Genomic DNA, 115,343 nt, shown 5'->3' on the forward strand with positions numbered 1-115,343 from the left:
TGCACGACAGCGCTGTCCCCAGCCGTCGCAAGAAACGGCCATTGGGGAAAATCGTTCTGAAGTGACCGGGCAGTTTTTGGTATGGTGCAGCTCGTTTTTTTAACGGACTGATGTCATGCCCAAGGATCGGCACTCATTTATGTCAAAGAGTCGCTGTAGAAATGCCTGAACCAATCCCGATCAAGGATCACGAGAAAGAGACGCGCCTGGTCAACAAACGGTTGATCGCCTGCGCGTTGTTCGTCTTCGCCGTCAGCTGCGCGCTGGTCGTACGTCTTTACATCCTGCAGGTGGTGGAATTCGACTACCACTCGACAATCTCTGAAAACAACCGCGTCCACGTCCTGCCGATTCCGCCGACACGCGGATTGATCTACGACCGCAACGGGGTGCTGCTCGCCGATAACCGTCCCAGCTACAACTTGACGATCACCCGCGAACGCGCCAGTGACGTCAATCAGGAGTTGGATGAGGTCGTCAATCTGCTGCACTTGCCCGCCGAAGATCGAACCGTGTTCGACAAGGCGATGAAGCAGTCCCGTCATCCCTTCACGCCAGTGACGTTGTTCTACGAGCTGACTGAAGAGCAGATTGCCGTTTTAGCGGTTAATGAGTTTCGCTTGCCTGGCCTGGATGTCGAACCGCAGTTCGTGCGGCACTATCCGCTCGGCGAGCATTTCGCCCATTCAATCGGTTACGTCGGCCGGATCAACGAAAAAGAATCCAAAACGCTCGACTCTGTGGAATACCGCGGCACTCAATCCACCGGTAAAACCGGCGTCGAGCGTTTCTATGAAGCCCAGCTGCATGGCCACGTCGGTTACGAAGAAGTGGAAACCAACGCCCAGGGTCGTGTCTTGCGAGTGTTGAAGCACACTGACCCGGAGCCGGGCAAAAACATCGTTCTGAGCCTCGATATCAAGTTGCAGGAAGCTGCCGAAGCCGCACTGGGTGATCGCCGAGGTTCAGTGGTTGCACTCGACCCGTCCACCGGCGAAGTGCTGGCCATGGTCAGCAATCCAAGTTTTGACCCGAACCTGTTCGTCACAGGCATCAGCTCCAAGGAATATTCAGCGCTGCGTGACTCCATCGACCGGCCGCTGTTCAACCGTGTGCTGCGCGGGCTCTACGCACCGGGCTCGACGATTAAACCAGAAGTCGCGATTGCCGGCCTCGATGCCGGCGTTGTGACTCCACAGACCCGCGTCTTCGATCCTGGTTACTATCAGCTCCCGGATTTCGATCATAAATACCGCAACTGGAACCACAGCGGCGACGGCTGGGTGGACATGGACGCAGCGATCATGCGTTCCAACGACACCTACTTCTATGATCTGGCGCACAAGCTCGGCATCGATCGCCTGCACGATTACATGGCCATGTTCGGCCTCGGCGAAAAAGTCTCGCTGGACATGTTTGAAGAGTCGCCCGGCCTGATGCCTTCCCAAGCCTGGAAACGCGCCACGCGCCGGCAGGCGTGGTTCCCGGGGGAAACGGTGATCCTCGGCATTGGCCAAGGCTATATGCAGGTCACGCCGCTGCAATTGGCCCAGGCCACCGCACTGATTGCCAACAAAGGCGTGTGGAACCGTCCGCACCTGGCCAAAACCGTTGATGGCATCGCACCTGTCGACGAGCATCCGATGCCGAACATTCTGCTCAAGGATCCACGCGACTGGGAGCAGGTCAACCATGGCATGCAAATGGTGATGCACGATGCGCGAGGCATTGCTCGGGCGGCAGCGGCGGGCGCGCAATATCGGATTGCCGGCAAGAGTGGTACGGCGCAGGTCGTGGCTATCAAGCAGGGCGAACGCTACAACCGCGAGAAAACCCTCGAGCGTCACCGCGACAACGCCTTGTTCGTCGGTTTCGCTCCGGCGGAACATCCGAAGATCGCGATTTCGGTAATGATCGAAAACGGCGAGGCGGGCGGCCGGGTTGCCGGCCCGGTGGTGCGGCAGATCATGGACGCCTGGCTGCTCGATCAAGACGGCCATCTCAAGCCGCAATACGCGGCGCCGACCAAAGCGCCGGGTGATCCGCACGTTTAACCGTCAACGGCTTCCCAGCACAGACTCACGCAAGCTGAGCCTGTGCTGGAATTACCCTGTCTGATTGTTCAGGAGGGCCGGTATCACCTGAAAAGGCTCGAGGACAGGCCGTCTTTTGTGAATGGAGAGGTTGGCAGCGCTGAAGTCACGGTCGCTTGGCAGGTGGCATTCGCGAGCAGCCCCGTTAAAACCGCTGCAAAAAAATCAGGCCCCCGGCACTGGGCAACTCATATCACCTTCCTCACATTTCAAATACTCCTTCAGCGCCTCGACTCGCACCTTGGTCACGCTGGTCATGCAGTTGCTGTAAATCAGCGGATAAACGCTTCCGCCCGCCACCCCGGACGCGGAGAACTTGCACTCGGTATCCCGAAAGCCGACCCACGCACGCTGCGCGCTGACCAACAGCTTCTTGCCGTCAGGGTTGTCCTTCAAACGCTTGGTGATCTGCTGATACACCGTATTCAACTCCTTGTCCGCCGCTTTGAAGTCTTGCCCGGCGCACTGGTTCATCGTCGCCTGATCGCTGGCGTTCGCGCAGTCGACCGCAGCATGGGCGAAGGGGATGAACAGAAAGGGTGTCAGGGCCAGAAGCAGACGTGGGGACATGGGCAAATCTCGCTTAGTGAAGGTAAGTGCCGAGCAGTGTAGCGACTGCGTCGCGCTTATTCAGGTTGGCGCAGTCGAGAGGCGTCGAGCAAGCGGTCGGCGGTCGCAGCAATCTCTTCACTGTCGTGCAGCCTTTCCAGCCAGTGCTCAGGAATACCTCGGACGCCGTAGTAGGCCCCGGCCAATTGGCCCGTGATGGCGGCGGTAGTGTCAGCGTCATCGCCGAGATTGGCGGCCAAGAGGATGGCGGCGGCGAAACTGTCGGTCTGCTGAAAGCACCACAGCGCCGCTTCCAGCGACTGCACGCTGTAACCACTGCCTTTGATGTCCGCCTCGGTCTTGCCGAGGTAATCACCGCGAGCGATGGCTGTAACCTTGGGTTGCGAGAACTTCGCAGAGGACGATTGGCGCAAATCTGCCTTGGTCGCGCCCTCAAGCGCTCTGGCGATCAGCCCGGCGAACAATTGGCAGCACTCGATGGCTTCAGGGGCGGCGTGGGTGGTTCGCGAACTGTCGGCAGCAAAGCTTTGGATCTGCCGAGCGTCTGGAAAATAAAACAGCACGACCGGTGCCAGGCGCATCAGCGATCCATTGCCAGCACTGTACGGATCGGTAGAGCCAGCGAAAGGCTCAGCGGTTTGCTGATACTGCGCCAGCGCCTGACTGACGGTCGTGCCGATATCGAAACACTCACCGGTCGAGCTGAGATAACCCCATTGCCACCAGTTGAGGTAGCGGCCCATCTGATCGGCCGCATTGAAGCCGTTCTTGGTCAGCAGGCTTTCCGCCAGGCACAGTGCCATTGAAGTGTCATCGGTCCATTGCCCGGGCTTGAGGTGGAACGGGCCACCACCGACCATATCGGTCAACGGTTGGAATGATCCACGCGGTTTGAACTCAACCGTAGTGCCGACGGCGTCACCGCACGCCAGACCGAGCAGGGCACCGCGATAACGTTCGGCTAAGGATGGCTGCATGATTCGTCCTTGTTCATTCACATTCGCTGGGAAAGGTAACAGTTTCGCAGTGTGGATCCATCACGGCATCGGCCAGAAAAATGCAGCTTGATGTTTCCTCGCTGATGAATGACTGCACCGCTTTGATACAACTTCACAGTGGACATGTGGTCATACAGGCCTAGTGTTCAGAACAGGAGGTGACGTATGAAACCAGTACCCAATAGTTTCGAACGCAAGATCACGCTCAAGGCGCCGCGTTCTCATGTCTGGCGCGCATTGGTCGATGCCGAGGCGTTTGGCCAGTGGTTTGGTGTGGCGCTGGAAGGCCGGCGTTTTATTGCTGGTGAATGGACGCAGGGGCAGGTCACGTATCCGGGTTTTGAACAGGTTTTGTGGAATGTGTTGGTCGAGCGGGTCGAGCCGCAGCAACTCTTTTCGTTTCGCTGGCATCCGTATGCGGTGAATCCTCAGATCGACTACTCCCAAGAGCCAACCACGCTGGTTAGGTTCGAGTTGCAGGATTATGAAGACGGCACGCTGCTCAAGGTCACCGAATCGGGATTCGCGCACATTCCGGATGTGCGGCAAAAGGAGGCTTACCACATGGACAGCCGTGGCTGGGAAGAGCAGTTGAGTCGCCTGGAACAATTTCTGACCGACAGCGCCAAGGCGCGCGAGGGCGAAGGTGGCTGACACCGTCAAAACCCGGCAAACGCGGGTTTCGCCGCTGAAAGTCGCTTAGATCGCGGCATCCATGCTTGATGCCTGACACGTCTAAGGGTTTTCGGAAGGGTCGCTATGGCGAATGTCTTACACGCATTGGTAGCTTTTACGACTATTGCTGATTGGATCCACTGCGTAATCTACACACATCAACTGAGACACAGGGAGTGTTTCAGGATCATGGATGATCGACCATTTGCAAGGATCGCTGCCGACAGGGAGTCGATAATGGTCTTGGGAAAAACCCGCTTCGGCGGGTTTTTTTTCGCCTGCAGAAAAGCACCGCATTCAAACAAAAACACCGCCGAATGGCGGTGTTTTTGCGTCTGCAGGTTTAGGAGGCAATCAGCTGGCGCAGGACGTAATGCAAAATCCCGCCAGATTTGAAGTACTCCACCTCATTCAAGGTATCAATGCGGCACAACACTTCGATTTTCTCCTGCGTGCCATCCTCACGGGTAATTACCAGCGGCAGGTTCATGCGTGGTTTTAGTTCGACGCCGGTCAGGCCGAGGATCTCGAAGGTTTCCTTGCCGGTCAGGTTGAGGCTCTTGCGATTCTGATCCAGCTTGAACTGCAGCGGCAACACGCCCATGCCGACCAGATTGGAGCGGTGAATGCGCTCGAAGCTTTCCGCGATCACCGCTTTCACGCCGAGTAGATTGGTGCCCTTGGCGGCCCAGTCACGGCTCGAGCCGGTGCCGTATTCCTGCCCTGCAACCACCACCAGCGGAGTGCCCGAGGCCTGATACTTCATGGCCGCATCATAGATCGCCAGTTTCTCGCCGGTCGGAATATAGATCGTGTTGCCACCTTCTTCACCGCCGAGCATTTCGTTGCGGATACGAATGTTGGCGAACGTGCCGCGCATCATCACTTCGTGGTTGCCGCGACGTGAGCCGTAGGAATTGAAGTCCCGCGCCTCGACGCCTTTTTCGCGCAGATAACGGCCAGCCGGACTGTCAGCCTTGATATTGCCGGCGGGGGAGATGTGGTCGGTGGTCACCGAATCGCCGAGCAGGGCCAGCACGCGTGCGCCTTTGACATCTTTGACTTCCGGTAACGGGCCGGAGATATCGTCGAAGAATGGCGGGTGTTGAATGTAGGTCGAATCGTCCTGCCACACATACGTCGCCGCTTGCGGCACTTCGATGGCCTGCCACTGTTCATCACCGGCAAACACTTCGGCGTATTCCTTGTGGAACATGGCCGTGTTGACCTGACTGACCGCGTCAGCGATTTCTTTGCTCGAAGGCCAGATATCGCGCAGATACACCGGATTGCCTTGCTGATCCTCACCCAGCGGTTCGCTGCTGATATCGCAGCGCACGCTGCCGGCCAAGGCATAGGCGACCACCAGTGGTGGCGAGCCCAGCCAGTTGGTTTTTACCAGCGGATGCACGCGACCTTCAAAATTGCGGTTGCCGGACAGCACCGAAGCCACGGTCAGGTCGGCTTTCTGAATGGCTTTCTCGATCGGCTCAGGCAACGGCCCGGAGTTGCCGATGCAGGTGGTGCAGCCATAACCGACCAGGGAAAAACCGAGCTGGTCGAGGTACTGCGTCAGCCCCGCAGCCTTGTAGTAATCGGTGACGACTTTCGAGCCCGGTGCCAGTGAGCTCTTCACCCACGGTTTGCGGGTCAGGCCTTTCTCCACGGCTTTTTTCGCCAGCAGCCCGGCAGCCATCATCACGCTCGGGTTGGAAGTGTTGGTGCAAGAGGTGATCGCGGCGATCACCACCGCACCGTTTTTCAGGCGATAGGTATGTCCTTCGTACTCGTACTCGGTTTCCCCGACCAGATCGGCATTGCCCACCGCCACGCCACCGCCGCCCTCGCTTTCCAGGCGTCCTTCTTCTTTGCTGGTGGGTTTGAATTGCAGGTCGATGAAGTCGCTGAAAGCTTGCGGCACGTTCGGCAGCGAGACGCGATCCTGCGGACGTTTCGGGCCGGCCAGACTCGCTTCGACGCTGCCCATGTCCAGCGCCAGGCTGTCGGTGAACACCGGCTCCTGACCGGGCAGGCGCCACAGGCCCTGAGCCTTGGTGTACGCCTCGACCAGTTTCACCACTTCCGGTGGGCGCCCCGAGAGGCGCAGATAGTCCAGCGTCACGTCGTCAACCGGGAAGAACCCGCATGTCGCGCCATATTCCGGGGCCATGTTGGCGATGGTCGCGCGGTCGGCCAGGGGCAAGTCGGCGAGACCGTCACCGTAGAACTCGACGAATTTGCCGACAACGCCTTTCTTGCGCAGCATCTGCGTGACTGTCAGCACCAGGTCGGTGGCGGTGATGCCTTCCTTGAGTTTGCCGGTCAGTTTGAAGCCGATCACTTCCGGAATCAGCATCGACACCGGTTGCCCGAGCATCGCCGCTTCCGCCTCGATCCCGCCGACGCCCCAGCCGAGCACGCCGAGGCCGTTGATCATGGTGGTGTGGGAGTCGGTGCCGACGAGGGTGTCGGGGAAAGCATAGGTGCGGCCGTCTTCATCTTTGGTCCACACCGTGCGACCGAGGTATTCGAGGTTGACCTGGTGGCAGATCCCGGTGCCGGGCGGCACGACGCTGAAGTTGTCGAAGGCACTTTGGCCCCAGCGCAGGAACGCGTAACGCTCGCCGTTGCGCTGCATTTCGATGTCAACGTTCTGCTCGAACGCGCTGGGCGTGGCGAACTTGTCGACCATCACCGAGTGGTCGATCACCAGATCCACCGGCGACAATGGATTGATTCGTTGCGGGTCGCCGCCGGCCTTGGCCATCGCCGCACGCATGGCAGCGAGGTCGACCACGGCGGGGACGCCGGTAAAGTCCTGCATCAGCACGCGGGCCGGGCGGTATTGGATTTCGCGGTCGGAGCGACGCTCCTTGAGCCACGCGGCAATGGCCTTGAGGTCGGCGCCGGTGACAGTTTTTTCATCTTCCCAGCGCAGCAGGTTTTCCAGCAGGACTTTCAGCGACATTGGCAGCTTGTCGAGATCGCCCAGGCTTTTGGCGGCATGCGGCAAACTGAAATAGTGGTAGGTCTTGTCGTCGATTTGCAGTGTTTTAAGGGTCTTCAGACTATCGAGGGACGGCATTACGATCACTCCTTTGAATCCGCACGGCTACGGATTGAGGGGACGAATAGAGCTTTAAACCTAGCCCTGTTTTAGGTAGCTGGCTAATAACTGGACTCTATGAGCGGAACCAAGGTTCCGACATCGGCTATCATGCGCCGGTTTTCGTGACAGGCTTTGCTGCAACGCAAGGCTTGAGCATCGCGCAGGGGCCGAATCACCGCCCTCTGCCCAGGAGTAAAAATGAACACCCTATTCATGCATTGCCGGCCCGGCTTCGAAGGCGAAGTCTGTTCGGAGATCTCCGACCTCGCTGCCCAGCTCAACGTGGCCGGCTACGCCAAGGCCAAAGCGGCCACCGCGTGCGCCGAGTTTGTCTGCACCGAAGAAGACGGCGCCGAGCGTCTGATGCGCGGCCAGCGGTTTGCCGAATTGATCTTCCCGCGCCAGTGGGCGCGTGGCGTCTTCATCGATCTGCCGGAAAACGATCGCATCAGCGTGATCCTCGCGCACATGGCCGATTTCCCGGTGTGCGGCAGTCTCTGGCTGGAAGTCGTCGATACCAATGACGGCAAAGAACTGTCGAACTTCTGCAAAAAATTCGAAGGCCCGCTGCGCAAGGCCCTGACCGCTGCCGGCAAACTGGTGGAGGACGCCAGCAAGCCGCGCCTGTTACTGACCTTCAAAAGTGGTCGCGAAGTGTTTCTGGGTATGGCCGATGCCGGCAACTCGGCGATGTGGCCGATGGGCATTCCGCGCCTGAAGTTCCCGCGTGAGGCGCCCAGCCGTTCGACGCTGAAGCTGGAAGAGGCGTGGCACCATTTCATCCCGCGTGATCAATGGGAAGATCGCCTGCACAGCGACATGACCGGCGTGGATCTCGGCGCCGCGCCGGGCGGCTGGACCTGGCAACTGGTCAATCGCGGCATGCTGGTGACTGCCATCGACAACGGCCCGATGGCCGAAAGTCTGATGGACACCGGTCTGGTTCAGCATTTGATGGCCGACGGTTTCACCTTCAAGCCCAAGCAACCGGTGGACTGGATGGTCTGCGACATCGTCGAGAAACCGGCGCGCAACGCCGCGATGCTCGAAGAGTGGATCGGCGAGGGTCACTGCCGCGAGGCGGTGGTCAACCTGAAGTTGCCGATGAAACAGCGCTATGCCGAAGTGAAGCGTTTGCTTGAACGCATTGCCGATGGTTTCAAGGCACGCGGGATCAAAGTCGATATCGGCTGCAAGCAGCTGTATCACGACCGCGAGGAAGTGACTTGCCACTTGCGCCGCCACGATACCAAGAAAGCAAAATCCCGCTGACACAACACGTAACCTGTGGGAGCGAGCTTGCTCGCGAAGGCGCCGTATCAGTCACCTCCATGCTGAATGACACACCGCTTTCGCGAGCAAGCTCGCTCCCACAGGGGTTAGACGATTCCCCCGGCAATGCGCGACAATGCCGGCCAGTTTCAGGAGTGAATCATGAGTGAAATGATCGATACCCCGGTCGACGGCACCCTTGACGCCACCGGTCTCAATTGCCCGGAACCCGTGATGATGCTGCATCAGCACATCCGTGACCTGGTGCCCGGCGGCCTGCTCAAGGTGATCGCCACCGATCCGTCGACCAAACGCGACATCCCCAAGTTCTGCGGGTTTCTCGACCACGAACTGGTGGGCCAGCACGAAGAAGCAGGGACTTACCTGTACTGGATACGCAAGAAACACGCCTGATTCCAGTTCAACGCAAAAGGAACTGTGGGAGCGAGCCTGCTCGCGAAAGCGGTGAATCAGTTACAAGAATGTTGACTGACACACCGCATTCGCCAGCAGGCTGGCTCCCACATTTTTTTTGTCCTGTGTAAAACCCTTAACCCGGTGAGCGACTGATCCGAATGCGCTTGCGCGCACTGCGCGTCAAACGAATCGACAGCATCAGCGCCGCACAGCTCAGACCGACGATCAAGCCCTGCCACAAACCGCTCGGGCCGCGCGGCTCGCCGAGCCAATCGGTCAGGCCGAGGGCATAACCCACCGGCAAACCAATGCCCCAATAGGCGAACAGCGTCAGGATCATCGTCACGCGCGTGTCCTGATAACCACGCAACGCGCCGGCAGCCGTCACCTGGATCGCATCGGAAAACTGAAACAGCGCCGAATACACAATCAGCATCGCTGCAATGTGAATCACCGTCGGATCAGCGGTGTAGATCGACGCAATCGGTTCACGCAGCAGTAACATCATGCTCGCCGACAGGCAGGCGTACGCCAGCGCAGTGCCCATGCCGACGCCAGCGGCAAAACGCGCCTCGCGCGGTTCTTCGCGACCCAATGCCTGACCGACACGCACGGTGACGGCCATGCCCAGCGAGTAGGGAATCATGAACACCAGCGAGCTGACGTTCAGCGCGATCTGGTGCCCGGCGACCACGGTGGCGCCGAGGCTGCCGATCAGCAGCGCGATCACCGCGAAGATGCTCGACTCGGCAAACACGGCGATGCCGATTGGCAGACCGATCGACAGCAGACGCTTGATCACTGCCCATTGCGGCCAGTCGAAGCGGCTGAAAATTTCGCTGGAACGATAGGCAGGCGCCCAGCGCTCATAACCGGCCAGACCCAGCGCCATCACCCACATCACGATCGCCGTGGCCCAGCCGCAGCCGACGCCGCCCATCGCCGGCACACCGAAATGGCCATAGATGAAGACGTAGTTCAGGGGGATGTTCAGCGCCAGACCGCACAGGCCCAGGACCATGGCCGGGCGGGTGCGACCGATGCCGTCACTGGTGCAGCGCAGCACGTGATAGAACGCCACCGCCGGCAGACCGCTGGCGATGCCGTGCAGGTATTGCATGCACGGGCCGATCAGTTCCGGATCGACCTTCATCAGGTGCAGCACCGGTTCGGCGGCGACCAGCATCGCGGTGGCAATCAAACCGACCACCAGCGCCAGCCACAACGCCTGCCGCACCAGCGGGCCGATCTCGCTGTGCGTGCCAGCGCCGAAACGCTGGGCGACTTTCGGCGTCGTGGCCAGCAAGGTGCCAGTCATCAAAAGAAACACCGGCACCCAGATCGAGTTGCCCAGTGCCACGGCCGCCAGATCTTTCGGCCCGACGCGACCGGCCATGACCGCATCGACGAAGCCCATGGCAGTGGTCGCCAGCTGCGCGATGATGATCGGCAACGCCAGGGCGAGCAGGTTCTTGAACTCGAGGCGAATCCGCGCGGGGCGGGTCAGAGAGATGGCGACAGGTTGATCAGTTACGGAATTCACAGGCGAAGCGTCCAAAAGGTGTTGATGCGCAAGGCGCCGCATTCTACGCCGCTGACGCCTTGGTCAGGAAAAATCCTCTGTTGTGGATTTGTAAGTGCAAAGCCTGCTGGCTCGGCGACCGATCTGCACCTAAACTGCCGATCCGCCCAAGGAGCCCGCCATGCTGATTGTTGCCGACGAAAATATCCCTCTGCTCGATGCTTTTTTTGCCGGTTTCGGCGAGATTCGCCGCGTCCCGGGCCGCTCGATTGACCGTGCCACGGTCGAACAGGCCGATGTCTTGCTGGTGCGTTCGGTGACCAACGTCAATCGCGCGCTGCTCGAGGGCAGCAAAGTGCGGTTTGTCGGCACCTGCACCATCGGCACCGATCATCTGGACCTCGATTACTTCAACGAGGCTGGCATTACCTGGTCGAGCGCACCGGGTTGCAATGCGCGTGGCGTGGTCGATTACGTGCTGGGCAGCTTGATGACGCTGGCGGAAATCGAAGGCGTTGATCTGACTCAGCGGACTTACGGCGTTGTCGGTGCCGGGGAGGTGGGCGGTCGTCTGATCAAGGTTCTGAAAGGTTTGGGCTGGAACGTAAAAGTCTGCGACCCTCCCCGTCAGGCTGCCGAGGGCGGCGATTACGTCAGCCTTGAGCAGATCATCGAGCAGTGCGATGTGATCAGCCTGCACACGCCGCTGACCCGCAGCGGCGCCGGCGCGACCTGGCATCTGTTCGACCGGCAACGTTTGCAACAGCTCAAACCTGGCGCCTGGCTGATCAACGCGGCTCGCGGTCCCGTGGTGGATAACCTCGCCCTGCGCGAAGTGTTGCTGGAGCGTGAAGACCTGCAAGCCGTGCTGGATGTCTGGGAGGCGGAACCCGAAGTCGATGTCGCGCTGGCAGAACTCTGCGTGTTGGCAACGCCGCACATTGCCGGTTACAGCCTCGATGGCAAACAACGCGGCACCGCGCAGATTTATCAGGCGTACTGCGAGTTTATCGGCGAACCCGCGAGCATCCAGCTCAGTGAGTTACTACCGGCGCCGTGGTTGTCGGAAGTTTCCCTGCACGCCGACAGCGATCCTGCCTGGGCGCTGGCGATGTTGTGCCGTGGTGTGTACGACCCGCGCCGCGATGATGCGGATTTCCGCCGTAGCCTTGTAGGCAATGTCGGCGAGCAACGGGCGGCGTTCGATGTGTTGCGCAAGCAGTATCCGGTGCGGCGTGAGATTGAAGGGCTGAAGGTGCGGATTGAAGGGGAGTCATCGGCGTTGGCGAAGATTGTGGCGGCGCTGGGGGCTGTGGCCGTCTAGAGACCGAGGTGGCTCATTCGCGAGCACGCTCGCTCCCACATGAATCGCCTATCCACTGAAGATCGATTGTGGGAGCGAGCCTGCTCGCGAAGGCTGCGCCTCTGATATCAGTCTTGCAGACAGAAAAAACCCGGCCAAAAAGGGCCGGGTCAGGAAGACGGTGGCTATATCACTCTTGTTCGGCAGGCTTGACCAATCGCTTCTCCAGTTCGCGGCAAGCGTCTTGGATCATTTCTTCAGTGATCGGTACTTCGCGGCCTTGCTCATCGATAATCGAGCAACCCAGAGACTGGTCTGGCTGCGTGCGGATCACTTCAATCTTGTCATCGCTGCTGTGTTGCAAGGACATGGCCTGTCTCCTCATCAGGTTGTGCGCCTAGGGTAAAACCGCCACGTGACCAGGCTGTGACAACTCCCTGCGGTCTCTCGGCGGCGGCATCTCCACTCAAACAGAAATGACCGCTCGTCTCAACCGGGACTTTAGACCAATAGTTTCTAGCCTCTAGTCGCCACGGGCATATTTAACCTGACTCATTGTGATTTACAGAGTTCCACCCCATCTGAGTGTGTAGGCTGGCCCTATCCATCAGCACAGATGTGAACCCGAATGATCTCGATGCTTTCCTCCCGGCACCGGCGCGCCTTGCGCCTGACCAGTCATTTTCTTGTCCCGTATCGCCTGCAGGCCTTTGGCGCGCTGCTGGCGCTGATCGTCACCGCCGGCATCACCCTGTCGATGGGGCAGGGCATCAAACTGTTGGTTGATCAGGGTTTCATGACCCAATCGGCGCATTTGCTCAACCAGTCCATCGGGCTGTTCATGCTGCTGGTGGTCGGCCTGGCGATCGGCACCTTTGCGCGGTTTTATCTGGTGTCGTGGATTGGCGAACGCGTCGTCGCCGATATCCGTCGACAGGTTTTCAATCATCTGGTGTACCTGCATCCGGGGTTTTACGAGGACAACCGCAGCTCGGAAATCCAGTCACGTCTGACCGCCGACACCACGCTGCTGCAATCGGTGATCGGCTCGTCACTGTCGCTGTTTTTACGCAATCTGTTGATGGTGATCGGCGGCATCGTTTTGCTGTTCATTACCAATCCCAAGCTGACCAGCATCGTGGTGATCGCGTTGCCGCTGGTGATCTCGCCGATCCTGATTTTCGGACGGCGCGTGCGCAATCTGTCGCGTCAGAGCCAGGATCGCATTGCCGATATTGGTAGCTACGTCTCGGAAACCCTCGGCCAGATCAAAACCGTGCAGGCTTACAACCACCAGGTGCAGGACGAGCAGCGTTTTGCCTCGACTGTCGAACAGGCATTCGAGACGGCGCGCAAACGGATTTTCCAGCGCGCGTGGCTGATCACGTTGGTCATCGTGCTGGTGCTCGGCGCGGTGGCGGTGATGTTGTGGGTTGGCGGCATGGACGTGATTGCCGGGCGGATCTCTGCCGGTGAACTGGCAGCGTTCGTCTTCTACAGCCTTATTGTCGGTAGCGCTTTCGGCACGTTGAGTGAAGTGATCGGCGAGCTGCAGCGCGCTGCCGGTGCCGCCGAGCGCATTGCCGAATTGCTGCGCTCGGAAAATATCATCCAGCCCCCAAGCAGCGGATTAGTGACGTTGCCTGCACGTGTGAAGGGCGAGCTGGAATTGCAGGACGTGCGTTTTTCCTACCCTTCGCGTCCGGAAAGCTACGCTGTCGACGGCTTGAATCTGACGGTCAGGGCCGGCGAAACCCTCGCACTGGTCGGGCCGTCGGGTGCCGGCAAGTCCACGGTGTACGACTTGCTCCTGCGCTTCTACGATCCGCGCGAGGGCCGGATTCTGCTGGATGGAGTGCCGCTGACGAGCCTCGATCCGCTCGATCTGCGCCGCTGTTTTGCCTTGGTCTCGCAAACGCCGGCGCTATTTTTCGGCAGCGTCGAGGAGAACATTCGCTACGGGTGCCCGACCGCTACGCTGGAGCAGGTCAAGGAAGCGGCCAGAATTGCCCACGCCCATGACTTCATCGAGCAAATGCCAGACGGTTACCAAACCCATCTGGGTGACGGCGGCCTCGGCCTTTCTGGCGGCCAGCGCCAACGTCTGGCGATTGCCCGGGCCTTGCTGGTTGATGCGCCGATCCTGCTGCTCGATGAGGCCACGAGTGCCCTCGATGCGCAGAGCGAGCACCTGATTCAGGAAGCGTTGCCGAGTCTGATGCAGAACCGCACCACGTTGGTGATCGCCCATCGACTGGCCACGGTGAAAAACGCCGACCGGATTGCGGTGATGGATCAGGGCAAACTTGTGGCCATTGGTACTCACCAGGAATTGATTGCCAGCAATCCGCTGTATGCACGGTTGGCGGCGTTGCAGTTCAGTGATGGTCAGTCTGCAACAACCGACTAAGTAACCGACCTGGTAGTGCAGCAAAAAAAATGCCCGTATCTCACGACACGGGCATTTTCATTATCCAGCATTCACCGCAGGATCACTGATCGTCGAAATACCGCTCATGCCAATCCACCAGCGGCTGCGGCGAATTGAGCTTCTGGCCGTAGATCACCGAGTACGACAGCACGTTTTGCACGTACTGGCGGGTTTCGTCGAACGGGATGCTTTCCACCCAGACGTCGAAACTCAGGTGGTCGGCGCCACGCAGCCACTGACGCACGCGACCGGGGCCGGCATTGTAGGCGGCGGAGGCGAGGACGCGGTTGCCGTTGAACTGGCTGTGCACCTGACTCAGGTAAGCGGCGCCGAGCTGGATGTTCTTGTCCGGGTCGAGTACTTGCTGCGGCGAGGCCAGCGGAATGCTGAACTTGCGTGCGGTCTCCTTGGCGGTGGCGGGCATCAGCTGCATCAGGCCGCTGGCGCCGACGCCGGAGCGAGCGTCGTCCATGAACGCGCTTTCCTGACGAGTGATGGCGAACACCCAGCTCGAATGCAGGCCGCGAACCTTGGCCTCACGCACGAGGGTGTCGCGGTGGGCCATCGGGAAGCGGATGTCCAGATCGTCCCAGTATTGCGCCTGACTGATGGTGCGGATGGCCGGGAAGTACCATTTCAGGTCATAAGCCAGTTTTGCCTGCGCGACCATTTCGTCACGATTGAAATGACGGCTGACGTGGTACCACTCGCGGCGACCGTCGACGATCTGCCCACGCGCATGGAATTCCAGCGCGCGTCGTACGCCCGGCGTGTTGCGCACCTTGTTGATCAGGGCCTGGCTGAGCACCAGAGGCTTGTTGTTGAGCGAATACGGCGATTGCGAACGGTCGGCGGCGAGGAACCCGTAGAAGTCGCGCTCGCGGGCGAGGTTTTTGTACAAGGTCTGCGCTTGCGGGTTCTGTGGTTGCGCCAGTTCCAGACTGCGCGCCTGCCAGTAGCGCCAGCGGTTGGTAGTCGCCAGATCCTGTGGCAGACGCTTGGTCAGTTCGTAGGCGTCATCCCAGCGAGCCAAGCGCAGGAGCAGACGCAAGCGCCATTCGGAAACGGTGTTGTCGCGCAGTTCCGGGTCGTACTTGGTCATCACGTCCAGCGCACGGCTGTCGAAGCGGCGGGCGAGGGTCAGGCCGATTTCCCGGGCGATCGCGACTTTCTCATCGCGAGAAAAATGCATGCTGCTAGCGTAACCGTCGAGCAAGGCCATGGCCTTGTCCGGATCCTGACGGGCGAGACGGCGCAGGCCGAGGCTGACCACGTCGGACATCGGTTCATCCGCTGGGGTGAAGCGCGACGGCTGGTTGAGCAGCTCTGGTTTTTGCGCCACATCCACCAGCAAACGGCCGCGTGGGGCGAGGGTGGTCAGGCCGTTGACTAGGCTGTTGGCCAGCGGATAGTTGCGCGCCTGAGCGGCGAGTTTGGTGCGCTCCCAGCGTTTCTGTTCAGTCAGCTGGCCATCAGCGGCCCAGATGCCGAACAGCGCGTCACACGCGGCGGGCTGCGATTTACCGGTCAGCCAGAGCTTGTCGGCGTTGGCATAACCTTCGGATTTTTTGTCATGGGTGATCTGGTACTGCGCGTTGAGGCAGTCCAGTTCGGTGAAATTGAGTTTCGGGTCGTAATACTTGACGAAGGTCGCCCAGTCGCCACGGTCGGCGAGCCAGCGCAACCAGCGCAGTTTCATCCAGTTGGCCTGGGGCAGGTCACCGTGTTCGGCAAGGAATTTCTCGATTTCCGCGTTGCTCGCGGACTTCAGGCGCGCCGTCAGTTCGTCGTAGGCCAGATACGGCTCCAGCGGATAATCGGCCAGCGCCTGGCTGTAGCGGAAATACGGGCCGGTATCGCCTTTGGCCAAGGCTCGCTTGGCTTCATCGTAATACTGGCGCTGGGTGGACAGGTCCACCGCCTGGACGGATTGAACGGCAGCGGCGGAAAATAGCAAACAGGACAAAACACTGAAAAGGCGACTGCGCATGAGACATCCGGGCAGAGAAATCATGACAAGTGCCGACATCGATCAGCACTGAATTGTCTGTAGCTTAGCCTTTTGCCAGCAAGCGGCGAAAGCTTTGCGGGCCTCTCAGCACAAGTTCGCAACAATTGTTGTGCAGAGTGCTTCGACAGACAAATTGCCGGCCTGTTGAAGCCCTAAGTCAGGTAGAATGCGCGCCCGGTTTTTGGAGAAGCTCATGACCCTGCTCAAATTCAGCGATGTGTCCCTTGCGTTCGGCGCTATGCCGTTGTTGGACAAGGTGTCCTGGCAGATCGCCCGTGGTGAGCGGGTGTGCATCATCGGTCGCAACGGCACTGGCAAGTCCAGCATGATGAAACTGGTCAAGGGCGACCAGAAGCCCGATGACGGCTCGGTGTGGCGTGCCCCCGGTCTGAAAATCGGCGAATTGCCGCAAGAATTGCCAGTGGCCGACGATCGGACTGTGTTCGACGTGGTTGCCGAAGGCCTTGACGGCGTGGGCGCGTTGCTCGCCGAGTACCACCACCTCGCGCAGAACTGCGTCACTGAAGAAGACCTGAACAAGCTGATGCACGTTCAGCAAGACCTCGAAGCCCGCGATGGCTGGCGTTTGCAGACGCTGGTCGAAAGCACCTTGAGCCGTCTGCAACTGCCGGCCGACAAGACCCTCGCCCAGTTGTCCGGCGGCTGGCGTCGTCGCGTGCTGCTGGCACAGGCGCTGGTGTCCGAGCCGGATCTGCTGCTGCTCGACGAACCGACCAACCACCTGGACATCGGTGCGATTGCCTGGCTCGAAGAAGCACTGAAAGATTTCCAGGGCGCCGTCCTGTTCATCACGCACGACCGTTCCTTCCTGCAAAACCTTGCCACGCGCATTCTTGAACTGGATCGCGGCGGCCTGATCGACTGGAACGGCGACTACGCCAGTTTCCTCGTGCACAAAGAAGCCGCGCTGGCTGCTGAAGAAACCGCCAACGCGCTGTTCGACAAGAAACTGGCCCAGGAAGAAGTCTGGATCCGCCAAGGCATCAAGGCGCGCCGCACCCGTAACGAAGGCCGCGTCCGCGCCCTGAAAGCGTTGCGCGTCGAGCGTAGCGAGCGTCGTGAGCGCACTGGCAAAGCCAACATCCAGTTGGACACCGCCGATAAGTCCGGCAAGCAGGTGATGGTCCTCGAGAACGTGAGTTTCGCTCACCCGGGTGGCCCGTTCCTGATCAAGGATTTCTCGATGGTGCTGACGCGCGGCGACCGTATCGGTCTGCTCGGCGCCAACGGTACTGGCAAAACCACGTTGCTGAAACTAATGCTCAGTGGTCTGCAACCGACCTCTGGCAAAGTGGAAGAGGGTACGCGGATCGACGTGGCCTACTTCGACCAGTTGCGTCATCAACTGGATCTGGAAAAGACCGTGATCGACAACGTCGCCGAAGGTCGCGACTTCATCGATATCGATGGTCAGAGCCGTCACGTGCTGAGCTACCTCGGCGACTTCCTGTTCAGCCCGCAGCGTGCCCGCACGCCGGTCAAGGCGCTGTCGGGTGGTGAACGTGCGCGTCTGTTGCTGGCCAAGCTGTTCAGCAAACCAGCCAACCTGCTGGTGCTCGACGAACCGACCAACGACCTCGACGTCGAAACGCTGGAGCTGCTTGAAGAAGTCCTGCTGACCTTCAACGGCACCGTGCTGATGGTCAGCCACGACCGGGCATTCCTCGACAACGTGGTCACCAGCACACTGGTCTTCGAAGGTGAAGGCAAGGTGCGTGAATACGTCGGCGGCTATCAGGACTGGATCCGTCAGGGCGGTTCGCCGCGTCTGCTGGGCGTGACCGAGAGCAAGTCGGGCAAGGCTGACTTGAATTCCGCCGTGGTCACCGCTGAGCCTGCGGTAGTCGCCGCGCCGGCCGCTGCTGCTCCGGCGGCCAAGAAGAAGTTGAGCTACAAGCTGCAGCGCGAGCTGGAAGCGCTGCCGGGCGATATCGACGCCAAGGAACAGCAGATCGCTGCGGTCGAGGCTGAAATGGCTGAGGCTGGTTTCTATCAGCGTCCTGCGGCTGAGACGGCCAGGGTGATTGCATCCCTTGAGCAGTTACAGGCTGAGCTGGATGCGTTGATGGAGCGTTGGGCCGAGCTGGATGCCTGATTGATCCGGCAATAAAAAAGCCCGGCCTCATTTGCGTGAGGCCGGGCTTTTTGCAGGAGCTGTCGCAGAGTTTAGCGTTTGACCAGGTGCACGGCGAGGACGTCGCAAGGCGCGCCGTGCAGCACGTCATTCGCGGTGGAACCGAGCAACAGCGCCAGACCATGACGACCATGACTGCCGACCACGATCAGATCACACGTCTGTTCCTTGGCGAAGTGGTGAATTTCCTGACGTGGCTGGCCATAGGTCAGGTGGCAGTTGGCGCCTTCGAGTTCGGTGTATTTGAGCTTGAGACGTTCGAGGCGCTCTTTGGCCTGATCGAACTGCTGTTGTTGCAGTTGTGACAGATCCATCGGCACGTCGCCGCCAAACGCCATGGCCATTGGCTCGACGATATGCACCAGTGACAGCTTGGCGCCATTGCTCACCGACAGCTCTCTGGCGCGGTGAATCACAGGGTCGCACTCTTCAGTCAAATCTACAGCGACCAGGATGTGGTGGTAGGGCATGAGGTGCTCCTCGTGACGGTTCAATATTGTTAAGTATGGCTGGTTTCAAGCGCATTGGTTCCAAAGTGACACAATGCGCTCACCAAGAATTGGGAGTAGAGATATGACGGTCTGGTTGGTGGTGTCAATCCTGTTAGTGGTTTTAAGTCCGCTGGCGTGGTTGCGTCCATCGCGCGCGCAAAGCGGCCGAATTGCCCTGCGCATGGAGGCGCGGCGTATTGGCCTGGCCATGCAGCTGGCGCCTCAGGAGTGGCCGCATTGGCTGGCGCAAGAGCCGCCGAATCCGTGTGCGCAGTACCATCGACCGCGCCGCAGCAGTAAACCGCTGTGCTGGACCTACTGGCAAAAATCGCCGGGTGTGTGGGTCAATCAGTGGCAGGAAATCTGTGAGGATCGGGCGCTGCTCAATCATTTCGAAAAGTTGCCGGGTAACGTTTTCAAGGTCGAGGCGGACAAACAGATGATCGCCCTGTATTGGGGTGAGAAGGGCGAAGCCTCGGTTTTGCTGGATATCGACGCCACGCTGAAAGCGCTGGCATGACGCGCGGATTTTTCCCACTGCAACGGTGGGGAACGTCCGGCAGACGCGCAATAAAAAGCCCGACATGATTCATCGGGCGGGGTTGGCCAGGCAGGCCGGTAAACTTTTTGACGGGTCTGGCTTCGAACGCTCAGTGCATTTCCCCGTCGTCCAGCCAGCGTAGCCTGTTAAACAAGGCGTGCGGCGAATTAGGGCGAATTTTCTAACTATTGATTCTATGAATGGCTTCACATGCAGACGCGTGTTGCTGGTCTTCGTGGTACGGAAATGACCGCAAAGTCGCATTTCAACCCGTATTTTGGGCGATTGACAATTGTCGGAAATTCCGTGAAGGTGACGTACCCAAATCAAACGGGCGTATGAATTGAGCGTTTGTCTTACAGACTGCTCCTACAGAATCCCGACTATCGCGTTGGCGGGTGTGCCGGGTGGATTGGCGTCAGCATCGACGAAAAAGCGTCCTGCCGAGCCATTCGCCTGCGTCCGACGTGTACTGTTCAGCTTCCATATCGTGGAGATCAGTTGATGATTTACGAAGGTAAAGCCATCACGGTTAAAGCTCTTGAAAGTGGCATCGTCGAATTGAAATTCGACCTCAAGGGTGAGTCCGTCAACAAGTTCAACCGTCTAACCCTGAACGAACTGCGTCAGGCCGTAGACGCCATCAAGGCAGATGCTTCGATCAAGGGCGTGATCGTCAGCAGTGGCAAGGACGTGTTCATCGTCGGCGCCGACATCACCGAATTTGTCGACAACTTCAAGCTGCCGGATGCCGAGCTGGTTGCTGGCAATCTCGAAGCCAACAAGATCTTCAGCGATTTCGAAGACCTCAACGTTCCGACCGTAGCGGCCATCAATGGCATCGCCCTGGGCGGCGGTCTGGAAATGTGCCTGGCAGCTGACTATCGCGTCATGTCCACCAAGGCCAAGATCGGCTTGCCGGAAGTCAAACTGGGCATCTACCCAGGCTTCGGCGGTACCGTGCGTCTGCCGCGCCTGATCGGTGTCGACAACGCCATCGAGTGGATTGCCGCTGGCAAGGAAAACCGTCCGGAAGATGCGCTGAAAGTCAGCGCCGTCGACGCCGTGGTTGCTCCAGAGAAGCTGCAGGAAGCTGCCCTTGAACTGATCAAACGCGCCATCTCCGGCGAGTTCGACTACAAGGCCAAGCGTCAGCCGAAACTTGAAAAACTCAAGTTGAACGCCATTGAACAAATGATGGCTTTCGAAACCGCCAAAGGTTTCGTCGCCGGTCAAGCTGGCCCGAACTACCCGGCGCCGGTTGAAGCGATCAAGACCATCCAGAAAGCCGCGAACTTCGGTCGTGACAAGGCGCTGGAAGTCGAAGCCGCCGGTTTCGTCAAGCTGGCCAAGACCTCTGCTGCGCAGAGCTTGATCGGTCTGTTCCTGAACGATCAGGAACTGAAGAAAAAGGCCAAGGCCTACGACGAAATCGCCAAAGACGTGAAGCAGGCTGCCGTACTCGGCGCCGGCATCATGGGCGGCGGTATCGCCTATCAGTCGGCCTCCAAAGGCACGCCGATCCTGATGAAGGACATCAACGAGCACGGTATCGAGCAGGGTCTGGCCGAAGCCGCCAAACTGCTGGTTGGCCGCGTTGATAAAGGTCGCATGACCGCTGCAAAAATGGCTGAAGTACTCAACGCCATTCGTCCGACCCTGTCCTACGGCGACTTCGGTCACGTCGATCTGGTTGTCGAAGCGGTCGTCGAAAACCCGAAGGTCAAGCAAGCCGTACTGGCTGAAGTCGAAGGTCAGGTTAAAGAGGACACCATCCTCGCGTCCAACACCTCGACCATTTCCATCAGCTTGCTGGCCAAGGCTCTCAAGCGTCCGGAAAACTTCGTCGGCATGCACTTCTTCAACCCGGTGCACATGATGCCGCTGGTGGAAGTGATCCGTGGCGAGAAGTCGAGTGAGCTGGCTGTTGCCACCACCGTCGCTTACGCCAAGAAAATGGGCAAGAACCCGATCGTCGTCAACGACTGCCCGGGCTTCCTGGTCAACCGCGTACTGTTCCCGTACTTCGGCGGTTTCGCCAAGCTGGTCAGCGCCGGTGTGGACTTCGTCCGTATCGACAAGGTCATGGAGAAATTCGGCTGGCCAATGGGCCCGGCGTACCTGATGGACGTGGTCGGCATCGACACCGGTCACCACGGTCGTGACGTGATGGCTGAAGGCTTCCCGGATCGCATGAAGGATGACCGTCGCTCCGCCATCGACGTGCTGTACGAAGCCAAGCGCCTGGGCCAGAAGAATGGCAAGGGTTTCTACGCTTACGAGGCCGACAAGAAAGGCAAGCAGAAGAAGGTCGCCGATCCGTCGGTGCTGGAAGTGCTCAAGCCGATCGTTTACGAGCAGCGCGAAGTCACTGACGAAGACATCATCAACTGGATGATGATCCCGCTGTGCCTGGAAACCGTGCGTTGCCTGGAAGACGGCATCGTTGAAACTGCCGCCGAAGCCGACATGGGTCTGGTCTACGGTATCGGTTTCCCTCCATTCCGTGGCGGTGCACTGCGCTACATCGATTCGATCGGTGTTGCCGAGTTCGTTGCCCTGGCTGACCAGTACGCTGATTTGGGCGCGCTGTACCACCCGACCGCGAAACTGCGTGAAATGGCCAAAACCGGCCAACGGTTCTTCGGTTAAGCGTCCCAACTTTTGAGCGAGAGTGAAATTTTATGAGCTTGAATCCAAGAGACGTCGTGATTGTCGACTTCGGTCGTACTCCGATGGGCCGCTCCAAGGGCGGCATGCACCGCAACACCCGTGCCGAAGACATGTCGGCGCATCTGATCAGCAAATTGCTGGAACGCAACGCGAAGGTCGATCCTGCTGAAGTCGAGGACGTGATCTGGGGCTGCGTCAACCAGACCCTGGAGCAGGGCTGGAACATCGCGCGCATGGCGTCGCTGATGACCCAGATCCCGCACACTTCGGCAGGCCAGACCGTCAGCCGTCTGTGCGGCTCGTCGATGAGCGCGCTGCACACTGCTGCGCAAGCGATCATGACCGGCAACGGTGACGTGTTCGTAGTGGGCGGCGTCGAGCATATGGGCCACGTGAGCATGATGCACGGTGTCGATCCGAACCCGCACATGTCGCTGTACGCGGCGAAAGCCTCGGGCATGATGGGTCTGACCGCTGAAATGCTGGGCAAAATGCACGGCATTACTCGCGAACAGCAAGATGCTTTCGGTGTGCGTTCCCACCAGTTGGCCCATAAGGCCACCGTGGAAGGCAAGTTCAAAGACGAAATCATCCCGATGCAAGGCTATGACGAGAACGGTTTCCTGAAACTGTTCGACTACGACGAAACCATTCGTCCGGAAACCACCCTGGAAAGTCTGGCGGCCCTCAAGCCTGCCTTCAATCCAAAGGGCGGCACCGTGACTGCCGGTACTTCGTCGCAGATCACTGATGGTGCCTCGTGCATGATCGTGATGTCGGCACAGCGTGCACAAGACCTGGGCATTCAGCCAATGGCGGTTATCCGTTCGATGGCAGTGGCAGGTGTGGATCCGGCAATCATGGGCTATGGTCCAGTTCCGGCGACACAGAAAGCCTTGAAGCGTGCGGGCCTCGGCATCAACGATATCGACTTCTTCGAGCTCAACGAAGCTTTCGCTGCACAGGCTCTGCCAGTGCTGAAAGATCTGAAAGTACTCGACAAGATGAACGAGAAGGTTAACCTGCACGGCGGCGCGATCGCCCTGGGTCACCCGTTCGGTTGCTCCGGTGCCCGTATTTCCGGCACCTTGCTGAACGTGATGAAGCAGAATAGCGGCACCTTCGGGGTGGCCACTATGTGCATTGGTCTCGGCCAAGGCATCTCCACCGTCTTCGAACGCGTTTAAGCGTCTCGTCGATGGAAGCCGGGGCCAAGTGCCCCGGTTTTTGTTTTTGTGGATTTATTTTTGTTTTTATTTTGAAAAAATTTGAGTGAGGGCCAAAACATGCCGATACAACCTGGGCTCTACCAACATTACAAAGGTCCGCAGTACCGTGTATTCAATGTTGCACGGCATTCCGAGACCGAAGAAGAAGTAGTGTTTTACCAAGCCCTGTATGGCGATTACGGCTTTTGGGTGCGTCCTCTGAGCATGTTTCTTGAGTCGGTCGAGGTTGACGGCGAGCAAGTGCCACGCTTTGCTTTGGTGCAAGCTGAACCGAGCCTTTTTTCCAAGGCATAAGGGGAGTGCGCACAGAACCCTGTGCTTGACCTCACCTTGTATCAACTATATATAGCGGTGCCGCGTCAGGCGCCAACCGCCTTTCACTTCTAGAATTCAGGAATTTTCTGATCCATGGGCAAATCGCTGGTCATTGTGGAATCCCCGGCTAAGGCCAAGACCATCAACAAGTATCTGGGTAACCAATACGTGGTGAAGTCGAGTATCGGCCATATCCGAGACCTGCCCACCAGCGGTTCGGCTAGCGCCAGCAAAGAGCCAGCCGCCAAGCGCGGCAAGGCTGCTGCGGGCGAAGGTCCGGTGCTCTCGCCGAAAGAGAAAGCGCGCAAGCAGCTGGTCTCGCGTATGGGTGTCGATCCCGATCATGGCTGGAAAGCCAAGTACGAGATCCTCCCGGGCAAAGAGAAGGTCATCGAAGAGCTGCGCCGGCTCGCCAAAGATGCTGACACCATCTATCTCGCAACCGACTTGGATCGCGAGGGGGAAGCCATTGCCTGGCACCTGCGCGAAGCCATCGGTGGTGACGACAGCCGCTACAAGCGTGTGGTGTTCAACGAAATCACCAAGAAGGCGATTCAGGAAGCGTTCTCCCAGCCGGGCGAGCTGGACATCGATCGTGTCAATGCACAGCAGGCGCGTCGTTTTCTCGACCGCGTTGTGGGTTACATGGTCTCGCCGTTGTTGTGGGCGAAGATCGCTCGCGGTCTGTCCGCCGGTCGCGTGCAATCGGTTGCCGTGAAGCTGGTGGTCGAGCGTGAACGCGAAATTCGTGCGTTCAACCCGGAAGAGTACTGGGAAGTGCATGCCGATCTCGGCACCACCAAAGGCTCGACCGTACGTTTCGAAGTCGCTCGCGAGAAAGGCGAAGCCTTCAAGCCGCTCAACGAAGCTCAGGCCATGGCCGCGCTGGAGAAGCTCAAGTCTTCCAGCTACAGCATCGTCAAGCGCGAAGACAAACCGACCAGTAGCAAGCCGTCGGCGCCGTTCATCACGTCCACCCTGCAGCAGGCCGCGAGCAACCGCTTGGGCTTCGGCGTGAAGAAAACCATGATGATGGCCCAGCGTCTGTACGAAGCCGGTTACATCACTTATATGCGTACCGACTCGACCAACCTTTCGGCTGACGCCGTGACGATGGCGCGTGCTTATATTGAAGACGAGTTCGGCAAGAAGTACCTGCCGGAAACGCCGAACGTCTACAGCAGCAAGGAAGGCGCACAGGAGGCTCACGAAGCGATCCGTCCTTCTGACGCCAACACCATCCCGAGCAAGCTGGCGGGCATGGAGCGCGATGCTGAGCGTCTGTACGAGCTGATCTGGCGCCAGTTCCTCGCTTGCCAGATGCTGCCGGCGCAATACCTGTCGACCACTGTCAGCGTCGGCGCTGGCGATTTCGAGCTGCGCGCCAAGGGCCGTATCCTCAAATTCGACGGTTACACCCGCGTCATGCCACAAATTGCTAAGCCTGGCGACGACGACGTCCTGCCTGATATGGCGCAGGGCGACGTGATGAAGCTGATCAAGCTTGATCCGTCCCAGCACTTCACCAAGCCGCCGGCGCGTTATTCGGAAGCGAGCCTGGTTAAAGAAATGGAAAAACGTGGCATCGGTCGTCCTTCGACTTACGCTGCAATCATTTCGACCATTCAGGATCGCGGTTACGTGACCCTGCACAACCGTCGTTTCTACTCGGAAAAGATGGGCGATATCGTTACCGAGCGTCTGTCGGAGAGCTTCTCGAATCTCATGGACTACGGCTTCACCGCCGGCATGGAAGAGAACCTCGATGACGTGGCGCAAGGCGAGCGCGACTGGAAAAACGTGCTGGACGAGTTCTACGGCGACTTCAAAAAGAAACTCGAAGTGGCCGAAAACCCGGACAGCGGCATGCGTGCCAACCAGCCGGTAATGACCGACATTCCGTGCACCACGTGCGGCCGTCCGATGCAGATTCGTACTGCCTCGACCGGCGTCTTCCTCGGTTGCTCGGGTTATAGCCTGCCGCCGAAAGAACGCTGCAAGGCGACCGTCAATCTGGTGCCGGGCGATGAAATCGCTGCGGACGACGAAGGCGAGTCGGAGTCGTTGGTACTGCGTGGCAAGCATCGCTGCCCGATCTGCAGTACGGCGATGGACGCTTACCTGCTCGACGAGAAGCGCAAGTTGCACATCTGCGGTAACAACCCGGATTGCGCCGGCTACGAAATCGAAGAGGGCAGTTACCGCATCAAGGGCTATGAGGGTCCGAGCCTGGAATGCGACAAGTGCGGCAGCGAGATGCAGCTCAAGACCGGTCGTTTCGGCAAGTTCTTCGGTTGCACCAACCCTGAGTGCAAGAACACCCGTAAGCTGCTGAAAAGCGGTGACGCGGCGCCGCCGAAGATGGATCCGGTGAAGATGCCTGAGCTGAAATGCGAAAAGGTCAACGACACCTACATCCTGCGCGACGGTGCCTCTGGTCTGTTCCTGGCGGCGAGTCAGTTCCCGAAAAACCGCGAGACCCGTGCTCCGCTGGTGATCGAGATCCTGCCGCACAAGGACGAGATTGATCCGAAGTATCACTTCCTGTGTGATGCACCGCAGAAGGATCCTGATGGTCTGCCGGCGGTCATCCGCTACAGCCGCAAGACCAAGGAACAATACGTGCAGACCGAAGTGGACGGCAAGCCTACCGGTTGGAAGGCTTACTTCGACGGCGGTAAATGGACGGTGGAAGACAATCGTACGAAGGCCAAAGCTGAGTAAGCATTAGCCTGATACAAAAGGCCGCATGAGCACCCTAGGGTTTTCATGCGGCCTTTTTGTTTTGTACTTGCGGTGGGATCGGCTGATCCACGACACTGTCCGGCCTGTGTGAAGCAATTATTTCGTTGTGGAGAGCGCCTTCATGGCTCACGAACTCTATACCCGTACCAACCAGAAGATTTATTTCGCCGGCCTGTCGCTGGAAGCCTTGGCTCGTGCTGAAGAAGGGCGGGCGATGAACTCTCTGGCGCTGATTCAGGCCGGGCGTGAATCGGCGTTGTTTCACCTCTACGGCGCCCTGTTGGGCCTTTGCCACGAAATCGCTGGTTTCTACCGTTTGCCACAAGCCAATGCGCCACGTGCAGAGCTACTGCTGACGCGTGAAGTGCTGGAATCGATCGCGATCCCGGAGATGGCGGAAATGATTGAGCTGGCAGGAAATCCGGAAACCTGGCTGGCGAAGTTGCTGGCAGCGCATTCGGCGATGTTCCAACCACCTCGTGTACCGCATAAGCCAAAAGGCGATGTGACGCAGCCATTGATTCAGGCAGTTAATCTGGATGAAGAGGAGGCGCCTGAAGAGTTGAGCCGAGAGGAACTGGAGAGCTGGCGGCAGAACCTCAAGGGCTTGGCCCTCCGGTTCCGCGAAAGCTTGAACGAGTGCTGAGGATGATTGACACGGTGGCAATCTGAAACATGCTGCTGGTCAAGATCCCAAGCGAACCCCGAATGATGTCTATATAATCGCTGCCTTTCGTGGAGAACAGACCTATATGCCAACGTCCTTTCTAGAAATTGTCGAGTTACCAGACGGCCGAATCGAACTGCGCAGGGCTGAGGACGAAGGTTCTCTGGTGACGCTGGATTTCTCCGAGGATGCCAAGGCGTTCCTGCAAGGTCAGCACGTGGAAATTGCTAAAGCCATGTTGAGCGTCGGCGTTCAGATGGCCGGTCGTATGGTCGAAGGCGAGTTCGATAAGGAAGAGGGGCCGCGGGTTCTTCATTGATCCCCATCGGTTTTCTTTTTTGACGCTACCGCTTCAGATCGGCTTCTCTGTCCCTCGAGAAGCCCTGCGCTTCACACAGCGCGCGTAATCAGCAATCAACCCAATCGAATGTTCAGGCTCTGAGCATCGCCCGTGCGTGCGGCGCTGATCAGCTGTTGCCTGGCGTTCGTATTCAATGGGTTGAGCCACGTAACCACGGTGTGACTGCGGCCCAACCGCAGTGCTTCGCACGCCAGTTGCTGAGCACTTTGAGCGCCGCGAGGTTGCAGTAGCAGAATGCGTTCGCGGTTCAGGCCGGCGTCCCGTAACCAGGTCTGAGTCAGGCTGGCGGGTGGCGCAATCAGAGTCAGCCAGCGTGCATCCTGATCTTCGCTGAGTTCGCGAAGGATCGGGGCGAGCAGGTTCAGGCAGTTCCCGGTCGCACCGCGCAGGGACAACTCACTGAATACTTCAGGTTCGGCATTCCATTCGCGCTCGACTACTTCTTTCAGAATCGGCGCCATCGGTTGCGCCAGAAACGCTTCGAATAAAGGCAGTTGTGTTTGCTGAGGTGCGTGTGGGAACTGCATAAAGCCTCCTTTAGCGGCGAATGACGCCGACACTCAAGCCTTCGATCACCAGTTCCTGATCTTTAAGGTCAACTTCGATCGGGGCGAATTCGGGATTCTCGGCAATCAGCCAGACCTTGTTGCCTTCACGCTTGAAGCGTTTGACGGTCACTTCATCGCCGATGCGAGCAACGACAACCTGGCCATTGCGGGCTTCACGTGTGGTGTGAACCGCCAGCAGGTCGCCGTCGAAAATGCCGATGTCCTTCATGCTCATGCCGTGCACGCGCAACAGATAGTCGGCGCGAGGATGGAAGAAGGCTGGGTTGATGTTGCAGGATTCTTCGATGTGCTGCTGGGCGAGGATAGGGGCGCCGGCGGCGACCCGGCCAATGATCGGCAGGGTGGAGTCGTCAGCCTTGGCTTCGAAGCCCGGTATGCGGATGCCCCGGGAAGCACCGGGTGTCATCTCGATCGCACCCTTGCGAGCCAGCGCCTTGAGGTGTTCTTCGGCAGCATTGGGCGATTTGAAACCCAGTTCCTGAGCGATTTCCGCACGGGTCGGCGGGTAGCCGTTGTCTTCGAGGCAACGTTTGATAAAGGCCAGAATCTCGGCTTGGCGTGGCGTCAGCTTTAGCATATTGATCGCTCTGTCTTTTTATACAGTGACTGGGATTATATACAGTGAAACGGTCTTGGCAATGCCCGTTTTTCTGCCTGCCGCCGGACGGTCGGAACAAGCGTTTAATAAAGCGTCGGCCTTGTGTGGTTAAATAGCTGACCGACCATTCCCAAAACGAACCGGCAGGCTTGACAAGGCATAGGCTGAAACGTATGTTTCAAACAAGTGTTTGTCAGGCGGAGTAGCCATGGCCCAGTCGGAAACCGTTGAACGCATTCTTGATGCTGCCGAGCAGTTGTTCGCGGAGAAAGGTTTTGCTGAAACCTCATTGCGTTTGATCACCAGCAAGGCTGGCGTCAACCTGGCAGCGGTGAACTATCACTTCGGTTCGAAGAAAGCGCTGATTCAGGCAGTGTTCTCGCGCTTCCTCGGGCCGTTCTGCATCAGCCTCGATAAAGAGCTTGAGCGGCGTCAGGCCAAGCCTGAAAACAAGCCGACGCTTGAAGAGTTGCTGGAAATCCTCGTCGAGCAGGCCCTGGTGGTTCAACCTCGCAGCGGCAACGACCTGTCTATCTTCATGCGGTTGCTTGGTCTGGCATTCAGCCAGAGTCAGGGCCACTTGCGTCGCTACCTGGAAGACATGTACGGCAAAGTGTTCCGCCGTTACATGCTGCTGGTCAACGAAGCCGCGCCACGCATTCCCCCGATCGAGTTGTTCTGGCGCGTGCACTTCATGCTCGGCGCCGCGGCATTCAGCATGTCCGGCATCAAGGCGTTGCGTGCGATTGCCGAAACCGATTTCGGCGTCAACACCTCCATCGAACAAGTGATGCGCCTGATGGTGCCGTTTCTCGCCGCTGGCATGCGCGCTGAAACCGGTGTCACCGATGCGGCCATGGCCACCGCGCAACTGCGTCCGCGCAGTAAATCAACGCCGGTCGCCGCCAAGGTTTAACCGCGCACGGGTGGGCGCGGCTGCTTGTATCCGCTAAGCTAGCCGCCCATGCCGACTCACGTTCTGAACCCGATCTCCATAGCAATTGCCGACCTGCCGAGCATGGCTCACGGTAGCGATTTGCTGCGGATCGGGTTTTCGTTTTCAAGGAATCTCTATGACTGCTGGCCTGCAAGGCTCGTTGATGGTGGACGTCGCCGGTACCTGGCTGACGGCTGAAGATCGCCAATTGTTGCGTCAGCCCGAAGTGGGCGGCCTGATCATTTTTGCCCGCAACATCGAGCATCCGCGCCAGGTGCGTGAACTCAGTGCATCGATTCGCGCGATCCGCCCGGATCTGCTGCTGGCCGTCGATCAAGAGGGCGGCCGCGTGCAGCGTCTGCGTCAGGGCTTCGTGCGTCTGCCAGCCATGCGCGCTATCGCCGATAACCCGAATGCCGAATACCTCGCCGAGCAATGCGGCTGGATCATGGCCACCGAAGTGCTGGCGGTCGGCCTCGACCTGAGCTTCGCCCCGGTGCTCGATCTGGATTACCAGCGTAGTGCCGTCGTCGGCACCCGTGCGTTCGAAGGCGATCCCGAGCGCGCCGCGTTGCTCGCCGGTGCATTTATTCGCGGCATGAACAGCGCCGGCATGGCCGCCACAGGTAAGCACTTTCCTGGCCACGGCTGGGCCGAAGCCGATTCTCACGTCGCAATCCCGAATGACGAGCGCAGCCTCGACGAGATCCGTGCCAACGACCTCGTGCCCTTCGCCAAACTCAGCAAACAACTGGCCGCGATCATGCCGGCGCACGTCATTTATCCGCAGGTGGATTCGCAGCCAGCCGGTTTCTCCCGGCGCTGGTTGCAGGACATCCTGCGCGGCGAATTGCAGTTCGACGGCGTGATCTTCAGCGATGACCTGTCGATGGCCGGTGCCCACGTGGTCGGCGACGCCGCCAGCCGCATCGAAGCCGCGCTGACTGCCGGTTGCGACATGGGCCTGGTGTGCAACGACCGCGCCGCAGCCGAACTGGCCCTTAGCGCCGTGCAACGCATGAAGGTCAAGCCATCCGCCCGCATCGCCCGTATGCGCGGCCAGGCATTCGCCAGCACCGATTACCGTCAGGATCCGCGCTGGCTCACCGCCATCGGCGCGCTCAAAGACGCTCAACTGATCGATTAAGGATTTTTCGTTATGACGGTTTACGCAATCATCGGTGGCACCGGCCTGACTCAACTCGAAGGCTTGACCATTCGCCAATCGCTGGCGGTCGACACACCCTATGGCGCGCCATCGGCCGACGTGCAAATTGGCGAATACGCCGGCAAGGAAGTGCTGTTCCTCGCCCGTCACGGCCACCCGCATCGCTTCCCGCCGCACAAGGTCAACTACCGCGCCAACCTGTGGGCGTTGAAACAGGCCGGCGCCGAAGCAATCATCGCGGTGAATGCGGTGGGCGGCATTCATTCGGCCATGGGCACCGGACATTTCTGTGTGCCACACCAGATCGTCGACTACACCAGCGGCCGCGAGCACACCTTTTTCGCTGATGACCTGGAGCACGTCACCCACATTGACTTCAGCTTTCCCTACAGCGAACCGCTGCGTCAGCAACTGATTGCCGCCGTGGCCGCTGAAGGCTGCGAGTACAGCGATCAGGGCGTTTACGCCTGCACCCAGGGTCCGCGTCTGGAGACGGTCGCCGAGATCGTGCGTCTGGAGCGTGACGGCTGCGACATCGTCGGCATGACCGGCATGCCGGAAGCGGCACTGGCCCGTGAGCTGGATCTGGATTACGCCTGTCTGGCGCTGGTGGTGAACCCGGCGGCGGGCAAGACCACGCAAGTGATCACCATGACTGAGATCGAGCAGGCGTTGCATGACGGGATGGGCAAGGTGAAATCGGCGTTGGCGCGGGTGCTGGCTGGCTAAGGACTGCCCATGAGCATTCTCATCGAACAGCTTAAGTCGTTGGCCTGGACCCGGGCATTCACAAGCGGTGCGCTGGCCAAGGCGCGGGCTTATGCCGCCGATGATCGGGTAGAGATCATCGAGATCGATGACAGAAGGATTGAGGCGTTCTGCGTCGGTTCGGAAGATCAGGCGTATGAACAAACCATTTACCTGTCCGAAGATCGGCGGGGTTCCGTCGACTTGCGCTGCTTGTGCACCTGTCCTGTCTCAATCGACTGCAAGCACTGCGCTGCGGTGCTCTATCACCTGCAGGGCAGTGATCATGAGGCGTCTGAAAGTGACGCATCGATCCCGTTGGGTCGGGCGCTGGAACATTGGCTTTCGACCATCCCCGTGCCGGCCAAACCCGCCGAGGAAGGCGCGCAAACCGCAGGCACGCGCCTGTTTTACAAGCTCAAGCCAACGTCAGTGAGCGGCAAGTGGCTGCTCGATATCTTCAAGGTCTCCCAGCTCAAGAGCGGCGAGTTACGCGAAGTCAAACCGATGTATTCGCTGGCGGAAATGCTCATGCGTCAGCCCGGTTACCTGTCCGAGCTGGACCTGCGCGTCGCCAGGCTGCTGGTTGCCATGCACTCTCACCACGCCTATTACAGCGGCTATCCGCTGGAAGGCAGCAGCGGCGCCGAACTGCTGGAAATGCTTTTGCGCACCTCGCGGCTGTTCCTTGATTTCGAGGATCTGCAACCGTTGGTGTTGGGTGCGAAGCGCATCGGCCAGTTCGCATGGGCCGAGCAGGCCGACGGCGGGTTCCGCGGGCAGTGGAGCAGTGCCGAGGCTGCGCAGGAGACCGTGCTGGCGCTGGAGCCGCTGTATTATCTGGATCGTGAACAGCGGCAGATTGGCCCTCTGTTCAATGAATTGGACGAGAAACTGGCCAGCCATTTGACGCTGGCGCCGAACGTTCCGGCGCGTCAGGCCATGCAGTTCAGCCATCGCATGAGTGTGGCAACGAGAGTCCCGCCGCCACACCAACTGACCGAACGAATCATCGACGACGTACTCCCGCAGCCACAGCTGATCCTCGTCAGCGGTCGTGAGCGCTCGCGCTGGGAATACGTTCTGGAGCACCGCGCCGTTCTGGTGTTTACCTACAACGGCCAGCCGACGGTGGATCGCAATCCGGAAGTGATGATCCTCAACGGTACCGAAACCCAGCGCATTCAACGCCAGCCTGCGGTGGAAAAGCAGCTGCGCCAGATCCTGCAAAAGCACGGCTTCAAGAAAGCCACGCGCAAGAGCTCGCTGGATCGTCCCGGCGAGATGTTCACGTTGGCGGATGATTCCACTTGGCTCGGGTTTATGCACGAAGGGCTTGCCACGTTGCGCGCCTCGAACTGGCAAGTCGAGTTCAGTCCCGGCTTTCATTTCGATGTGCAACCGGTTGAACATTGGTACGCCGAGGTCGAGGAAGAGGCTGGGCATCAGTGGTTTGATTTGCAGTTGGGTATCGTCGTCAATGGCCAGCGCTACAGTTTGCTGCCGATCCTTCTGCACTTGTTGCGCACTCAGCCGCGCTTGCTTGACCCGGTCGATCTGGCCCAACGCGGCGATGACGAAAAACTCCTGATCGAACTCAAGCCCAGCGGTTTTGGCGACCCTTCGGGCGCTAAGGTCGCGCTGCCGCTGAGTCGGGTCAAACCGCTGATGGCGACGCTGGGCGAGTTGTACCTGGGCGGTCATCAGGGCGATGCACTGCGCTTGAGTGTCCCGGATGCTGCGCGCTTGAGTATGCTCGATGGCGTGCCGCTGGATTGGCAGGGCGGCGAGCGGCTGCGCACCTTTGCCAAGCGATTGCAGAATTCCAGTCACGCCCACGTCGCTGCGCCGGCCGGCCTTAACGCGCAACTGCGCCCGTATCAGCTCGAAGGCCTTAACTGGATGCAAACCCTGCGCGAGCTTGAAGTCGGCGGCATTCTGGGTGATGACATGGGGCTGGGCAAAACGCTGCAAACCCTGGCGCACCTGCTCACGGAAAAACACGCCGGGCGCCTCGATTGCCCGGCACTGGCGGTGATGCCGACCAGCCTGATTCCCAACTGGCTCGACGAAGCCGAGCGTTTCACCCCGCAGTTGAAAGTATTGGCGCTGCATGGCGCTGGGCGGCAAAAGGATTTCGCTAATCTGGCTGAGTACGATCTGGTGCTGACCACTTACGCGTTGCTGCCGAGGGATCTGGAGATCTTGCAGCCGCAGTCGTGGAGCGTGCTGATTCTCGACGAAGCGCAGAACATCAAGAACCCGCTCAGCAAAGCCGCGCAAGCGGCCCGTGACCTGCAGGCCCGTCAGCGCTTGTGCCTGAGCGGCACGCCAATGGAAAACCACTTGGGCGAGCTATGGTCGCAGTTTCACTTCTTGATGCCGGGTTGGCTTGGCGACAGCAAGTCGTTCAATCGAGATTACCGCACGCCAATCGAGAAGCATGGGAATGTTCAGCGCATGCAGCACCTGACAGCGCGGATCAAGCCGTTTTTGCTGCGCCGCAAAAAGGATCAGGTCGCCACGGAGCTGCCGCCGAAAACCGAGATTGTCCATTGGGTGGATCTCAGCGACGGCCAGCGCGATGTCTATGAAACGGTTCGCGTGGCGATGGACAAAAAAGTCCGCGACGAGATTGCCCGCAGTGGTGTGGCGCGCAGTCAGATCATCATTCTCGATGCCTTGCTCAAGCTGCGCCAGGTTTGTTGCGACTTGCGCCTGATCAACATGCCGATAACAGCAAAGGCACTGCGTTCCGGCAGTGGCAAGCTGGTCAGCCTGATGGAAATGCTTGAAGAGCTGCTCGGCGAAGGTCGCAGAATCCTGCTGTTCTCCCAGTTCACTTCGATGTTGGCCTTGATCGAGGAAGAATTGCAGCAACGGGACATTGCCTATTCGCTGCTGACCGGTGACACCACGGATCGGCGCACGCCGGTCAAGGATTTTCAGGGCGGCAAGGTGCCGTTGTTTCTGATCAGTCTGAAGGCCGGCGGTACCGGTTTGAACCTCACGGCAGCAGATACGGTGATTCACTTCGACCCGTGGTGGAATCCGGCAGTGGAGAATCAGGCCACCGATCGTGCGTATCGAATCGGGCAAAACAACCCGGTATTCGTTTACAAGTTGATTGCTCGTGGCACGGTTGAGGAAAAAATACAGGCGCTGCAGCAGGAGAAGGCGGCGCTGGCCGGGGCGGTGCTTGAGGGTGGCACGACGGGTGGTTGGAAGCTGGAGCAGGGTGACATCGAGGCGTTGTTTGCGCCGTTGCCTGTTTCCAAAGACTGAGCTTCGGTTGCAACCGTTAAACCGAGGTGAGCCATTCGCGAGCAGGCTCGCTCCCACAGTTGGAATGCATTCCCCTGTGGGAGCGAGCCTGCTCGCGAAAGCTATCTAACCAGCACTGCAGCTCTCAACGTTTTTCGAGCTTATCCGGCAACGGCGCAAACAGCGCTTCAATATCATCACTCTGCAACTTCCAGTCCCCGGCCTTGCGCCCATCCAGTACGCCCGCCGCCAAGTCGGATTTTTCCTTCTGCAGATGCTGAATCTTCTCTTCCACCGTGCCCCGGGCAATCATCTTATAGACGAACACCGGTTTCTCCTGACCGATCCGGTACGCACGATCCGTCGCCTGATTCTCGGTCGCCGGGTTCCACCACGGATCATAGTGAATCACCGTGTCCGCCTCGGTCAGGTTCAGACCAACACCACCGGCCTTCAGGCTGATGAGAAAAATCTGACGCTTGCCGCTCTGGAATTCCTTCACCGGCGTGCGCCGATCGCGGGTCTGGCCGGTCAGCAGGGCGTAGGACACGTGACGTTTTTTCAGCTCTTCCTCGATCAATGACAGCATCGAGGTGAATTGCGAAAACAGCAGAATCCGCCGGCCTTCCTCGAACAATTCCTCAAGCATTTCCATCAGGCTGTCGAGCTTGCCCGAGGTGCTGCCGCGAGCGGGCAGGGTGGCATCGTTGACCAGACGCAGATCACAGCAGACCTGACGCAGCTTGAGCAGCGCTTCAAGAATGATGATCTGGCTGCGTGCCACGCCTTTGCGGGTGATCTCGTCGCGGACTTTCTTGTCCATCGCCAAGCGCATGGTTTCGTACACATCACGTTGCGCTTCGTTGAGATCGACCCAATGGATGATCTCGGTTTTCGGTGGCAACTCGGTGGCGACCTGCTCTTTGGTCCGGCGCAGCAAGAACGGTTTTATCCTACCGTTGAGGTGCTGAAGTCTGACTTCGCTGCCGCGTTTTTCAATCGGCACGCGGTAATCGGCGTTGAAGCTTTTTACGTCGCCGAGCCAGCCCGGCAGCAGGAAGTGAAACAGCGACCACAGCTCGCCCAAGTGGTTTTCCAATGGCGTACCGCTGAGGCATAGGCGCTGGCGTGCATTGAGCTCGCGCGCGGCTTGGGCGGCTTTGCTGTTGGGGTTCTTGATGTACTGCGCTTCGTCCAGCACCAACACATGCAACGGCTGCTTGGCCAGACGCTCGACGTCCTTGGGCAGCAGCGCGTAGGTGGTGAGGATCAGGTCGAAATCGGCCAGATTGTCGAAATGCTTTTTACGAGTGGCACCGTACAGCGCAACCACTTTTAGTTGCGGCGTGAAGTGCGCAGCCTCATCGAGCCAGTTCGGAATCAGACTGGTCGGCATCACCACCATGCACGGTCGATCGAGGCGTCCGGCGATTTTCTCACTGAGAATATGCGCCAGGGTCTGTAGGGTTTTACCCAAACCCATGTCGTCCGCGAGAATCCCGCCGACCTCCAGTTGTCGCAGCGATTGCATCCAGCTCAAGCCTTCGAGCTGATACGGGCGCAGCGTCGCGTTCAAGCCTTCCGGCGCTTCAGCGCTGAAATCACGGATGTCGCGCAGGCGCTGAGCAAACGTGCGGATCTGCTCGCCGCCCTCCCACAGCAGCGGCAGGCCTTCAAGCGAGTTGAGCCGCGTGGCATCAGCCTTGCTCAAGCGCAGCGTGGTTTCGCCCGGCTCCTGCAGATAAAACTCGCCAAGCGTCATCAATACCGGCTTCAAGCGCCCCAGTGGCAGAGCCACCTGCAACGGTCCATGCTCGCTGTTGCGCTGCGGAATATTGACCAGAATCAGCTCGTCATCGCGGCGCCGCGCCAGGCGTTCCGGATTGAGGATTTCCGCGTGCGAGCGCATCAGATTGAGCAGGATCGGCAGCAGACTCAGGCGCTCGCCGTTGACGATGATCCCCAGTTCCAGATCAAACCAGTCACGTTCCGGCGCCTGTTCGACCGTGGCGTACCAGTCATCCACAGCGGTCAGGTCAAAGCCGAACTCTTCGTCGATCTGTAATTCCCAACCCTGCGTTCGCAGTTTCGGCAAATCGTTGAGGGTAAACGTCAGCCAGGCGCTGTCATTGACCATCTCGTACAGCTCGCCGGCGCTTTCCGGCAATGCTTTGCTCTGGCGAGTGGCGATGCGAAAGCCGAGGATTCTTAACTGTTCGCGGTAGGACTGTTCGACTTCCGGGTGACGTTTTATCCGCAGCGTCTGGGTTTCCTGACGGATCAGGATGTCGCTGTTTTTCTGCCCGCTGACGTATTCATCCAGATAACTGAACGACAACGCTGCGCGGTGCTGAATGTAACGCTGCATCTTGCCGTTGCGCGGTTCGAAGGCGCTGAACTCGACGCTGGCCAGCCACAGGCGCGGCATCGGCTGCACGTTATCGACCAGCACTTGCGGCGGGGCTTTCGGGCCACGGTTTTCCAGTACGGCTTGAAGTTTCTCCAGCAGCTCGGCGTCTTTGGCGGCGGCGGGGTAATCGAGGGTTTCCTGCACTTTCAGCAGGACGGCGGCGCAGTGTTTGCAATTGGTGCGCACCGGGCAGGTGCAGCCGGCATCCACCAGCAATAAAGTGCCTTTGGCCGACTCGCGCAGGTGAATAGTCTGACGGTAAACGTTACCGCCAGAGCCTTCGCAACTGGCGGTGATCGTTGCATCGCCGACTTGCGCTATGCGTACCCGGTTTTCCAGGGCGTAGCGACGGCCACGCTCCAGGCTCTGCTCCTTGAATCGGCTGACCCAGGAGGGCGCCAACGGTTTGCTCAGCGGCGGGTTCATAAGGACTTCGATCAGTCCGGAATGGCTTCAGGCGCTTCCCGTGGTGCAGGCGCGGTCAGGGACGTGATCTTGATCAGCAGGGCCAGATGGCCGTTGTCGAGATAGTTGAGTTGGCCGTTCTTGGTGTGGCTGTCCTGTTTCAGGCGCTCGCTGGCGGTGACCATGCCATTGGCGTCGATCTGATTGACCCAGAAGTCGGCGTTCACGTCGGTGAAACGGCCGAGCTTCATCTGCAGCGTGCCCTCGATCGGGAATTGGCCGAATTGCTCCTGACCGTCGCTGACGGCGACTTTGGCGGGCGTCTCACCCAGGGTTTGCTGCCAAGCCTTGTGCAACAGCACGCTGTAGTCGCCGCTGGCGGTGAGTTTGGTCACGACGTCATTCAGCGCTGGCGTGCGCTTGCTGTCATCGCCCAGGCGCTGGGCCCCGGCGGCCCAGTCTTCCGGCGCGGCGCGGCTGACGATGGCCGGCACGGCGTTCTGGCGCACCAGAATCATTTCGACCTGATACAGGTCATCGGCAAAAACCGAAGGGGCTACCAAAGCAAGTAGCAAAGTTACCGAGCGGAACAGGCGCATTGGGCGTCCTTCAAACAGATTTCGGGAGGAGGCGCTCAAACAGCGCCTCTACAGTATTAAAGCGCTCTTCCGGCCGTTCCATCGGAACCTGGAACTTGAACATCGTCGCACCTTCGAATTTGTAGCGTTTGGGCTGGCTCTGGATCAGCTTGATCAGCGTCATCGGGTCGACCGGTGTCTGCGCTTCAAACTCGATGCGCCCACCCTGTGGCCCGCCGTCGACTTTCTTGATGCCCAATTGCTCAGCCTGCAACTTCAGCGCGGTGATGCGCACCAGATTTTTCGTCGGTTCCGGCAGCAGACCGAAACGGTCAATCATCTCGACTTGCAGATCCTTCAGGCCTTCCTCATCGGTCGCCGAAGCAATGCGCTTGTACAGAATCAGACGGGCATGAACATCCGGCAGATAGTCTTCCGGAATCAGCGCTGGCACCCGCAGGTTGACCTCGGGTCCACCGCCAAGCGGTTGGTCGAGGTTCGGTTGCTCGCCTTTGCGGATCGACTTGACCGCGCGCTCGAGCATTTCCATGTACAGCGTAAAACCGACGGCTTGAATCTGCCCGCTCTGGCCATCGCCAAGCAGTTCGCCGGCACCACGGATTTCCAGGTCGTTGGTCGCTAGCACGAAGCCGGCGCCAAGATCCTGGGTATTGGCAATCGCCTCCAGACGCTTTTCCGCGTCCGAAGTGATTTGCTGGCGCGGCGGCGTCAGCAAGTAGGCGTAAGCCTGGTGGTGACTGCGGCCGACACGACCACGCAACTGGTGCAGTTGCGCCAGGCCGAATTTGTCGGCGCGCTCAATGATGATGGTGTTGGCGCTCGGCACGTCGATGCCGGTCTCGATGATGGTCGAGGCGATCAATACGTTGAAGCGCTTGTGATAGAAGTCGCTCATCACCTGTTCGAGTTCGCGCTCGCGCATCTGCCCGTGACCGATACCGATGCGGGCTTCCGGTACCAGTTCGGCAAGGTCGGCGGCGCATTTCTCGATGGTTTTCACATCGTTGTGCAAGTAGTAAACCTGGCCGCCGCGCAGCAGTTCGCGGAGCAGGGCCTCTTTGACCGTGCTCTTGTTCTGCTCCATGACGAAGGTGCGCACCGACAGGCGTCGCGCCGGCGGTGTGGCGATGATCGACAGATCGCGCATGCCCGACACCGCCATGTTCAGCGTGCGCGGAATCGGAGTGGCGGTCAGTGTGAGGATGTCGACTTCGCTGCGCAGGGCTTTGAGCTGTTCTTTCTGGCGCACACCGAAGCGGTGTTCTTCGTCGATGATCACCAGCCCGAGATTTTTGATTTTCACGTCATCGGACAGCAGTTTGTGCGTGCCGATGACGATGTCGATCTTGCCTTCCGCCAGATCGGCGATCGCGGCAGTCACTTCCTTGGCCGATTTGAAGCGGCTCATCACTTCCACGGTCACCGGCCAGTCGGCGAAGCGGTCGCGGAAGCTGTTGTAGTGCTGCTGGGCGAGCAGGGTGGTCGGCACCAGAATCGCCACTTGGCGGCCACCGTGTACGGCGATGAACGCCGCACGCATGGCCACTTCGGTCTTGCCGAAACCGACGTCGCCACAGACCAGTCGATCCATCGGTTTTGGCGCGAGCATGTCTTCGCGCACGGCTTCGATGGTGGATTGCTGGTCCGGAGTTTCTTCGAACGGGAAACCGGCGCTGAAGGTCGCGTAATCGGCTTTCGGATCGGCGAAAGCGTAACCTTCGCGAGCGGCGCGACGGGCGTAAATGTCGAGCAGTTCAGCGGCGACGTCACGCACTTGTTCGGCGGCTTTGCGCTTGGCTTTCTGCCACGTCTCGGAGCCGAGGCGGTGCAGCGGGGCCAGCGAGTCGTCGCTACCGGTGTAGCGGGCGATCAAGTGCAGGTTGGCCACCGGCACGTAGAGCTTGGCGGCCTCGGCGTATTCCAGGGTGAGGAATTCGGCGGCCTGATTATCGATTTCCAGAATCGTCAGACCGAGGTAGCGACCTACGCCGTGATCGATGTGCACCACCGGCGCGCCTTCGCGCAGCTCGGTGAGGTTCTTGATCACCGCGTCATTGCTGACGTCGCTGCGTTTTTCGCGACGACGGCGTTGCATCACGCGCTGACCGAACAGCGGACTCTCCGCGACCAGGGCCAGCGCCGGCTCGTCGAGCATCAGGCCTTCGTCGAGCGGGGCAATGGTGATTGCCAGGCGATCCTTGCTCGCGACGAAGTCCGGCCAGCTGTCGACGGTCTTCGGTCGCAGCTTCAGGCGTTCGAGCAACTCCAGCAGGACTTCGCGACGGCCGGCGGATTCGGCGGTGAACAGCACGCGCCCGGGGAACTCATCAAGGAACCCAGCCAGTGCTGCCAGCGGTTGTGTGGCTTTCGCTTCGATCGCCAGATCCGGCAGGGCCTGCGCGGGGAAGCGCTCGCGACCGGCGCCGCTTTCCACGTCTTGCTGACTGGCAACCACGCGCGGCCAGCTCTTCAGTCGGGCGAAGCAATCTTCCACCGGCAAGAACAATTCCGCCGGTGGCAATAAAGGACGCGATGGATCGACGCGGCGTTCTTCATAACGATTGCGCACGTCGTTCCAGAAGTTTTCCGCCGCTTGCTCGATGCCCGGCAGCGAGAACACCTGCGTGTCCTGCGGCAGGTAATCGAACAGGGTCGAGGTTTCGTCGAAGAACAGCGGCAGGTAGTACTCGATACCCGCCGGGGTAATCCCGCTGCTCAAGTCCTGGAAGATCGGGCAGCGCCGGAAGTCGACGTCGAAACGTTCGCGGAACCGCGCCTTGAAGCGAGTGACCGCGTCTTTCTGCAGTGGGAACTCGCGGGCCGGCAGCAGCTTGACCGAGTCGACCTTGTCGATGGAGCGCTGGTTTTCCGGGTCGAAGGTGCGCAGGGTCTCGATTTCGTCATCGAACAGGTCGATGCGATACGGCAACTTGCTGCCCATCGGGAACAGGTCGATCAGCGCGCCACGCACGGTGAACTCCCCGTGCTCGTAGACGGTGTCGACATAGCGATAGCCACTGGCTTCGAGTCGGGAACGCATCTGCTCGACATCGAGTTTCTGGCCGACATCCAGCACCAGACTGCTGCCGAGCAGGAATTTGGTCGGCGCCAAGCGGTGCAACGCCGTGGTGATCGGCACCACCAGCACGCCATGTTCCAGCTCCGGCAGCCTATATAAGCTGGCGATGCGCTGGGAAATGATGTCCTGGTGCGGCGAGAACAGGTCGTAGGGCAGGGTTTCCCAGTCGGGGAAATGCAGAACGGGCAAATCCGGGGCGAAGAAACTCAGCTCCTGTTCCAGTCGTTCAGCGCTTTGGCTGTCGGCGGTCAGTAGCAGGGTGAAGCGCTTGGCAGCGCTGGCAGCCTCGGCAACCGCCAGGCTGAGGGCAGCACCGGGCAAATTGCCCCAATGCTGTTTACCTGCTTCGGCAGGGAGTAGCGGTAGACGCAGAACGGGCACGGAAGGTTGAGCTCCAGGCTTTGCGACAAAGTCGGTAATTGTAGCGGCGTCCGGTACTGCCTGTCAGTTGCAGACTGCGTCTATCTTCGTGGTTTTGGCGAAATGTAGTGGTAACCATAAAAACCAACGGTTTTTTAGCGATTATGTAGTGCCGAAAGTGGGTGGTGTTACGGAGGGTTACAGACATCGTCTAACAGTCGTCGGAAAATTGACTGCGCTGGAAGCCGCGTATTTACTGGGCTGCAGAGAGGCACAATTTTTTCGAAAGGAATTTTGTTACCGGTTGCGCGACAAGCGCGCATTGCTGAATGAGCTTGTCGGCGGCATAATGTAGCCCCTTTTTTCTGCCCCTACATGTGGAAGGTTACCGTGACTCAGAAGCCCGACCAGTGTCTTGGTGAATGGATCGACCGTGAAGCACTCGCAGAAGCGATGATCCCGCTTATCGGTCAGCTCTACCGCAATAACAACGTGGTGAGCTCTATCTATGGCCGCAGCCTGATCAACCAGTCTGTCATCGCGATTCTCAAAGCCCACCGCTTTGCGCGCCACCGTTCTTCCGACGACAGCGAACTCTCCGTCCACGAAACATTCCCACTGCTCAAGGCCATGAGCGAGCTCAAGCTCGGCGCGGCTTCGGTAGATCTGGGCAAGTTGGCGTTCAAATTCCGCAACGAAGGCAATGGCCGCAGCGCCGAGCAATTCGTTCGTGAAGAAATGGCTGACGTGGTTGGTCAGCAAAATGCTTCCGCACGTAAAGGCACTGACGTTGTGCTGTACGGCTTCGGTCGTATCGGCCGTCTGCTGGCGCGCATCCTGATCGAGAAAACCGGTGGTGGCGACGGTCTGCGTCTGCGTGCCATCGTCGTGCGTAAAGGCGCCGAAAACGACCTGACCAAACGCGCCAGCCTGCTGCGCCGCGATTCGGTACACGGTTCGTTCAACGGCACCATTACCATCGACGAAGAAAACAACACCATCACCGCCAACGGTAACCTGATCCAGGTGATCTACGCGAAGAACCCGACTGAGGTGGATTACACCCAGTACGGCATCAAAGACGCGCTGCTGGTGGACAACACCGGTGTATGGCGTGACGCTGATGGTCTGGGTCAGCACCTGGCCTGCCCGGGTATCGACCGCGTTGTTCTGACCGCGCCTGGCAAAGGCAAGCTGAAGAACATCGTTCACGGTATCAACCACAACGAAATCACCGCTGACGACAAGATCGTGTCTGCCGCTTCCTGCACCACCAACGCCATCGTGCCGGTGCTGAAGGCTGTGAATGACAAGTTCGGCATCATCAACGGTCACGTCGAAACCGTTCACTCGTACACCAACGACCAGAACCTGATCGACAACTTCCACAAGGGCGATCGCCGTGGCCGTAGCGCCGCGCTGAACATGGTGATCACCGAGACCGGTGCTGCCACCGCTGCTGCCAAGGCCCTGCCTGAGCTGGCCGGCAAGCTGACTGGTAACGCGATCCGTGTTCCGACGCCGAACGTGTCGATGGCCATTCTCAACCTCAACCTTGAGAAAGCCGCTACCCGTGAAGAGATGAACGAGTACCTGCGCTACATGGCGCTGCACTCTGATCTGCACAAGCAAATCGACTTCGTCAATTCCCAGGAAGTGGTTTCGACCGACTTCGTTGGCTCGCGCCACGCTGGTGTCGTCGACGCTGAAGCGACCATCGTTCAGGATAACCGCGTTGTTCTGTACGTCTGGTACGACAACGAGTTCGGTTACAGCTGCCAGGTGGTTCGCGTGATGGAAGACATGGCTGATGTAAATCCGCCAGCGTTCCCGCGCTAAGCCTTAGCTGCACATGAAAACGCCCCGACTTTGGTCGGGGCGTTTTTGTTTGTGGCGTGATCGTTCCCATGCAGAGCGTGGGAACGATCGCGTGTAGGAGCCTGCTCGCGAAAGCGTTCTATCGAGCGCCGCCGGGTATGGCGGCCTGCGCCGTGCGCAGTTCATGTTTATTGCCACGAAACAACACCAGAGTGGCAATCAAACCCAACACCGCCGCGCCACTCAGCCAGATCCCCGGCGCAGCCTTGTTATCCAGCACATGAATCAGATACGTACACGCCGCCGGGGTAAACCCGCCGAAGGTTGCCGTCGCCAGGCTGTAGGCCAGCGAGAATCCGGTCGTGCGCACCTCCACCGGCATGATCTCGGTCAGCGCCACCACCATCGCGCCGTTGTACGAACCGTAGAGGAACGACAACCATAACTCGACGATCAGCAAATGGCTGAAGCTCGGATTCGCCACCAGCCACGACAGGGCAGGGTAGGCGGTCAGAATCGCCAGAATCGTCGCCGCGAGCAGTAGGGGTTTGCGTCCGATCTTGTCGGACACCGCGCCCATCACCGGCAACCAGAAGAAGTTCGACAGACCAATACACACCGTCACCAGCAACGCATCGAAGTCCGACAAATGCAGCTCAGCCTTGCCGAAGGTCGGGGTGTACGCGGTGATCAGGTAGAAAGACACCGTGGTCATCACCACCAACGCCATGCCGGCGATGACGATGCCAAAGTTCTGACCGATCGAGCGGACGATTTCCCGCAGGGTAGGGCGATGTTTCCGTGCCTGGAATTCCGGGGTCTCTTCCAGCGAACGGCGAATGACGAAGATCACCGGCACAATCATGCAGCCGATCAGGAACGGCACGCGCCAGCCCCAGTCGCCCATTTGTTCCGGACTGAGCCAGTGGTTGAGGCCGACGCCGAGCAGTCCGGCGAATACGACTGCCGCTTGTTGGCTGGCAGACTGCCAACTGACGAAAAAACCCTTGCGACCCGGAGTGGCGATTTCTGCCAGATAAACCGATACACCGCCCAGTTCGACGCCCGCTGAGAAGCCTTGCAGCAGTCGACCAAACAGCACGAGCAATGGCGCGGCAACACCGAGGGTGGCATAACCCGGAACACAGGCAATCAGCACGGTGCCGGCAGCCATCAATGCCAGCGTGATGATCAAACCTTGGCGACGACCGTGACGGTCAATATAGGCGCCGAGGAAAATCGCCCCCAACGGACGCATCAGGAAGCCAGCGCCAAAGGTCGCCAGCGATAGCATCAGGGAGGCGAAAGCGCTGTCAGTCGGGAAGAAGGTTTTGGCGATGGCCGTGGCGTAGAAGCCGTAGACCATGAAGTCGAACATTTCGAGAAAGTTGCCGCTGACAACGCGAAAGATCGCTTTGCCTTTGCCCGTGGTGGAGGACATGTTCAGGTACTCACTATTGGATTTTGTATAAAGATGTTGCAGATCCTTTAATTCATAATGGCCGCCGTGGTTTTACGGAGAGATGAATAATTGTTCACTGGACGGATGCTTGGGCTTGTGTTTTTGGCTGGCATGTTGACTGGCTGCGGTAGCGGCGACTCCATGGAAAGCTTCGGCGGACCGACCATGGGTAGCACGTATTCGATCAAGTACGTACGCCACGCAGGGCTTGCCGATTCCGCGCAAGTTCGCAGCGAAGTAGAAGGCATCCTCGGCGAAGTGGATCGACGACTGTCCACCTACCGCAGTGATTCGGACATCGAACGTTTCAACGCCTTGCCTGCAAACCGTTGTCAGAAAATGCCCGCATCGGTGCTCGAATTGATCCGTGTCGGCGAGCAGCTGTCAGCGCAAAGCGAAGGCTCCTACGACCTCACTGTCGAGCCGTTGATGAACCTTTGGGGTTTCGGCCCGCAAGGTCGTGAGGAGAAAGTCCCTGACTCCAAGGCGCTTGCCGAAGTGATGCAGAGGGTGGGCCGCCAGCATTTGCGCATCAACGGCGATCAGTTGTGCAAAGACGCTGCAGTCGAGGTCGACTTCAATAGCATCGCCGCCGGTTATGCCGTCGACACTATTGCGGCAAGGCTCGATGCTCTGGGCATCCATGACTACTTGGCCGAAGCCACGGGCGAATTAAAGGCCAAAGGCAAAAAGCTCGACGGCTCCCCTTGGCGCATTGCACTGGAAGAACCTCGCGACGATCAGCAAATCGCCGAGCGCATCATTGATGTCGACGGCTACGGCGTTTCCACGTCCGGTGACTACCGCAACTATTTCCTGCAGGACGGTCGGCGCTATTCCCACACCTTCGACGCCCGCACCGGTGCACCCGTCCTACACGACCTGGCGTCAGTCACGGTGATTCATCCTTCAGCGTTGATGGCCGATGGACTATCGACGCTGTTGCTTATTCTCGGCCCCGAAAGGGCTTGGGACTATGCCGAAAAACATGACATTGGTGCATTCTTTGTCATTCGTGCCGATACAGGTTTTGTCGTCCGCACCAACACGGCTTTCGAACGCCTCAGTGGCAAGAAAACTGACTGAGAACAATACGAAAGCTGGCGTTGTAGTGCAGGCAAAAGTAGCCTACGACGCGACCAAGGGTTAATGTGCGCGGCGTTGACGCTTCTATAGACTGTGTCCGGGTTCTTGATTGACCCCCAATTGTTCCTTCGCGCCGCCGTTCGGCGTGATTTAGCCGTAGGTGCTGCTGGCACCGCGGCCTGTTCTGAGGAGTACGCATGGCTGTCTACAACTACGACGTGGTGGTGCTGGGTTCCGGCCCGGCGGGAGAAGGCGCGGCAATGAACGCCGCCAAAGCAGGGCGCAAGGTCGCGATGGTCGACAGCCGTCGCCAGGTCGGCGGCAACTGCACCCACCTCGGTACCATCCCGTCCAAGGCACTGCGTCACTCGGTGCGGCAGATCATGCAGTTCAACACCAACCCGATGTTCCGCGCGATCGGCGAGCCACGCTGGTTCTCCTTCCCGGACGTGTTGAAGAGCGCCGAGAAGGTCATTTCCAAACAAGTCGCTTCTCGCACCGGCTACTACGCCCGTAACCGCGTCGACGTGTTCTTCGGCACCGGCAGCTTCGCTGACGAGCAAACCATTGAAGTGGTCTGCGCCAACGGCGTGGTCGAGAAACTGGTGGCCAAGCACATCATCATCGCCACCGGCTCGCGCCCGTACCGCCCGGCGGACATCGATTTCCACCACCCGCGTATCTACGATAGCGACACCATCCTCAGCCTCAACCACACCCCGCGCAAACTGATCGTTTACGGCGCCGGCGTGATTGGTTGCGAATACGCCTCGATCTTCAGCGGTCTGGGTGTTCTGGTTGAGCTGGTCGACAACCGTGGTCAGTTGCTGAGCTTCCTCGACTCGGAAATCTCCCAGGCGTTGAGCTACCACTTCAGCAACAACAACATCACCGTGCGCCACAACGAAGATTACGATCGCGTTGAAGGCGTCGATAACGGCGTGATCCTGCACCTGAAGTCTGGCAAGAAGATCAAGGCCGATGCCTTGCTCTGGTGCAACGGCCGTACCGGTAACACCGACACGCTGGGTCTGGAAAACATCGGCGTCAAGGTCAACAGCCGTGGCCAGATCGAAGTCGACGAGGCTTACCGCACCTGCGTACCGAACATCTACGGCGCCGGTGACGTGATCGGCTGGCCGAGCCTGGCCAGTGCCGCCCACGACCAGGGCCGTTCGGCCGCTGGCAGCATCGTTGATAACGGTAGCTGGCGTTTCGTGAATGACGTGCCGACCGGCATCTACACCATTCCGGAGATCAGCTCGATCGGCAAGAACGAGCAGGAGCTTACCCAGGCCAAAGTGCCTTACGAAGTCGGCAAGGCGTTCTTCAAGAGCATGGCGCGTGCGCAGATCGCCGGCGAGCCGCAAGGCATGCTGAAAATCCTGTTCCACCGTGAAACCCTGGAAGTGCTGGGCGTTCACTGCTTTGGTTATCAGGCGTCGGAGATCGTCCACATCGGTCAGGCGATCATGAGCCAGCCGGGCGAGTTGAACACCCTGAAGTACTTCGTCAACACGACGTTTAACTACCCGACCATGGCCGAAGCCTATCGGGTAGCGGCGTACGACGGCCTCAACCGGCTTTTTTGACGGGCTCCGGCCGGTGGCCTGAGCCGGCCGGGGAGACCGATTTCAGCAATTCTCGAGCGTGGCAGTGGCCAAACCGGGAAAGTCTGTAATCAGGCTGTCAACGCCGAAGTCGGCGAGTCTGCGCATCAGCGCAGGCTCGTTGACGGTCCACACCGACACATGCAGCCCCTGACGTTGCGCCTTCTGCAGGCGTTCCGGCGTACACAGCGTCCAGTTCAGCGCGAGAATTTCACAGCCATAGCTCGCCGCGACCTTCAACGGGTCGAGCCAGGCGTACTCGGCGACCAACCCCCGCGACACATCCGGCACCAGATCCAGCGCCGCTTTCAGCACCTCCCGCGAACTCGAGGTGATCGTCACCTTGTCGAGCAGGCCATGCCGTTGGGCCATTTCGCGAATCGCCAGCACCGTGGTTGCCGCGCGAGTGCGTGAAGCGCTTTTGACTTCCAGCTGCCAGTGCTCGAAATCACACTTCTCGAACAATTCTTCCAGCGTTGGAATCGGGCACGGCTTGATCCAGCCCGGGCCACCCTTGCGCGCATCGTAGGTCACCAGCTCGGCGGCGGTGTGCTCGACGACTTTGCCGCGTCGTTCGGTGGTGCGCTTGAGGGTCGGGTCGTGGATGACCATCAGCTCGCCGTCCTTGGACAGGTGCAGATCGAGTTCGCAACGGCGCACGCCGTGCTTGAGACATTCCTGAAAGCTGCTCAGGGTGTTTTCCGGTGCTTCGCCCTTGGCGCCGCGGTGGCCGTAAATGAGGGTCACGGTTCTTCCTTAAATTAAATGCCTGATTCGTTCTGTTCGCGGGCCAGACGTCGTTCCTGGGCCTGCTTCTGCAAGATGTAACGGGCAAGCAACTGGCGCTGGGCATCGGTCAAGTGTTCGAACTCGGTGCCGACGTCGTACCCCTCGCCCTTGCGGTCGCAATGAGTGACGCGGGCACGCAGCAACAGGCCCAGCGCTTGCGGCATCAACACCAGTTTCACCGACAGGTGAGCGCCGGCGGCGATGGGCGTCGGGTGCTGAAAGTCGATCCCGCCTTCGGAAATGATCACCGGTTGCGGCTCGCCAATCTGGCCGAGCACGGTCAGGGCGACCACCTGGCTGAGCAGGTCGATGCGTTTGTTCTGGGATTTGAGGAACGCGGCGATGGCCCGGTCGCGCTCGCTGATCTGGCGCAACAGGTGCTGCGACTCGAATTCGCTCAGGTGCAGTTCGCTGAGCAGGTTGAACAGTGGGGAAGCATCCTGCAACACTTCCTGGCCTGCGGCTTCGGGAGCGGACAGGGGCCGAATTTCCAGTGCGATCGTGTCCTCGATACGGTAGTATTCGCGGCGATCTTCTTCATCTAATGTCGACATGGCGAACCCATGGTAGCGGCGGTGGTCTGAGTGTAAAGCTGGTTATCGACCCCCGCCACAAGGACGTTCCTTTTCCCTCCGAACAAGCCCCGACATGTTCAGACCTCTCTTCGTATTTATCGGCACGCGTTATACCCGTGCAAAGCGTCGCAATCATTTTGTGTCATTCATTTCCCTGACTTCGATGATAGGGCTCGCCCTTGGCGTGGTCGTGATGATCGTCGTGCTGTCGGTGATGAATGGCTTCGACCATGAGATGCGTACCCGCGTGCTGGGCATGGTGCCCCACGCGACCATTGAATCGACTGATCCGATCAACGATTGGCAAAGCCTGGCCACCAGGGTCAAGCAGAACCCGCAGGTGACGGCGGTTGCGCCGTTCACCCAGATGCAGGGCCTGCTGACCAACAACGGTCAGGTGTCCAAGGTGTTGCTCAATGCCATCGACCCTGCGCTCGAGCGCAATGTGTCGATCATCGACAACTTCATGAAGCAGGGCAAACTCGACGATTTGACGCCGGGCAGCTTCGGCATCGTCATCGGCGACAAGGCCGCGACCAAGCTGGGCGTCGGCATCGGTGACAAGGTCACCTTCGTCGCGCCGGAGGTCAGCGTGACCCCGGCCGGGATGTTCCCGCGCATGAAGCGCTTCACCGTGGTCGGCATTTTCCATGTCGGCGCTGGCGAACTCGATGGCTATCTGGGCGTCACCAACCTGCACGATCTGGCGAAGATGCACCGCTGGAAGCCTGATCAGGTGCAGGGCATTCGCCTGAAGTTCGACGACCTGTTCCAGGCACCGCGTGTGGCGTGGAACATCGCCCAGCAACTCGGCGAAGATCATTACTACGCCCGCGACTGGACCCGTACTCACGGCAATCTGTATCAGGCGATCCGCATGGAAAAAGCCATGATCGGCCTGCTGTTGCTGCTGATCGTTGCGGTGGCCGCGTTCAACATCATTTCCACGCTGGTGATGGTGGTCAACGACAAGAAGGGCGACATCGCCATTCTGCGCACCTTGGGCGCGACGCCGGGCACGATCATGCGCACGTTCATGGTGCAAGGCACGGTGATTGGCGTGGTCGGCACGGCGATTGGCGCCGTGGTCGGGATTCTTGCCGCACTAAACGTCAGCGCCGCGATCTCGGCACTGGAAGGCCTGATCGGCCACAAATTCCTTAATGCTGACGTGTATTTCATTGATTATCTTCCGTCGCAGGTGCAGAGCCAGGATGTCGTCATGGTCTGCGCGGCGGCGTTGGTTCTGAGTTTCCTCGCCACCCTGTATCCCGCCTGGCGTGCCGCGCGCACCCAGCCGGCGGAGGCGCTACGTTATGAGTGAGTCGGGCATGAGTGAACAAGCAATCTTGAGCTGCCGCAACCTGGGCAAATCCTACGAGGAAGGCCCGGAATCGGTAGAAGTGCTGGCCGGCCTGCAACTGGAGTTGCACCCTGGCGAGCGTGTGGCGATCGTCGGTACCTCAGGTTCGGGCAAAAGTACCTTGCTCAACCTGCTGGGCGGTCTGGACACGCCAACCCAAGGCAGCGTCTGGCTCGACGGTGAAGAGTTGTCGGCCTTGAGCGAGAAGAAGCGCGGCCTGCTGCGTAACCGTTCGCTCGGTTTCGTTTACCAGTTCCACCACCTGCTGCCGGAATTCACCGCACTGGAGAACGTCTGCATGCCGCTGCTGATCGGCAAGACGCCGATCCCGGAAGCCCGTCAGCGTGCCACCGCATTGCTCGAGCGAGTGGGGCTGGGCCATCGTCTGGAGCACAAACCGGCGGAGCTGTCCGGTGGTGAGCGTCAACGTGTGGCCATCGCCCGCGCGCTGGTGAACAAGCCAGGCCTGGTAATGCTCGATGAGCCAACCGGCAACCTCGACTCGCACACCGCGCAAGGCATTCAGGATTTGATGCTGGAACTCAGCACTTCGATGCGCACGGCGTTCCTGGTGGTGACCCACGACATGAACCTGGCCCGCCAGATGGACCGCGTGTTGCACCTTCAAGAAGGCCGCCTCACCCCTATCTGATTGGCCGAAACCCGACGCCTGTAAAGGCGTCGGGTCTTTTATTTTTATACGGTGCCCCAGCGAATGTTCAGACCGTTATCGATCTTTATCGGCACGCGCTATACCCGCGCCAAGCGCCGCAATCGCTTCGTTTCGTTCATTTCGATGACCTCGATGATCGGCCTCGCCCTCGGCGTGCTGGCGATGATCGTGGTGTTGTCGGTAATGAACGGCTTCCAGCGCGAAATGAGTTCGCGCATCCTCGGCATGGTGCCGCACGCAACCATCGTTGGCGTGAAGCCAATTGATGATTGGCAGCCCGTCGCCGCCGCTGCAATGAAAAATCCTGAAGTGACCGCCGCCGTGCCGTTCACTGAGATGGAAGGCATGCTGTCCTATAAGGGCTTGATGCAGCCGATCCAGATCAGCGGCGTCGATCCGGCGCAAGAGGGCAAAGTCTCGATCGTTGCCCAACATATTGTTCAGGGTCGTCTCGATGCCCTGAAACCGGGCGAGTTTGGGGTGGTGATTGGTGAAATCACCGCGCGACGTTTCCGCCTCAACGTTGGCGACAAGATCACCCTGATCGTGCCGGAAGTCAGCACCGCGCCGGGTGGCATCACCCCGCGCATGCAGCGTCTGAACGTGGTCGGTGTGTTCAAGGTTGGCGCTGAGCTGGACGGCTCGATGGGCCTGATCCACGTGGCCGATGCTGCGACCATGCAGCACTGGGAGCCGAATCAGGTGCAGAGCGTGCGTCTGGCGGTGAAGGACCTGTACGCGGCGCCGAAAGTCTCCTCGGACATCGCCGCCGGTTTGGGTGCCGAGTTCAAGGCTGACGACTGGACCCACACCCAGGGCAGCCTGTTCAGCGCAATGAAAATGGAAAAAACCATGATCGGCCTGCTGTTGCTGATGATCGTCGCGGTGGCGGCGTTCAACATCATCGCGACGCTGATCATGGTGGTGAACGACAAGGGTGCGGACATCGCGATCCTGCGCACCATCGGCGCCACGCCCCGGCAGATCATGGCGATCTTCATGGTGCAGGGCACGGTGATCGGCATTGTCGGCACCATTATTGGCGGCGTATTGGGCGTGATCGCCGCGCTGAATGTCAGTCAGATCGTCGGCTGGATCGAGCGAGTCAGCGGCCAGCACATCTTCAGTTCTGACGTGTATTTCGTCAGCAATCTGCCGTCGGAACTGCAGGGTGGGGATGTGCTGTTGATCTGCTCGGCGGGCTTTATCCTGAGCTTCCTGGCGACGGTGTATCCGGCGTGGCGAGCGGCGAAGATCGAGCCGGCTCACGCCTTGAGATATTCGTAAGCGATTCCATGCTCGTTCCCACGCTCTGCGTGGGAATGCCTCAACGGACGCTCCGCGTTCGGCTCTGGAAGGGACGCGGAGCGTCCCGGGCTGCATTCCCGCGCAGAGCGTGGGAACGATCAATTCTGCTTGGGCAACTCAATCACAAACCGCGTCCATCCCACCTCTGATTCGCAATGAATCTGCCCGTCATGGGCGCGGATGATCGACTGAGTAATCGCCAATCCCAACCCCGCATGTTCACTGCTGCCTTCCTGCCGCGCCGGATCGGCCCGATAAAACCGATCAAACAACCGTGGCAACAACTCCGCAGAAATCCCATCCCCACTGTTCTCCACTGAAACGCGCACAGCGCTCGGTTGATCAACGATCCGCAAGCTCACATAACCCTCAACCGGGGTAAACCGCAGCGCGTTATCCAGCAAATTCGACAAGGCCCGGCGCAACATGCTGCGATCACCCTCAATTCGCGCACTGCCTTCACGGCTCAGTTTGACCCCGGCGTCCTCCGCCAGCGGTGCGAAAAACTCCAGCAACACATCGGCCTCATCGGCGAGTTCCAGCGCTTCGCGCTTGGGCATCAGCAAACCGTGATCGGCTTTGGCCAGATACAACATGTCGTTGACCAGTTGCGCCATCCATTGCAGTTCTTCGAGGTTGCTGTGCAGCGCTTCGCGGTAATCCTCAATGAGTCGTGGACGGGTGAGGGTGACCTGAGTGTGGGTGAGCAGGTTCGACAGGGGGGTGCGCAGTTCATGGGCGATGTCGGCGGAAAACGCCGAGAGCCGCTGAAACGAGTCGTCGAGGCGTGCGAGCATGGCATTGAAACTGTGGGCCATTTCCGCAAGTTCTGGTGGCATTTGCTCTTCTGACAGTCGGGCGTTGAGCGATTGCGCCGAAATCCCACGAGCGACGGCGCTCATGCGTCGCAAGGGGCGCAAACCGCTGCGTGCAGCCCAGGCGCCGAGCAGGGCGGTGGCCAGCGCCGAGAGGCCGACGGTCAGCCAGATCAGATGCTGCATGCGTTGCAGAAAGTGCTGGTGATGGGTGATGTCGAGCAGCAGTGTCAGATGTGCCGAATCAGGTTGGTCGGGGGAGAGCGGTGCGTTAAGCACGCGATAGTCCGTGCCGCCGCTGCTGATCGTCGACAGGCCGGTTTGCTGCGGTAAATCCTTGGGAATTTGTGTCGAGCTGTCGTACCAGCGCTGGCCGTCAGCACCGGTAATGCGCAGCGACAAATCGGCCTGACGGCTGAGCTCGTCCGCCAGCCGCGCCTCGCGCTGAGCCGGTTCGACATTCTGTAAAGCGCGACGCAAGCCGATCAGCTTCCCGTCCAGTTGTTGCTGATCAAGCTCAATGAAGTGTGCCTCGCTGGCGCGGTTGAACAGCACCCCGGCCAGCAACGAGACCACGGCAGTGCAGGCGGCGAACAACAAGGCCAGGCGCGAACTCAGGGACAACCGGCGCATCAGGCGCTGCGCTCTTCAAGGACGTAGCCCATGCCGCGCACGGTGTGGATCAGCTTGTTGGGAAAGTCGTCGTCGATTTTCAGGCGCAAGCGGCGGATCGCCACTTCGATGACATTGGTGTCGCTGTCGAAATTCATGTCCCAAACCTGCGAGGCGATCAGCGATTTCGGCAGTACTTCGCCCTGACGGCGCAGGAACATTTCCAGCAAGGCGAACTCCTTGGCGGTCAGGTCAATGCGCTGGCCACTGCGTTCAACCCGGCGGCGGATCAGATCGAGGCGCAGATCGGCCAGTTGCAGGCTGGTTTCCTGCGGTAAAGCGCTGCCACGGCGTAGCAGGCTGCGCACCCGCGCCAGCAGCTCGGAGAAGGCGAAGGGTTTGACCAAATAGTCGTCGGCGCCCAACTCCAGTCCGTGAACCCTGTCCTCCACGGCGTCTTTTGCCGTAAGAAAAAGCACCGGCGTATCGAGCCCGGCGTCGCGCACGGCGTGGAGGATTTGCCAGCCATTGCGACCGGGCAGCATCACGTCGAGAATCAGCAGGGCGTAGTCTCCGCTCAACGCCAGTTGCTGGCCGCTGTTGCCGTCGGCCACCCATTCGGTGTTGAACCCGGCCTCCGTCAGGCCCTGGTTCAGGTATTGGCCGGTTTTCGTTTGGTCTTCGACGATCAACAGTTTCATGGGTGACTCGGGTGGATTGGGGTTTTGGACACGAAAGCTTTATACCGCGAGAGCCCGCGGCAAACGCCAACCTGACAAAGTTGTAATCTGCCTGTCAGGTAGATGCCAGCGCAGGCCGGCTAGAGTTTCCCACAGGCTGAACCTTATCTTGTTGGAGTACGCCCATGTTTTTGCGCCAATCCCTGGCTTTGTGTTTGTTGGCGTTGAGCTCGCCAGTGTGGGCCGCGCCAGCCCACATCTATGATTTCGGCCAGCCGGCGCCCGCCGCCCAAGCCACGCGCAGCATTGAAGTGGTGCTCAACGACATGTCGTTCGACCCCACGGCCATCGAGGTCAAGGCGGGTGAGACTGTTCGCTTTGTGCTGGTGAATAACGGCCAGTTGCTGCACGAATTCAACCTCGGTGACGCAGCGATGCACGCCAAGCATCAGCAGGAAATGTTGCAGATGCAGCAAAGCGGCATGCTTACGCCTACGAGCATGAAGGAAATGTCCCACGATATGGCGGGCATGGATCACGCAGCGATGGGCCATGGCATGAAGCATGACGACCCGAACAGCGTGCTGGTCGAGCCCGGCAGGACGGCCGAGCTGACCTGGACCTTCAGCAAAGCGACGAGTCTGGAATTTGCCTGCAATATTCCCGGGCATTATCAGGCGGGCATGGTCGGCAAACTGACTGTCAGTCAGTAAGCACTCAAAGGCGCGGGCAAAGGCTGGTAGAATCCGCTGATTCTTCAGTCAGGTTTCCGCCATGCATCCCGCAGCCGAACATTCGCCGCTGGGCAAATCCAGCGAATACATCGCCACCTACACGCCGTCCCTGCTGTTCCCGATTCCGCGCACCGCGAAATGGGCCGAGTTGGGTCTGACCGCCGAAACCCTGCCGTATAAAGGTGTGGATTTCTGGAACTGCTTCGAGTTGTCGTGGCTATTGCCGTCCGGCAAACCGGTGGTGGCGATCGGCGAATTCAGCATCCCGGCGGACTCGCCGAACATCATCGAATCGAAGTCGTTCAAGCTTTATCTGAACTCGTTGAACCAGACGCCATTTGCCGACATCGCCACGTTGGAAGCGACTCTGGTCAAGGATTTGTCGGCCGCCGTCGGCAAACCCGTCGGCGTGCGGGTTCGCAGCCTGAAAGACGTTGAAGCGGAAGGCGTTGTGGCGTTGCCGGGCGTTTGCATCGATGATTTGGAGATCAGCGTCAGCAACTACGAGCATCCGCGCCCGGAACTGCTGCGTTGCGATGATTCGCGCATCGTTGAAGAGACGGTGTACAGCCATTTGCTTAAATCCAACTGCCCGGTGACCAGTCAACCGGACTGGGGCACGGTAGTGGTGGAGTATCGCGGCTCGGCGCTGGACCATGCCAGTTTGCTCGAATACATCGTCAGCTTCCGCCAGCACTCGGACTTCCATGAGCAGTGTGTGGAGCGGATTTTTCTTGATCTGCAGCGCTTGCTGAAACCTGAGAAACTCACAGTTTTTGCCCGTTACGTGCGCCGCGGTGGCCTGGACATCAATCCGTATCGCAGTACAGAAAGCGTACAGCTGCCTAACCACCGTCTGGTCCGCCAGTAATATCCCCTGTGGGAGCGAGCCTGCTCGCGAATGCGGGGTGTCATTCAACGACGGTGTCGGCTGACACGACGCCTTCGCGAGCAGGCTCGCTCCCACAGGAGACGGTGTTTTAAGTTTTAGAAATGAAAAAGCCCTGCCAGTGATGGCAGGGCTTTTTTGTGGCTCAGGGAATCTCAGATTCCCATGCTGCCCAGCGCATTAACGATGTTGCGCAATGTGCCGGCAATCGCCGGGTGTTCGACTTCGAAGCGTTCGACGGCGAGGTTGACGCCATCGGCGATGCTGGCGTCTTGAGTGGCATTTTCCAGTTGAATTTCGGATTCAATCTGCGCCATCAAAACGCGTAAGTCTTCACGTTCGGCTTCCGACAGTGGCGGATTCTGCTCCAGTTGCTCGCGCAGGGTTTCGAGCTGTTTCTGCAGTTCTTGGGCCGGCATGGTGTTTTCCTTTTATCGAGAGGCACTGGCATTGACCGCAGCCGCGCGCCAAAGGTCTATGGCTGACCTTTAGATTAATCCACTCTCGCTCAACGTGCATGATCCCGATCAGGGCTTTTCGCCCTTGAGTCGGCGCAAACGAATGTCGGCGAGACAGGTGTCGAGTTCGCCGAGATGATCGATCACCGAATGCACGCCAATGCCGAACAACTGCATGGTGGCCTTGCCGCGCAGGTGTTCGCGCTCTTTCTGGCTCAGGGCTTGCCACTCGCCCGGCGCCAGGCCGCACAAGGAACCGCAGGAAGCCAGGCCAATGGTCCACAGCCCGGCGTTGAGGCCCGATTGCAGCAAGCGCGGTTCACCGCTGACCAATACGCAACCGTCCAGACGACTGACGTTTAGCGCCATCAAGGCTTGCCAGCAGGCGTTTGGGGCTGGCCATGGATAGTTTGTTGCCGAATGTTGCGCAAACTTGATCCACCCCGGCAGTGAAGCCGACAAGGGCTGGGTGAGGGCAGGGGGCAGTTCATCCAGCCAGGCGCAAGGAATCTGCTGGCGCTGCAAGCTGTGCAGGCTGTCGAGCGCACCCGGGGTGGCATCGGCATGTTCGGGCAGGGCGATGCTGTGCTGGCGGGCGCGGGCACCGAAATCCACCAGACAACCGCTGAGGCCAAACAGCACTGCCGTCAGGTCGGGTGCGGCGAGGGGCAAGGTTTCGGCGTGTGTCATGGCAGCGTCCCTGAAATAACGTTCAGGCTAGGGCGTGTCAGTGACAGTTGGATGACACCTGTGTGAAGGGTGGCGCCGGAAGCGTCCTACAGACTGCTTCATTGCCTGCACTGTCCAAACGGGCTTTTGCGCTTATACTAGCGGCCTTAATGCCCGGGCTCCGATGTCCGCGACAGTACCATTCCAAGGAGTTTTTCTATGCGCTGGAGCTACCCGCTCGCTCAGCTAAGTGTATGTGCCGGCCTGTTGCTGGCGCCGTTCGCCACTCAGGCCGCAACGGAAGAAGACCCTTGGGAAAGCGTTAACCGCCCGATTTTCCAGTTCAACGACTTCGTTGACACGTACGCGCTGAAGCCACTGGCCCAGGGCTATGAGTTTGTCACGCCGCAGTTCCTTGAAGACGGCATTCACAACATGTTCCGCAACGTTGGTGACGTCACCAACCTGGCGAACAACATCCTGCAGGCCAAACCCGCTGCCGCCGGCGTTGACACCGCACGTCTGATCTTCAACACCACCTTCGGTCTGCTTGGCTTCTTCGACGTCGGCACCAAGATGGGCCTGAATCGCAGCGACGAAGATTTCGGCCAGACTCTGGGCTATTGGGGCGTTGGCAGTGGTCCGTACGTAATGCTGCCGCTGATGGGCCCAAGCACTCTGCGTGATGCGCCGTCGAAATACGTCGACAGCTTCACCGGGATGTACCGCTACATCGACGACGTGCCGGCGCGTAACTCGATCTTCGGCCTGAACATCGTCGACACCCGTGCCAGCCTGCTGTCGAGCGAGAAGCTGATCAGCGGCGACAAGTACACCTTCATCCGCAACGCTTACCTGCAGAACCGCGAGTTCAAGGTGAAGGATGGCCAGGTCGAAGACGATTTTTAATCTCGACCGGTAAAAAGAAAGGCGACCTCAGGGTCGCCTTTTTTGTGTGTAGCTATTTCATCTTGAGGATGGTCAGGCCGAGTCGCTGATTCTCGCTGTCCTGCGCTTTCACCCAGACCACTTCGGTGTCTGCCTCAAGGCCGCTGAGCGCGGTGTGATCGGAATCGATACGCACGGTCAAACGGTCGCCAACCGTGAACGGGCGGGGCGCCTCGACCTGCATGCCGCTGCTGGAGAGGTCGATGCATACCCCGGAAATCTGATCGCCTTCATGAATCAACACGACATCGGCATCGACCCGCATGCGGATGAAATCGCGCTTTTCGCTGTAGTCCCGACTGGTTTGACTCATAGGTTCGTCCTTCCATTGGGTTACGGTTTGAGCTGTTCTTATAACTCTCGGTGATTTGACAAGTAAAGTCGTCAAGCGACCATCGGCGCATGCTTGAAACGCTCTGCGGATGGGAGTACCGTCTGCGCCTTAGAAGGGCACCTCTGGTGCAACCGCGTTCACGGCTCATGCCCGAAAGCGGTGCAGCAGAGAGGCTAGAAAGCGAATCCAGTAGTCAGTGCAGGGCCAAATGCCCAGCCAGCTACGCCAACCTAATTCTGGCGCCGTTTGCCCACATGCCAAAAACCAGTGCCACGCTGCTGATAATCGATGATGACGAAGTAGTGCGCGCGAGCCTCGCGGCCTATTTGGAAGACAGTGGTTTCAGCGTCCTGCAGGCCAGCAACGGCCAACAGGGTCTTCAGGTATTCGAGCAAGACAAGCCCGACTTGGTCATCTGCGATCTGCGCATGCCGCAGATGGGCGGTCTCGAACTCATCCGTCAGGTCACCGAGCTGTCACCGCAAACGCCGGTGATCGTGGTTTCGGGCGCCGGCGTGATGAACGACGCGGTCGAGGCCTTGCGCCTGGGCGCGGCGGATTACCTGATCAAGCCTCTCGAAGATCTGGCGGTGCTCGAGCATTCCGTGCGTCGGGCCCTGGATCGTGCGCGGCTGCTGGTGGAAAACCAGCGCTACCGCGAGAAGCTGGAAAAGGCCAACCGCGAGCTTGAGGCCAGCCTGAACCTGCTCCAAGAAGACCAGAACGCCGGTCGTCAGGTGCAGATGAACATGCTGCCGGAAAGTCCGTGGAGCATCGACGAGTTCAAGTTTGCCCACCAGATCATCCCGTCGTTGTACCTGTCGGGTGATTTTGTCGACTATTTCCGTGTCGACGAGCGCCGGGTCGCGTTTTACCTGGCGGATGTATCCGGTCATGGCGCCTCATCAGCCTTCGTCACCGTGCTGCTGAAGTTCATGACCACGCGCTTGCTGTTCGAGTCCAAGCGCAACGGCACATTGCCGGAATTCAAGCCTTCGGAAGTTCTTGGTCATATCAACCGGGGGCTGATCAGTTGTAAGCTGGGTAAACACGTCACAATGGTCGGTGGAGTCATCGACGAGGAGACCGGTTTGTTGACCTATAGCATCGGCGGCCATCTGCCGTTGCCTGTGTTGTACACGCCTGACAGTGTTCGTTATCTCGAAGGTCGTGGGCTGCCTGTAGGGCTTTTCAATGAAGCCACCTACGAAGACCACGTGCTTGAGCTGCCACCGACGTTCAGCCTGACGCTGATGTCGGATGGCATTCTGGATCTTTTGCCAGAACCGACGCTCAAGGAAAAAGAAGCCGCTTTGCCTCAACGGGTGAAGTCGGCGGGCGGCAGCCTGGATGGTCTGCGGCAAGTGTTTGGATTGGCCACGCTAGGGGAGATGCCGGATGATATCGCCCTGTTGGTGTTGAGCAGGAATCTGCAATGAGTACCGGTAGAATCCAGTTCGCCGAGCAGGACGGCACTTTCGTCCTGAAGTTCGTCGGTGAAGTTCGCCTGACCCTGTGTTCGGCGTTGGATGCGACTATTGAGAAAATCTTCACCGCGCTGAATTTCAACGCGATCGTGATCGATTTGACCGAAACCCGCAGCATCGACAGCACGACGCTGGGCCTGTTGGCCAAGCTGTCGATTCTGTCGCGGCAGAAGGTCGGCTTGCTGCCGACCGTCGTCACCACCCACGATGACATCACCCGTCTGCTGCAATCGATGGGCTTCGAGCAGGTGTTCAACATCGTCAACCACCCGGTGCCATGCCCGGAGTGCCTGGACGACCTGCCGGATCAGGATCAGTCTGAGGAAGTGGTGCGGATCAAGGTGCTCGAAGCGCACAAGATCCTCATGGGCCTGAACGACTCCAACCGTGAAGCGTTCCATGACCTGGTGAATGCCCTCGAAAGACATTGACCTCATGAAGTGATGTTGGCTGGGCTGGCCTCTTCGCGAGCAGGCTCGCTCCCACACTGATGCGGTGTCGATCACAAATCCCTCTGTGGGAGCGAGCTTGCTCGCGAAAGCGGCCGCACGATCACCAAGAGTTTCCCAGCACCCACAAAAAAGGGCGAACCCTCACAGGTTCGCCCTTTTTGCATTTCACCCACTCAAATCACAGCTTGGCCTGCAACAGTGCCTCAAGCTTCTCTTGGTCGCGGGCGAACTGACGGATGCCCTCAGCCAGTTTCTCGGTGGCCATCGCGTCCTCGTTCGACAACCAGCGGAATTGCGCCTCGTTGAGGCTCAGACGCGCTTCACCGGCATTGCCTGGCGCCAGTTTGCGCTCCAGCTTGCCATTATCGGCTGCCAGTTTGTCGATCAGGTCCGGGCTGATGGTCAGGCGGTCGCAGCCAGCCAGTTGCTCGATCTGATTGAGGTTGCGGAAGCTGGCGCCCATGACCACGGTCTTGTAGTCATTGGCCTTGTAGTAGTTGTAGATGCGCGTCACCGACTGCACGCCCGGATCATCCGCGCCGGTGTAGTCGTTGCCGTTGGCTTTCTTGTACCAGTCGTAAATGCGGCCCACGAACGGCGAAATCAGGAACACGCCAGCGTCGGCACACGCCGCAGCCTGGGCGAAGGAGAACAGCAGGGTCAGGTTGGTCTGGATGCCTTCCTTTTCCAGCACTTCGGCAGCGCGGATGCCTTCCCAGGTGGAGGCGATCTTGATCAGCACGCGGTCGCGGCCAATGCCAGCCTTGTCGTACAGCTCGATCAGGCGATGCGCGCGTTTCAGCACGGCGTCCTTGTCGAATGACAGGCGCGCATCCACTTCAGTGGAAATACGGCCGGGAATCACTTTAAGAATTTCTTGACCGACCGCGACGCCAAAGCGGTCGCTGGCCAGGCCGACATCGCCCTTGCAGTCGCTCACGCAAGCATTGAGCAGCTCTGCGTAGCCAGGAATGGCCGCCGCTTTGAGCAGCAGGGAAGGGTTGGTGGTGGCGTCGACCGGTTTGACGCGGGAAATCGCTTCGAAATCGCCGGTATCGGCAACAACGGTGGTGAATTGTTTGAGTTGTTCCAGCTTGGAAGTCATGGGCGTGCTCTGTCCTATGGGTCTGATGACATTACCCGAGCGCTGACAGCCACTCAAGGGCGGTTGCGTGTATCGACAGCCCCTGCGGCAACAACCTGAAAAACGATTGTTTGAAAGGCGGGGCGTGCTATCGATGAATACGATGCCAAAAGCGCTCACAGGTTCAAAGCAACCGACCTGCGTACAGATCGGTTGCGCCCGACTTACTCCGCGTTGAGCAGAGCCTCCACCGACATTCGCGCCGGTTTTGGCTGGCCGTCAGAAGTGAGCAGGCCGAAGTTCTTCTCGCGATCGTTACTTCCGGAATCACTGTTCTTCCATTCATAAATGGAGGTCAGCGGGATCTTGAGTTTTTTAACATCGCCAATGAAGGCGTTGATCTTGCTCGCTTGGCCCTCGGCGCCGCCATTGGAGGCGAGCGCGGAAATGCCCCACTCACTGATGACGCCTGGCAGGTGGAAGTTCTGCTGAATGAAGTCTTGCGCGTTGCTGATTTGCGCGGCGGTCATGCCATAGGGGTGATAGGACACCGCGCTCAGGCATTTGGGGTATTCACTGACAATGCGGTTCAGCGCCACGGTTGAAGCCGAGCCTGCGGTCGGCGCCCGGGCAAAGCCGTAACCGACCACCGGCGTCGACAGCGGTTGCTCTTGCAGCACCTTGCACGCGCCGCTCATGAACGGCACAAACGTCGTGTCGAAATTGCGCGTCGGCCAGTAGGTTTCCAGGTCCGGTTCATTCCACAGTTCGATGGCGACCAATTGCGAGCTGTACGACTGTTGCAACCCTGTCACCGCTTTGGCGAAGGTTTCCCCGGCAGTGGTCAGCTCCGCGGTAGAGGTAGCGGGCAACGCCTTGATCGCGCGGACTGTCAGCAACACCGGCAAACCCGCAGATTTAGCCGCCGCAAAGGCGTCGCTGACCTGCTTCTGATAAGCCTTGGCCGTCAGGCTGTCGCTCCACACACCCAAACGCACGAAACCGAAACCGGCCGATTTGATCTGCGCGGCGTCAGCCGCGGTGAAGTTCTGAATCTTGACCTGAACCCCGATGTTCTTGGCCGGCAGGTTGGGAAACAGCTCGCTGGCGTGAACCTGAGTGGCACCCAGCATCAATAGCGCCATTGCGCCGAATTTTTTGAGATGGACTGTTTTCATGTCTGCTCTCCCGAAGAGAAGTGACAACTTCGAATAAATGATCTCTTTCCCGGTTTTCGAGTGGAGTGATGGCACTTAGTGCGCGAATGTTATTTTTTGTCGGAAAACCATCAGCCGAAAATCACAGTTATTTTTAGTCCGCTAATTGTGGTTGGGGGACTTTTAAACGCTGTGGTACTTAATGCTTCGGTAGTAACAGGGCGAATCTATTTCTGAGTGAAGAAAGATCTTGAGGGTTCATTCAAATGCTCTCGAGATGTTGGCCGTTTGACATTACACAGGAAAGTAAAACCTTGTTTAAAAAGATCCTTGTTGTCTGCGTGGGCAACATATGCCGAAGTCCGACGGCAGAACTCATGCTGCGTAACGCGTTGGCCCCATCAGCGATCACGGTGTCCTCCGCCGGCCTGTCCGCCCGCGTCGGCGAGGGTGTTGAGGCGTCTGCCCGGCAGGTGCTCGAAGACCACGGGCACAACGCCGAGGGGTTCAAGGCGCGACAACTGACCTCGGACATCGTCAATGAATCAGACCTGATTCTGGTGATGGAAAAAGAACATGTAAATCAAGTGCTGAAGATTGCCTCTCACGCCAGAGGCAAAGTGTTTCTGCTCGGCAAGTGGCAGAGCGAGCGCGAAATACAAGACCCGTATCGTCAAGGCAAGGCCGCTTTTATTCATGCCCACGCATTGATTGAAGATGCCGTTAGTTCATGGGCAAAGCGTCTCGCGCATTGATGAATATTCTTCAGAACAGTGAATGGTAAGAACAGACTTATGCAGTTACCGTCCGTAATCGGCACCCGCGACAATGATCAAGACAGTATTGATCTGCTCGGCATCTTCGGCAGTCTGATCGACCAGAAATGGTTGATCGGTGCGCTGACCGGTGCCTTCATGGTGACTGGCGTTGCCTATGCGGTTCTGGCCACGCCGGTGTACCTGGCCAACGCGCTGGTGCAGGTTGAACCGAAAAAGAACGACATGCTCGGTTTCTCTGACCTCAACAGCATGCTCGGTGGGCAATCGCCGTCGGTGACCGAGATCGGCATCATCAAGTCCCGCGCAGTGATCGGCAAAACCGTCGACGATTTGCGCCTGGACATCGATGTCACGCCCAATACCTTCCCGATGATTGGCGGTTTTCTCGCCCGGCGTTATCGCGGCGAAACCGAATCCAGCGTCGCCGCGCCGCGTTTCGGTTTGAACAGCTACGCCTGGGGCGGTGAGCGCCTGGAGTTCGCCCGGCTCGATCTGCCCAAAGAGTTGCTGGGCAAGAAGCTCAGCCTGATCGCCGGCGAGCAACAGCACTTTCAGTTGTTCGATGACAACGACAACCTGCTGGTCGAAGGCATTGCCGGCGCGGCTTTCGCTCAGGACGGCGTAGAAGGGCAGATTGCGCGCCTGCAAGCCAACCCGGGCACGCGTTTCGAAGTGGTGCGCAACCCACGAATCGTGACCATTCAGGGCTATCAGGACGCGCTGGATATCTCCGAGCAGGGCAAGGAATCGGGGATCATCAAGCTGGCGCTGGCCAGCAGCGACGCGGCCGAAGCGGTGAAGATTCTCAACAAGATCGCTGCGCTGTACGTCGAGCAAAACGTCCGTCGTACCTCAGCGGAAGCCGCGCAAAGCCTGGCGTTCCTGCAGAGCCAATTGCCACAAGTCAAACGCGATCTGGCCAAGGCCAGTGATGCGCTGAACGTCTATCAGACCCACGGCAAGACTGTGAACATCTCCCTGGAAACGCAATCGGTGCTCGGTCAGTCCGTCGCGCTGGAAACGCGGATTTCCGAGCTGAAAATGCAGCAGGCGGAGATGGATCGCAAGTTCACCAAACAGCATCCGGCCTATCGCGCGTTGATGAGCCAGATCGGCGAATTGACCCAGCAGCAGAAGTCCCTGGAAGGCAAAGTCGGCGATCTGCCCGCTACGCAACAAGAGTTGCTTAACCTCACTCGCGACGTCGAAGTCGCTTCGCAGATTTACACGCAGTTGCTGAACAAGGCCCAGGAACTGGACATCGTCCGCGCCGGTGCGGTGGGCAACGTGCGTTTGGTGGACACGGCCGACGTCGACCTGACCAGCCCGGTCAAACCGAAAAAAGCCCTGATCGTGCTGATCGCAACATTCTTCGGTGCCTTCGTCGGCGTGGCGCTGGTGTTGCTGCGCAAATCCCTGAGCCGTGGTCTCGAAGGCCCGGAGGCCATCGAGCAACTCGGTTTGCCGGTTTACGCCTCGATTCCCTACAGCGCATTGCAGCAGGAAGAGGACAACAAGAAAGGTCGCGCCCGCGACGGCGTGGACAAACCGGCGTACCTGTTGGCGCTGCGCAACCCGACCGATCTGTCGATCGAATCGATCCGCAGCCTGCGTACCTGTCTGCATTTCGCCGGCCTCGATTCGACCAACAACCGCATCATGATTTCCGGGCCGAGCCCGCAGGTCGGCAAGACTTTCGTGTCGTCCAACCTCGCCGCGGTCATGGCGTTGAGCGGTCAGCGCGTGGTGCTGATCGATGCCGACATGCGCAAAGGTCATCTGCACAAAACCCTCAACACGCCGATCACCAACGGTTTGTCCGACCTGCTGGTCAAGCGCTGCAGCATTGATCAGGCGATCAACAAAGTCGAAGTCGACAACCTGCATTTCATCAGTCGCGGGCAGGTGCCGCCCAACCCTTCCGAGCTGTTGATGCACGCCAACTTCCGCGACTTGCTCGCCGAACTGAGCGAGCGCTACGACCTGGTGATCATCGATACGCCACCGCTGCTGGCGGTGACCGACGCGGCGATTGTCGGCCGGGAAGCGGGCATCAGCCTGATCGTCACGCGCTTCGGGGTGAACCCGGCCAAAGAGATCGAACTGACCATTCGCCGCTTCGCGCAGAACGGTATCGAGTTGAAAGGCGCGGTGTTCAACGGCGTCGAGAAGCGTGCCGCCAGCTACTACGGCAACGGCGGTTACGGCTATTACAACTACGAATATGCGTCCGACAAATCCTGACTGTCAGCGACTGTTTTTTCTCTTTGAAGTGGGTGATTTGTGAAAAAAATACTGCACGTGGCAGAGACGATCAAAGGTGGCGTCGCGACCGTGATCCGCACGATTTCGGCTTCGCCCGAAGGTGACGCGGCGAACTACGAGCTGGTGTATCTGGTGCCGGACGATCAAGCCAAAGAACTGCACGGCATCGGCGCGCAACAGATCCGCACCTTCCCCCGCACCGGGCGCAACGTGCCGTCATTGCTGCGTTTTGCCTGGCGCCTGACCCAAGTGATGCTCAAGGAAAAACCCGATGTGGTGCATTTGCACAGCACCTTTTCCGGGGTCATCGGGCGTTGCGTCTGCGTGCTGCTGCGACCGTGGCGCAAGCCAAAAATCGTCTACTGCCCGCACGCGTTTTCGTTCCTGATGGAGAGCTCGCCGATCAAGCAGAAGGTCTATGCGTGGATCGAGCGGGTGCTGCAGAAGGTCACCGACGTGATCATTTGCGTCAGCCAGTACGAGCTCGACAAAGCCGCGCGTTTTGGCATCGAGCGCAAGCGCATGAAGCTGATCTACAACGGCATTCATCACAAGGATGACGCGCCGAAGGCTGACAGCCCCGCGCCGATTCATCTGCTGTTCGTTGGTCGCCTCGATTATCAGAAAGGCTTCGACGTATTGCTCAAGGCCTACGCCAAGGTCCAGCGCAGCGACATGAAGCTGACCGTGGTTGGCAGTGCCGTCAACGAGGACGCCGTCGATTGCCCGCCGATGGACGGCGTCGAGTACCTGCCGTGGGTCACCCCGAGCGAAGTGCAGGCGCTGTATCAGCAATCCGACGCGTTGATCGTGCCGAGTCGCTGGGAAGGTTTCGCCATGGTGCCGCTGGAAGGCATGGCCATGGGCTTGCCGGTGATCGCCAGCAACTGCACGTCGCTGCCGGAACTGGTCACCGACGAGGTGTCCGGTTACGTCTTCCCGTCCGGGGATCACCAGGCGCTGGCCGACGTGCTGAAGAAAATCCAGAAGCCGCGTTTGCTCGATCTCGGTAACGAAGGTCGCAGCATCGTCCGCGAGCGCTTCAGCGCCGCGTTGATGATTCGCCAGACCTACGACCTGTATCGCGCTCCCACTTTTTAAGTAGAACTCAAGCATATGAACGTAACGATTTTGCATGGCTACAGTGCGTCCAACTCCGGTGACGGCCTGCTCGTCGATCTGGCCATCGCCTTGGTCCAGCGCAACTTTGGCGAAGACACCGCGATCAGCGTGGTGGCATCCGATCCGGATTCTTTCAGCTACTTGCCGCACCCGCGTTTCGATGCGCCGGTGATGGCGGCCAAGGGCTTGGGCCGAGTCAAGCAAGCGGTGTTTCTCAATCAGTCTTACGCCGGGTTGGCGGATCTGTTGAAGAAAACCGATCTGATCGTCGGCGTCGGTGGCGGCTACATGCGTTCGAAAAGCGCCTTCGAGCACGTCAAGCTGAAACTCGGCCATGCCAAGCAACTGGAAACCGCGATCCTCAGCAAAGTGCCTTCGGTGTACCTGCCGCAAAGCATCGGCCCGTTCCACGGCGAGAGCAGCAAAATCGTCGAGCACTACGCCAGCGCCGATGCGGTGTTCGTGCGTGACAACCGTTCCTCGGCGATTTTCGACGCTTGTGAAAACGTCTACCGCGCGCCGGATCTGGCGGTGCAGTCGCTGGCGAGCAAGATCCTCCAGCAACCAAAATTCACTCGCTGCGCCGCATCGCCGGCCACGGTCTGCGTGGTGTTGCGCAAACCACCGGAGTGGAGCAAAGACAAGAAAGTCGCCTACGTTGCCAACCTGAAGTTGCTGCTGCAGCGCCTCAAGCAAAAAAGCAAAGTGGTTTGCGCGGTGCAGAGCGCCGTGCGCGGTAACGATGACGGCGCGTTCTATCGCGAACTGGGCATTACCGAAGACCTGCTGTCGCTGAAGGCGACAATTGCCAAGTATCAACCGGACCTGGTGATTTCCGTGCGCTTGCACGGCGCGATCGAATCGTTGCTTTCCGGCGTGCCGGCCTACCACATCAGCTACGAACGCAAAGGCTTCGGCGCTTATCAGGACATGGGCGTCGAGGACTGGGTGATCAATGGCGGCGACATCGATGTCGACACCATCATCAACACGGTTTACGCGCCGAATGCCCTGACGAAATTCGGCCAGCGCCTGACCGACACCTGCCGTGAAATCGAAGCAAAAACCGTGGCCATGGACGACATCATCAAGGGTGTCGTTCGATGATATTTCGGCTGTTGCTTCGCGGCGGAGCATTAGGCGCGAAGTTTTTGCTGGTGTTGGCGATCACCCATTACCTCGGTTATGAGGCGCTGGGCTTTTACGGCGTGGTGGTTGCGGCGTCGTTGATCGCCTCGAAGTTCTACAGCGTCGGGTTCAGTTCCGAGATCAATCGGCTGATCAGCGTCGGCGGCAGTTCGCGCCGCGTGATCGACAAAGTCCTGCTGCTGTATCTGGCGGTGGGATTGCTGTTGTCGGTGGTAACGGTGTTGATCTATTCACTGTTCCAGCAGGTTGAAGCGACGGCTGCGCTGATCCTCTGCGTGACTTTGGTTTTGCTCACTGAGCACCTGTCGTTCGAGATCAACTCGTTCGTGTTTTCCGCACAAAAAGCCACGGCCGGCGCGCTGCTGTTTTTCATCAAGACCGGCCTGTGGGCGGTGTTGGCGGTGGGCGGGATGATGCTTGATTGGGTCTCGGGCATCGCCAGTGTGTTGTGGCTGTGGGTCGCCGCCAACGTGCTGGTGATCATCGCTGGTTATCTGATCGTGGTGAATGTGCACAAGGGGCGCGAGAGCGGATCGCTGGCAACGGCGACGGTGTGGAAGGCCGGGTTGCCGTTCTATCTCGGCACCGGTTTGATCGCGTTGAGTCAGTATGCCGAGCGTTTCCTGATCATCGACCTGGAACCGTACGCCAGCCTCGGTAGATACGTGTACGCGTGGTCGGCGGCGAACACCTTGCAAGCGCTGTCGTACGCAGTGGTCGCGGTGGTTGGCATTCCGGTGCTGGCCAAGCGTTTTCAGGCCGATCAACAGGCGTTCACGGTCAAGCAGTTGTTCGTCAACAAGTGGGTCATGCGCTCGCTGATCGTGTCGGCAGCGGTGGCGGTGGCGATCTACGTGTTTTTCAACGTGGTGCTCGATTACGTCGCCACCAGCGTGCCGCGTCCGGACAACGGCATCCTTGGCGTGCTGATCTTCTCTTTTGCCTTGCGCGCGATTGGCGACATTGTCTGGGGCGGGTTGATTGCCTCGAAAAACAGCCGCGTATCGCTCGCCAGTGCGGCGATCTGCCTGTTCGTTTCAGTGCCGGTCAGCTGGGTGCTGATCAAGCATTATTCGATCTACGGCGCGGCGTGGGGCAATGTCTTCGCGATCATCGTGCAGCTCGGTGTGATCGCCGTACTGACCCGCGTGACTGCTGCGAAGAAGGCTACCGTGTCATGGGCCTGAAGTTGCCGTGCATCGAGTTTCGCGGCAAGCGACTCGATTCGTATGTGTCGTTCCTGATCCTCTTCACCGGGTTGTTTCTGTCGGTGGCGATGCCGCTGTTGATTCCCCGTGACCCAGGCCCGGATGCGATGACCTTGTGGTCGTCGTACGCGCGCGCCGACAACTGCAATTTCTGGAACCCGTTCTCCCCGGATCGCTCGTCCTACGAGTGTTCGGCGTTCCTGCTGCGGCCCACCGGGATCAACCTGACCAATGCCTGGGCCTACGGCATGTTCTGCAATTTCTTCCTTACGGCGATTCCGGTGGTGGTGTTTCGGCGCATGCCGTTGGCGATCTTCGGCACCCTGTGTCTGTGGGGCATCGTGCGCTCGTTTTTCCTCGAGAACCTGACCAAGGAAATCATTGTGTCGGTGGCGGTGTTGAGCATTTTGCTCAGCTCGCTCACGCGCAAATATCGCGGCGGCTTTTTCCTCTCGGCGGTGATTTATGGCGTGCTGATCCGGCCATACTGGATTCTGTTTTCGCTGTCGTGGATCGGCGTCTGCGTGATGAAAAAATACGTGTCGCGCACGACGTTTTTTCTGATGCTGTTCCTGTTTTACCTGGCCGTGGCCATGGCGATCCAGGTGGCGCTGGGCTTCCCCGTATCGTCGATTCGCGCCAGTAACAACGAGCTGCGCACGGCAGGCGAGGAGGGCTCGAAGTCGTTGATCGTCTCGTGGCTCACCGGCAGCGACTTCGTTTCCCAGGCGCTGGATTCGATGATCATCTTCTTCCGCTTGTCGTTCCCGGTGGAGCTGATTCTGCTGTCCGGCCCGGGTCAGGTGATCTTCGTCGCATTGATGATCATGACCGCGCTGCTGCTGTTCAAAGTCATCACCTCGACCGATTACAAAGGCGCGCCGATCCAGACCAAACCCAAGGAACTGATCGCGATCCCGCTGGCGTTTTTGCTGGTGCAAGGTTTGTTCGAACCGGACTTCGGCTCCTTCGCCCGACACTTTTCCATGGTGGTGCCGGTGTTGTTCGTCGGTCTCGGCTTGATGCTGCGAGCGAACAAACCGGTGCAGGTTGAATCAAGAATTCTGAATTGAGGCAGGTGCTTTATGTCGAGCAAGAAAAAGTCCCTGGAGATTGAAACCCTGCGGGGCCTGGCGTGCCTGCTGCTGGTGCTCTATCACGTTATCGGGCCGTTGGGCGGCGGGTTGAAGATCGATATCGGCTCGCCGTTCCGGGTCATTGCCGATTCGATGGTGTACGTGCGCATGCCGTTGTTCACGTTCATTTCCGGGTACATCTATTCCATTTACAAAATTCGCGGCAATGACTTTTCCGCGTTCTTCAGCGGCAAGGTGCGGCGCTTGATCGTGCCGCTGTTTTGCGTCGGCGTGCCGTTCTCGGTGTTGCAAGCGGTGGCGCCAGGGGTGAACAAGGACGTCGGGGTGATCGACGCGTTGTTGTCGTTCTGGGTGCCGGTGAACCACTTCTGGTTCCTGCAGGCGGTGTTCATCATTTTCATGTTCGTCGGCTTGCTGGAGTGGCGCGGGATGCTGCGTTCGGCGACGCGCTTGTATGGGCTGTTTGCGTTTGCCGCTGTGTTGTTTTTGCTGCCGCCGTTCAAGTTCGATGCGTTCGGGATTAACGGCGCGATTTATCTATTGCCGTTTTTTGTCGCGGGGATGATCGGGCAAGAAAATGTCGATGCGCTGAAGCAACGCTTCAAGGTGATCGGGCCGCTGGTGTTTGTGCTGATTTCGTTGACGCTGTTGTATGTGGCGGCGATTGATCGTGAGTTGATTGTTGATCGCCGTAGCCTGATCGGATTGACCGTGGGTTGCGTGTCCTGCATCGCGTTGCTGTCGAGTGATGTGCGTTCGAAAGCGCTGACGTGGTTGGGCGGGTATTCCTATGCGATCTTCCTGTTTCATGTGCTGTTCGCGGCGACGTCGCGGTTTGTGCTGGGGCGCTTGGGTGTGAAGGATGAGAGCGTGCTGGTGCTCGGTGGCTTGAGTTGTGGCTTGCTCGGGCCGGTGGTGTTGTCGATGATTTTCAGTCGGTTCAATTTCACCTCGGTGTTGTTCCTTGGCGAGCGGGCGGCGAAGAAGAAACCGGTGACGCCTATCACTCCGGTTGTGCAAGCACAAAGCAGCTAAGAGCTTCGCGAGCAGGCTCGCTCCCACATTGGATCTCTGCAAGTCACATAATCCCTGTAGATGACCACAATCCCTGTGGGAGCGACGATTCGACTTGCTCGCGAAGGGGCCATTCCAGACTTAAGGAATTTTTGCATGTTGGCAGTAGATGACGCTCAACCCGTCGCAGCATCCGTGGTTCAGGTAGGCGATGCCCGTGAGCGTTTTGCGCAGTGGCGCGAAGGCAAGGCCGGCGCGGTGTTGTCGGTCTCGGTGATCGGCGACAGCTACAGTGCCGGGCAGGACTTTTATCTGAACAAACTGGTGCAACGCGTGGCCGGGGAGGTCGGTTTTGCCGGGCCCGGTTACGTTGGGTTCAATCACGGCGCAGCGCTGGGCGGCACGCATTTCAAATACACCCGCAGCAGTGAAAAGTATTTCAGCGGTGGCTGGAAGGTTTCTGAGCTGGGTCAGGCGAGCCCGGACAGTCGCACAGTCACAGGCAAGCCCGGCGCTTGGTTGCAAGTGGATGCCAACCCTACGCCGCGCATTGATACAGCAGTCACGCAGGCGAAATTGCTTTACCTCGGCAATGGCGAATCCAGCGAGATCCGCTATCGTTGGTCTCCCGCGCAAGACTGGCAGCCACTGAAGCTGGAAGGTTCAGGCGTTCAGGAAGTACCGCTGCAAGGTCTGTCGGCAGCGAAGGACTGGTCGTTCAAACTGGAAGTGGTGAAGGGCGCGCCGACGTTGTTCGGCCTGTGGATGAGCAACGATCAGAACGGCGTGCGCGTATCGAAACTGGCGGCATCCGGTGCGGCGTCGGCGGATTTCTATCACCAGGATCCGCAATGGCAGGTGCAGTGGAAAGCCGCTGTGGCGAAGATCCCTGCCGACGTTTACCTGATCATGCTCGGCGGCAACGATCAGGGTTTCGGCGTGAAACCTGCGCAGTATTTGCAGAATGTTCAGGGTCTGGTCGGCATGCTGCGCAAGATTCAGCCGAAGGCGAGTATCAATCTGATCATGCGTCAGGACACCACGCGCTCAAGCGCTTATCCGATGTCGGCGTATGCCCAGGTGCTGGAGCCTTGGGCGCGTGAGCAGCATTTGGGTTACGCCAATCTGCAATGCGCGTTCGGCCCGGACGTGAAGCGCTACTCCGCCGCGATGATCGGCCCGGACAAGATTCATCCGCTGCCGGCCACGGGGGGGAAGGTGATTGCTGATTACTTCTATGGCTGGATCACCGGTGCCAAGGACCGTTGCGACGCCGCCCCTAAATGACACGCAAACCTCAGAGCGGTGATCGTTCCCACGCTCCGCGTGGGAATGCCGCCGGGGACGCTCCGCGTCCCTTCGCTGGGTGACGCAGAGCGTCGCTGGATGCATTCCCACGCAGAGCGTGGGAACGATCAAGCCTCTTCGAAGGCGTCGACTTGTTCGAGCAATTCCGCAATCTTTTGCGGCATCAACCGCGTATCGCACCGGGTCTCAACGTTGATGATGATCGCCGGGTCGTTGCAGCAAATCCGCACACGAAAACGCCAGTCACCGAAGATCACCTTCAGCCCATCGCTGTCGTCCATTTCCAGCGCCTGTTCGGCATAACGCTTTTTCAAATGCGCGAGCAGGGGATAGGGATCACGCATCGGCCTACGGATGTCGCCGGACGCGGGGAACACGCCAATCCGCTCCACCAGCAAGATCGTGCCCAGCCACGATTCGTTGGCGCTGGGCAACGGCTGATGGCGGGACAACCAGCTCATCACCCCGAGGTTACCCACCTCGCGTTCAATCTCTGCGGAATGTTGTGCAATGTTCATGGTGGCCTCGTTGGGTGGGGGAGCCGTCTCAGCGGCCTTTGAGGTAGACGTTTTCGTAGCAGAAATTGGTTGCCTGCAGGTAGCCCTCGGCGTCACCGCAGTCAAAGCGCAGGCCTTTGAATTTGTAGGCCAGCACGCAACCGTTCTGCGCCTGTTTCATCAGCGCGTCGGTAATCTGAATCTCGCCGCCCTTGCCCGGTTCGGTGTCGGCGATCAGGTCGAAAATATCCGGCGTGAGGATGTAGCGACCGATGATCGCCAGGTTCGACGGCGCGTCTTGCGGCGCCGGTTTTTCCACCATGTTGTTGACGCGGTAGATGCCGTCGGAAATCAGCTCGCCGGCGATGACGCCGTACTTGTGCGTCTGGTCGGCCGGGACTTCCTGGATGGCGACGATCGAGCAGCGGAATTTCTTGTACAGCTGGATCATTTGCGAGAGGACGCCGTCACCTTCCAGGTTCAGGCACAGGTCATCGGCCAGCACCACGGCGAATGGCTCGTCGCCGATCAGTGGGCGACCGCTGAGAATCGCGTGGCCCAGACCTTTCATTTCCACCTGACGGGTGTAGGAGAAGGTGCAGGTGTCGATCAGCTCGCGGGTGCCGGCGAGGAACTTCTCTTTCTCGGTGCCGCGGATCTGGTGTTCGAGTTCGTAGCTGATGTCGAAATGGTCTTCCAGCGCACGCTTGCCGCGACCGGTGACGATGGCCATGTGTTGCAGACCGGCGTCCCGCGCTTCTTCAACGGCGTATTCGATCAACGGCTTGTTGACGATCGGCAGCATTTCTTTCGGCATGGCTTTGGTCGCCGGCAAGAAACGCGTGCCATAGCCGGCAGCGGGGAACAAACATTTACGAATCATAAAAGTATCCTGGACAGTCATGGAACACAGTCAACGACAGCGCGGCACTCAGAGCGCCACGCAAGTTTCAAACAATATTGAACGAGTGATTTAATACATGAGTCAGGTTATACATGGCAATGCGCGGCGGGCTTAAAGCGTGACAATGTTATGAGATGTCGGTAAGTGCGTAGTTAGTTATTTTTAGTCGGTATCCGTTGATAGTGGTTAGTGCGCAGGCAGTGCTAATAAGTACCCGGCAATACAGTTTGACCTGCAAAAATATTTATTGCCAGTCGTTGAACTAAATTTGTTTGAGGTTGTTGTCGCCTTATTTGTGTGGATTACGACACATATCCCATGCAAGAGGCTTGACACACCACGGGGCACTTATCCACAGACGGACCGCGCTATGAAGATTCTGGTAACGGGTGGCACCGGTTATATCGGCTCGCACACCACACTTGCGCTGCTTGAAGCAGGTTATGAAGTTGTCGTGCTGGATAATCTCTGCAACAGCAGCGAAGCGGCACTTCACGCCATTGAAGGTATCTGCGGCAAGAGTGCCTGGATGATCCGCGGTGATGTCTGCGACCGGGCATTGCTCGACCGGATTTTCCGCGAGCACAACATCGACGCCGTGCTGCATTTCGCCGGGCTGAAGGCCGTCGGCGAGAGCGTGCGTAAGCCGCTTGAGTATTACGAAACCAACGTCAGTGGCAGCATCAATCTGTGCCAGGCGATGGCAGCGGCGGGGGTGTTTCGCCTGGTCTTCAGCTCGTCGGCCACAGTATATGGCGAGCCGGAACAGATGCCGATCCGCGAGGATTTTCCCACTGGCATCCCGACCAATCCCTACGGCCAGTCGAAACTGATCGTCGAGAATGTGCTGCGCGATCTGGCCCAGTCCGAGCCGCGCTGGAGCATCGCTCTGCTGCGCTACTTCAACCCGATCGGCGCGCACCACAGCGGTCAGATGGGCGAAGACCCCAACGGCATCCCCAACAATCTGGTGCCTTACATCAGTCAGGTCGCGGTCGGCAGCCTGGCGGAGCTGTCGATCTTCGGCAACGATTACCCGACCATCGACGGCACTGGCGTGCGGGATTACATCCACGTGGTCGATCTGGCGGACGGGCACTTGAAGGCGTTGCAGTCGATCTCGGGGCGCACCGGCATTCATACCTGGAACCTCGGCACCGGCGATGGCTACAGCGTGCTGCAAGTGCTCCACGCCTTCGAACAGGCCTGCGGACAAGCGGTGCCGTACCGGATGATGCCGCGTCGCAGCGGTGATATCGCCGAGAGCTGGGCCGACGCTTCCAAGGCTGCCAAAGAGTTGGGCTGGAAAGCCACGCGCAACTTGCAGGACATGGTCACCGATACCTGGCGCTGGCAATCGAATCATCCCAAAGGCTACTTGGGATGATGGCCATTTAGTCCAATGTTATTTTCAGTCAGGTTGTTAGATAACGTCGGGAAATTACACTGGCAATGCCTTTTGCAAGTCCGTAGATATAAACCTGCCGTTCGACTTTTATCAGTTGGGTAAGACTGTGAAAGAACGACGGATCATGTTCGCGTTTGTTGCGGACTTGAACGCTACCCACTCTGACTCAGACCGGTTTTTTAACAGGTCGAATGTTAGAAAGGAGTTGTTATGAAAAAAGTGATGGCAGTTGCCCTGTTGACGATGTTGAGCAACTGGGCTGCCGCAGCTGAAGCACCGCTGACAGCGGTAACCAATGTAGGTGGCAGTGTGGGGGCTTCTCAAGCGCCAGCTGCCAGTACTGCAATGGTTGCCAGTGCAGTAGCGGCGTCCAACAGCGGTGGCAGTGCCAACGGCGGTACTACCGGTACCACAGGTACCACCGGTACAACCGGCACGCATAACTAACAGGAACATTTGTTAGTGCAGTACAAGGTCGCCCGACGCAAGTCGGGTGACTTTCTTTTTGGATTCGCCCTTGAATAGCGTAGTGCCATTATGACTCGTAGTGTTTATCTTTTAATGTTGGCAAGTCTCGCTTTGCAAGGTTGCATGTTTTCCCCCGGTCAATACCTCAGCACCAGTGACATTACCCGTCAGGGCGCCAGCGAAAGCAGCCGCGTCGAGCTGATTCCGATCACCCCCAAGCTGATCGCCATGAACCGCGCCACGCAAAAGCGCGAGTCGCTGCCGGCGGAGTTGCTGGCGACCCCGGCCGAGTACCGCATCGGCAACAACGATGTCTTGTACATCACCGTGTGGGATCACCCGGAGCTGACGGCGCCGTCCGGTGCGCAACAACAGATCGATGCCAACGGCCGACTGGTGCGCTCCGATGGCACGCTCTATTACCCGTTCATCAAGGAAGTCCAGGCCGCTGGCCGGACGATCCAGCAACTGCGCTCGGACATCGAACAGCGACTCTCGGCGTTCATCGCCGAGCCGCAAGTGGATGTCGCGGTGTTGCGTTTCGCCAGCCAGAAAGTCGTGGTCACCGGCGCGGTGGCCAAGGCCGGTCCGCAAGCGATTTCCACCAATCCGCTGAGCGTGGTCGAAGCCCTTGGCTCGGCTGGCATCGATACTAACAACGCCGACTTGTCGGGCCTGTTGCTGACCCGTCACGGGCGCACTTATCCGCTGAATCTCGACTCGCTCAATCAGCAGGATTCCGAGTTGCAGAACGTCTACCTCAAGGGTGGCGATCAGCTGTATCTGCCGTACAACGACAACAAGCGCATCTACGTGATGGGCGAGGTCAACCAGCCGCGTGCGCTGAGCTTCAAGACCGCGACCATGAACCTCACCGACGTGCTCGGTTCGGTCGGCGGCTTGAGCCAGACCACTTCCAACGGCAACGCGATCTACGTGATTCGCGGCGTGGAAAACCTCGACGTCGAACCGGCCAAGATCTACCAGTTGGAAGCCGAATCGCCGACCGCCATGGCACTCGCCTCGCACTTCGAAGTTCGCCCCCAGGACGTGGTGTACGTCGGGCCTGCCAACGTGACTCGCTGGAACCGTCTGATCAGTCAATTGGTGCCGTCGGCATCGCTGGTCGGCACCGGTGCTTCCGCTGCGAAGAACTGGAGCGAATACAGTAACAACAGCAAATAAGGTCGCCGACTTTGAACATTTTGAAAGTTGGCCTGTGCCTGATGGCGGCCTCGTTGCTGTGCGGCTGCAACCCCTTGATGAGCGCGTCCTTGAACAACCTCAAGGCAGCGGTGGTCGGCCCGGATGAAGTGGACGTGACGGCGGCCGAAGTGGCCGGGGTCAATTATCCACAACTGAAACTGACCACGCCGTCCGGCTCCGGTGTATTGGCGCTGGTGCGTGAGCGTGAAGACCTGCAGTTCTGGGTCGCGTCTGGCAAACAGGTGTTGCTGTTGCGTGATGGCCTCGCCATGCGCACGGTCGGCCTGGGGCTGGAAGGCGATCTCGATGGCACGCGGCTGGCCGATGACTCACCGTTCAAAACCGGTCTGCAGCACGTCGCGGATGGCTTCACCACGCGGCGCTGGATCGATCTCTACAAGGGCCAGGAAGTCGGGGTGATCGTCAACAGTCGCTTCTCCCGCCGCTCCACACAAACCCTGGAAATCCTCGATAAGGAATACACCGTGCTGCGTGTCGATGAGCAGATTGACGCGCCGGCGATTGGCCTGCGCGCGACCAATCATTATTGGGTCGATCCGCGCGACGGTTTCATCTTGCAGAGCGAGCAGCAGTTGACCTCGCAGTTGCGCGTCAAAGTCGTGCAACTGACCCCTGATCGCAGGCACCTGCCGTGATGCGCCTGAGCATGTTATCGGCGGGCCTGATGTTGATCGTCAGTGTCAGTCAGGCGGCTGTCACGGTGTCGGGTGATGTCGCCAACCCCGGACCGGTCGAACTGCCACCCGGCGGGCGCTTGCTCGACGTGATCAGTGAAGCCGTGCCGAATGCCGAAGGTTACTGGCTGGCGGGTGCCTTGCTGCGCCAGTCGCTGATTGAAGAGCAGACGCGGCTCAAGGTCGGCGTGCTGTTTGATCTGGACGTGTTGCGGCGCATGGCGACGCTGTTCGACAGACCGAGTCGTGCGGCGTTGGCGCAGCGCGTGGCTGAAGAAGTGCGGCAGATGCCGGTGACCGGACGGCAGGTCGCCGATCTCGATCCGGTCGCGCTGGAAGTCGGCTTCGCCCGCAACATACGCCTCGACGATGGCGATCGCCTGATCTATCCGAAACGCGTCGACGAAGTTGAAGTGCTTGGCGCCGTCGCCGCGCCATGCCATCTGCCGTATCAGCCGCTGCAAGAGGCCCGCGAATACCTGCAAGGCTGCTCGATTCTCAGCGATGCCGAGGCCGATTACCTGTGGCTGATTCAGCCCAACGGCGCTTCGCAACGGGTCGGCATCGCCCACTGGAATCGTGAGAGCGGGCACTTCCCCGTGGCCGGCAGCAAGATTCTGGTGCCGTTGAAAAATGATGATCTGGATCCGCCTCTACCTGAACTGAATCAGCAGTTGGCCGAATTTATTGCCACGCAGCTGGCCGAGGTGGTTCGTTGAAGTTACGTTTTGCAGCTGTGTTGTTATTGCCCTGCGGTCTGGCCCATGCCGAGCCGCGCATCACCCAGAATGACTTCGGCGGCACCGGTCTGTTGCAGACGCCGACGGCGCGCATGGCCCCGGCCGGCGAGCTGAGTGTCAACGCCAACCGCACGGAACCGTACAGCCGCTATAGCGTGTCGTTGCAGCCGCTGGAGTGGCTCGAAGGCTCGTTTCGCTACACCGCGATCACCAACCGCCCGTACGGCTCGGAGGCCCTGAGCGGTAGTCAAAGCTATAAGGATAAGGCGGTCGACGTCAAAGTCCGGCTGTGGCAGGAAAGTCACTGGTTGCCCGACGTGGCGCTGGGCTTCCGAGATATCGGTGGTACCGGTTTGTTCTCCAGTGAATTTTTCGTCGCCAACAAACGCTACGACAACTTCGACTTCAGCGCCGGGATTGCCTGGGGTTATCTGGGGAATCGCGGCGACATAGACAACCCGCTGGGTTACGCCAGTGATCGTTTCGATACCCGGCCAGCGCTCGAAGGCACCGGTGACGTCAACTCGGGTTCATACTTTCGTGGCCGGCCTTCGTTCTTCGGCGGCGTGAGTTACCAGACGCCGTGGGATCGCCTCAGCCTGAAACTCGAATACGAAGGCAACGATTACAAGAATGAGCCGAAGGACAACATCATCAAACAGGACTCGCCGATCAACCTCGGCGCAGTGTTCAAAGTAGCGGATTCGGTCGACGTCAGTGCCGCGTGGGAACGCGGGAATACGGCGATGTTCGGCATCACCTTTCACACCAATTTCGCCACCCGCAAGGCACCGGCCAAGACTTATGATCCGACCCCTGAACCGCTGCCGGCGAAGGCGCCAACCACGGCGATGGATCAGGTCAACTGGGCCAACGTCTCGCAGCGTTTGCAACAGAATGCCGGCTACAAAGTCGAGCGCATTACCCAGCGTGATTCCGAGCTGATCGTCTATGGCGAGCAGCAGCGTTATTTCCATTCGTCCAAGGCTGTCGGGCGGGCGAGCCGGGTGCTCGATAACAGCGTCAACGATGACATTGACTGGTTCACCATGGTCAACAAGCGCTATGACTTGCCCGTGGAAGAGACCAGCGTGCCGCGCGAGACCTTCCGTGAAGTCATCAACAACGAAGAGCCGTTGGAGTCGTTGCACCGCACCACCGAGATCAACCCGGCGATGCCGCACAACGAGAAAACCCTCTACACCGAAGCGCCGCAGCATTTCAGTTATGGCGTGGGGCTGGGCTTCAAGCAGAACGTCGGTGGCCCGGATGGTTTGCTCTATCAGTTCACCGCAGATGCCGATGCCGAGTACCGGTTCAATCGCAACACCTGGTGGAACGGTTTGCTCAGCACCAACCTGGTCAACAACTTCGACAAATTCGTCTACGACGCACCGAGCGGGTTGCCGCGTGTGCGCACGGATTTGCGTCAGTACCTGACCACCTCCAACACCACCATGCCGTTGTTCCAGGTCAGCCATGCCGAGCAATTGGATAAAGACCTGTATGGGATGGTGTATGGCGGCTATCTGGAGTCGATGTTTGCCGGTGTCGGCGGTGAAGTGTTGTTCCGCCCGACCGGTGAGCGCTGGTCGGTGGGCGCGGACATCAACTGGGTGCGTCAGCGTGATTTCGATCAGGGCTTTGCGCTGCGCGATTACTCGGTGGTGACCGGGCATATCACCGGTTACACCGATCTGCCATTTGACACGTTGGCGGCGGTGAGCGTCGGGCGTTATCTGGCCGGTGACTGGGGCGGCACCCTGGACATCTCGCGCGAGTTTTCCAACGGCGTACGCTTCGGTGCGTGGGCAACGATCACCACCGCGAGCAGCGCTGAATATGGCGAAGGTAGCTTCGACAAAGGCCTCTACCTGTCCATCCCGTTCGACGAAATGATGAGCATGTCGACCATGCGCCGCGCCAACCTGGTCTGGGCCCCACTGACCCGTGACGGCGGCGCACGTTTGAACCGCAGCTTCCAGCTGCACTCGATGACCGACAGCCGGGAAGGGGACATGTTTTATCGTAATTTCGAGAAGATTACGGAGTAAGCGCGACCTCCGAAGCAGCGCATAAACCTGTGGGAGCGAGCCTGCTCACGAAGGCGTTGGCACGGTCAAAATCATCGTTGCCTGACCCAACGCTTTCGCGAGCAGGCTCGCTCCCACATTGGATATTTGCCACGCCACAAATCCCGACCCTGCCCCAAATTACTGTGGGAGCGAGCTTGCTCGCGAAGGCGTCAGCAAAACCGACACTCATGCCAGTCATCCTCAAATCCCAGCCACAAAAAAGGGGACTTTCGTCCCCTTGCGGTGTGCAGCCTTGAACCTCAGTAAATATCCTTCGACAGCAATGTAAACGGTGTCTTCACCAGGATCTTCAGATCCAGCCACAACGACCAGCTGTTGATGTACTGCAGGTCAATCTCCACACGTTTCTGCATCTTGTCGAGGGTGTCAGTCTCACCACGGCAGCCGCTGATCTGAGCCAGCCCGGTGATCCCCGGTTTAATCCGGTGACGGGCCATGTAGGCGAGGATTTTCCCCGAGTAGAAGTGGTTGTGCGCAACAGCGTGCGGGCGCGGCCCAACCAGTGCCATGTGCCCCTGCAAGACGTTGAACAGTTGCGGCAATTCATCCAGCGAAGTCCGGCGAATAAAGCGACCGACCGAAGTGATGCGCGAGTCGTTACGACTGGCCTGTTTCACTTCGCGATCATCGTGCACGCTCATCGAGCGGAATTTCCACACCTTGATCACCTTGCCGTTCCAGCCATGGCGATCCTGCTTGAAGAACACCGGCCCCGGTGAGTTGATCTTCACTGCCAGCGCGATGATCAACAGGATCGGACTCAACGCAATGATCGCCAGGAATGCCACGGTTTTCTCGACCAGACTCTTGCTCAATGCAGCGGTAGGGCGGCTGGTCAGCGGGCTTTCGTTGAGGTAGATCGCCGGCAGACCGTCCACGACTTTCACCGAGTGATTGAGCAGGGTCAGACTGTTCAAGTCCGGGACCCACACCACGTCGACGTTGGCACCGAGCAAATCGCCGTAAATCGCCTCGATTTTCGCTGCTTCGCACAGCGGCAGGGTGATGTACAAACGGCGAATGTCGTGGGCTTCGATCAGCTCCAGCAACTGTTCCTGAGCACCGACAACCCGCGGCGCATCTTTACCCAGTGCGGACACATCGCCGTTGCTGACCAAACCTACCAGCGGCAGATTTTCCAGCTGGCTGAGCTTCTTCGCCAGACCCAGGGCCAGTTCGCCCGTGCCGACGATCAGCGTTTTGTGTTCGCTTTTACGCGAGCGCTGGTAGTACTTGGAAAACGCATGCAGCGGAGCGTAAAGGAACGCCTGACCGAGGAAGCCATACACCGCCCAGCTCAGAATCACCTGGCGCGAAAACAGCTCATCGGCCTGGCAGACAAAGGCAAAGCACGCCAGCGCCGCCATGGTCATCGACCAACCCATGAACAGCCGACCCAGACCGGTCAGGTAGTTATCGCGTTTGCGATAAACACCGCTGAACGTGTACGCCGGCACCGAGGCCAATACCGCCAGGGTGGCGCACATTCGGTAGTAGAACGCGACCGTCCCGGTGTGTTGCTCGGCGAGGATGAACAGCAGCGTCACCACAAAACCCTGCGCCAGTGCCCATTGGCCCCAAAAGGTCAGTCCCTTGAGGCCTGTGCTTCGATTGATACTTAGAGAAAGATCCATACGGTATCCCCAAAAGACGTCCATTCAGGTTTCAACAGTTGAAATCCGAGTTGTTATACAGACTTATTGTTTTTGTTGTAACGAGTGTCCTGAGGTAACAACATCGATATGCCGAACTGTCGTCAGTCAATAGACTAAGTTATTGGCTGGAATGGTGTCTGACGAGTTCTAACAAGATGGCATAGTGCCAACTTTATAATAATTAAATAGAACAGTGTTAGAAAAGGTCGCAGAGCAAGGGGTGAATTAATCGTGTTGTATTTGTTACTGTTGGAGGGGTCGAGGCAGGGATGTCTGAAATGGGAGAAGGGAGGTGAAACCAAACAGAGTGCTCTTCTTGTTGTTGTAATCGCACTTTTATCTGTTTGTTTCTGGTGGAAGGCCAGCGTTGATTACGCGACCACTTCCTGGATAAGGCAATAACCACGATTGCGCACTGCACGGAACAGTCGCTCACCGTTACTGGCATGCTTGAATTTGTCTTGCAGGCGACTCAGGCACATTTCCAGACCGCGATATTGCTCGGGTTCTCGACCGATGCTCAGGATCAACTCATCACGACTGACGACACGGTCTTCATGATTGAGCATTTTGTGCACCAGTGCAGTTTCAAGTCCGGTCAGACTGATCTCGATATCTTCTTTGATCAGTGCGCCTTGATCATTGTCCAGGTGCCAGGTTTCGCTGACAGGCAAAGTGTCTTCAATGACGGATGGCATGTTATTGCTGTCTCCGATCGACGCCGGAGATTTCTGAAACGGGTTGGCGGTTTGCGCCGCGAGCCATTCGGATTCGAGCGTGGCCAATATCCGCTGGGTATCATGTTCGAAACTGCGCGCAACATTCTTGCGACTGGCGCTTGGATATGTGAACTCCATCACCATTGGCGCGGAGGAGGGTGAAGCAACACCTTCAGCGTGACCAAACGAATTGAAATGTTCGCTGGACAGGATGTTCTCCAATTCGCGCTGCGACGTTGTGCTGTGAGTCACGACAACAAAATATTTCCTTGGGAGGGTTGTACTAGTTTCCATGTCTCTCTCCTAAATACACACCAAAAATTGGCTAAAAGATAAATCGGCAGGCGAGCAATGACTTCCTCGGAAGTAATCGATAGGCAGGGTCTGGGCCCAAAGTTGGCCCTCGATAAGTTCCACTCGATCTGCTGCTATGTTATGGAGTTTTATTGTTATGGGTCGTGTTGCCGCGCTCATTCAATTGCTTGATTTTCAGCAGGGGTAAAGCAGAACAGGAGCTATAGAGTTGCATCAGACGATCCTTCGTACGTATGCAAAAGGGATGGCTGCCTTGATCAGGCAGTCGATATCAGGCCCCGCATCAGGCGATAGCCGTAGCCGCGGATGCTCTGAATCGCGTTTGTACCATACATCTCCTTGATTTTTCCACGCAAGCGACTGATCGATTTTTCCAGCGCTCGAGGGTCGTAGAAATTGGTGTTGAGGCCCATGATGCTGGCAATTTCATCATGACTCAGAATGTGATTACTGGTTTGCGCAAAGGCTTCGAGGATCTTCATTTCGGCAAATGAAATGTCGAGTTTCTTGCTGGTATCCATCAGGCAGATACGCGTCGGGTCGAGTGTGAGATTGATATCTCTTTGCCACTCTTCACTGTTGAAGAACTCGCCGAGCAACTCGCCGCCTTCTTCGGAAAGGGTATTGAGCTTGATACAAAAGTCCGCGCCGGCAAGATAATACTTGATCTTGTTGAAGGCGCCGCGCCCAGTGATGACCGCGCAAATGATCGGTTTCAAGTTGTCATTGCGCAGGTTTTCCACCAGCGCGAGATTGTCCTCGAGCGCCTGTGGGCTATCGATCACCAGGAAAATGGCTCGATACGGAGCAGATTGTTCATTGAACTGATATGACTGCGTGTAGGCGTTCACCTCTAGTGCCATATCAGTGCGCACGTGCTTGGCGACCAGCGTTCTAAAATGTTCAGCCACGCCACGGGTGCGACCCAGAGTAAGAACTCCAGGTTCGTCATTTGTCGGGCGCGGGCTTCTAGGCGCTAAGTTCCCTGAGAGCATCATGCATTGACTCGAATTAGTGCTGACATCGGGATGTTAAAGCACAGGTTCTCATCTGTGACTGACAATTGGTAACATTTGCGCGGATTTTAGACGTGTCTCGCGAGATTTCTAACAATAATTAAGCTTTTCAGGCTTTTAGTTGATTTTCTCGGAGCGGTGAACTAGCGATTAGATGGTGGCTATATGCAATGGTGCCACTATTTTGAGCTTATAGCGATGGCTTTGTCCATGTCCTTTTGCCACTGTCTGGCCATCTATGCTTAATGTGACATTGATCACACTTTATCGACAGGGCAACTTTTTTCTTTAGAAAAGCCTGAATATTTTCTGCGTAGTTCGTCAGCCGACGATTACTAACATGGCTTGAGTGTTTCTTTTAATAAGACGTAATCTTTGTGGCTGATGAACTTTTGCGTTTATGTATGTCAATGGTCTCACTGCAGATACTCAACCCCTGAGTGTTGTTACCCGGTCGCTCGCCCAAAGAGCGCTCTGACGGAGGATTAATGGATTTCTGGACGCTTTTTCAGGTGTTGATATTAGGTGCGGTAGAAGGCTTGACCGAGTTCTTGCCGATCTCAAGTACCGGCCACCAGATCATCGTAGCCGACTTGCTGGAATTCGGCGGCGAACGCGCCATGGCGTTCAACATCATTATTCAACTAGGCGCCATACTTGCCGTCGTCTGGGAATTCCGCCCGAAGATCTTCGACATCGTCAAAGGCCTGCCCACTGAACGCAATGCCCAACGCTTCACCCTCAACTTGCTGATCGCCTTTCTGCCCACCGTGGTCCTCGGCGTGCTGTTCGCCGACGCGATTCACGAATACCTGTTCAACCCGATCACCGTCGCCGTGGCACTGGTCGTCGGCGGCATCATCATGTTGTGGGCCGAACAACGCAGCCACGTCATCAGCGTCGATCACGTCGACGACATGCACTGGTCTGACGCACTGAAGATCGGTTTCGTACAATGCCTGGCGATGATTCCCGGCACTTCACGCTCCGGCTCGACCATCATCGGCGGTCTGCTCTTCGGCCTGTCCCGCAAAGCCGCCACCGAATTCTCATTCTTCCTCGCCATGCCAACCATGGTCGGCGCCGCCGTCTACTCCGGCTACAAATACCGCGACCTGTTCCAACCCAACGACCTGCCAGTCTTCGCCCTCGGCTTCGTCACCGCATTCATCTTCGCCATGATCGCCGTACGCGGCCTGCTCAAATTTATTGCCAACCACAGCTACGCCGCGTTCGCGTGGTATCGCATCGCGTTTGGATTGTTGATTCTGGCGACGTGGGCGTTTGGCTGGGTGAACTGGACCGCCGCAGCGGCGGCCTGAATGCTGACGCCAGGCGGAGCAATCCGCCTGGCGCAGTGTAAGAGGAAGGGATTAACGACCTTCGAGCAACTCGGCGGCCTGATCCAGCAACGCCAACGGATCCTTGGCCTTGTGAATATCCACCGACAACAACTGACGGAATTTCCGCGCCCCCGGGAACCCAGTGCCCAGGCCCAGCACATGCCGCGTGATGTGATGCATCGCACCACCCGCCAGCAAATGCTCGGCTATATAAGGACGCAACTGCGCCAACGCCTCAGCCCGACTGATCACCGGCGCCGAACTGCCGAACAACTGCTGATCCACCTCCGCCAGCAAATACGGATTGTGATAAGCCTCACGTCCTAACATCACACCGTCAAACGTCTGCAAATGCTCATGGCAAGCCTCCATCGTCTTGATCCCGCCATTCAGCACAATCTCCAACTCCGGAAAATCCGCCTTCAGCTGCGCCGCCACGTCATAGCGCAACGGCGGAATGTCGCGATTCTCCTTCGGCGACAACCCCTCTAGAATCGCAATCCGCGCATGCACGGTAAAACTGGTGCACCCGGCATCGCGGACGGTACCGACGAAATCACACAGCTCCGCGTAACTGTCCCGACCGTTGATACCGATGCGGTGCTTTACCGTCACCGGAATTGTCACTGCATCACGCATCGCCTTCACACAATCCGCCACCAGTTGCGGATGACCCATCAGGCACGCGCCGATCATGTTGTTTTGCACACGATCGCTTGGGCAGCCGACGTTGAGGTTCACCTCGTCATAGCCGTGTTCTTGGGCCATGCGGGCGCAGGCGGCCAAGTCCAACGGAACGCTACCGCCCAACTGCAACGCGAGCGGGTGCTCGGCTTCGTTGTGACGGAGGAAACGCTCGTGATCGCCGTTGAGCAGCGCGCCGGTGGTGACCATTTCGGTGTAGAGCAGGGCGTTCTTCGATAGGAGGCGTAGGAAGAAACGGCAATGGCGGTCGGTCCAATCCATCATTGGAGCGACGGAGAAGCGGCGGGAGAGTGTTTGTAGTGAATCTGATTTTAGGAGCATGGGGAGATCTGAGTGGGCCGGGCAAGGAAGAGAGTTTATCAGGAACGGGTGGAAGTAAGCCGACGAGGCATTCCCAGGTTGACGTAACATTTTCTACAAGCATTCCTGTCTGAGCACGGTGTTTCGCATCGAATAGCGGCTTCTCAAGCGGATAGGTTGTGAAAAGACCAAATACGGTAGCCGCATCCTCTTTAAAATCTCATTGATATTTATGAGCCAGATGACTGAGTATGTCAGTCGATTTTTCATAGATGGCTTGAGAAAGGATTGCTGCCGTGTCGAACAGTGTTGCAGATTCAAAAGGGAAAGGTATTGAAGGGAGAGATTGTGTCCCATATTTTGATACGGATAAAGGCCAGATTATATTTGAGTTTTTATATCTTGTTGTTTTATTGATTGGGTGTATGGGACTGTTGTTGTTGATTCAGTTCGATGTTTGGCATGTGAGCTATAATAACAAGATGTTCTTATTTGCTCTTGTTGGTGGCTTTTTAGGTGGTTGGGTATATGATGCAAAATGGTTTTATAGGGTGACGGCGCGAGGGAAAAGTGATCAATATAAGTATTTATGGCAGTGTCATAAATTTTATTGGCGTGTGCTCACTCCATTTTTATCGTCTATAGTGGCATTTGTGACTTATCTTCTTGTTGCGTCAGGTATGTTTCCAGTTGTTATGAAGAATCCCGCAGCAGCTAGTACCGCATTTTCAATGTGCTTTATTTTTGGTTATTTTTCCGATTTAGTGCTAAGCCGACTAGCAGCTTGGGCGGAAGATATTTTGCCAAAGGCAAAAAAAAATGACGTTGAACAGAAAGAAAACAATGAGTAATTGCAATATCTGTCAAGAGCTAAAGATGCTGCCTGTTGCTGGTTGTGATTCGAGGTATCAGGATCTTATTAATAGTCGGCGGAACATCCTCTATGAAACTGAGGATTTTGTAGTGCTGCCAAGTCTAGGGCCGTTAAACGACGCGCATGCGATGATCGTTCCAAAGCAGCATTTGAAAAATTTCTCGATTATTACGGATGAACAGCTTCATCAGGTCGAGAATATAGTTTTGAAGATGTCCACCCATATATTCTTGAAGACCGGGAAACGATTATCTTTTTTTGAAAGTGGTGCCGGAAAATATACATATCATTCTGGTGGGTGCGTCGTTCATGCACATATTCATTGTGTTTATGAGTCTGACGATTTTCACCAACGACTAATGGATGAGGTGGTTTTTAAAGAGGTTTCGGGCGGATGGTTTAATGGGGGTAACTCTCAGTATGGATACGTTTGGTTTAGGGGGAGTAACGGTAGGTCTTTTATTTGTAATAATCCTGAGCTACCTTCCCAATTTCTTCGATATGTTTATTCCGCAGCTGCTGGCGATATAAGGTTCTGGAATTGGCGGCGTCATAATAATATTGAAGGTGTACTTCGTGTAATAGAAAATTATAGCGATATGGATATAGGAGTTTTTGGCTGTTCCTAGCTAAGAGAAGGGCTATGATTGATCTTGGTTTGATGAAGAGAGGGCGACGTATTATAGGTGGTACTCTGAAACGTGGGTCTCAGTAATTAAGTTTGCTTAGCTGGAGAAGTCCCAGATCACTTCCTAGTGATCTGGTTAATTGTCGATGTAGGTAACAAATTGCTATTTTAAGCTCTCTGGGTTGATTCCGTATTTTGCAAGCTCCACTGTAAAGGAAGTTGCGCGGTCTCTTCGGATAGCCTTAACATAGGATGGAATAATTTGCTTCGATAGCGTTTTTATTGCAGTTGGACTTTTTAGTTCTCGTTTGTGGTCAAAAGGATTGTTTCCTTCTTTCCGCTCTTCGATTTCAGCATTTAGATCCGTGATGAGGTCGGCGACTATTGGTGAGAAAATACAAAGCGCGGTATCAGTTCCGACAATTTCTATCAAACGACCTGCATTAGAAATAAAAGCTTTTCCTGCATCATCTTCTTGCATTGCTTGGCGAATGAGATAAAGCATAAAAAACTGAACTAGTTTGTAGTTCGCTACAAGCTGATCTCTGAATAGGTTTAAAGAATTTAGGACAGCTTGATGTAATATCTGGAGGGCAACAATTCGACTCGCCGTTACCTCGGGGCGTCCAAATATTTCGCTATGTAATTCATCGAATAATTTATATGACTGGTGGCACGACCATGGTTGCTGCAAATCAAATGCGAGTAGAAGGCGTGCAGCTTCTTCGTTAGTAATTACATTTTCTGCAGTGAGTCTTTCTCCTCGTTTGATCTCGTAATCAAATATTCCAGGGAAGTCTCTTCGGAATTCAGTCTGGAGCCTTTTTTGGATATTGCTGTTGGATTGGAGATCTCGGGCGTTAATGGAGTTTTGGTTGTTGCTGTGTCGGGTGATTTTTGCTGCTAGTTCATTTTGTGGTGGCAGCATAATGATTCGAGTTAACAGTCGTAATTCGTTGGTTATTTTTGCTCGTTGTTCGTGTAGTGTGGTAAGGCTTTGGCAGCCGTTAACAACAGTATATCCATCTATTGTTATATGATCGTTTTCGCGCATTGCAGATTCGGCGAGGATAGTTAGTCCATTGTGGTAAAGTATAAAGTTCTTGTGTTCAGCTTGTTCATTTACGCTCTCAGCGATAGCTTTGTTTACTTTAGTTCTGCCTAGTGCTTTTCGCACATTCCAAGCAAATAGTTCTCCGCTTTGTAGTCCGGGTAAAGTTACCAATTCTGTTGCCAGAAGCGGTGCAACGAAAACTGTAGCATCTGGCGTCGTATATTCAATCGCCATCTGGCCGTCAAGGCGAAACGTAACCGAAGAGTGAACAGGTGCAGATTCTCCAGCAGCAACCCAATCTTCCGATAGTCTGACTTTATCAAATATTGTTATATCAGGTCGTTGAGCCGTATAGTTTTTAGCATTGTTGTCGGCTTCTGCGTTTGTGATGAAAATACCTGTAATTTTGTAACCTTTATCAACCAGATTTGCGATATCTAGGTCTTTGATTAGACCTTTTAGCTCTATATTAACAGTGGTGGCTACGAGGTTTTCAATGCTGGCTTTAGATTTAAGTTGGTCCATTGTTCCTGCGAATTCTTTTAGCGTTACGTCGCCTAAAGTTTTGCGCGTGTTCTGATAAAGTTTTGTTTGGAATACTACAATTTTCTCAAAGTTGTCGTCGACATAAATTCCGTCGATACCTTTATCATCAGGGCCGTCGCAAATGGTATCTTGAGAGTCAGATTCTTCCAGTCGGAAGTAGTGTTCCAAGTACCATCCCAAAAATGCGCGGGATTCTGTTCGGCCTGACATTAGGTGTCGTCCAAACATGCCCAAAATTTCGGGATAAGAAAAAACTAGGTTATTTGTCATCTAATGCTCCGTGCTAATGATATTTTTTTTGTCGATATATGGTTTTCAATTAATTCAATGCTTTAAGATCAAACCCAGCTTTGGATGCCATTTCTTAGCCGATTTTCACATTTTGGTGAGAGTAACATGCGCTTAGCTTCTCTTGGCGAGGAGCCATGTTTCGAGTTGTAGCTCTCAGTTCGATAGAGGCATTGTGAGCGTTCAATCAGAAGGAAGCCTTGAACGTCTTGAATTTTTACAGCTCACTGATTTTCGGTCGTTTCGTGGGTCGCTGGAGTTGCTTGGGCATTTTTCAATCAATTCTCTAGTCAATGCCATTTTCATGGATTTTATGTAACTTATTGATTTTATTTGCTTTGTTATGGTTGGAAAAATCAGGGATGCCTCCCCCGAACCTAAATCTGAATTGTGTTTTGATGTGAGTGGGGGGCAGCCTGCGCTTCCGAAGCGATTCTGCAGCTCGCGCTCGCAGTATCTGATGCAATCTCGAAATTTTTAAAGACCTTGCAAACCCGAGAACTTGTAATTCAGTAAGACTATTTAAACGATAGTGCATTTGCTTGTTTAAGTGAATCCCATTGCGACCGCACAAACCCTACACCACCTTGCGCCTCTCCCTACACCTAAGACAGAATCCCCCGGCTTGTGCGTCTAGCCCGCAGGTTCTATCGTCCCCACATCACTGAAACCCAGTGATCGGGTTTGGTAGCCCGCTTCGTGTCTAGATGCATCGCATCACCTGATTCAGTCGCTTTCCCAGGACCTGGATTTCATGGTGGTCATGCGTGGGGCCCATTCGTGGGCGCCGGGTTCTAGTGCGACCGGTCTACCAACCCGCGTATGGCCGCCACCCATCGTTTGGTAGCGTGGGTGATGGCTCCTTTTAGTAATCGCGCTAGAGGTTCCATCTATGTTCAAAGTAACGCCCAACCCACCAGAAACCGATCCCGCATCCCCCTACGAATCCCTCAACTCCAAAAAACTCCACGAAGCCGCCGAACGCGCCCTCGATCACTACCTCCTTCCTGCCGACCGCATCATGTCCAGCGTCAACGAGCCCGAGCGCATGTACCTCGCCAATCCGAAGTACGACTCGGAATCCCTATTGGCCAACGCCAGTGAAACGCTGAGTTCCGCTTCGGAAATGCTCAACAACTTCGCCGCAGCACTCGACCCCGCGCACCGCAAAACTGCGCTGGGCATCGCGCAGGTGGTGATGTTGGGGGAGTTGGCGGTGAATCAGGCGTTGGATAACGTTGAGTTGAAGGCGTAAATCCTGACCTTTGTGGCGACGGCGGTCGGTCTGTCGCCATGAGGGGAAGGTGCTGAAATCACCCCAGTTGCCTACATGGACAGAATGATGGCTATTCAGTAGCATTTCGCGCGCGCCGCTTTTAAAAACGCCGCAATCCCACGGAAGCACTGATCGCTTTCAACATCGTCGATGAGAGTTTATGAATACTCGTAAAAATCCGCTGCAAGCGTTCGTGATGTCGTGCCTGGTGGCAGGCTGGGGTCTGGTTTATGTCGGTCGCGTTAAATGGGCGGTGCGCGTTGCGGCGCTGCTCTACGTCGGTGTGGTTTTGCTTGGCGTGTGCGGAGTCACGACGACGCCAATCGGTTTGTATGTCTTCGGCATTTTTATCGTCCTGGTCAAACTGGGATCGGCCACGGCGGCAGCGATGTTGGCGCGTAAAGAAGGTAGTTCGGTGGACAGTCCCAGCCGCCGTTTCCATGTGTTTTACGTGGTAACGCTGATCATCGTTTCGCTTGTTCTGCTGGGGCCGTTGAGAGGGCCGACTCTGGGGTTCAAGACTTACTTTATTCCGTCTGGCTCGATGGTTCCGACCCTCTCGATCGGGGACTATATCGTCACCAAAATGCGTATCGACGCGCCGCAGGTTGGCGACATTGTGGTGTATCGCTACAACGGTACGGAGGCGGTCAAACGTGTCGCCGCAGTGGGAGGCGATACGTTGTCGATCGTTGACGGTAAGGTCATTCGCAACGGTGAAAACATGGGGTTGTTCTTTGCGCCGCCAGAGCGTGTGAAGGATCCTCGTTATCAGCAAACGCCGCAGACGGTGATCGAGAAGGATCACGTGTATCTGCTCGGCGATAACCGCGATAGCAGCAACGACAGCCGCTTCATGGGGCAGGTCGCAGTTGAGGATATTGTCGGTAAGGTCACCGGAATCTGGTTTTCAGAAGATCGATCGAGGATTGGCACAGTCTTTCACTGATGAGTCCAATGCTAAAGGGCGAGTTGCGGTGGCTGGTGACCTGTCCTTGAGCGCAAGTCCAAGCGCCCATCAAAATGGTTTTAGGTATGGCCTGGAGGCTGCGGCGGTCACCAACTATTGGCTAGCGATGGGGGCGGTCACTTTCGATAATGCCTGGAGATCTCTTTCCAGATGTATTTGTATCGAAACGTCAGCCAACGGATCAGCAGTTTGTCTATCTGCCGCCGAAAGCGGCTGTTTTCCCGTGCTTTCAAAGTCTCTGCTATGTCTGCCTTCAACTGCTCCGAGTTGAACGCAGACCATATCATTGGAATCACGGTTTCCAGGTTCGTGTGGCAGACAGGTACGACCTCTTCGTAGAGGATTCGCTTTATCTCCTGAGCCGGACAGTGCTGCTCTCAAGTCGCGCAATAACGCTTTGCAACGCCGGGCGCCTGTTCAGCCATTCCTCTTTGGTAATCCCCAGTAAAACCACATCCACCCGAATCCCGTCCTTCTCCACGTTCTGCCGCCGAACGCCCTCAATCTCAAACCCAAACTTCTGATGCATCTTCACAACCGCTGCATTCATCGCCAGCACTTCACAATTCAGCTTCTCCAACCCCGCCACGCCAAACGCGTGATCCAGCATCCAGAATTCGACCACGCTGCCCAAGCCCTTTCCCTGCAACCCGACATCCAGATAAAACGCCCAGTCCGCGCTCTTGTGCAAAACGTTGATCGCATTCAACGAAACAACGCCGACCGCTTGCTCATCCTTGATCACTACGAACACTTGCTGGCGTGGGTTAGCCTGCAAAGAGGCGAGCCAGTTGGCGTGTTCCTGCTCGCTGATTTCATGCGAGGTGTACATGAATTTGCGCACGTCCGGCTGATTGCGCAGGGTGCGGACGTGGGCCTGGTGGGTGGGGCAGGCGTCGATGAGTGGCAGAAATTGCATGGTGATGTCCGTGTCTGGCGGTGGCGATGCTGAACCGGCGCTGTCGCTCAAGCATTACAGCTCCGGCATGTTGCATGACGATTGAGGATTACTGTGCGGCAGGTACGGCAATCCACTCGCTCAGGGTTTGCTGATACTTGCCTGTCTCCTTGCTCAGATGTAGCCACTGATCGACGTACAGTTTCCAGCTGATGTCATCGCGCGGCAGCAAGTAAGCCTTCTCGCCGTACTGCATGTATTGATGCGGATTGACCGCGCACAACCCCGGTTTGAGTTTCTGCTGATACAGCGCTTCCGAGGCGTCGGTGATCATCACGTCGGCGTTGTTGTCGAGCAGTTGCTGGAAGATCGTCACGTTGTCGTGCAGGGCCAGTTGCGCCTTGGGCAGGAAGGCGTGGACGAAGGCTTCGTTGGTGCCGCCGGCGGGTTCGACCAGGCGCACGTTCGGCTGGTTGATTTGCTCGACCGTCTGGTACTTGCTGACATCGGCGCAGCGCACCAGCGGGATCTTGCCGTCGGTGTCGAGGGTGTTGCTGAAGTAGGCTTTTTTCTGCCGTTCCAGCGTCACCGAAATACCGCCCATGCCGATGTCGCACTTACCGGCCTGCATGTCCGGCATCAGGGTTTTCCAGGTGGTTTGCACCCATTGCACTTTGACCCCGAGGCTGTCCGCCAGCGAGCGCGCCATGGCGATGTCGATGCCTTCGAAATCGCCGTCGGGGCGTTTGAAGGTGTAGGGCTTGTAGTCGCCGGTGGTGCAGACGCGCAATTGGCCTTGTTGCTGGATGCTGTCGAGGTGTGAGGTCTGTTCGGCGCCGTGCGCGTTCAAGCTCAGGGCGAACAAGGTACCGAGCACAATTGTGGTTTTTGTCATGTCTGTCGGGCTTCCATGGGATCGGAGCGAGAAGTTAACCACGTTCTCGACGCAGATCCCTATCGTCAGAGGCTGATTACAAGCCCAGGCCTTCCTGCACCGCCAGCAACAGATTATTTTCCGTCAGCGCAATGGCATCCAATTGCTGCCCGGTTTCAATCGACTGCATCCACCAATGGCTTTCACCGTGTTCGTCTACGGTCCTTAGCAAATAGGTGTCCGTGGCTGAAGGATTGATCTGCACCCGTCCGGCGCCATCTTCGGTGAACCGTGCGATGGGATCAAATGTCAGGCTTTGATGATTGGCTTCGATCACCAGTTGATCGATCGCGTAATCATGGCTTTCGCCATCGGGCGAGGTTTCGCAAACGTGGGTCGGGTTGCGGCGGATTTTCAGGCCGACTTCGGTGACCGGTTGCAGCCACGCCTCGATGCGGTGGTACAGGTCGTAGACCTGCGCTGGCCAGCAATCGATCTCCAGCGCCGCATCCGCGTGGGTGTGCCGGGTTTGCTTGAGTTTGGCGGCGAGTTCGTCTGCTTTACTCATTTCGGATCCCTGTTGTTTGATGTCTGCCTGTTAATCGTAGACCGTTCAACGGCGTGCGGCCTTGCCTTGCGTCATGCGCTTGCAACACAAGCGTGTCGAAATCAGCCCTGGCCAAGTGTGGCCAGGATCGAAAACCACGGACGCAGGCGTCCCAAGGAGCGGGTGGATGAAAAAGCTGTTTACAATTTTGGCAGTGATCGCGCTGACAGTCGGTAGCATCGGCATGAGTTCGGCGCGCCAGTCGCAGTCGAGCAAGGCCCAGGCGGAATCGGTGGCGGGGGTGTTCGATTACTACCTGCTGACGCTGTCATGGTCGCCGACGTTTTGTTTGACCCACAAGGCTGACGCGCAGTGTTCCGGCAAGGGTTACGGCTTCGTGCTGCATGGCCTGTGGCCGCAATATGCCAAGGGTGGCTGGCCGGAATCCTGCCCGCCGCTGACCACGCTGAACGCCGCGGAAACCAGCAAAGGCCTGACGCTGTTCCCGACCAAGAAACTGCTCGATCACGAATGGTCGAAACACGGCACCTGCAGCGGCCTCGGCGCGATGGGCTATCTGGATGAAGCCGATAAGGCCGTCGCTGCCGTGAAGATCCCGGAGCAACTGCAACCGTTCAGTTCCTCGTATTATTTCGAAGCTCAGGAAATCGCCGACCTGTTCCGCAAGGCCAACCCGGGCATCCCGGCTGACGGCATTGCGGTGATCTGCAGCGGCCCGGAGTTATCGGAAGTCCGCGTGTGCATGGGCAAGGATCTGCAGTTCGGCGCGTGCGGTAAAGGTGTGAAAACCCAGTGCCGGGCGGGTGATATTCGCGTGCCGCCTTCGCGGTGATGTGAGCGGCTTGTACGGAAAAAACAGGCGCCTTAGGAGGCGCCTGTTTTTTTGCCTGGGAAATCAACAAACCCCTCACAACTGACTAACCGCAAAGAGCAACTCGAAAATAAACCGGCGAACGGTGATCATCCAATCTCGTTGTGCGCCGATATACCTGGGCGGGAGGGCGTGGTTTGCCCCGTGCATCCCGGTGGGCTACGCTCACAAAACATAAGGGTTTACCCGCTGGCGCCCTTGTCGTACCTGCCCAGGACATGCTTTTGCCTATCCCCATTCACGATCCGCAACAGACCCCCGGCACGCTCAAGCGCTTGCCACTTCGCAAGGCGGCGGTGCTGTTTACCGTTGCGGTGTGTCTGTGCCTGTGCGGTTTGTTGTACCTGCAACTGGAGCAGTCGCGGCGTCAGGATCTGGCGGTGGCGCAGATGGCTTCGAGCAATCTGACCCGGGCGATGGCGCAGCAAGCCGAGGATACGTTTCTGGCGGCGGACCTGGTGATGAACAGCCTCGTTGACTGGATTCAGGAGGACGGTCACGGCGCCGCGCAGAAGACGCGTTTGCAGAAGACCTTCGCACGGCGGGTGCAGCAACTCGACCAGTTGCACGGCATGTTTTTCTTCGATCGTGACGGGCAGTGGGTGATTACTTCGTTCCCCGATCTGCCCCGTGGCAACGGCGTGGCCGACCGCGAGTATTTCAAGTTTCATCAGCAGAACGTTTCCACCCTGGCGCATATCGGCCCGGCGATTCGCAGCCGTGAGAATGGCGAGTGGATCATCCCGATCTCCAGGCGCGTGAACGATCAGGCCGGCAATTTCCAGGGCGTGCTGCTGGCCGGGATCAAGATGGCGTACTTCGATCAGTTCTTTAAAAGCTTCAGCCTCGATGACAACGGCATCATGTTCCTCGGTCTCACTGACGGCACCTTGCTTGCCCGCCGGCCATTCGATGAATCGCTGATTGGCAGCTCGCTGGCGAAGGGCGATATTTATAAGACGTTGCTGCCTAATGCCGCTGCCGGTACCGCCATGCTCGATTCGTTTGTCGACGGCGTCACGCGTTTGTATGGCTACCGGCAGTTGGCGTCGTATCCGCTGGTGGTTTCCGCCGCGACGTCGCGCGATACGATTCTCAAGGGTTGGTACGCGCGGGCGTTTCAGTCCAGCGTGATTGTCGCGTTGCTGGTTCTCGGCGTGGGTCTGTTTGGCTGGGTGTTCATTCATCAGGTCCGCGATGGCGAGCGCATCGAACGGAATCTGCGCAAGGCACAGCGCACGCTGGAGCAGATTGCGACGCACGACAGCCTGACCGGGCTGGCCAACAGGCGTTTGTTCGAGCGGTCGCTGGAAATCGAGTTTGCCCGCGGTGCGCGGCAGGTCAGCCCGGTGAGTCTGATCATGCTCGATATTGATTTTTTCAAACGCTACAACGATGCCTACGGGCATGTGGCGGGGGATCAATGTCTGGCGCAAGTTGCCCAAGTGTTGAAGGCCTGCTGTCAGCGCAAGTCGGATCTGGCGGTGCGGTATGGGGGAGAGGAGTTTGCCGTGTTGTTGCCGGACACCGACATCAATGGTGCGCTGGCGATCGCCGGGCAGATCCGTCGCAGCGTGATCGACAAACACATCACCCACAGCGGCTCGCCGACGGAATATCTCACCGTCAGCCTGGGCTGCTATTCGTTCATTCCGAACGGCAATGATGATCCGGAAGTGTTTATCCAGCGTGCCGATGCGGCGTTGTATCAGGCGAAGAATGCCGGGCGGAATCGTGCGGCGGTGTTGTCGCTGGAGAGTGGGTTGGCCGAGTTGATGCGCTCGGATCGCTGATCTTCAGTTCGCCACAAAAACTGTGGAAGCGAGCCTGCTCGCAAAGGCGTCATGTCAGCCACATACGGCACATCTGACAGAACGCTTTCGCGAGCAAGCTCGCTCCCACGGGGTGCTATGGCAGACCCGCCACCGGTTTATCTAGGGTGGCTCTTGTTCGTTCAGCCGCCCGTGCCACCGCCCGCACCGCCCGTTCCGCCGCCGGCCGCGCCCGTGCCACCGCCTGCACCCGAACCCGAACCGCTGGCGCCGCCATTGGTGCCAGTGCCGGTGTTGGTGCCCGTATTAGTGCCGGAGCCGGTACCGCCCGACGTGCTGCCGCCCGCCGGGGCGCCCGGGGTGTTGTTCGGTGGCATGGTCGTGCTGGTCGGGCCACCGGATTTGGTGCCGGTCGCATCGGCGCCGTCATTGGCGGCGAAGCTGGCGGCCGAGGCCGTGGCCAACAGGCCGGCCAGCAATAATGAGGTGAATTTGCGCGTCATCATGATCCGTCTCCAAAAAGGGGATATACCTGATGTTGGTCTGGCGCGCAGACGCCTTGGTGCCGGCCGGCTGACGAGCGGTCAGCGGCACGGTGTCGGGGCACAGGCGCAGGCTGGCGCCGATGTCGCACACGCCTGCGGACATTCGCAGCGCAGAAATACGCGTGCGGCGTCCGCAAGAGCCGCGCTCTTTTGCTCGCCGATGGCCGGGCGTTGAGGGGTTGTCCACTGTTGCCATTCCAGATGCTGCGCGGCGATGCCCAATGGGCCGACCATGAACAACAAGCCGAGACGGGTGAGGGTTTGTCGACGGTTGAGGCTGGTTTTACCCGCGCGGTAAACGCTGTGGACCGGCGAGTTCAAGGGCGAGTGCATGGCGGACATGGCGGGCGATACTCAAGGTGGGCATCCGTTGCCTGAGTGCAATTAAGAATTGATCGCATTCTAGTGGCACTGCTCCAGCGCTGGCAATTGTCCTGCGCAAATTTTTCTCGACGCCAGTGGCCTCCTGATCTTCCGGAATATTGGCTATTTGTCGAAGCGGGTCCCGGGACTAACGTAGCCACACATTCACTTGCTGCCCGGAGCCACCATGAAACCTCGTACCGATTTTTACACCGCTTCCCCTGACGCGCTGAAGGCGATGATCGCCCTGGAAACCGCGGTGTCGAAACTGCCGCTGGAAAAGACCCTGATCGAACTGGTCAAGTTGCGCGCCTCGCAAATCAATGGCTGTGCTTTCTGCATCGACATGCACACCACCGATGCGATCAAGGGCGGCGAAACCCCGCGTCGTCTGTTCGCCGTGACCGCCTGGCGTGAAGCGCCGTTCTTCAGCGACCGCGAACGTGCCGCGTTGCTGTGGACTGAATCGCTGACTCAACTGAGCCTGACTCACGCCCCGGACGAAGACTACGACGTCGTCGCTGCGCAGTTCTCGCCCAAGGAAATGGTCGACCTGACCGTGGCCATCAGCACCATCAACAGTTGGAATCGTCTGGCCGTCGGTTTCCGCAAAACCCCGCAAGCTTAAGCCACACCGCAACTCTCTTTTGGGAGGGCTGCACAAATGATCAATGCCCATCCGCACTCGGCGCGGCCGGTGGTTGCACCTTGCGCATCAAGGGCACCATCGCCGTGGCGATGACGAAGCACGCGCCGATCATCAGAAACGTGTCGCCATAGGTCTGGGTTTGCGCCTCGCGGTAGGTCAATAACCATAACTGGCGCAGGCTCGCGGTGACGCCGACGTCACCGCTCTGGCCCAAATTCGCCAGGTTGCCGCCGACCTGGGACAGCCACTGATTCATCGCCTCGTTGCTGCTGTTCAGATGCTCGGCCAACCGGGTGAAATGCAGGTTGGTGCGGTCATTCAGAATGGTCGCGCACGCGGCAATGCCAATCGCGCCACCGAGGTTGCGCATCAAGTTGAACAGGCCCGAAGCATGCTTCAAGCGTGCTGGCGCCAACCCTCCCAACGTCAGCGTCACGGCCGGCGGCACTGCCAGTTGCTGGGCAATCCCGCGTAATGCCTGCGGCAACATCAATTGCCCGGCGCCCCAATCGTGGGTGATCGGACTGAACTCCCACATTGACACCGCAAACAATCCCAGCCCGATCATCATGATCCAGCGCAGATCGACGCGATTCGCCAAAAAGGCATACAGCGGAATGGCCATGATCTGGAACACACCGGTGGAAAAAACCGCCAGACCAATGTCCAGCGCACTGTAGCCACGCACCCGTCCGAGAAATAACGGCGTCAGGTAAATCGTCGCGAACAGACCGATCCCGGTGACAAAGGAAAAGAAGCAGCCGAGGGCGAAATTGCGATCCTTCAGCGCGCGCAGATCGACGATCGGATTGGCCACGTGCAACGTGCGTCCAATGAAGGCCAAACCTGCCAGGCCACTGATCCACGCCGTGGTCAGAATCGTCTGGTCGCTGAACCAGTTCCAGCGCGGGCCTTCTTCGAGGGTGTATTCCAGGCAGCCGAGAAACAGCGCGAGAAAGACCATGCTCAGGTAGTCCGCGCCCTTGAGCAGCGACAGTTCCGGTTGGTCGATTTTCACCAGCATCGGTACCGCGACCGCGACAAAAATCCCCGGCACCAGGTTGATATAGAACAGCCAGTGCCACGACGAAATATCGGTGATCCAGCCGCCAATCACCGGCCCCATCGTCGGTGCCAGTGAAGCGACGGCGCCGATGGTCGCGGCGGCAATCACTCGTTGTTTGCCGGTGAAGAAAAAGAACGCGGTGGTGAACACCAGCGGAATCATCGAACCGCCGAGAAACCCTTGCAGCGCGCGAAAAGCAATCATGCTCTGGATATTCCAGGCCACGCCGCAGAGCAGGCTGGCGAGAGTGAAACCGACCGCCGAAGCGCAGAACAACCACCGCGTCGAGAACACCCGCGACAGCCAGCCCGATAAGGGAATCACGATGATCTCCGCGATCAGATAACTGGTCTGCACCCACGCCGTTTCGTCGGTGCCCGCAGACAGTCCGCCGCCAATATCGCGCAACGACGCCGAGACGATCTGGATGTCCAACAGCGCAATGAACATGCCGACGCACATGGTGGCGAAGGCGAACACCTTGGTCGCGGTGGCCATGTCCGCCGCGTTGAACGGTTGTGCAGGGGCGGCGAGGGTGGCGCTCATGGCGCGACGGCCACGGCGGAAGATTCAGGCTGGACGCGGGTGTCGACTTCTGCCGTCACTGAGAGGCCCGGACGCAGATGGCCGAGCACGCCGTCGGCCGGATCGAGGAGGATGCGCACCGGCACCCGCTGGACGATTTTGGTGAAGTTGCCGGTAGCGTTTTCCGGCGGCAGTACGCTGAATTGCGAACCGGTGGCGGGAGCGAGGCTGTCGAGGCGGCCATGGAATTCCTGCCCGGAAAGCACATCGGCGCGGATGCTGACCCGTTGCCCGGGTTTCATCCGAGCCAGCTGGTCTTCCTTGAAATTGGCATCGACCCACAAGCCACTCGCCGGCACCACCGACAATTGTTGCGAACCGGCCTGCGCATAGGCACCGACCCGCGCGCGGCGGTTGCCGATGACCCCGTCGACCGGTGCGCGGAGTTCGGTGTAGCCGACGTTCAACCGCGCCAGATCACGTTCCGCGATGGCTTGCTGAAGGGCGGCGCGGGCTTGTTGTTTCTGCGTTTCGATCACCGCCAGCTGCCGTTGCGCGGCGAGCAATTCGGCCTGGGCGCGGGCGCTGAGCGCTTGCGCAGTTTTGAAAGTGGCGTCGGCGCGTTGCGCACTTTCCACCGACACGGCGTTGGTCGTCACCAGACGTTTATAGCGTGCGTTGTCATCCCGCGAACGCGCGGTTTCCGCAGCGGCGGTATCGATGCCGGCGCGGGCCTGACCGATCACCGCTTGCTGCAGTTGTTCGGTGGCGTCGAGGTTGGCCAGCAAGGCTTGTTCCGCCGCCACCGCGCCTTCGGCCTTGGCCAGATTGGCGCGGTAGTCGCGGGCGTCGAGACGGATCAACACGTCCCCGGCCTTCACGTGCTGGTTGTCGCTGACCAGCACCTCATCGATGTAACCGGCGACTTTCGGCCCGATCACCGTCACGTCGCCACCGATATAGGCATCGTCGGTTTCTTCGAGAAAACGTCCGGTGCCCCACCAATGCACCACGTACAGCGCGATGAACACCAGCGCGATCAATCCGGCACCGAGCATCAACAGACGTTTGCGCAGCGGCGCTTTGCGCTGGGTCGGCACCGCGAGATCGGGTTCGAGGGTGGGCATGCTGGTCATCGCGTCATTCCTGCGGAAATGGATCGTTATTACGGACGTAATATGACGCGAGTAATATTTTGTGGCAATTCCTTTTTGCCGCCGATCGTCAGATGGCGGCGGTTAGAACGCTTCGTTAATCGACATCTGATATGCCAGTCATAGTCCTTGCCGCTTTTGTTCCTTTTAACTTTCTCGACAACAGCTCAACGACAGGGCTTATAAAGCGTCGAATTTATAACTAAAGGTTCTAACTGAACTGTCAGATCTGACAGTGTGGTCATTACTGGGCGGAGTGATGATTGGGTAGCGTTCGACTTCGATGAGCCAGACGCCTTCTATGAGTCCTTTATGTCAGGAGTTGCAAACATGAGTGATGTGACATTTCCAGGCGCAATCAACGGCGTTATCAGTTGCCGTTCTCAGCCAATGAATGGAGTAAAAGTCAGAGTTGGCCCGTTACCAGAGACGCAAATAGGCGCGATATTGCAGCTTTCCTGGCAGGGATACAGCGACCGCAATGGCCAGACTCCAATTCCGGGCACCTCCACGTCGCTGAATCACCTCTTGACTCAGGACGACATCGATAAAGGTCTCGATAAAACCATTGGCGATTGGCTTGAGCATATCAAACCGATAAAAGTTGGCTCGGCCCGTGCTAGTTATACGATCAACGGCGCCGGGGGTAAAACAGCCCTGATCGACGTTATTTTGTTGAATACCTCCAACGAATCCTGTGACGAGGCCTGAGAAACTCTGCTGACTGCCGTCTATGTGCCCGGCCATTTCCGAGGCACATAGAGGGTTGCCAGTGCCCAGCGGTCATTATTTTCTTTGAAAATATTGCACAACGACTGAAGCACGCTCTACGCCGGGTATCAGTCGAGGAATCCGTTGCCTCCCCTTAATAGTAACCATTACTATTCACGCCCATTCCTCAGCACACCACCCATACCCCCATGCGTCCCCGCAGACCCGGCTTTTTCGAGCATTACGAAGAGTTGATCGGCACCTGGACTCGGCGTCTGCGCAATCGCGCGCAGGCCGAGGATCTGGCGCACGACACCTTTGTGCGGGTGCTTGAGTCGGATTCGGCGGCGGTGCACCAGCCTCGGGCGTATTTGCATCAGACCGCGCGCAACATCGCGGTCGATGGCTATCGGCGCGAGGATCGGCGGGGCGCCATGGAGTCGCAGGCAATCGATCACGGTGAGTCGTCGTCCGGCGACCCGGAGCATTATATGCATGCGATCCAGTTGGCCGATTCCATCGAACGGGCGCTCGCCGAGTTGCCGGTCAATTGCCGAAAGATCTTCGTCTGGCAGAAGATCGAGGGCCTGACCCAGGCGGAAATCGCCGAACGCCTGGGGTTGTCCAAGAACATGGTCGAAAAGTATATGATCCGCACCCTGCGGCATCTGCGTGATCGCCTCGATGGGCTGCAGTCATGAGCGGCCGCAGCTTTTCATCCCCAGCCAAACAGGACATTCCATGATGGATACTCGTGATTGCGCGTGCGGGCAAACAACGGTGCGCGATGACGCGGCTCGCTGGTTTGTGCGTTTGCAGGAGCCGGCGGTCAGTGCCGACGAGCAGCAGCGCTTTGACGCCTGGCTGATTGAACATCCGCAGCACCGTGACGAATTCCAGTTGCTGCAAGGCTTGTGGTCGGCGGCGGATTTGCTGCCGGCGCCGCGCCTTAAGGCCCTTGTTGAAACCCCGCCAACTCGCCACCAACGTCGTCCGTTGCTGCGTTATGCCGTAGCTGCCAGTGTGCTGGCGGTGGCGCTCGGCCTCGGTCTGTTCAGCGGTCTGAATCATCCGGGCGGTTACAGTGCCGAGTTCACCACTGCGCTGGGCGAGCGCAAGCATGTGGCATTGCCGGACGGTTCGGTAATCGATTTAAACAGTCGCAGCCGCTTGCAGGTGCGTTATGAACAGGATCGGCGGCTCATCGAATTGAGCGAGGGCGAGGCGATGTTCAGCGTTCAGCACGACACCTCGCGACCGTTCGTGGTCGAGGCCGGCAGCGGCAAAGTCACCGTCACCGGAACCCGTTTCGATGTGCGCCGCGACGTCACGCAGACTCGCGTGGCGGTGGAGCAGGGCACGGTGAAAGTGCAGGGCCGTGATGCGCCGGACAATCAATTCATCAGCCTGACCGCAGGCCTCGGTAGCTATGTCGATGCCCAAGGCAAAGTTGCCGCAGCGTATGCGGTGAATCCCGCAGAACTCACCGCTTGGCGTAGCGGCAAACTGGTGTTCAACAACGCCAGCCTCAGCGAAGTCGCGGCAGAAGTGTCGCGTTATCGCGAAAAACCGCTGACGATCAGCAACCCCGCCGTAGCCGGTTTGCGCCTGACCAGCGTGTTCAAATCCGACAACACCGAAGCCTTGCTCAAAGCCTTGCCGAGCATCCTGCCGGTGGCCGTGCGTACACACACGGACGGCAGTCAGGAAATTATTTCAAAATAAAATTCAGGTTTTTTTCGAGTTCATCGTCTTCCTGTTCAACTGCAACTGGTTTGCATTAACAGCCGCACACTCTTGCGATCCACAGGACTACGTTCGACGTGAAAACCACCCCTGCCAATAACAAAAAATCCCCTTGGTTGCCGCTGGCCCTCGCGCTGGCGGTCAACGCCGCGATGCCGCTGGCGTTTGCCGGCGAAGCCATTCATATCCGCGCACAACCGCTGGGTCAGGCCCTGAGCGAGCTGGGCCAGCAGACTTCCCTTCAGGTGTTTTTCAGCCCCGATCTGGTCGCCGGCAAACAGGCCCCGGCCGTCGATGGCGACATCTCGCCGGAGCAGGCATTGCGTGAGTTGCTGCAAGGCAGCGGTCTGGATTATCAGATCAACGAAGGTTCGGTGACTCTGTCGCCCGCTGCGACTTCTGCCGCCAGTAATGGCCCGCTGGAACTGGGCGTCACCGACATCAAAGTGGTCGGCGACTGGCTCGGTGATGCCAACGCTGCCGTGGTACAAAACCACCCCGGCGCACGCACGGTGATTCGCCGCGAAGCGATGGTCGAGCAGGGCGCAATGAACGTCAGCGACGTGCTCAAGCGTGTGCCCGGCGTGCAGGTGCAGGACAACAACGGCACCGGCGGCAGCGATATTTCCCTCAACGTCGGCGTGCGCGGTCTGACTTCGCGCCTGTCGCCGCGCTCCACCGTGTTGATCGATGGCGTGCCTGCAGCATTCGCGCCGTACGGCCAACCGCAATTGTCGATGGCGCCGATTTCTTCTGGCAACCTCGACAGCATCGACGTCGTGCGTGGTGCCGGTTCCGTGCGCTATGGGCCGCAGAACGTCGGTGGTGTAATCAACTTCGTCACCCGCGCGATTCCGGAAAAAACCACCGGTGAAATCGGCACGACGCTGGAAACCACCCAGTACGGCGGCTGGAAGCACATCGACACCGCGTTCCTCGGTGGCACCGCCGATAACGGCATGGGCGTGGCGTTGTTGTACTCGGGCGTCAACGGCAACGGCTACCGCGAGCGCAACAACGGCAATGACATCGACGACGTGCTGCTCAAGACCCACTGGGCGCCGACCGATCAGGATGATTTCAGCCTCAATTTCCACTATTACGACGCCAGCGCCGACATGCCCGGCGGCCTGACGCAAAAGCAGTACGACGACAAACCGTACGACTCGGTACGCGACTACGACCAGTTCAGCGGCCGGCGCAAAGACGTGTCGTTCAAGTGGATCCGGCAGATCGATGAGCGCACCCAGGCCGAAGTGCTGACCTACTACACCGACAGCTTTCGTGGCAGCACCATCGCCGCGCGCGACCAGAAAACCCTCAGCTCGTACCCGCGCTCCTATTACACCCTCGGCGTCGAGCCGCGTGTGTCGCGGGTCTTCGATGTCGGCCCGACCACGCAGGAAGTCAGCGTCGGTTATCGCTACCTGAAAGAAGCGATGCACGAACAGTCGAGCCGTCTGGCGCTGGTCAATAACCAGCCTGTCGTAACGCCGACGTCTGATGGCCACGTGTTCCAGGATCGCACCGGCGGCACCGAGGCCAACTCGGTCTACGTCGACAACAAGATCGACGTCGGCAACTGGACGATCACCCCGGGCATTCGCTTCGAACACATCAGCACCGACTGGCATGATCGCGCCGTGCTCGACACCGCCGGCAAACGCGTGCCGGAGAAAAACCGCAGCATCGAAAGCAACGAACCGCTGCCGGCGCTGAGCGTGATGTATCACCTGTCGGATGCGTGGAAGCTGTTCGCCAACTACGAAACCTCGTTTGGCAGCCTGCAGTATTTTCAGCTGGGGCAGGGCGGCTCGGGTGATCAGACTGCCAACGGGCTGGAGCCGGAAAAGGCCAAGACTTACGAAATCGGTACGCGCTACAACGATGATGTTTGGGGCGGGGAAGTGACGCTGTTCTACATCGACTTCGATGACGAACTGCAATACATCAGCAACGACGTCGGCTGGACCAACCTCGGCGCGACCAAGCACCAAGGCATCGAAGCGTCGGTGCATTACGACATGGCCGCGCTCGATCCGCGCCTCGACGGTCTGACTGCCAACGCCGGTTTCACTTACACCCGCGCCACGTATGAGGGTGAGATTCCGGGCTTCAAGGGCCGCGATCTGCCGTTCTATTCGCGCCAGGTGGCAACGGTTGGTTTGCGTTACGACATCAACCGCTGGACCTACAACATCGACGGTTTCGCCCAATCGAAACAACGCTCGCCGGGTACCGGTGTGAACGCCGATGGCAGCTTCAACGGCAACTACATCACTGAGGGCACGGCGGACGGGCAGTACGGCGACATCCCGGGTTACGTGACCTGGAACGTGCGTGGTGGCTATGACTTCGGGCCGCAGGTGTCGAATTTGAAGTTGGGCGCGGGGGTGAAGAATATCTTCGACAAGCAGTACTTCACCCGTTCCAGCGACAACAATTCGGGGATGTATGTGGGCGCGCCAAGGACGTTCTTTGTGCAGGCCAGCGTCGGTTTTTAAAACGTAAGATAACTGATCGTTCCCTCGCTCTGCGTGGGAACGCAGCCCGGGACGCTCTGCGTCCCAAAGCGGACGCGGAGCGTCTATTGAGGCATTCCCACGCAGAGCGTGGGAACGATCTCACACCTTCAAGACTTTCCCGCCAATGGCCACAGCCACCAACAGCACCGCCATCAGCCCAAAGGCAAAACTCAAACTGCTGGCGTGCGCGACAAAACCGATCACCGCCGGCCCCGCCAGAATCCCCGCATAACCCAGCGTGGTAATCGCCGGCACCGCGATGCTTTCCGGCATCACCGTCTGCTTGCCCACCGCTGTGTACAGCACCGGCACGATGTTCGAGCAGCCGGCGCCGACGAGTGCGTAACCCACCAGTGCCGCTTCCCAGCTCGGCGCGAATGTGGCCAGAAATAATCCCGCTGCCGCCAACAGACCGCCAAACAAAATGATCCGGGTGGCACCGACAATCCGCACAATCCGGTCACCCATCAAACGCCCCGCCGTCATGGTCAACGCAAACGCCGCATAACCCAGACCCGCGTACGCCGTGTCGATCCCGCGCTCCTGGGCCAGAAACACTGCGCTCCAGTCCAGTGCCGCGCCTTCGGTGAGAAAGACGATGAAGCACATCCCACCGATAAACAGCACGATGCCGTGAGGAATCGCGAATGCCGGGCCCGAGCTTTCACTGCCGTACGGCAACATGTGCGGCACGCATTTGACCAGCGCCGCGATCAACACCCCGACCACCACCAGCATTGCCGCCAGCGGCGTCAAACCCAGGCCGAGCAAGGCACTGACGCCCGCCGCGCCGACAATCCCGCCGAGGCTGAACAAACCATGAAAGCCCGACATCATGTTCTTGCCGCTGGCGCGCTCGACGATCACCGCTTGCAGGTTCACCGTCGAATCCACCGTGCCGAGCCCGGCGCCGAACATGAACAAGGTGGCGATCAGCGCCGGAATCGACGACACCGTGGCCAGCAATGGCAATGCTGCGCAGATCAGCAGCGTGCCGCCAGTTGCAACGCGTCGGCAGCCGAAGCGCGTGGCCAGAATCCCCGCCAATGGCATCGCCAGAATCGAACCGACACCGAGGCACAGCAGCAATAAACCGAGCGTGCCTTCATCCAGCCCGGCGCGCGCCTTGGCGTACGGCACCAAGGGCGCCCACGCGGCAATGCCGAGCCCGGCGATGAAAAAGGCGATGCGCGTGGACATCTGTTGCAGGCGTCCGGGGACGAAGGTGGCTTGGGCGTTGAGGCTGGTCATATCGATCCTTGGCAAAAAACTTCGCGTCCCCGAAGGACAGTGATTCAGCGATGAGGTTCGATCGCTGGTCATTCGAGAAAGTACAGACTGCATCGTACCCTGTAGGAGTGAGCCTGCTCGCGATAGCGTAGTGTCAGTCGATATTTTTTGTCTGACACACCGCTATCGCGAGCAGGCTCACTCCTACATTGGATTGCGGTTTACAGTGGGTTTCTTCTGCAACAGGGATAAAGGGTGATGACACAGTTCTACGATGCACGGGGCAATATCTACGGCGTGGTTTCGCCCCAGGCACTGCGTCAGGCGGGCATCGACTTACCCGCCAGCGCCGCGCAGTGCGCCTCGTCCCGCCAGTCGTGGAGCAACGCGGCGATCAGCCTCTGCTGCGACTGGCCCGAAGACCAGCGCCCAGCGAACAGCAAATCCCACCGCAGCGACGGCTTGCTGATCGGCCCGTTCCAGTCCTCGCCGCCGTTCGATGTGCTGATCGTCAACACCGACGGCTCCCTCGCCGAACGCAGTGGCAATGGCTTGACGATTTTCTCCCAGGCGCTGACCGAGCAAGGCTTGATGCCTCAGGACGGCGCGTTGCTGCGCGTGCATCACGACAAGGGCAGCGCCGTGGAAACGTCGGTGAAACCAGCCGACGTCGAAGGCGTTCAGGGCTTCTGGCTCGACCTCGGCCAACCCGGTTTCGGGCCGCGCGCAGTGGCCGCGCAGAACGTGGGAAGCGTCGACTTCAACGGGCGCGACGTGAGTCAGGTCAAGCCACTGGTGACACTCGATCCGGCGTGGTCACACAGCCAGTTTGTACGCATCGGCAATCCGCATTGCGTGACGCTGTTGGGTGATCATGCAGCGTTGCCGAGCAATGAACAGATGCGCGAATCGCCCCTGCACGAAGGCCTGACCCAAATTGCCTATGCCATGCCGACCGGCGCTGGAGAACCCTGCCCGGCGGGCGTCAATCTGCAATGGGCGGTGCGGGAATCTGCACAGCGAATCGTCGCCCGGGTCTTCGAACGAGGTGAAGGGCCGACCGCATCATCCGGCACCAGCGCCAGTGCGGTGGCCAGCGCGGCCTGGCGGGTGGGCTGGGTGGCGGCGGGGGAGGTGCAGGTGGTCATGCCCGGTGGCACCGCGCCGATTTTGCTCGAAGAAGCGGAAGGAGAATTAGTGCGGGTCAGACTGTTCGGCACGGCGCGGTTGATGAACTGAATTCAAAACCGCCATCGCTGGCAAGCCAGGCTCCCACAGGGTTGTGTGCTGAATACAAATACCATTCAAATACATAACCCTGTGGGAGCGAGCCTGCTCGCGAAAGCGGTATATCAGTCACATGGATGTTGAATCTGTCGGCCTCTTCGCGAGCAGGCTCGCTCCCACATTGGATTCAGGTGGGCACGAATAATGCGTTCACACAAAAAACCTGTGGGAACCTGGCTTGCCAGCGATGAGGCCCTCAGCTCCAACAACCCTCTCAGATCAGTTGCGGACTGAACTCCACCACCGGCATCTGCCGCTTCATCAACACCTTGCCGCCGCGTATCGAATACAACGGCAGGCCCTGACTGCGGATCACCTCGTAATCACTGTCCGCCGACAGAATCAGCAGGTTCGCCGGGCGTCCCTGTTCCAGACCGTAACGCTCGCCCAAGTGCATGGCTTTGGCGCTGTTGTCGGTCACTAGATCCAGCGCACTTTGCAGGTTGCGATAGCCGAGCATGTGGCAGATGTGCAGCCCGGCTTCGAGCACGCGCAGGATGTTGCCGTTACCCAGCGGATACCACGGATCGACGATGGAGTCCTGACCGAAACACACGTTCATCCCGGCTTCGAGCAACTCGTTGACGCGCGTTACACCACGGCGTTTCGGGAAGTTGTCGAAGCGTCCTTGCAGGTGGATGCTTTCGGTTGGGCAGGAGACAAAACTGATCCCGGAATGCCCGAGCAGGCGGAACAGTTTGGCGCAGTAAGCGTTGTCGTACGAACCCATCGCCGTGGTGTGGCTGGCGGTGACGAGGGCGCCCATGTCGCGGCTGCGTGCTTCCTCGGCGAGTACTTCGAGGAAGCGTGAGTGTGGGTCGTCGGTTTCGTCGCAATGCACATCGACCAGGCAACCGGTGCGCTCGGCCAGGTCCATCAGAAACTTCACCGAACTGACGCCCTGATCGCGGGTGTATTCGAAATGCGGAATGCCGCCGACCACGTCGGCGCCCATGCGGATCGACTCTTCCATCAGCTCACGACCGTTGCGAAACGACTCGATGCCTTCCTGCGGGAACGCGACGATTTGCAGATCGATCAGGTGACGGCTTTCCTCGCGCACTTCGAGCATGGCTTTGAGCGCGGTGAGTTGCGGGTCGGTGACGTCGACGTGGGTGCGCACGTGCTGAATGCCGTGGGCCGCCAGGGTCTGAATGGTTTTCTTCGCGCGGGTCTTGGTGTCTTCTTCGGTGATGGTGACCTTGCGCTCGCCCCAGCACTCGATGCCTTCGAACAGCGTGCCGCTCATGTTCCAGCGCGGCTCACCGGCGGTGAGGGTGGCGTCGAGGTGAATGTGCGGCTCGACGAAGGGTGGCACCACCAGATTGCCGCCGGCGTCGAGGTCGTTCGGGCCCAGCGTCGGGGCTTCGGTCTGGCGGGCGATGCTGCGGATCAGCCCGTCTTCAAGGTGCAATTCGTGCAAACCTTCCTGGTTGCGCAGTCGAGCGTTGATGATGTGCATCAGGCGAATCCTTTTTTATAAGTCTTGTAGTGGCGCGGTCGCGCGGCGAGCGCCGAGCACGCCGGTGACGATGACATACGTTAGCGCGGCAGCGGCAATCCCTACCAGCGGCGCGACCCACGGCGAATTGAACGCGGCGACGGTACCAACCGCGTAAGCGCCGAGGCCCGGCCAGTTGAACGCCGGCAACCGTGCGTCGGCGAGGCGCGGATAGTGCCCGCGCCAGCGGTAGAAAAAGTCCGCCATGATCACCCCGCCAATCGGCGGAATCACCGTGCCGAGCAAAATCAGGTACGGCACCAGCATGTCGTACATGCCGAGCAAAGCGAGCAGGGTGCCGATCACTGCACCGGCGAGGGTGACGGTCTTGCGCCGTCCGGTGCGCAGCAGATTGCAACCGGCGACGGCGAAGTTGTAAATGGTGTTGTCCTGAGTGCTCCAGATGTTCAGCAACAGCATGGCCATCGCGGCCATGGCGAAACCTTGCAACAGCAGCACTTCAACCACGTCCGGCTGTTGATAGACGATGGCGCCGTACGCGCCGATCAGCACCATCAGACCATTGCCTATGAAGAAACCGATCAGGCTGGCCAGCACCGCGACCCGCGCCGAGCGCGAGAAACGCGTCCAGTTGGTCGCTTGCGTCGCGCCGCTGACGAAGGTGCCGAACACCAGCGTAATGGCCGTCGACCAATCCAGCGAACCGCTTGGCACGACGCTGAGCAAGCCTTCGAAACCGCCGACTTTCACCGTGGCCACCCACATCGACAGCATCAGCAGCAACATCATTGCCGGCACCGCGATGTACGACAGAATCTCCAGCCCGCGATAGCCGACATACGCGGTGGCGCAGAACACCAGACCGAACAGCACCATCAAACCGAGCACCGTGCTCTGATCCAGTCCGAAGTATTTGCCGAGCACCACCGCAGCCGTCGCAGTGCCCCAGGCGTACCAGCCGATCTGGGTGAAACCAAGAATCAGGTCGCTGAGCTTGCTGCCGACTTCGCCGAAGCAGAAGCGCCCCATCAACACCGAGTTGAGGCCGCTCTTGAAAGCGATGTACCCCAGACCCGCCGCGTACAGGCCGAGCAGCAGGTTGCCGACGACGATCACCGCCATCATCTCGCCGAAACTGAAGGCCACGCCGAGCTTGCCGCCGGCAAACATGGTCGCGGTAAAAAACGTGAAGCCCAGTAACACCATCGCCGTGGAGGCCAGGCCTTTGCGCGCGTGCATCGGTACTTCGCTGAGGGGGTAATCGTTACCGGGGGCGTGCTGCGTCATGGGGCGGTCCTTGCTGGAGAGGAATAGACACGGGAAAGGGCTGCAGCGGTCGTGCCAAATGCCGGGGGGCGCGGGCTATGTATAGACGAGTCGCGCGGATCGGCGCGAAAGCGGTGCAATTGAATGCAATTGAGCCCCATGTAGGGGCAAGTCGATAAACGAGCTATTAGTTGGACAGGAAGTGTCGGCAATTAGAGGTTTCGCATTCCTGTTCAATTGTTTTGAATGTCGTTCATCTTGTTTCTTTGTAATTGTTTGTAGTTGAAATCTGTTTTGTTTAATCGGTTGGGTCGAATAACGTGCGCTTGAATTTTGGGCTCAATAGATAAGTGATCCTATTGAGTGGCTCTACCTCATGTTTTCCGTTATTTCATGGTGAAAGTTGTGTCTGAAGAAGTAGTGATGAAAGGCGAGTCATTTGAGCTGCATGGTTTAGTGGATGCTGCTGAGGTCAAAGGCGCATTGGTTGCGTTTAAAGGCAGCAAGCCTTACATGGCTGCGCTGAGTTATTACGAAAGTGCACTGTTGCAAGAAAAATCCACCGATATGTTTGTTGTCATCAGCCTGCTGAAGGAAACGCTGCAAAACATGGGAGGGAATCATCCGTCCCCAGCATTCAATAGCCTCGTCGAAAAAATTGATGACTATCATCGTCGACTACAGAACACCGTGATGATGGTCAGCAAAGATGTGCCAAATCACATGCATTTCGTCTGGGTGGGAGGGGCGGCATTTGGCGCTAATCAACGCGACTATTTCAATATATGGAAAGCCCAAGCGCCCAAGGGTTTTACCTTCAGCATCTGGTACGACCCCGAGGCGTTGATGGCATTCGATGTCAGCCGGACGCTTATCCAGGCGGCGAAGGCGGACGCTATGCTGGCTTTGGGCGACAACCCTCTCGCCAATACCCAGCTCATCAAGGCCTATGAATCAAGGCTGGTCGCACTGCGTCGACAGGCGGCCGGTTTCATTGAGCAGGCGCAGTTGCGTGGACTCAGTCCGGACGCGGCACGCATAGAGTTCCTCGTCGAGGCATTCGGTCAGAACAAGGCGCAACTTGAGGTTGCCCGAGCACGGTATCTGCAGAGCCACCTCGAGCTGGCTGCCGATAACGTCCAACTGCAAGACGCGCGGCAGGCGTTCAAATCGCACTTCCTCTGGTCTGCTTACAACCGTGAGATTTCTCTCAGGGGCAACTTTGCTGCTGCGTCCGATATCGTCCGCTTGCAGGTCGAAGCTCGAGAGGGGGGCGTCTACAGTGATCTTGATTATCTGCCTCCGCTGGTACAGGAAATGGCAGGCGTCAATGTTGCAGGATTCGACGAGAAAGCGCGAACGGGTGTGTTGCAGTTATTGCTCAATCATAATGAAACCTTAATGCCCGGTCGGGACGCCAATCGATATGCGGATTTTCTGAAATATATTCCGCAAGAGCATATTGCTGCTCTGGAAGCATTTGCTAAATCCAAACCCTTACTGCATCAGATCTTTGCACCCGTAACGGCGCAAGCAACGCCAGCCGACATATTTGGAATGGGCTCGCCCTTTGATGATAAGGGCAATATCCCTAGCTTGATGAATGCGTATATAGCTGCGCATCCGCAAGCGGGGATGACGCTGACCACGATGAATCTTATCCGCTACTACTACGACACTATCGAAGTCGTAGAGCGAGAATTAGATCAGAAGGGTAAGGCGTGGGGGGATGAGGAAACGTTCAATATCATTGTGCGGAAACTGGGTGAAACGGATTCGCCCTTTATCGCTTCAAAAGCGCTTGAGAGCGTCTGGGCAAGTTATTCGCAAAGTGTAGTGACCGGCATGTTGCATTATCACCGTGATGGCGTCATTCCTGGCGCCCAAGGCACCATTGCTTTGACGGGACCGGGAGCCTTGCTGGTTGGCTCGGATATATATACGACGCTTCAGTACACCGCTGCCGGGATCGCTGAAGCCAAGACCCATCGATACCTTAAGCACGGCTATAACCCGGCAACCGAGGAAGACTCCATCAGTGGCTGGACCGAGCGCGATGACCCGAACGGCGAATGGGCGATGCGAGAACAACAGGCCTGGCGCGAGGGCAAGTTCAAAGCGCGCTACACCGGCAATCTGGGAGAGTTGATCAAACCGGGCAATACCCTGACGTTCAAACGCGGCTGGCCTGTGGTCGAGGGTAAACCGGTGCTGGTGACTGCCATAGTCCAACGGCTGATCGATGACTTGGGCGACCCCTTCGTGCGCGCCATGACCGACAAGCTCAGTGGTGAAGTCATATTCCAGAAGAGTGCGAACCTGAGTTTCGACGAGCGCCGGCAGATACTTGGCCAGGCCATCAGCGATCTGCCGGAGTCCGTCGGAGCCCAGCAGACGGGGAGCTTCAACGAATTGCTGGTGCATCTGGCGCGGGGCACGCTGCCCATCGATCAGTTGAGCCCGTTGCAGCGGGTGGTAATCGGTGGGTTGTTTGGCGCTGAAAGCCTCGATGTCAGCGGGTTTGCCAGCGCATGGCAATCGGCACAGCACCTTGCACGGGAAACCGCTGAAGGCGGTGTGTTCGCTCGTTTTTCTGCGATCGAGACCCTGCTGCAGCAGCGCAAGGCGCCGGCGTTCAACGCTGCACTGGCAAGCAAGGCCGTCGTCAGCGAACACAATGTCCGTGAACTCAGAGCGCTGGCGTTGACCGATCTGATGACGCTCAGTCAATGGGGGCGACACATTGCGCAGATTCACAGCACGGCACAGTGGGAATACCGCACGCGTATCCTCAAGCGTGCCGGCGGCGTGCGTGAGCAGTTTTTCCAGGCTGGTGCCGATTCTGCACGGCAGATTCCCCAAGCCTTGCTGACGCGTACCGCCGGTGATCCCGGTCGCCGCTGTTATCCGTTGTCTCTGCTGATGGCAGCGGCACTGGCCGCGGGCGAAAGCGCCGAGCGCGCGCTGATCGGCAGGGTCGCCAATGCCAGTCTGACGCCGCAGGCGGCGGATTCACGCGCGTTGCTGGTGGCGTTGGACGAGCTGAGTGCCGTGCGCATGACCGACGTCGGCAAGGCGCTGGGAACGCAGACTTTGCAGACGGTGATGCAGACACTGGACGCGAATACGGCCTCTAGCGTTCTGCTATTGGACACCGGCAGCCATGCGCTGTTGGCGGCCAAGGTTGTCACCGGTGACCGGACCGCCTATCGCTTTTTCGAGCCGAACTTTGCGGTGTACGGGTTTAGCCAATCTACCGGTTTGCAACACGCCGTCGAGGGCTACCTGAGGGGCGAAGGTGGTGAGCTGGCCAGGCTTTACGGCTTGGCGGATACCAGCGAACTGCGTTTCAACGTGATCGAACTCGACACCCAAGCGATTGCCGCGCGCGTGTTGCCATCGAGTGTGCAAGTCGGCAGCTTGCTGACGAACCAGCCCATTCCCGGTGCCCAGTCGGTCAGCGTGTGGG

General features: G+C 58.2%; 97 protein-coding genes (1 of these 97 running past the window's edge). 57 read left to right on the top strand and 40 right to left on the bottom strand.

The features are described 5' to 3' along the window. Positions 1 to 161 precede the first annotated feature (161 nt). Entirely contained in the window at positions 162 to 2,054 is a 1,893-nt protein-coding gene (gene mrdA / locus ACQ4OE_RS16885; RefSeq protein WP_430947299.1) for a penicillin-binding protein 2, read from the top strand. A 204-nt stretch (positions 2,055 to 2,258) separates the two neighbouring features. Here mrdA and ACQ4OE_RS16890 read toward each other — a convergent pair whose 3' ends face one another. Together ACQ4OE_RS16890 and ACQ4OE_RS16895 are read right to left on the bottom strand one after the other, a co-directional pair. After that, on the bottom strand, positions 2,259 to 2,663 hold the full coding sequence (locus tag ACQ4OE_RS16890) for a lysozyme inhibitor LprI family protein (protein WP_430947300.1): 405 nt from the start codon (positions 2,661 to 2,663) through the stop codon (positions 2,259 to 2,261). Between the two features lie 56 nt (positions 2,664 to 2,719). Then, on the bottom strand, positions 2,720 to 3,640 hold the full coding sequence (locus tag ACQ4OE_RS16895) for an ADP-ribosylglycohydrolase family protein (protein WP_430947301.1): 921 nt from the start codon (positions 3,638 to 3,640) through the stop codon (positions 2,720 to 2,722). 186 nt (positions 3,641 to 3,826) lie between these two features. Between ACQ4OE_RS16895 and ACQ4OE_RS16900 the strand changes: the two genes are divergently transcribed. Further along, complete coding sequence (locus ACQ4OE_RS16900; RefSeq protein WP_430947302.1) at positions 3,827 to 4,315, top strand: SRPBCC family protein; 489 nt, start codon at positions 3,827 to 3,829, stop codon at positions 4,313 to 4,315. A 364-nt stretch (positions 4,316 to 4,679) separates the two neighbouring features. Here the strand turns inward: ACQ4OE_RS16900 and acnA are convergent, their stop codons facing one another. Further along, entirely contained in the window at positions 4,680 to 7,421 is a 2,742-nt protein-coding gene (gene acnA, locus ACQ4OE_RS16905) for an aconitate hydratase AcnA (protein WP_430947303.1), read from the bottom strand. 222 nt (positions 7,422 to 7,643) lie between these two features. Between acnA and rlmM the strand changes: the two genes are divergently transcribed. Next, positions 7,644 to 8,717, top strand: a complete 1,074-nt coding sequence (gene rlmM, locus ACQ4OE_RS16910; RefSeq protein ID WP_430947304.1) for a 23S rRNA (cytidine(2498)-2'-O)-methyltransferase RlmM — start codon at positions 7,644 to 7,646, stop codon at positions 8,715 to 8,717. Between the two features lie 162 nt (positions 8,718 to 8,879). Next, entirely contained in the window at positions 8,880 to 9,131 is a 252-nt protein-coding gene (gene tusA / locus ACQ4OE_RS16915; protein WP_122595413.1) for a sulfurtransferase TusA, read from the top strand. A 136-nt stretch (positions 9,132 to 9,267) separates the two neighbouring features. Here the strand turns inward: tusA and ACQ4OE_RS16920 are convergent, their stop codons facing one another. Further along, a complete protein-coding gene (locus ACQ4OE_RS16920; RefSeq protein WP_430947305.1) occupies positions 9,268 to 10,677 on the bottom strand; it encodes an MATE family efflux transporter in 1,410 nt (469 codons plus the stop codon). Between the two features lie 160 nt (positions 10,678 to 10,837). On the opposite strand from ACQ4OE_RS16920, the gene pdxB reads away from it, so the two are divergent. Next, a complete protein-coding gene (gene pdxB, locus ACQ4OE_RS16925) occupies positions 10,838 to 11,980 on the top strand; it encodes a 4-phosphoerythronate dehydrogenase PdxB (protein WP_430947306.1) in 1,143 nt (380 codons plus the stop codon). Positions 11,981 to 12,149: 169 nt separating this feature from the next. Here the strand turns inward: pdxB and ACQ4OE_RS16930 are convergent, their stop codons facing one another. Further along, positions 12,150 to 12,329 carry a PA1571 family protein gene (locus ACQ4OE_RS16930; protein WP_430947307.1) on the bottom strand — a complete coding sequence of 60 codons (180 nt, stop codon included), beginning with the start codon at positions 12,327 to 12,329 and terminating at the stop codon, positions 12,150 to 12,152. A gap of 258 nt (positions 12,330 to 12,587) precedes the next feature. Here ACQ4OE_RS16930 and ACQ4OE_RS16935 point away from each other — a divergent pair, with 258 nt between their 5' ends. After that, positions 12,588 to 14,369 (top strand): ABC transporter transmembrane domain-containing protein, encoded by a 1,782-nt coding sequence (locus ACQ4OE_RS16935; RefSeq protein ID WP_430947308.1) that lies wholly within the window; start codon positions 12,588 to 12,590, stop codon positions 14,367 to 14,369. An 82-nt stretch (positions 14,370 to 14,451) separates the two neighbouring features. On the opposite strand, the gene ACQ4OE_RS16940 is transcribed toward ACQ4OE_RS16935, so the two are convergent. Further along, positions 14,452 to 16,380 carry a transglycosylase SLT domain-containing protein gene (locus ACQ4OE_RS16940; protein ID WP_430947309.1) on the bottom strand — a complete coding sequence of 643 codons (1,929 nt, stop codon included), beginning with the start codon at positions 16,378 to 16,380 and terminating at the stop codon, positions 14,452 to 14,454. A gap of 214 nt (positions 16,381 to 16,594) precedes the next feature. On the opposite strand from ACQ4OE_RS16940, the gene ACQ4OE_RS16945 reads away from it, so the two are divergent. Continuing rightward, complete coding sequence (locus ACQ4OE_RS16945; RefSeq protein ID WP_430947310.1) at positions 16,595 to 18,517, top strand: ATP-binding cassette domain-containing protein; 1,923 nt, start codon at positions 16,595 to 16,597, stop codon at positions 18,515 to 18,517. A gap of 71 nt (positions 18,518 to 18,588) precedes the next feature. Here ACQ4OE_RS16945 and ACQ4OE_RS16950 read toward each other — a convergent pair whose 3' ends face one another. Further along, the gene (locus ACQ4OE_RS16950) at positions 18,589 to 19,026 is read right to left on the bottom strand and encodes a universal stress protein (protein ID WP_093099866.1); all 438 of its coding nucleotides are present in this window, start codon (positions 19,024 to 19,026) and stop codon (positions 18,589 to 18,591) included. Positions 19,027 to 19,129: 103 nt separating this feature from the next. Here ACQ4OE_RS16950 and ACQ4OE_RS16955 point away from each other — a divergent pair, with 103 nt between their 5' ends. The 7 genes from ACQ4OE_RS16955 to ACQ4OE_RS16985 all read left to right on the top strand — a co-directional run bounded on the left by ACQ4OE_RS16955 (position 19,130) and on the right by ACQ4OE_RS16985 (position 27,536). After that, positions 19,130 to 19,567 (top strand): hypothetical protein, encoded by a 438-nt coding sequence (locus ACQ4OE_RS16955; RefSeq protein WP_430947311.1) that lies wholly within the window; start codon positions 19,130 to 19,132, stop codon positions 19,565 to 19,567. Positions 19,568 to 20,092: 525 nt separating this feature from the next. Beyond that, positions 20,093 to 22,240 (top strand): fatty acid oxidation complex subunit alpha FadB, encoded by a 2,148-nt coding sequence (fadB, locus tag ACQ4OE_RS16960; protein WP_122595420.1) that lies wholly within the window; start codon positions 20,093 to 20,095, stop codon positions 22,238 to 22,240. 32 nt (positions 22,241 to 22,272) lie between these two features. After that, positions 22,273 to 23,448: an acetyl-CoA C-acyltransferase FadA gene (gene fadA, locus ACQ4OE_RS16965; protein WP_007910465.1), complete on the top strand. Its 1,176-nt coding sequence runs from the start codon at positions 22,273 to 22,275 to the stop codon at positions 23,446 to 23,448. Between the two features lie 99 nt (positions 23,449 to 23,547). Continuing rightward, positions 23,548 to 23,784: a DUF1653 domain-containing protein gene (locus tag ACQ4OE_RS16970; protein WP_042560169.1), complete on the top strand. Its 237-nt coding sequence runs from the start codon at positions 23,548 to 23,550 to the stop codon at positions 23,782 to 23,784. 114 nt (positions 23,785 to 23,898) lie between these two features. Further along, positions 23,899 to 26,529 carry a type I DNA topoisomerase gene (gene topA / locus ACQ4OE_RS16975; RefSeq protein ID WP_430947312.1) on the top strand — a complete coding sequence of 877 codons (2,631 nt, stop codon included), beginning with the start codon at positions 23,899 to 23,901 and terminating at the stop codon, positions 26,527 to 26,529. A gap of 142 nt (positions 26,530 to 26,671) precedes the next feature. Beyond that, entirely contained in the window at positions 26,672 to 27,196 is a 525-nt protein-coding gene (locus tag ACQ4OE_RS16980; protein WP_430947313.1) for a DUF6586 family protein, read from the top strand. A gap of 106 nt (positions 27,197 to 27,302) precedes the next feature. Next, entirely contained in the window at positions 27,303 to 27,536 is a 234-nt protein-coding gene (locus tag ACQ4OE_RS16985) for a hypothetical protein (RefSeq protein ID WP_003226592.1), read from the top strand. Positions 27,537 to 27,631: 95 nt separating this feature from the next. Here ACQ4OE_RS16985 and sulA read toward each other — a convergent pair whose 3' ends face one another. Then, positions 27,632 to 28,105, bottom strand: coding sequence for an SOS-induced cell division inhibitor SulA (gene sulA, locus ACQ4OE_RS16990; RefSeq protein ID WP_122595423.1), 474 nt, complete (start codon positions 28,103 to 28,105; stop codon positions 27,632 to 27,634). 10 nt (positions 28,106 to 28,115) lie between these two features. Beyond that, the gene (gene lexA, locus ACQ4OE_RS16995; protein WP_430947314.1) at positions 28,116 to 28,724 is read right to left on the bottom strand and encodes a transcriptional repressor LexA; all 609 of its coding nucleotides are present in this window, start codon (positions 28,722 to 28,724) and stop codon (positions 28,116 to 28,118) included. A 229-nt stretch (positions 28,725 to 28,953) separates the two neighbouring features. Here lexA and ACQ4OE_RS17000 point away from each other — a divergent pair, with 229 nt between their 5' ends. From ACQ4OE_RS17000 to ACQ4OE_RS17015, 4 genes are all read left to right on the top strand, one after another. Continuing rightward, a complete protein-coding gene (locus tag ACQ4OE_RS17000) occupies positions 28,954 to 29,661 on the top strand; it encodes a TetR/AcrR family transcriptional regulator (protein WP_007910473.1) in 708 nt (235 codons plus the stop codon). 169 nt (positions 29,662 to 29,830) lie between these two features. After that, positions 29,831 to 30,829, top strand: a complete 999-nt coding sequence (gene nagZ / locus ACQ4OE_RS17005; RefSeq protein WP_430947409.1) for a beta-N-acetylhexosaminidase — start codon at positions 29,831 to 29,833, stop codon at positions 30,827 to 30,829. A 12-nt stretch (positions 30,830 to 30,841) separates the two neighbouring features. After that, on the top strand, positions 30,842 to 31,579 hold the full coding sequence (locus ACQ4OE_RS17010; RefSeq protein WP_122595427.1) for an S-methyl-5'-thioinosine phosphorylase: 738 nt from the start codon (positions 30,842 to 30,844) through the stop codon (positions 31,577 to 31,579). 9 nt (positions 31,580 to 31,588) lie between these two features. Beyond that, entirely contained in the window at positions 31,589 to 34,882 is a 3,294-nt protein-coding gene (locus tag ACQ4OE_RS17015) for an SNF2-related protein (RefSeq protein ID WP_430947315.1), read from the top strand. 124 nt (positions 34,883 to 35,006) lie between these two features. Here the strand turns inward: ACQ4OE_RS17015 and ACQ4OE_RS17020 are convergent, their stop codons facing one another. Genes ACQ4OE_RS17020 through mfd form a run of 3 tightly spaced genes read right to left on the bottom strand, consistent with a single transcriptional unit; the run spans position 35,007 to position 41,735 of the window. Then, positions 35,007 to 37,697, bottom strand: coding sequence for a DEAD/DEAH box helicase (locus ACQ4OE_RS17020; RefSeq protein ID WP_430947316.1), 2,691 nt, complete (start codon positions 37,695 to 37,697; stop codon positions 35,007 to 35,009). Positions 37,698 to 37,708: 11 nt separating this feature from the next. Continuing rightward, positions 37,709 to 38,275 (bottom strand): CsiV family protein, encoded by a 567-nt coding sequence (locus ACQ4OE_RS17025; RefSeq protein ID WP_430947317.1) that lies wholly within the window; start codon positions 38,273 to 38,275, stop codon positions 37,709 to 37,711. A gap of 10 nt (positions 38,276 to 38,285) precedes the next feature. Beyond that, the gene (mfd, locus tag ACQ4OE_RS17030; RefSeq protein ID WP_430947318.1) at positions 38,286 to 41,735 is read right to left on the bottom strand and encodes a transcription-repair coupling factor; all 3,450 of its coding nucleotides are present in this window, start codon (positions 41,733 to 41,735) and stop codon (positions 38,286 to 38,288) included. A 354-nt stretch (positions 41,736 to 42,089) separates the two neighbouring features. On the opposite strand from mfd, the gene ACQ4OE_RS17035 reads away from it, so the two are divergent. Continuing rightward, complete coding sequence (locus tag ACQ4OE_RS17035; protein WP_122595361.1) at positions 42,090 to 43,553, top strand: glyceraldehyde-3-phosphate dehydrogenase; 1,464 nt, start codon at positions 42,090 to 42,092, stop codon at positions 43,551 to 43,553. A 118-nt stretch (positions 43,554 to 43,671) separates the two neighbouring features. Here the strand turns inward: ACQ4OE_RS17035 and ACQ4OE_RS17040 are convergent, their stop codons facing one another. Then, positions 43,672 to 44,973: an MFS transporter gene (locus ACQ4OE_RS17040; RefSeq protein WP_122595360.1), complete on the bottom strand. Its 1,302-nt coding sequence runs from the start codon at positions 44,971 to 44,973 to the stop codon at positions 43,672 to 43,674. Between the two features lie 105 nt (positions 44,974 to 45,078). Here ACQ4OE_RS17040 and ACQ4OE_RS17045 point away from each other — a divergent pair, with 105 nt between their 5' ends. Together ACQ4OE_RS17045 and sthA are read left to right on the top strand one after the other, a co-directional pair. Next, a complete protein-coding gene (locus ACQ4OE_RS17045) occupies positions 45,079 to 46,080 on the top strand; it encodes an FAD:protein FMN transferase (protein ID WP_430947410.1) in 1,002 nt (333 codons plus the stop codon). A 197-nt stretch (positions 46,081 to 46,277) separates the two neighbouring features. Then, positions 46,278 to 47,672: a Si-specific NAD(P)(+) transhydrogenase gene (gene sthA, locus ACQ4OE_RS17050; RefSeq protein WP_038362239.1), complete on the top strand. Its 1,395-nt coding sequence runs from the start codon at positions 46,278 to 46,280 to the stop codon at positions 47,670 to 47,672. 42 nt (positions 47,673 to 47,714) lie between these two features. Here sthA and ACQ4OE_RS17055 read toward each other — a convergent pair whose 3' ends face one another. After that, on the bottom strand, positions 47,715 to 48,437 hold the full coding sequence (locus tag ACQ4OE_RS17055) for a glycerophosphodiester phosphodiesterase (protein ID WP_007910500.1): 723 nt from the start codon (positions 48,435 to 48,437) through the stop codon (positions 47,715 to 47,717). 14 nt (positions 48,438 to 48,451) lie between these two features. Beyond that, the gene (locus ACQ4OE_RS17060; RefSeq protein ID WP_122595358.1) at positions 48,452 to 49,033 is read right to left on the bottom strand and encodes a PilZ domain-containing protein; all 582 of its coding nucleotides are present in this window, start codon (positions 49,031 to 49,033) and stop codon (positions 48,452 to 48,454) included. Positions 49,034 to 49,127: 94 nt separating this feature from the next. Here ACQ4OE_RS17060 and ACQ4OE_RS17065 point away from each other — a divergent pair, with 94 nt between their 5' ends. The 3 genes from ACQ4OE_RS17065 to ACQ4OE_RS17075 all read left to right on the top strand — a co-directional run bounded on the left by ACQ4OE_RS17065 (position 49,128) and on the right by ACQ4OE_RS17075 (position 52,377). Next, positions 49,128 to 50,378 carry a lipoprotein-releasing ABC transporter permease subunit gene (locus tag ACQ4OE_RS17065; RefSeq protein ID WP_430947319.1) on the top strand — a complete coding sequence of 417 codons (1,251 nt, stop codon included), beginning with the start codon at positions 49,128 to 49,130 and terminating at the stop codon, positions 50,376 to 50,378. Then, positions 50,371 to 51,069 (top strand): lipoprotein-releasing ABC transporter ATP-binding protein LolD, encoded by a 699-nt coding sequence (gene lolD / locus ACQ4OE_RS17070; RefSeq protein ID WP_122595356.1) that lies wholly within the window; start codon positions 50,371 to 50,373, stop codon positions 51,067 to 51,069. The genes ACQ4OE_RS17065 and lolD overlap by 8 nt, the downstream gene beginning before the upstream one ends. 63 nt (positions 51,070 to 51,132) lie before the next feature. Then, positions 51,133 to 52,377: a lipoprotein-releasing ABC transporter permease subunit gene (locus tag ACQ4OE_RS17075; protein ID WP_102902248.1), complete on the top strand. Its 1,245-nt coding sequence runs from the start codon at positions 51,133 to 51,135 to the stop codon at positions 52,375 to 52,377. A 119-nt stretch (positions 52,378 to 52,496) separates the two neighbouring features. On the opposite strand, the gene ACQ4OE_RS17080 is transcribed toward ACQ4OE_RS17075, so the two are convergent. After that, on the bottom strand, positions 52,497 to 53,846 hold the full coding sequence (locus tag ACQ4OE_RS17080; RefSeq protein WP_430947320.1) for a heavy metal sensor histidine kinase: 1,350 nt from the start codon (positions 53,844 to 53,846) through the stop codon (positions 52,497 to 52,499). Then, complete coding sequence (locus ACQ4OE_RS17085) at positions 53,846 to 54,526, bottom strand: heavy metal response regulator transcription factor (protein ID WP_430947321.1); 681 nt, start codon at positions 54,524 to 54,526, stop codon at positions 53,846 to 53,848. Before ACQ4OE_RS17085 ends, ACQ4OE_RS17080 begins: the two co-directional genes overlap by 1 nt. A gap of 164 nt (positions 54,527 to 54,690) precedes the next feature. Between ACQ4OE_RS17085 and ACQ4OE_RS17090 the strand changes: the two genes are divergently transcribed. Then, entirely contained in the window at positions 54,691 to 55,218 is a 528-nt protein-coding gene (locus ACQ4OE_RS17090) for a cupredoxin domain-containing protein (RefSeq protein ID WP_430947322.1), read from the top strand. Positions 55,219 to 55,279: 61 nt separating this feature from the next. Further along, positions 55,280 to 56,110: an NADPH-dependent 7-cyano-7-deazaguanine reductase QueF gene (gene queF, locus ACQ4OE_RS17095; protein WP_430947323.1), complete on the top strand. Its 831-nt coding sequence runs from the start codon at positions 55,280 to 55,282 to the stop codon at positions 56,108 to 56,110. Positions 56,111 to 56,283: 173 nt separating this feature from the next. Here queF and ACQ4OE_RS17100 read toward each other — a convergent pair whose 3' ends face one another. Both ACQ4OE_RS17100 and ACQ4OE_RS17105 read right to left on the bottom strand, forming a co-directional pair. Continuing rightward, positions 56,284 to 56,547, bottom strand: coding sequence for a DUF4404 family protein (locus ACQ4OE_RS17100; RefSeq protein ID WP_053122053.1), 264 nt, complete (start codon positions 56,545 to 56,547; stop codon positions 56,284 to 56,286). A gap of 108 nt (positions 56,548 to 56,655) precedes the next feature. Then, the gene (locus tag ACQ4OE_RS17105) at positions 56,656 to 57,276 is read right to left on the bottom strand and encodes an HAD family phosphatase (RefSeq protein ID WP_430947324.1); all 621 of its coding nucleotides are present in this window, start codon (positions 57,274 to 57,276) and stop codon (positions 56,656 to 56,658) included. Between the two features lie 198 nt (positions 57,277 to 57,474). On the opposite strand from ACQ4OE_RS17105, the gene ACQ4OE_RS17110 reads away from it, so the two are divergent. Then, complete coding sequence (locus ACQ4OE_RS17110; RefSeq protein WP_122595350.1) at positions 57,475 to 58,164, top strand: MlaA family lipoprotein; 690 nt, start codon at positions 57,475 to 57,477, stop codon at positions 58,162 to 58,164. A 52-nt stretch (positions 58,165 to 58,216) separates the two neighbouring features. Here the strand turns inward: ACQ4OE_RS17110 and ACQ4OE_RS17115 are convergent, their stop codons facing one another. Then, on the bottom strand, positions 58,217 to 58,516 hold the full coding sequence (locus tag ACQ4OE_RS17115) for a PilZ domain-containing protein (RefSeq protein WP_430947325.1): 300 nt from the start codon (positions 58,514 to 58,516) through the stop codon (positions 58,217 to 58,219). A gap of 275 nt (positions 58,517 to 58,791) precedes the next feature. On the opposite strand from ACQ4OE_RS17115, the gene rssB reads away from it, so the two are divergent. Further along, a complete protein-coding gene (gene rssB / locus ACQ4OE_RS17120) occupies positions 58,792 to 59,976 on the top strand; it encodes a two-component system response regulator RssB (protein ID WP_122595348.1) in 1,185 nt (394 codons plus the stop codon). Beyond that, a complete protein-coding gene (gene rssC, locus ACQ4OE_RS17125; protein WP_042560140.1) occupies positions 59,973 to 60,455 on the top strand; it encodes an anti-sigma factor antagonist RssC in 483 nt (160 codons plus the stop codon). Before rssB ends, rssC begins: the two co-directional genes overlap by 4 nt. Positions 60,456 to 60,654: 199 nt before the next feature. Here rssC and tal read toward each other — a convergent pair whose 3' ends face one another. Beyond that, a complete protein-coding gene (tal, locus tag ACQ4OE_RS17130) occupies positions 60,655 to 61,581 on the bottom strand; it encodes a transaldolase (RefSeq protein ID WP_122595347.1) in 927 nt (308 codons plus the stop codon). Between the two features lie 203 nt (positions 61,582 to 61,784). Then, the gene (locus ACQ4OE_RS17135) at positions 61,785 to 62,738 is read right to left on the bottom strand and encodes a cellulase family glycosylhydrolase (protein ID WP_430947326.1); all 954 of its coding nucleotides are present in this window, start codon (positions 62,736 to 62,738) and stop codon (positions 61,785 to 61,787) included. Between the two features lie 293 nt (positions 62,739 to 63,031). Between ACQ4OE_RS17135 and ACQ4OE_RS17140 the strand changes: the two genes are divergently transcribed. From ACQ4OE_RS17140 to ACQ4OE_RS17175, 8 genes are all read left to right on the top strand, one after another. Further along, positions 63,032 to 63,472 (top strand): low molecular weight protein-tyrosine-phosphatase, encoded by a 441-nt coding sequence (locus ACQ4OE_RS17140; RefSeq protein WP_430947327.1) that lies wholly within the window; start codon positions 63,032 to 63,034, stop codon positions 63,470 to 63,472. Positions 63,473 to 63,511: 39 nt separating this feature from the next. Further along, complete coding sequence (locus ACQ4OE_RS17145) at positions 63,512 to 65,740, top strand: polysaccharide biosynthesis tyrosine autokinase (protein ID WP_430947328.1); 2,229 nt, start codon at positions 63,512 to 63,514, stop codon at positions 65,738 to 65,740. Between the two features lie 39 nt (positions 65,741 to 65,779). Further along, on the top strand, positions 65,780 to 66,862 hold the full coding sequence (locus tag ACQ4OE_RS17150) for a glycosyltransferase (protein WP_430947329.1): 1,083 nt from the start codon (positions 65,780 to 65,782) through the stop codon (positions 66,860 to 66,862). Between the two features lie 15 nt (positions 66,863 to 66,877). Then, positions 66,878 to 67,990, top strand: a complete 1,113-nt coding sequence (locus tag ACQ4OE_RS17155) for a polysaccharide pyruvyl transferase family protein (RefSeq protein ID WP_430947330.1) — start codon at positions 66,878 to 66,880, stop codon at positions 67,988 to 67,990. Next, on the top strand, positions 67,987 to 69,219 hold the full coding sequence (locus ACQ4OE_RS17160; protein WP_430947331.1) for a phosphoribosylaminoimidazole carboxylase: 1,233 nt from the start codon (positions 67,987 to 67,989) through the stop codon (positions 69,217 to 69,219). Before ACQ4OE_RS17155 ends, ACQ4OE_RS17160 begins: the two co-directional genes overlap by 4 nt. Continuing rightward, positions 69,210 to 70,313: a hypothetical protein gene (locus tag ACQ4OE_RS17165; RefSeq protein WP_064392790.1), complete on the top strand. Its 1,104-nt coding sequence runs from the start codon at positions 69,210 to 69,212 to the stop codon at positions 70,311 to 70,313. Before ACQ4OE_RS17160 ends, ACQ4OE_RS17165 begins: the two co-directional genes overlap by 10 nt. Positions 70,314 to 70,325: 12 nt before the next feature. Further along, positions 70,326 to 71,372 carry an acyltransferase family protein gene (locus ACQ4OE_RS17170; protein ID WP_430947332.1) on the top strand — a complete coding sequence of 349 codons (1,047 nt, stop codon included), beginning with the start codon at positions 70,326 to 70,328 and terminating at the stop codon, positions 71,370 to 71,372. 135 nt (positions 71,373 to 71,507) lie between these two features. Then, entirely contained in the window at positions 71,508 to 72,638 is a 1,131-nt protein-coding gene (locus ACQ4OE_RS17175) for an SGNH/GDSL hydrolase family protein (protein WP_430947333.1), read from the top strand. 128 nt (positions 72,639 to 72,766) lie between these two features. Here the strand turns inward: ACQ4OE_RS17175 and ACQ4OE_RS17180 are convergent, their stop codons facing one another. Further along, positions 72,767 to 73,177 carry a mannose-1-phosphate guanylyltransferase gene (locus ACQ4OE_RS17180; RefSeq protein ID WP_122595339.1) on the bottom strand — a complete coding sequence of 137 codons (411 nt, stop codon included), beginning with the start codon at positions 73,175 to 73,177 and terminating at the stop codon, positions 72,767 to 72,769. 28 nt (positions 73,178 to 73,205) lie between these two features. Then, positions 73,206 to 74,039, bottom strand: a complete 834-nt coding sequence (gene galU, locus ACQ4OE_RS17185) for a UTP--glucose-1-phosphate uridylyltransferase GalU (protein WP_122595338.1) — start codon at positions 74,037 to 74,039, stop codon at positions 73,206 to 73,208. A 391-nt stretch (positions 74,040 to 74,430) separates the two neighbouring features. Between galU and galE the strand changes: the two genes are divergently transcribed. From galE to ACQ4OE_RS17215, 6 genes are all read left to right on the top strand, one after another. Beyond that, positions 74,431 to 75,447, top strand: a complete 1,017-nt coding sequence (gene galE / locus ACQ4OE_RS17190) for a UDP-glucose 4-epimerase GalE (protein WP_430947334.1) — start codon at positions 74,431 to 74,433, stop codon at positions 75,445 to 75,447. A 231-nt stretch (positions 75,448 to 75,678) separates the two neighbouring features. After that, a complete protein-coding gene (locus ACQ4OE_RS17195) occupies positions 75,679 to 75,915 on the top strand; it encodes a hypothetical protein (RefSeq protein WP_430947335.1) in 237 nt (78 codons plus the stop codon). Positions 75,916 to 76,059: 144 nt separating this feature from the next. Then, entirely contained in the window at positions 76,060 to 77,121 is a 1,062-nt protein-coding gene (locus tag ACQ4OE_RS17200; protein ID WP_122595336.1) for a polysaccharide biosynthesis/export family protein, read from the top strand. Positions 77,122 to 77,132: 11 nt separating this feature from the next. Further along, positions 77,133 to 77,798, top strand: coding sequence for a YjbF family lipoprotein (locus ACQ4OE_RS17205; RefSeq protein ID WP_430947336.1), 666 nt, complete (start codon positions 77,133 to 77,135; stop codon positions 77,796 to 77,798). Beyond that, entirely contained in the window at positions 77,798 to 78,556 is a 759-nt protein-coding gene (locus tag ACQ4OE_RS17210) for a capsule biosynthesis GfcC family protein (RefSeq protein WP_430947337.1), read from the top strand. Before ACQ4OE_RS17205 ends, ACQ4OE_RS17210 begins: the two co-directional genes overlap by 1 nt. Continuing rightward, a complete protein-coding gene (locus tag ACQ4OE_RS17215; RefSeq protein ID WP_430947338.1) occupies positions 78,553 to 80,631 on the top strand; it encodes a YjbH domain-containing protein in 2,079 nt (692 codons plus the stop codon). Before ACQ4OE_RS17210 ends, ACQ4OE_RS17215 begins: the two co-directional genes overlap by 4 nt. A gap of 281 nt (positions 80,632 to 80,912) precedes the next feature. On the opposite strand, the gene ACQ4OE_RS17220 is transcribed toward ACQ4OE_RS17215, so the two are convergent. The 3 genes from ACQ4OE_RS17220 to ACQ4OE_RS17230 form a co-directional block, all read right to left on the bottom strand. Continuing rightward, positions 80,913 to 82,307, bottom strand: coding sequence for an undecaprenyl-phosphate glucose phosphotransferase (locus ACQ4OE_RS17220; protein WP_122595332.1), 1,395 nt, complete (start codon positions 82,305 to 82,307; stop codon positions 80,913 to 80,915). A 392-nt stretch (positions 82,308 to 82,699) separates the two neighbouring features. After that, positions 82,700 to 83,341: a winged helix-turn-helix domain-containing protein gene (locus ACQ4OE_RS17225; protein WP_430947339.1), complete on the bottom strand. Its 642-nt coding sequence runs from the start codon at positions 83,339 to 83,341 to the stop codon at positions 82,700 to 82,702. A 278-nt stretch (positions 83,342 to 83,619) separates the two neighbouring features. Beyond that, positions 83,620 to 84,360, bottom strand: a complete 741-nt coding sequence (locus ACQ4OE_RS17230) for a winged helix-turn-helix domain-containing protein (RefSeq protein ID WP_122595330.1) — start codon at positions 84,358 to 84,360, stop codon at positions 83,620 to 83,622. Between the two features lie 506 nt (positions 84,361 to 84,866). Between ACQ4OE_RS17230 and ACQ4OE_RS17235 the strand changes: the two genes are divergently transcribed. Then, positions 84,867 to 85,700: an undecaprenyl-diphosphate phosphatase gene (locus ACQ4OE_RS17235; RefSeq protein ID WP_430947340.1), complete on the top strand. Its 834-nt coding sequence runs from the start codon at positions 84,867 to 84,869 to the stop codon at positions 85,698 to 85,700. A 51-nt stretch (positions 85,701 to 85,751) separates the two neighbouring features. Here the strand turns inward: ACQ4OE_RS17235 and dusA are convergent, their stop codons facing one another. Beyond that, a complete protein-coding gene (gene dusA, locus ACQ4OE_RS17240; RefSeq protein ID WP_430947341.1) occupies positions 85,752 to 86,747 on the bottom strand; it encodes a tRNA dihydrouridine(20/20a) synthase DusA in 996 nt (331 codons plus the stop codon). 275 nt (positions 86,748 to 87,022) lie between these two features. On the opposite strand from dusA, the gene ACQ4OE_RS17245 reads away from it, so the two are divergent. Both ACQ4OE_RS17245 and ACQ4OE_RS17250 read left to right on the top strand, forming a co-directional pair. Continuing rightward, positions 87,023 to 87,577: a hypothetical protein gene (locus ACQ4OE_RS17245; protein ID WP_205941803.1), complete on the top strand. Its 555-nt coding sequence runs from the start codon at positions 87,023 to 87,025 to the stop codon at positions 87,575 to 87,577. 25 nt (positions 87,578 to 87,602) lie between these two features. Next, complete coding sequence (locus tag ACQ4OE_RS17250; RefSeq protein ID WP_430947342.1) at positions 87,603 to 88,229, top strand: HIT family protein; 627 nt, start codon at positions 87,603 to 87,605, stop codon at positions 88,227 to 88,229. Positions 88,230 to 88,391: 162 nt separating this feature from the next. Here ACQ4OE_RS17250 and ACQ4OE_RS17255 read toward each other — a convergent pair whose 3' ends face one another. After that, positions 88,392 to 90,098: an AIPR family protein gene (locus ACQ4OE_RS17255; protein ID WP_430947343.1), complete on the bottom strand. Its 1,707-nt coding sequence runs from the start codon at positions 90,096 to 90,098 to the stop codon at positions 88,392 to 88,394. 910 nt (positions 90,099 to 91,008) lie between these two features. On the opposite strand from ACQ4OE_RS17255, the gene ACQ4OE_RS17260 reads away from it, so the two are divergent. Continuing rightward, a complete protein-coding gene (locus ACQ4OE_RS17260; protein WP_430947344.1) occupies positions 91,009 to 91,371 on the top strand; it encodes a DUF6124 family protein in 363 nt (120 codons plus the stop codon). Between the two features lie 181 nt (positions 91,372 to 91,552). After that, a complete protein-coding gene (gene lepB / locus ACQ4OE_RS17265; protein WP_430947345.1) occupies positions 91,553 to 92,341 on the top strand; it encodes a signal peptidase I in 789 nt (262 codons plus the stop codon). A gap of 137 nt (positions 92,342 to 92,478) precedes the next feature. Here lepB and ACQ4OE_RS17270 read toward each other — a convergent pair whose 3' ends face one another. From ACQ4OE_RS17270 to ACQ4OE_RS17285, 4 genes are all read right to left on the bottom strand, one after another. Beyond that, positions 92,479 to 92,715, bottom strand: coding sequence for a DUF7079 family protein (locus tag ACQ4OE_RS17270; protein WP_430947411.1), 237 nt, complete (start codon positions 92,713 to 92,715; stop codon positions 92,479 to 92,481). Next, positions 92,712 to 93,281 (bottom strand): UDP-4-amino-4,6-dideoxy-N-acetyl-beta-L-altrosamine N-acetyltransferase, encoded by a 570-nt coding sequence (pseH, locus tag ACQ4OE_RS17275; protein ID WP_430947412.1) that lies wholly within the window; start codon positions 93,279 to 93,281, stop codon positions 92,712 to 92,714. Before pseH ends, ACQ4OE_RS17270 begins: the two co-directional genes overlap by 4 nt. A gap of 88 nt (positions 93,282 to 93,369) precedes the next feature. Then, the gene (locus ACQ4OE_RS17280) at positions 93,370 to 94,155 is read right to left on the bottom strand and encodes a transporter substrate-binding domain-containing protein (protein WP_430947346.1); all 786 of its coding nucleotides are present in this window, start codon (positions 94,153 to 94,155) and stop codon (positions 93,370 to 93,372) included. Positions 94,156 to 94,231: 76 nt separating this feature from the next. After that, a complete protein-coding gene (locus tag ACQ4OE_RS17285; RefSeq protein ID WP_283435810.1) occupies positions 94,232 to 94,702 on the bottom strand; it encodes a hypothetical protein in 471 nt (156 codons plus the stop codon). Positions 94,703 to 94,868: 166 nt separating this feature from the next. On the opposite strand from ACQ4OE_RS17285, the gene ACQ4OE_RS17290 reads away from it, so the two are divergent. After that, positions 94,869 to 95,534 carry a ribonuclease T2 gene (locus ACQ4OE_RS17290; protein WP_430947347.1) on the top strand — a complete coding sequence of 222 codons (666 nt, stop codon included), beginning with the start codon at positions 94,869 to 94,871 and terminating at the stop codon, positions 95,532 to 95,534. Positions 95,535 to 95,797: 263 nt separating this feature from the next. Continuing rightward, positions 95,798 to 97,366 (top strand): diguanylate cyclase, encoded by a 1,569-nt coding sequence (locus ACQ4OE_RS17295; protein ID WP_430947348.1) that lies wholly within the window; start codon positions 95,798 to 95,800, stop codon positions 97,364 to 97,366. A 161-nt stretch (positions 97,367 to 97,527) separates the two neighbouring features. Here ACQ4OE_RS17295 and ACQ4OE_RS17300 read toward each other — a convergent pair whose 3' ends face one another. Next, positions 97,528 to 97,851, bottom strand: coding sequence for a hypothetical protein (locus tag ACQ4OE_RS17300; RefSeq protein ID WP_122590541.1), 324 nt, complete (start codon positions 97,849 to 97,851; stop codon positions 97,528 to 97,530). Positions 97,852 to 97,929: 78 nt separating this feature from the next. Next, a complete protein-coding gene (locus ACQ4OE_RS17305) occupies positions 97,930 to 98,232 on the bottom strand; it encodes a hypothetical protein (RefSeq protein WP_430947349.1) in 303 nt (100 codons plus the stop codon). Positions 98,233 to 98,440: 208 nt separating this feature from the next. Between ACQ4OE_RS17305 and ACQ4OE_RS17310 the strand changes: the two genes are divergently transcribed. Further along, entirely contained in the window at positions 98,441 to 98,881 is a 441-nt protein-coding gene (locus tag ACQ4OE_RS17310) for a carboxymuconolactone decarboxylase family protein (protein ID WP_158955820.1), read from the top strand. Positions 98,882 to 98,921: 40 nt separating this feature from the next. On the opposite strand, the gene ACQ4OE_RS17315 is transcribed toward ACQ4OE_RS17310, so the two are convergent. Further along, positions 98,922 to 100,514, bottom strand: coding sequence for a DHA2 family efflux MFS transporter permease subunit (locus ACQ4OE_RS17315; protein WP_430947350.1), 1,593 nt, complete (start codon positions 100,512 to 100,514; stop codon positions 98,922 to 98,924). Beyond that, positions 100,511 to 101,629, bottom strand: coding sequence for an HlyD family secretion protein (locus ACQ4OE_RS17320; protein ID WP_430947351.1), 1,119 nt, complete (start codon positions 101,627 to 101,629; stop codon positions 100,511 to 100,513). The genes ACQ4OE_RS17315 and ACQ4OE_RS17320 overlap by 4 nt, the downstream gene beginning before the upstream one ends. Before the next feature lie 348 nt (positions 101,630 to 101,977). Between ACQ4OE_RS17320 and ACQ4OE_RS17325 the strand changes: the two genes are divergently transcribed. From ACQ4OE_RS17325 to ACQ4OE_RS17340, 4 genes are all read left to right on the top strand, one after another. Continuing rightward, positions 101,978 to 102,358, top strand: a complete 381-nt coding sequence (locus ACQ4OE_RS17325) for a hypothetical protein (RefSeq protein ID WP_430947352.1) — start codon at positions 101,978 to 101,980, stop codon at positions 102,356 to 102,358. A gap of 209 nt (positions 102,359 to 102,567) precedes the next feature. Further along, positions 102,568 to 103,059 carry a sigma-70 family RNA polymerase sigma factor gene (locus ACQ4OE_RS17330; RefSeq protein ID WP_430947353.1) on the top strand — a complete coding sequence of 164 codons (492 nt, stop codon included), beginning with the start codon at positions 102,568 to 102,570 and terminating at the stop codon, positions 103,057 to 103,059. Positions 103,060 to 103,099: 40 nt separating this feature from the next. After that, positions 103,100 to 104,083 (top strand): FecR family protein, encoded by a 984-nt coding sequence (locus ACQ4OE_RS17335; protein WP_430947354.1) that lies wholly within the window; start codon positions 103,100 to 103,102, stop codon positions 104,081 to 104,083. 98 nt (positions 104,084 to 104,181) lie between these two features. After that, entirely contained in the window at positions 104,182 to 106,608 is a 2,427-nt protein-coding gene (locus tag ACQ4OE_RS17340) for a TonB-dependent siderophore receptor (RefSeq protein ID WP_430947355.1), read from the top strand. Positions 106,609 to 106,728: 120 nt separating this feature from the next. Here the strand turns inward: ACQ4OE_RS17340 and ACQ4OE_RS17345 are convergent, their stop codons facing one another. Continuing rightward, positions 106,729 to 107,880, bottom strand: a complete 1,152-nt coding sequence (locus tag ACQ4OE_RS17345; protein WP_430947356.1) for an MFS transporter — start codon at positions 107,878 to 107,880, stop codon at positions 106,729 to 106,731. Between the two features lie 237 nt (positions 107,881 to 108,117). Here ACQ4OE_RS17345 and ACQ4OE_RS17350 point away from each other — a divergent pair, with 237 nt between their 5' ends. Continuing rightward, positions 108,118 to 109,098, top strand: a complete 981-nt coding sequence (locus ACQ4OE_RS17350; RefSeq protein ID WP_430947357.1) for a diaminopimelate epimerase — start codon at positions 108,118 to 108,120, stop codon at positions 109,096 to 109,098. Positions 109,099 to 109,360: 262 nt separating this feature from the next. On the opposite strand, the gene codA is transcribed toward ACQ4OE_RS17350, so the two are convergent. Further along, positions 109,361 to 110,608 (bottom strand): cytosine deaminase, encoded by a 1,248-nt coding sequence (gene codA / locus ACQ4OE_RS17355; RefSeq protein WP_430947358.1) that lies wholly within the window; start codon positions 110,606 to 110,608, stop codon positions 109,361 to 109,363. A gap of 15 nt (positions 110,609 to 110,623) precedes the next feature. Then, positions 110,624 to 111,895 carry a cytosine permease gene (codB, locus tag ACQ4OE_RS17360; protein ID WP_430947359.1) on the bottom strand — a complete coding sequence of 424 codons (1,272 nt, stop codon included), beginning with the start codon at positions 111,893 to 111,895 and terminating at the stop codon, positions 110,624 to 110,626. A gap of 384 nt (positions 111,896 to 112,279) precedes the next feature. Here codB and ACQ4OE_RS17365 point away from each other — a divergent pair, with 384 nt between their 5' ends. Then, positions 112,280 to 115,343, top strand: the beginning of a protein-coding gene (locus ACQ4OE_RS17365; protein WP_430947360.1) for a TcdA/TcdB pore-forming domain-containing protein. It continues 4,046 nt past the right edge of the window; 3,064 of the gene's 7,110 nt are visible here — the first part of the coding sequence; the start codon lies at positions 112,280 to 112,282; its stop codon lies off the right edge, out of view.

Origin of the sequence: Pseudomonas sp. WC2 (assembly GCF_050586545.1) — a bacterium.
Classification (GTDB): Bacteria; Pseudomonadota; Gammaproteobacteria; order Pseudomonadales; family Pseudomonadaceae; genus Aquipseudomonas.

Coding starts and splice junctions, on each gene's coding strand:
- mrdA (WP_430947299.1), top strand. CDS start 162: ATGCCTGAACCAATCCCGATCAAGGATCACGAGAAAGAGACGCGCCTG.
- ACQ4OE_RS16890 (WP_430947300.1), bottom strand. CDS start 2,663: ATGTCCCCACGTCTGCTTCTGGCCCTGACACCCTTTCTGTTCATCCCC.
- ACQ4OE_RS16895 (WP_430947301.1), bottom strand. CDS start 3,640: ATGCAGCCATCCTTAGCCGAACGTTATCGCGGTGCCCTGCTCGGTCTG.
- ACQ4OE_RS16900 (WP_430947302.1), top strand. CDS start 3,827: ATGAAACCAGTACCCAATAGTTTCGAACGCAAGATCACGCTCAAGGCG.
- acnA (WP_430947303.1), bottom strand. CDS start 7,421: ATGCCGTCCCTCGATAGTCTGAAGACCCTTAAAACACTGCAAATCGAC.
- rlmM (WP_430947304.1), top strand. CDS start 7,644: ATGAACACCCTATTCATGCATTGCCGGCCCGGCTTCGAAGGCGAAGTC.
- tusA (WP_122595413.1), top strand. CDS start 8,880: ATGAGTGAAATGATCGATACCCCGGTCGACGGCACCCTTGACGCCACC.
- pdxB (WP_430947306.1), top strand. CDS start 10,838: ATGCTGATTGTTGCCGACGAAAATATCCCTCTGCTCGATGCTTTTTTT.
- ACQ4OE_RS16930 (WP_430947307.1), bottom strand. CDS start 12,329: ATGTCCTTGCAACACAGCAGCGATGACAAGATTGAAGTGATCCGCACG.
- ACQ4OE_RS16935 (WP_430947308.1), top strand. CDS start 12,588: ATGATCTCGATGCTTTCCTCCCGGCACCGGCGCGCCTTGCGCCTGACC.
- ACQ4OE_RS16940 (WP_430947309.1), bottom strand. CDS start 16,380: ATGCGCAGTCGCCTTTTCAGTGTTTTGTCCTGTTTGCTATTTTCCGCC.
- ACQ4OE_RS16945 (WP_430947310.1), top strand. CDS start 16,595: ATGACCCTGCTCAAATTCAGCGATGTGTCCCTTGCGTTCGGCGCTATG.
- ACQ4OE_RS16950 (WP_093099866.1), bottom strand. CDS start 19,026: ATGCCCTACCACCACATCCTGGTCGCTGTAGATTTGACTGAAGAGTGC.
- ACQ4OE_RS16955 (WP_430947311.1), top strand. CDS start 19,130: ATGACGGTCTGGTTGGTGGTGTCAATCCTGTTAGTGGTTTTAAGTCCG.
- fadB (WP_122595420.1), top strand. CDS start 20,093: ATGATTTACGAAGGTAAAGCCATCACGGTTAAAGCTCTTGAAAGTGGC.
- fadA (WP_007910465.1), top strand. CDS start 22,273: ATGAGCTTGAATCCAAGAGACGTCGTGATTGTCGACTTCGGTCGTACT.
- ACQ4OE_RS16970 (WP_042560169.1), top strand. CDS start 23,548: ATGCCGATACAACCTGGGCTCTACCAACATTACAAAGGTCCGCAGTAC.
- topA (WP_430947312.1), top strand. CDS start 23,899: ATGGGCAAATCGCTGGTCATTGTGGAATCCCCGGCTAAGGCCAAGACC.
- ACQ4OE_RS16980 (WP_430947313.1), top strand. CDS start 26,672: ATGGCTCACGAACTCTATACCCGTACCAACCAGAAGATTTATTTCGCC.
- ACQ4OE_RS16985 (WP_003226592.1), top strand. CDS start 27,303: ATGCCAACGTCCTTTCTAGAAATTGTCGAGTTACCAGACGGCCGAATC.
- sulA (WP_122595423.1), bottom strand. CDS start 28,105: ATGCAGTTCCCACACGCACCTCAGCAAACACAACTGCCTTTATTCGAA.
- lexA (WP_430947314.1), bottom strand. CDS start 28,724: ATGCTAAAGCTGACGCCACGCCAAGCCGAGATTCTGGCCTTTATCAAA.
- ACQ4OE_RS17000 (WP_007910473.1), top strand. CDS start 28,954: ATGGCCCAGTCGGAAACCGTTGAACGCATTCTTGATGCTGCCGAGCAG.
- ACQ4OE_RS17010 (WP_122595427.1), top strand. CDS start 30,842: ATGACGGTTTACGCAATCATCGGTGGCACCGGCCTGACTCAACTCGAA.
- ACQ4OE_RS17015 (WP_430947315.1), top strand. CDS start 31,589: ATGAGCATTCTCATCGAACAGCTTAAGTCGTTGGCCTGGACCCGGGCA.
- ACQ4OE_RS17020 (WP_430947316.1), bottom strand. CDS start 37,697: ATGAACCCGCCGCTGAGCAAACCGTTGGCGCCCTCCTGGGTCAGCCGA.
- ACQ4OE_RS17025 (WP_430947317.1), bottom strand. CDS start 38,275: ATGCGCCTGTTCCGCTCGGTAACTTTGCTACTTGCTTTGGTAGCCCCT.
- ACQ4OE_RS17035 (WP_122595361.1), top strand. CDS start 42,090: ATGTGGAAGGTTACCGTGACTCAGAAGCCCGACCAGTGTCTTGGTGAA.
- ACQ4OE_RS17040 (WP_122595360.1), bottom strand. CDS start 44,973: ATGTCCTCCACCACGGGCAAAGGCAAAGCGATCTTTCGCGTTGTCAGC.
- ACQ4OE_RS17045 (WP_430947410.1), top strand. CDS start 45,079: ATGCTTGGGCTTGTGTTTTTGGCTGGCATGTTGACTGGCTGCGGTAGC.
- sthA (WP_038362239.1), top strand. CDS start 46,278: ATGGCTGTCTACAACTACGACGTGGTGGTGCTGGGTTCCGGCCCGGCG.
- ACQ4OE_RS17060 (WP_122595358.1), bottom strand. CDS start 49,033: ATGTCGACATTAGATGAAGAAGATCGCCGCGAATACTACCGTATCGAG.
- ACQ4OE_RS17065 (WP_430947319.1), top strand. CDS start 49,128: ATGTTCAGACCTCTCTTCGTATTTATCGGCACGCGTTATACCCGTGCA.
- lolD (WP_122595356.1), top strand. CDS start 50,371: ATGAGTGAGTCGGGCATGAGTGAACAAGCAATCTTGAGCTGCCGCAAC.
- ACQ4OE_RS17075 (WP_102902248.1), top strand. CDS start 51,133: ATGTTCAGACCGTTATCGATCTTTATCGGCACGCGCTATACCCGCGCC.
- ACQ4OE_RS17080 (WP_430947320.1), bottom strand. CDS start 53,846: ATGCGCCGGTTGTCCCTGAGTTCGCGCCTGGCCTTGTTGTTCGCCGCC.
- ACQ4OE_RS17085 (WP_430947321.1), bottom strand. CDS start 54,526: ATGAAACTGTTGATCGTCGAAGACCAAACGAAAACCGGCCAATACCTG.
- ACQ4OE_RS17090 (WP_430947322.1), top strand. CDS start 54,691: ATGTTTTTGCGCCAATCCCTGGCTTTGTGTTTGTTGGCGTTGAGCTCG.
- queF (WP_430947323.1), top strand. CDS start 55,280: ATGCATCCCGCAGCCGAACATTCGCCGCTGGGCAAATCCAGCGAATAC.
- ACQ4OE_RS17100 (WP_053122053.1), bottom strand. CDS start 56,547: ATGCCGGCCCAAGAACTGCAGAAACAGCTCGAAACCCTGCGCGAGCAA.
- ACQ4OE_RS17105 (WP_430947324.1), bottom strand. CDS start 57,276: ATGACACACGCCGAAACCTTGCCCCTCGCCGCACCCGACCTGACGGCA.
- ACQ4OE_RS17110 (WP_122595350.1), top strand. CDS start 57,475: ATGCGCTGGAGCTACCCGCTCGCTCAGCTAAGTGTATGTGCCGGCCTG.
- ACQ4OE_RS17115 (WP_430947325.1), bottom strand. CDS start 58,516: ATGAGTCAAACCAGTCGGGACTACAGCGAAAAGCGCGATTTCATCCGC.
- rssB (WP_122595348.1), top strand. CDS start 58,792: ATGCCAAAAACCAGTGCCACGCTGCTGATAATCGATGATGACGAAGTA.
- rssC (WP_042560140.1), top strand. CDS start 59,973: ATGAGTACCGGTAGAATCCAGTTCGCCGAGCAGGACGGCACTTTCGTC.
- tal (WP_122595347.1), bottom strand. CDS start 61,581: ATGACTTCCAAGCTGGAACAACTCAAACAATTCACCACCGTTGTTGCC.
- ACQ4OE_RS17135 (WP_430947326.1), bottom strand. CDS start 62,738: ATGAAAACAGTCCATCTCAAAAAATTCGGCGCAATGGCGCTATTGATG.
- ACQ4OE_RS17145 (WP_430947328.1), top strand. CDS start 63,512: ATGCAGTTACCGTCCGTAATCGGCACCCGCGACAATGATCAAGACAGT.
- ACQ4OE_RS17155 (WP_430947330.1), top strand. CDS start 66,878: ATGAACGTAACGATTTTGCATGGCTACAGTGCGTCCAACTCCGGTGAC.
- ACQ4OE_RS17160 (WP_430947331.1), top strand. CDS start 67,987: ATGATATTTCGGCTGTTGCTTCGCGGCGGAGCATTAGGCGCGAAGTTT.
- ACQ4OE_RS17165 (WP_064392790.1), top strand. CDS start 69,210: ATGGGCCTGAAGTTGCCGTGCATCGAGTTTCGCGGCAAGCGACTCGAT.
- ACQ4OE_RS17170 (WP_430947332.1), top strand. CDS start 70,326: ATGTCGAGCAAGAAAAAGTCCCTGGAGATTGAAACCCTGCGGGGCCTG.
- ACQ4OE_RS17175 (WP_430947333.1), top strand. CDS start 71,508: ATGTTGGCAGTAGATGACGCTCAACCCGTCGCAGCATCCGTGGTTCAG.
- ACQ4OE_RS17180 (WP_122595339.1), bottom strand. CDS start 73,177: ATGAACATTGCACAACATTCCGCAGAGATTGAACGCGAGGTGGGTAAC.
- galU (WP_122595338.1), bottom strand. CDS start 74,039: ATGATTCGTAAATGTTTGTTCCCCGCTGCCGGCTATGGCACGCGTTTC.
- galE (WP_430947334.1), top strand. CDS start 74,431: ATGAAGATTCTGGTAACGGGTGGCACCGGTTATATCGGCTCGCACACC.
- ACQ4OE_RS17195 (WP_430947335.1), top strand. CDS start 75,679: ATGAAAAAAGTGATGGCAGTTGCCCTGTTGACGATGTTGAGCAACTGG.
- ACQ4OE_RS17200 (WP_122595336.1), top strand. CDS start 76,060: ATGTTTTCCCCCGGTCAATACCTCAGCACCAGTGACATTACCCGTCAG.
- ACQ4OE_RS17210 (WP_430947337.1), top strand. CDS start 77,798: ATGCGCCTGAGCATGTTATCGGCGGGCCTGATGTTGATCGTCAGTGTC.
- ACQ4OE_RS17220 (WP_122595332.1), bottom strand. CDS start 82,307: ATGGATCTTTCTCTAAGTATCAATCGAAGCACAGGCCTCAAGGGACTG.
- ACQ4OE_RS17225 (WP_430947339.1), bottom strand. CDS start 83,341: ATGGAAACTAGTACAACCCTCCCAAGGAAATATTTTGTTGTCGTGACT.
- ACQ4OE_RS17230 (WP_122595330.1), bottom strand. CDS start 84,360: ATGATGCTCTCAGGGAACTTAGCGCCTAGAAGCCCGCGCCCGACAAAT.
- ACQ4OE_RS17235 (WP_430947340.1), top strand. CDS start 84,867: ATGGATTTCTGGACGCTTTTTCAGGTGTTGATATTAGGTGCGGTAGAA.
- dusA (WP_430947341.1), bottom strand. CDS start 86,747: ATGCTCCTAAAATCAGATTCACTACAAACACTCTCCCGCCGCTTCTCC.
- ACQ4OE_RS17250 (WP_430947342.1), top strand. CDS start 87,603: ATGCTGCCTGTTGCTGGTTGTGATTCGAGGTATCAGGATCTTATTAAT.
- ACQ4OE_RS17255 (WP_430947343.1), bottom strand. CDS start 90,098: ATGACAAATAACCTAGTTTTTTCTTATCCCGAAATTTTGGGCATGTTT.
- ACQ4OE_RS17260 (WP_430947344.1), top strand. CDS start 91,009: ATGTTCAAAGTAACGCCCAACCCACCAGAAACCGATCCCGCATCCCCC.
- lepB (WP_430947345.1), top strand. CDS start 91,553: ATGAATACTCGTAAAAATCCGCTGCAAGCGTTCGTGATGTCGTGCCTG.
- pseH (WP_430947412.1), bottom strand. CDS start 93,281: ATGCAATTTCTGCCACTCATCGACGCCTGCCCCACCCACCAGGCCCAC.
- ACQ4OE_RS17280 (WP_430947346.1), bottom strand. CDS start 94,155: ATGACAAAAACCACAATTGTGCTCGGTACCTTGTTCGCCCTGAGCTTG.
- ACQ4OE_RS17285 (WP_283435810.1), bottom strand. CDS start 94,702: ATGAGTAAAGCAGACGAACTCGCCGCCAAACTCAAGCAAACCCGGCAC.
- ACQ4OE_RS17290 (WP_430947347.1), top strand. CDS start 94,869: ATGAAAAAGCTGTTTACAATTTTGGCAGTGATCGCGCTGACAGTCGGT.
- ACQ4OE_RS17300 (WP_122590541.1), bottom strand. CDS start 97,851: ATGATGACGCGCAAATTCACCTCATTATTGCTGGCCGGCCTGTTGGCC.
- ACQ4OE_RS17305 (WP_430947349.1), bottom strand. CDS start 98,232: ATGTCCGCCATGCACTCGCCCTTGAACTCGCCGGTCCACAGCGTTTAC.
- ACQ4OE_RS17310 (WP_158955820.1), top strand. CDS start 98,441: ATGAAACCTCGTACCGATTTTTACACCGCTTCCCCTGACGCGCTGAAG.
- ACQ4OE_RS17315 (WP_430947350.1), bottom strand. CDS start 100,514: ATGAGCGCCACCCTCGCCGCCCCTGCACAACCGTTCAACGCGGCGGAC.
- ACQ4OE_RS17320 (WP_430947351.1), bottom strand. CDS start 101,629: ATGACCAGCATGCCCACCCTCGAACCCGATCTCGCGGTGCCGACCCAG.
- ACQ4OE_RS17325 (WP_430947352.1), top strand. CDS start 101,978: ATGAGTGATGTGACATTTCCAGGCGCAATCAACGGCGTTATCAGTTGC.
- ACQ4OE_RS17330 (WP_430947353.1), top strand. CDS start 102,568: ATGCGTCCCCGCAGACCCGGCTTTTTCGAGCATTACGAAGAGTTGATC.
- ACQ4OE_RS17335 (WP_430947354.1), top strand. CDS start 103,100: ATGATGGATACTCGTGATTGCGCGTGCGGGCAAACAACGGTGCGCGAT.
- ACQ4OE_RS17345 (WP_430947356.1), bottom strand. CDS start 107,880: ATGACCAGCCTCAACGCCCAAGCCACCTTCGTCCCCGGACGCCTGCAA.
- ACQ4OE_RS17350 (WP_430947357.1), top strand. CDS start 108,118: ATGACACAGTTCTACGATGCACGGGGCAATATCTACGGCGTGGTTTCG.
- codA (WP_430947358.1), bottom strand. CDS start 110,608: ATGCACATCATCAACGCTCGACTGCGCAACCAGGAAGGTTTGCACGAA.
- codB (WP_430947359.1), bottom strand. CDS start 111,895: ATGACGCAGCACGCCCCCGGTAACGATTACCCCCTCAGCGAAGTACCG.